Source organism: Halomonas koreensis (genome assembly GCF_031451675.1).
GTDB classification, from domain to species: Bacteria; Pseudomonadota; Gammaproteobacteria; order Pseudomonadales; family Halomonadaceae; genus Halomonas; species Halomonas koreensis.
This window is the reverse complement of record NZ_JARWAK010000004.1, coordinates 1-110,091: the sequence shown is the minus strand read 5'-3', so window position 1 is coordinate 110,091 and position 110,091 is coordinate 1. Positions and strand designations below refer to the sequence as shown.

At 70.5% G+C, this 110,091-nt stretch carries 105 protein-coding genes, 2 tRNA genes, 1 other RNA gene and 1 pseudogene (1 of these 109 only partly in view); 50 read left to right on the top strand and 59 right to left on the bottom strand.

The features are described 5' to 3' along the window. Both QC818_RS06405 and QC818_RS06400 read right to left on the bottom strand, forming a co-directional pair. On the bottom strand, positions 1-266 hold the 5' portion of the coding sequence (locus tag QC818_RS06405) for a hypothetical protein (protein WP_309652013.1). 220 nt of this gene lie to the left of the window's left edge; the window shows 266 of its 486 coding nt (coding positions 1-266); it begins with the start codon at positions 264-266; its stop codon lies off the left edge, out of view. Next, entirely contained in the window at positions 263-1,243 is a 981-nt protein-coding gene (locus QC818_RS06400) for an alpha/beta hydrolase (RefSeq protein WP_309652012.1), read from the bottom strand. Before QC818_RS06400 ends, QC818_RS06405 begins: the two co-directional genes overlap by 4 nt. A 240-nt stretch (positions 1,244-1,483) precedes the next feature. Between QC818_RS06400 and QC818_RS06395 the strand changes: the two genes are divergently transcribed. Together QC818_RS06395 and QC818_RS06390 are read left to right on the top strand one after the other, a co-directional pair. Beyond that, positions 1,484-3,658, top strand: a complete 2,175-nt coding sequence (locus tag QC818_RS06395; protein WP_309652011.1) for a malate synthase G — start codon at positions 1,484-1,486, stop codon at positions 3,656-3,658. A 133-nt stretch (positions 3,659-3,791) separates the two neighbouring features. Further along, a complete protein-coding gene (locus tag QC818_RS06390) occupies positions 3,792-4,205 on the top strand; it encodes a PaaI family thioesterase (protein WP_309652010.1) in 414 nt (137 codons plus the stop codon). Positions 4,206-4,300: 95 nt separating this feature from the next. Here the strand turns inward: QC818_RS06390 and QC818_RS06385 are convergent, their stop codons facing one another. After that, positions 4,301-4,696 (bottom strand): DUF423 domain-containing protein, encoded by a 396-nt coding sequence (locus QC818_RS06385; protein ID WP_309652009.1) that lies wholly within the window; start codon positions 4,694-4,696, stop codon positions 4,301-4,303. A 96-nt stretch (positions 4,697-4,792) separates the two neighbouring features. On the opposite strand from QC818_RS06385, the gene thiS reads away from it, so the two are divergent. The 3 genes from thiS to trmB are packed head-to-tail and all read left to right on the top strand — an operon-like array spanning position 4,793 to position 6,612. Next, on the top strand, positions 4,793-4,993 hold the full coding sequence (thiS, locus tag QC818_RS06380; protein ID WP_309652008.1) for a sulfur carrier protein ThiS: 201 nt from the start codon (positions 4,793-4,795) through the stop codon (positions 4,991-4,993). Between the two features lie 40 nt (positions 4,994-5,033). Next, positions 5,034-5,831 (top strand): thiazole synthase, encoded by a 798-nt coding sequence (locus QC818_RS06375; RefSeq protein ID WP_309652007.1) that lies wholly within the window; start codon positions 5,034-5,036, stop codon positions 5,829-5,831. A gap of 34 nt (positions 5,832-5,865) precedes the next feature. Beyond that, the gene (gene trmB, locus QC818_RS06370) at positions 5,866-6,612 is read left to right on the top strand and encodes a tRNA (guanosine(46)-N7)-methyltransferase TrmB (protein ID WP_309652006.1); all 747 of its coding nucleotides are present in this window, start codon (positions 5,866-5,868) and stop codon (positions 6,610-6,612) included. A gap of 456 nt (positions 6,613-7,068) precedes the next feature. Here trmB and QC818_RS06365 read toward each other — a convergent pair whose 3' ends face one another. Further along, complete coding sequence (locus QC818_RS06365) at positions 7,069-7,983, bottom strand: AEC family transporter (protein ID WP_309652005.1); 915 nt, start codon at positions 7,981-7,983, stop codon at positions 7,069-7,071. Between the two features lie 99 nt (positions 7,984-8,082). Here QC818_RS06365 and QC818_RS06360 point away from each other — a divergent pair, with 99 nt between their 5' ends. Beyond that, entirely contained in the window at positions 8,083-8,595 is a 513-nt protein-coding gene (locus tag QC818_RS06360; protein WP_309652004.1) for a hypothetical protein, read from the top strand. Continuing rightward, positions 8,592-9,191: an SCO family protein gene (locus tag QC818_RS06355; RefSeq protein WP_309652003.1), complete on the top strand. Its 600-nt coding sequence runs from the start codon at positions 8,592-8,594 to the stop codon at positions 9,189-9,191. Before QC818_RS06360 ends, QC818_RS06355 begins: the two co-directional genes overlap by 4 nt. A gap of 9 nt (positions 9,192-9,200) precedes the next feature. Here the strand turns inward: QC818_RS06355 and QC818_RS06350 are convergent, their stop codons facing one another. The 7 genes from QC818_RS06350 to QC818_RS06320 form a co-directional block, all read right to left on the bottom strand. Beyond that, entirely contained in the window at positions 9,201-10,238 is a 1,038-nt protein-coding gene (locus QC818_RS06350) for a prolyl oligopeptidase family serine peptidase (RefSeq protein WP_309652002.1), read from the bottom strand. A 10-nt stretch (positions 10,239-10,248) separates the two neighbouring features. Beyond that, positions 10,249-10,941 carry an FKBP-type peptidyl-prolyl cis-trans isomerase gene (locus QC818_RS06345; RefSeq protein ID WP_309652001.1) on the bottom strand — a complete coding sequence of 231 codons (693 nt, stop codon included), beginning with the start codon at positions 10,939-10,941 and terminating at the stop codon, positions 10,249-10,251. A 130-nt stretch (positions 10,942-11,071) separates the two neighbouring features. After that, positions 11,072-11,515 (bottom strand): universal stress protein, encoded by a 444-nt coding sequence (locus QC818_RS06340; RefSeq protein WP_309652000.1) that lies wholly within the window; start codon positions 11,513-11,515, stop codon positions 11,072-11,074. 27 nt (positions 11,516-11,542) lie between these two features. After that, on the bottom strand, positions 11,543-12,829 hold the full coding sequence (locus QC818_RS06335) for a TRAP transporter large permease (RefSeq protein WP_309651999.1): 1,287 nt from the start codon (positions 12,827-12,829) through the stop codon (positions 11,543-11,545). A 30-nt stretch (positions 12,830-12,859) separates the two neighbouring features. Next, a complete protein-coding gene (locus QC818_RS06330; protein ID WP_309651998.1) occupies positions 12,860-13,438 on the bottom strand; it encodes a TRAP transporter small permease in 579 nt (192 codons plus the stop codon). Positions 13,439-13,617: 179 nt separating this feature from the next. Then, on the bottom strand, positions 13,618-14,640 hold the full coding sequence (locus QC818_RS06325) for a TRAP transporter substrate-binding protein (RefSeq protein ID WP_309651997.1): 1,023 nt from the start codon (positions 14,638-14,640) through the stop codon (positions 13,618-13,620). 102 nt (positions 14,641-14,742) lie between these two features. Beyond that, a complete protein-coding gene (locus tag QC818_RS06320) occupies positions 14,743-15,258 on the bottom strand; it encodes a TIGR02444 family protein (protein WP_309651996.1) in 516 nt (171 codons plus the stop codon). 54 nt (positions 15,259-15,312) lie between these two features. Here QC818_RS06320 and QC818_RS06315 point away from each other — a divergent pair, with 54 nt between their 5' ends. Further along, a complete protein-coding gene (locus QC818_RS06315) occupies positions 15,313-17,256 on the top strand; it encodes an ABC-F family ATP-binding cassette domain-containing protein (protein WP_309651995.1) in 1,944 nt (647 codons plus the stop codon). A gap of 6 nt (positions 17,257-17,262) precedes the next feature. On the opposite strand, the gene QC818_RS06310 is transcribed toward QC818_RS06315, so the two are convergent. The 5 genes from QC818_RS06310 to thiD form a co-directional block, all read right to left on the bottom strand. Next, positions 17,263-18,663: a uracil-xanthine permease family protein gene (locus tag QC818_RS06310; RefSeq protein WP_309651994.1), complete on the bottom strand. Its 1,401-nt coding sequence runs from the start codon at positions 18,661-18,663 to the stop codon at positions 17,263-17,265. Between the two features lie 150 nt (positions 18,664-18,813). Next, the gene (dtd, locus tag QC818_RS06305) at positions 18,814-19,254 is read right to left on the bottom strand and encodes a D-aminoacyl-tRNA deacylase (protein ID WP_309651993.1); all 441 of its coding nucleotides are present in this window, start codon (positions 19,252-19,254) and stop codon (positions 18,814-18,816) included. A gap of 55 nt (positions 19,255-19,309) precedes the next feature. Continuing rightward, complete coding sequence (locus QC818_RS06300; protein ID WP_309651992.1) at positions 19,310-19,879, bottom strand: chalcone isomerase family protein; 570 nt, start codon at positions 19,877-19,879, stop codon at positions 19,310-19,312. Between the two features lie 78 nt (positions 19,880-19,957). Next, positions 19,958-20,803, bottom strand: a complete 846-nt coding sequence (locus tag QC818_RS06295; protein WP_309651991.1) for a universal stress protein — start codon at positions 20,801-20,803, stop codon at positions 19,958-19,960. Between the two features lie 75 nt (positions 20,804-20,878). Beyond that, positions 20,879-21,700 carry a bifunctional hydroxymethylpyrimidine kinase/phosphomethylpyrimidine kinase gene (thiD, locus tag QC818_RS06290; RefSeq protein ID WP_309651990.1) on the bottom strand — a complete coding sequence of 274 codons (822 nt, stop codon included), beginning with the start codon at positions 21,698-21,700 and terminating at the stop codon, positions 20,879-20,881. 63 nt (positions 21,701-21,763) lie between these two features. Here thiD and QC818_RS06285 point away from each other — a divergent pair, with 63 nt between their 5' ends. After that, the gene (locus QC818_RS06285; protein WP_309651989.1) at positions 21,764-22,195 is read left to right on the top strand and encodes a YqaA family protein; all 432 of its coding nucleotides are present in this window, start codon (positions 21,764-21,766) and stop codon (positions 22,193-22,195) included. Positions 22,196-22,249: 54 nt separating this feature from the next. Here the strand turns inward: QC818_RS06285 and QC818_RS06280 are convergent, their stop codons facing one another. The 6 genes from QC818_RS06280 to QC818_RS06255 all read right to left on the bottom strand — a co-directional run bounded on the left by QC818_RS06280 (position 22,250) and on the right by QC818_RS06255 (position 27,792). Beyond that, the gene (locus tag QC818_RS06280; protein WP_309651988.1) at positions 22,250-23,347 is read right to left on the bottom strand and encodes a TRAP transporter substrate-binding protein; all 1,098 of its coding nucleotides are present in this window, start codon (positions 23,345-23,347) and stop codon (positions 22,250-22,252) included. A gap of 141 nt (positions 23,348-23,488) precedes the next feature. Beyond that, positions 23,489-24,892 (bottom strand): TRAP transporter large permease, encoded by a 1,404-nt coding sequence (locus tag QC818_RS06275; protein WP_309651987.1) that lies wholly within the window; start codon positions 24,890-24,892, stop codon positions 23,489-23,491. Continuing rightward, positions 24,892-25,452 carry a TRAP transporter small permease subunit gene (locus QC818_RS06270; RefSeq protein WP_309651986.1) on the bottom strand — a complete coding sequence of 187 codons (561 nt, stop codon included), beginning with the start codon at positions 25,450-25,452 and terminating at the stop codon, positions 24,892-24,894. Before QC818_RS06270 ends, QC818_RS06275 begins: the two co-directional genes overlap by 1 nt. Before the next feature lie 115 nt (positions 25,453-25,567). Then, positions 25,568-26,377, bottom strand: a complete 810-nt coding sequence (locus tag QC818_RS06265) for an endonuclease/exonuclease/phosphatase family protein (protein ID WP_309651985.1) — start codon at positions 26,375-26,377, stop codon at positions 25,568-25,570. Position 26,378: 1 nt separating this feature from the next. Further along, complete coding sequence (locus tag QC818_RS06260; RefSeq protein WP_309651984.1) at positions 26,379-27,011, bottom strand: thiol:disulfide interchange protein DsbA/DsbL; 633 nt, start codon at positions 27,009-27,011, stop codon at positions 26,379-26,381. Positions 27,012-27,171: 160 nt separating this feature from the next. After that, entirely contained in the window at positions 27,172-27,792 is a 621-nt protein-coding gene (locus QC818_RS06255) for a c-type cytochrome (protein ID WP_309651983.1), read from the bottom strand. 226 nt (positions 27,793-28,018) lie between these two features. Here QC818_RS06255 and yihA point away from each other — a divergent pair, with 226 nt between their 5' ends. Continuing rightward, on the top strand, positions 28,019-28,633 hold the full coding sequence (gene yihA / locus QC818_RS06250; protein ID WP_309651982.1) for a ribosome biogenesis GTP-binding protein YihA/YsxC: 615 nt from the start codon (positions 28,019-28,021) through the stop codon (positions 28,631-28,633). A 140-nt stretch (positions 28,634-28,773) separates the two neighbouring features. Here the strand turns inward: yihA and QC818_RS06245 are convergent, their stop codons facing one another. The 7 genes and pseudogenes from QC818_RS06245 to argH form a co-directional block, all read right to left on the bottom strand. Continuing rightward, on the bottom strand, positions 28,774-29,523 hold the full coding sequence (locus tag QC818_RS06245; protein ID WP_309651981.1) for an HAD family hydrolase: 750 nt from the start codon (positions 29,521-29,523) through the stop codon (positions 28,774-28,776). Between the two features lie 4 nt (positions 29,524-29,527). Further along, a complete protein-coding gene (locus QC818_RS06240; RefSeq protein ID WP_309651980.1) occupies positions 29,528-30,436 on the bottom strand; it encodes a tyrosine recombinase XerC in 909 nt (302 codons plus the stop codon). Beyond that, on the bottom strand, positions 30,429-31,148 hold the full coding sequence (locus QC818_RS06235; RefSeq protein WP_309651979.1) for a DUF484 family protein: 720 nt from the start codon (positions 31,146-31,148) through the stop codon (positions 30,429-30,431). The genes QC818_RS06240 and QC818_RS06235 overlap by 8 nt, the downstream gene beginning before the upstream one ends. Before the next feature lie 40 nt (positions 31,149-31,188). Further along, positions 31,189-32,022, bottom strand: a complete 834-nt coding sequence (gene dapF / locus QC818_RS06230; protein WP_309651978.1) for a diaminopimelate epimerase — start codon at positions 32,020-32,022, stop codon at positions 31,189-31,191. Beyond that, complete coding sequence (gene lysA / locus QC818_RS06225; RefSeq protein WP_309651977.1) at positions 32,022-33,302, bottom strand: diaminopimelate decarboxylase; 1,281 nt, start codon at positions 33,300-33,302, stop codon at positions 32,022-32,024. Before lysA ends, dapF begins: the two co-directional genes overlap by 1 nt. A gap of 65 nt (positions 33,303-33,367) precedes the next feature. After that, positions 33,368-33,478: pseudogene (gene lptM / locus QC818_RS18425) on the bottom strand (LPS translocon maturation chaperone LptM); the annotation flags it as partial. Continuing rightward, positions 33,478-34,914: an argininosuccinate lyase gene (argH, locus tag QC818_RS06215; protein WP_309651976.1), complete on the bottom strand. Its 1,437-nt coding sequence runs from the start codon at positions 34,912-34,914 to the stop codon at positions 33,478-33,480. The gene argH and the pseudogene lptM, both read right to left, overlap by 1 nt. A gap of 245 nt (positions 34,915-35,159) precedes the next feature. Between argH and hemC the strand changes: the two genes are divergently transcribed. The 4 genes from hemC to QC818_RS06195 are packed head-to-tail and all read left to right on the top strand — an operon-like array spanning position 35,160 to position 39,567. Beyond that, the gene (gene hemC / locus QC818_RS06210; RefSeq protein ID WP_374710061.1) at positions 35,160-36,092 is read left to right on the top strand and encodes a hydroxymethylbilane synthase; all 933 of its coding nucleotides are present in this window, start codon (positions 35,160-35,162) and stop codon (positions 36,090-36,092) included. After that, entirely contained in the window at positions 36,092-36,880 is a 789-nt protein-coding gene (locus tag QC818_RS06205) for a uroporphyrinogen-III synthase (RefSeq protein ID WP_309651974.1), read from the top strand. The genes hemC and QC818_RS06205 overlap by 1 nt, the downstream gene beginning before the upstream one ends. A gap of 6 nt (positions 36,881-36,886) precedes the next feature. Further along, positions 36,887-38,314, top strand: coding sequence for a uroporphyrinogen-III C-methyltransferase (locus QC818_RS06200; RefSeq protein WP_309651973.1), 1,428 nt, complete (start codon positions 36,887-36,889; stop codon positions 38,312-38,314). After that, positions 38,311-39,567, top strand: a complete 1,257-nt coding sequence (locus QC818_RS06195; protein ID WP_309651972.1) for a heme biosynthesis HemY N-terminal domain-containing protein — start codon at positions 38,311-38,313, stop codon at positions 39,565-39,567. The genes QC818_RS06200 and QC818_RS06195 overlap by 4 nt, the downstream gene beginning before the upstream one ends. Before the next feature lie 78 nt (positions 39,568-39,645). Here QC818_RS06195 and QC818_RS06190 read toward each other — a convergent pair whose 3' ends face one another. Beyond that, positions 39,646-41,967 (bottom strand): mechanosensitive ion channel domain-containing protein, encoded by a 2,322-nt coding sequence (locus tag QC818_RS06190; protein ID WP_309651971.1) that lies wholly within the window; start codon positions 41,965-41,967, stop codon positions 39,646-39,648. Between the two features lie 435 nt (positions 41,968-42,402). On the opposite strand from QC818_RS06190, the gene crcB reads away from it, so the two are divergent. Together crcB and QC818_RS06180 are read left to right on the top strand one after the other, a co-directional pair. Beyond that, complete coding sequence (gene crcB / locus QC818_RS06185; protein WP_309651970.1) at positions 42,403-42,789, top strand: fluoride efflux transporter CrcB; 387 nt, start codon at positions 42,403-42,405, stop codon at positions 42,787-42,789. Then, positions 42,786-43,175, top strand: a complete 390-nt coding sequence (locus tag QC818_RS06180; protein WP_309651969.1) for a fluoride efflux transporter FluC — start codon at positions 42,786-42,788, stop codon at positions 43,173-43,175. The genes crcB and QC818_RS06180 overlap by 4 nt, the downstream gene beginning before the upstream one ends. Positions 43,176-43,184: 9 nt before the next feature. Here the strand turns inward: QC818_RS06180 and pgi are convergent, their stop codons facing one another. The 3 genes from pgi to pyk are packed head-to-tail and all read right to left on the bottom strand — an operon-like array spanning position 43,185 to position 46,799. Further along, the gene (pgi, locus tag QC818_RS06175) at positions 43,185-44,828 is read right to left on the bottom strand and encodes a glucose-6-phosphate isomerase (RefSeq protein ID WP_309651968.1); all 1,644 of its coding nucleotides are present in this window, start codon (positions 44,826-44,828) and stop codon (positions 43,185-43,187) included. A gap of 35 nt (positions 44,829-44,863) precedes the next feature. After that, the gene (locus QC818_RS06170) at positions 44,864-45,340 is read right to left on the bottom strand and encodes a methylglyoxal synthase (RefSeq protein ID WP_309651967.1); all 477 of its coding nucleotides are present in this window, start codon (positions 45,338-45,340) and stop codon (positions 44,864-44,866) included. Continuing rightward, the gene (gene pyk / locus QC818_RS06165) at positions 45,333-46,799 is read right to left on the bottom strand and encodes a pyruvate kinase (protein ID WP_309651966.1); all 1,467 of its coding nucleotides are present in this window, start codon (positions 46,797-46,799) and stop codon (positions 45,333-45,335) included. Before pyk ends, QC818_RS06170 begins: the two co-directional genes overlap by 8 nt. 348 nt (positions 46,800-47,147) lie before the next feature. Here pyk and gap point away from each other — a divergent pair, with 348 nt between their 5' ends. Beyond that, a complete protein-coding gene (gene gap, locus QC818_RS06160; protein WP_309651965.1) occupies positions 47,148-48,149 on the top strand; it encodes a type I glyceraldehyde-3-phosphate dehydrogenase in 1,002 nt (333 codons plus the stop codon). A 70-nt stretch (positions 48,150-48,219) separates the two neighbouring features. Here gap and QC818_RS06155 read toward each other — a convergent pair whose 3' ends face one another. From QC818_RS06155 to smpB, 3 genes are all read right to left on the bottom strand, one after another. Beyond that, positions 48,220-48,960, bottom strand: coding sequence for a M15 family metallopeptidase (locus QC818_RS06155; RefSeq protein ID WP_309651964.1), 741 nt, complete (start codon positions 48,958-48,960; stop codon positions 48,220-48,222). Positions 48,961-49,427: 467 nt separating this feature from the next. Then, positions 49,428-49,806: a transfer-messenger RNA gene (gene ssrA / locus QC818_RS06150) on the bottom strand. A gap of 42 nt (positions 49,807-49,848) precedes the next feature. Beyond that, positions 49,849-50,346 carry an SsrA-binding protein SmpB gene (gene smpB / locus QC818_RS06145; RefSeq protein WP_309651963.1) on the bottom strand — a complete coding sequence of 166 codons (498 nt, stop codon included), beginning with the start codon at positions 50,344-50,346 and terminating at the stop codon, positions 49,849-49,851. 127 nt (positions 50,347-50,473) lie between these two features. Here smpB and QC818_RS06140 point away from each other — a divergent pair, with 127 nt between their 5' ends. Beyond that, complete coding sequence (locus QC818_RS06140; RefSeq protein WP_309651962.1) at positions 50,474-50,917, top strand: type II toxin-antitoxin system RatA family toxin; 444 nt, start codon at positions 50,474-50,476, stop codon at positions 50,915-50,917. Continuing rightward, on the top strand, positions 50,904-51,224 hold the full coding sequence (locus tag QC818_RS06135) for an RnfH family protein (protein WP_309651961.1): 321 nt from the start codon (positions 50,904-50,906) through the stop codon (positions 51,222-51,224). Before QC818_RS06140 ends, QC818_RS06135 begins: the two co-directional genes overlap by 14 nt. 9 nt (positions 51,225-51,233) lie before the next feature. Here the strand turns inward: QC818_RS06135 and QC818_RS06130 are convergent, their stop codons facing one another. Next, on the bottom strand, positions 51,234-51,656 hold the full coding sequence (locus QC818_RS06130; protein WP_309651960.1) for an outer membrane protein assembly factor BamE: 423 nt from the start codon (positions 51,654-51,656) through the stop codon (positions 51,234-51,236). A 72-nt stretch (positions 51,657-51,728) separates the two neighbouring features. Between QC818_RS06130 and fur the strand changes: the two genes are divergently transcribed. Continuing rightward, positions 51,729-52,175, top strand: a complete 447-nt coding sequence (gene fur / locus QC818_RS06125) for a ferric iron uptake transcriptional regulator (RefSeq protein WP_309651959.1) — start codon at positions 51,729-51,731, stop codon at positions 52,173-52,175. 78 nt (positions 52,176-52,253) lie between these two features. On the opposite strand, the gene recN is transcribed toward fur, so the two are convergent. Then, positions 52,254-53,930: a DNA repair protein RecN gene (gene recN / locus QC818_RS06120; RefSeq protein WP_309651958.1), complete on the bottom strand. Its 1,677-nt coding sequence runs from the start codon at positions 53,928-53,930 to the stop codon at positions 52,254-52,256. 234 nt (positions 53,931-54,164) lie between these two features. Between recN and grpE the strand changes: the two genes are divergently transcribed. From grpE to dnaJ, 3 genes are all read left to right on the top strand, one after another. After that, positions 54,165-54,788, top strand: a complete 624-nt coding sequence (gene grpE, locus QC818_RS06115) for a nucleotide exchange factor GrpE (protein ID WP_309651957.1) — start codon at positions 54,165-54,167, stop codon at positions 54,786-54,788. Positions 54,789-54,907: 119 nt separating this feature from the next. Continuing rightward, positions 54,908-56,833, top strand: coding sequence for a molecular chaperone DnaK (gene dnaK / locus QC818_RS06110; protein WP_309651956.1), 1,926 nt, complete (start codon positions 54,908-54,910; stop codon positions 56,831-56,833). Between the two features lie 92 nt (positions 56,834-56,925). Then, positions 56,926-58,068 carry a molecular chaperone DnaJ gene (dnaJ, locus tag QC818_RS06105; protein ID WP_309651955.1) on the top strand — a complete coding sequence of 381 codons (1,143 nt, stop codon included), beginning with the start codon at positions 56,926-56,928 and terminating at the stop codon, positions 58,066-58,068. Positions 58,069-58,137: 69 nt separating this feature from the next. Here the strand turns inward: dnaJ and corA are convergent, their stop codons facing one another. Next, positions 58,138-59,103 carry a magnesium/cobalt transporter CorA gene (gene corA / locus QC818_RS06100; protein ID WP_309651954.1) on the bottom strand — a complete coding sequence of 322 codons (966 nt, stop codon included), beginning with the start codon at positions 59,101-59,103 and terminating at the stop codon, positions 58,138-58,140. A 158-nt stretch (positions 59,104-59,261) separates the two neighbouring features. Here corA and QC818_RS06095 point away from each other — a divergent pair, with 158 nt between their 5' ends. Continuing rightward, positions 59,262-59,543, top strand: a complete 282-nt coding sequence (locus QC818_RS06095) for a DUF2218 domain-containing protein (protein ID WP_309651953.1) — start codon at positions 59,262-59,264, stop codon at positions 59,541-59,543. A gap of 8 nt (positions 59,544-59,551) precedes the next feature. Continuing rightward, positions 59,552-60,460 (top strand): DMT family transporter, encoded by a 909-nt coding sequence (locus tag QC818_RS06090; protein WP_309651952.1) that lies wholly within the window; start codon positions 59,552-59,554, stop codon positions 60,458-60,460. Here the strand turns inward: QC818_RS06090 and QC818_RS06085 are convergent. Next, on the bottom strand, positions 60,427-62,352 hold the full coding sequence (locus QC818_RS06085; RefSeq protein ID WP_309651951.1) for an MBL fold metallo-hydrolase: 1,926 nt from the start codon (positions 62,350-62,352) through the stop codon (positions 60,427-60,429). The genes QC818_RS06090 and QC818_RS06085 overlap by 34 nt on opposite strands. Positions 62,353-62,471: 119 nt before the next feature. Here QC818_RS06085 and dapB point away from each other — a divergent pair, with 119 nt between their 5' ends. The 4 genes from dapB (at position 62,472) to greA (ending at position 68,432) form a co-directional block, all read left to right on the top strand. Continuing rightward, positions 62,472-63,278, top strand: coding sequence for a 4-hydroxy-tetrahydrodipicolinate reductase (gene dapB / locus QC818_RS06080; RefSeq protein ID WP_309651950.1), 807 nt, complete (start codon positions 62,472-62,474; stop codon positions 63,276-63,278). A gap of 256 nt (positions 63,279-63,534) precedes the next feature. Next, positions 63,535-64,680: a glutamine-hydrolyzing carbamoyl-phosphate synthase small subunit gene (gene carA / locus QC818_RS06075; protein ID WP_309651949.1), complete on the top strand. Its 1,146-nt coding sequence runs from the start codon at positions 63,535-63,537 to the stop codon at positions 64,678-64,680. Positions 64,681-64,728: 48 nt separating this feature from the next. Continuing rightward, positions 64,729-67,959 carry a carbamoyl-phosphate synthase large subunit gene (gene carB, locus QC818_RS06070; protein ID WP_309651948.1) on the top strand — a complete coding sequence of 1,077 codons (3,231 nt, stop codon included), beginning with the start codon at positions 64,729-64,731 and terminating at the stop codon, positions 67,957-67,959. Continuing rightward, on the top strand, positions 67,956-68,432 hold the full coding sequence (gene greA, locus QC818_RS06065) for a transcription elongation factor GreA (protein WP_097787738.1): 477 nt from the start codon (positions 67,956-67,958) through the stop codon (positions 68,430-68,432). Before carB ends, greA begins: the two co-directional genes overlap by 4 nt. A gap of 123 nt (positions 68,433-68,555) precedes the next feature. Here greA and yhbY read toward each other — a convergent pair whose 3' ends face one another. Then, on the bottom strand, positions 68,556-68,882 hold the full coding sequence (gene yhbY, locus QC818_RS06060; RefSeq protein ID WP_309651947.1) for a ribosome assembly RNA-binding protein YhbY: 327 nt from the start codon (positions 68,880-68,882) through the stop codon (positions 68,556-68,558). 180 nt (positions 68,883-69,062) lie between these two features. Between yhbY and rlmE the strand changes: the two genes are divergently transcribed. The 16 genes from rlmE (at position 69,063) to QC818_RS05980 (ending at position 85,701) form a co-directional block, all read left to right on the top strand. Beyond that, the gene (gene rlmE / locus QC818_RS06055; protein ID WP_309651946.1) at positions 69,063-69,728 is read left to right on the top strand and encodes a 23S rRNA (uridine(2552)-2'-O)-methyltransferase RlmE; all 666 of its coding nucleotides are present in this window, start codon (positions 69,063-69,065) and stop codon (positions 69,726-69,728) included. A 184-nt stretch (positions 69,729-69,912) separates the two neighbouring features. Continuing rightward, a complete protein-coding gene (ftsH, locus tag QC818_RS06050) occupies positions 69,913-71,883 on the top strand; it encodes an ATP-dependent zinc metalloprotease FtsH (protein ID WP_309651945.1) in 1,971 nt (656 codons plus the stop codon). Between the two features lie 81 nt (positions 71,884-71,964). Next, a complete protein-coding gene (folP, locus tag QC818_RS06045) occupies positions 71,965-72,834 on the top strand; it encodes a dihydropteroate synthase (RefSeq protein ID WP_309651944.1) in 870 nt (289 codons plus the stop codon). Next, positions 72,827-74,176 carry a phosphoglucosamine mutase gene (gene glmM, locus QC818_RS06040; protein ID WP_309651943.1) on the top strand — a complete coding sequence of 450 codons (1,350 nt, stop codon included), beginning with the start codon at positions 72,827-72,829 and terminating at the stop codon, positions 74,174-74,176. The genes folP and glmM overlap by 8 nt, the downstream gene beginning before the upstream one ends. A 72-nt stretch (positions 74,177-74,248) precedes the next feature. After that, the gene (gene tpiA / locus QC818_RS06035; RefSeq protein ID WP_309651942.1) at positions 74,249-74,998 is read left to right on the top strand and encodes a triose-phosphate isomerase; all 750 of its coding nucleotides are present in this window, start codon (positions 74,249-74,251) and stop codon (positions 74,996-74,998) included. A 4-nt stretch (positions 74,999-75,002) separates the two neighbouring features. Continuing rightward, the gene (gene secG / locus QC818_RS06030) at positions 75,003-75,371 is read left to right on the top strand and encodes a preprotein translocase subunit SecG (RefSeq protein ID WP_309651941.1); all 369 of its coding nucleotides are present in this window, start codon (positions 75,003-75,005) and stop codon (positions 75,369-75,371) included. Between the two features lie 24 nt (positions 75,372-75,395). Next, a tRNA-Leu gene (locus QC818_RS06025) sits at positions 75,396-75,482 on the top strand. 123 nt (positions 75,483-75,605) lie between these two features. Then, a tRNA-Met gene (locus QC818_RS06020) sits at positions 75,606-75,682 on the top strand. Positions 75,683-75,904: 222 nt separating this feature from the next. After that, positions 75,905-76,366 carry a ribosome maturation factor RimP gene (rimP, locus tag QC818_RS06015; RefSeq protein ID WP_309651940.1) on the top strand — a complete coding sequence of 154 codons (462 nt, stop codon included), beginning with the start codon at positions 75,905-75,907 and terminating at the stop codon, positions 76,364-76,366. A 40-nt stretch (positions 76,367-76,406) separates the two neighbouring features. Continuing rightward, positions 76,407-77,900 carry a transcription termination factor NusA gene (gene nusA / locus QC818_RS06010; protein ID WP_309651939.1) on the top strand — a complete coding sequence of 498 codons (1,494 nt, stop codon included), beginning with the start codon at positions 76,407-76,409 and terminating at the stop codon, positions 77,898-77,900. A 27-nt stretch (positions 77,901-77,927) separates the two neighbouring features. After that, positions 77,928-80,420 (top strand): translation initiation factor IF-2, encoded by a 2,493-nt coding sequence (gene infB / locus QC818_RS06005; RefSeq protein WP_309651938.1) that lies wholly within the window; start codon positions 77,928-77,930, stop codon positions 80,418-80,420. 16 nt (positions 80,421-80,436) lie between these two features. After that, positions 80,437-80,856 carry a 30S ribosome-binding factor RbfA gene (rbfA, locus tag QC818_RS06000; RefSeq protein ID WP_309651937.1) on the top strand — a complete coding sequence of 140 codons (420 nt, stop codon included), beginning with the start codon at positions 80,437-80,439 and terminating at the stop codon, positions 80,854-80,856. Then, on the top strand, positions 80,856-81,776 hold the full coding sequence (gene truB, locus QC818_RS05995; RefSeq protein ID WP_309651936.1) for a tRNA pseudouridine(55) synthase TruB: 921 nt from the start codon (positions 80,856-80,858) through the stop codon (positions 81,774-81,776). Before rbfA ends, truB begins: the two co-directional genes overlap by 1 nt. 79 nt (positions 81,777-81,855) lie before the next feature. Further along, entirely contained in the window at positions 81,856-82,125 is a 270-nt protein-coding gene (rpsO, locus tag QC818_RS05990) for a 30S ribosomal protein S15 (protein WP_183388870.1), read from the top strand. A 167-nt stretch (positions 82,126-82,292) separates the two neighbouring features. Then, positions 82,293-84,425: a polyribonucleotide nucleotidyltransferase gene (gene pnp / locus QC818_RS05985; RefSeq protein ID WP_309651935.1), complete on the top strand. Its 2,133-nt coding sequence runs from the start codon at positions 82,293-82,295 to the stop codon at positions 84,423-84,425. Positions 84,426-84,510: 85 nt separating this feature from the next. Further along, complete coding sequence (locus QC818_RS05980) at positions 84,511-85,701, top strand: MFS transporter (RefSeq protein WP_309651934.1); 1,191 nt, start codon at positions 84,511-84,513, stop codon at positions 85,699-85,701. A gap of 108 nt (positions 85,702-85,809) precedes the next feature. Here the strand turns inward: QC818_RS05980 and QC818_RS05975 are convergent, their stop codons facing one another. The 11 genes from QC818_RS05975 to dksA all read right to left on the bottom strand — a co-directional run bounded on the left by QC818_RS05975 (position 85,810) and on the right by dksA (position 98,022). Continuing rightward, a complete protein-coding gene (locus QC818_RS05975) occupies positions 85,810-86,985 on the bottom strand; it encodes an acetyl-CoA C-acetyltransferase (protein ID WP_309651933.1) in 1,176 nt (391 codons plus the stop codon). A gap of 154 nt (positions 86,986-87,139) precedes the next feature. Then, the gene (gene panD, locus QC818_RS05970; protein ID WP_309651932.1) at positions 87,140-87,520 is read right to left on the bottom strand and encodes an aspartate 1-decarboxylase; all 381 of its coding nucleotides are present in this window, start codon (positions 87,518-87,520) and stop codon (positions 87,140-87,142) included. A 34-nt stretch (positions 87,521-87,554) separates the two neighbouring features. Continuing rightward, positions 87,555-88,403, bottom strand: a complete 849-nt coding sequence (gene panC / locus QC818_RS05965; protein WP_309651931.1) for a pantoate--beta-alanine ligase — start codon at positions 88,401-88,403, stop codon at positions 87,555-87,557. Beyond that, entirely contained in the window at positions 88,403-89,194 is a 792-nt protein-coding gene (panB, locus tag QC818_RS05960) for a 3-methyl-2-oxobutanoate hydroxymethyltransferase (RefSeq protein ID WP_309651930.1), read from the bottom strand. Before panB ends, panC begins: the two co-directional genes overlap by 1 nt. A gap of 114 nt (positions 89,195-89,308) precedes the next feature. Further along, a complete protein-coding gene (gene folK, locus QC818_RS05955; protein ID WP_309651929.1) occupies positions 89,309-89,806 on the bottom strand; it encodes a 2-amino-4-hydroxy-6-hydroxymethyldihydropteridine diphosphokinase in 498 nt (165 codons plus the stop codon). After that, the gene (gene pcnB, locus QC818_RS05950) at positions 89,803-91,203 is read right to left on the bottom strand and encodes a polynucleotide adenylyltransferase PcnB (RefSeq protein ID WP_309651928.1); all 1,401 of its coding nucleotides are present in this window, start codon (positions 91,201-91,203) and stop codon (positions 89,803-89,805) included. Before pcnB ends, folK begins: the two co-directional genes overlap by 4 nt. A gap of 871 nt (positions 91,204-92,074) precedes the next feature. Continuing rightward, positions 92,075-93,481: a sigma-54-dependent transcriptional regulator gene (locus tag QC818_RS05945; protein ID WP_309651927.1), complete on the bottom strand. Its 1,407-nt coding sequence runs from the start codon at positions 93,479-93,481 to the stop codon at positions 92,075-92,077. After that, entirely contained in the window at positions 93,459-96,419 is a 2,961-nt protein-coding gene (locus QC818_RS05940; RefSeq protein ID WP_309651926.1) for an ATP-binding protein, read from the bottom strand. Before QC818_RS05940 ends, QC818_RS05945 begins: the two co-directional genes overlap by 23 nt. A 13-nt stretch (positions 96,420-96,432) precedes the next feature. Next, complete coding sequence (locus QC818_RS05935; protein ID WP_309651925.1) at positions 96,433-96,612, bottom strand: hypothetical protein; 180 nt, start codon at positions 96,610-96,612, stop codon at positions 96,433-96,435. Positions 96,613-96,621: 9 nt separating this feature from the next. Next, a complete protein-coding gene (gene gluQRS, locus QC818_RS05930) occupies positions 96,622-97,506 on the bottom strand; it encodes a tRNA glutamyl-Q(34) synthetase GluQRS (RefSeq protein ID WP_309651924.1) in 885 nt (294 codons plus the stop codon). Positions 97,507-97,584: 78 nt separating this feature from the next. After that, positions 97,585-98,022 (bottom strand): RNA polymerase-binding protein DksA, encoded by a 438-nt coding sequence (gene dksA / locus QC818_RS05925; protein WP_309651923.1) that lies wholly within the window; start codon positions 98,020-98,022, stop codon positions 97,585-97,587. Positions 98,023-98,243: 221 nt separating this feature from the next. Here dksA and QC818_RS05920 point away from each other — a divergent pair, with 221 nt between their 5' ends. Together QC818_RS05920 and sfsA are read left to right on the top strand one after the other, a co-directional pair. Further along, entirely contained in the window at positions 98,244-99,413 is a 1,170-nt protein-coding gene (locus QC818_RS05920) for an aminotransferase class I/II-fold pyridoxal phosphate-dependent enzyme (protein WP_309651922.1), read from the top strand. Further along, entirely contained in the window at positions 99,413-100,165 is a 753-nt protein-coding gene (gene sfsA, locus QC818_RS05915) for a DNA/RNA nuclease SfsA (protein ID WP_309651921.1), read from the top strand. Before QC818_RS05920 ends, sfsA begins: the two co-directional genes overlap by 1 nt. Here sfsA and QC818_RS05910 read toward each other — a convergent pair. The 6 genes from QC818_RS05910 to QC818_RS05885 all read right to left on the bottom strand — a co-directional run bounded on the left by QC818_RS05910 (position 100,162) and on the right by QC818_RS05885 (position 104,787). After that, positions 100,162-100,611 carry a DUF4426 domain-containing protein gene (locus QC818_RS05910; protein ID WP_309651920.1) on the bottom strand — a complete coding sequence of 150 codons (450 nt, stop codon included), beginning with the start codon at positions 100,609-100,611 and terminating at the stop codon, positions 100,162-100,164. The genes sfsA and QC818_RS05910 overlap by 4 nt on opposite strands. Positions 100,612-100,679: 68 nt before the next feature. After that, a complete protein-coding gene (metW, locus tag QC818_RS05905; protein WP_309652166.1) occupies positions 100,680-101,315 on the bottom strand; it encodes a methionine biosynthesis protein MetW in 636 nt (211 codons plus the stop codon). After that, positions 101,315-102,472, bottom strand: a complete 1,158-nt coding sequence (metX, locus tag QC818_RS05900) for a homoserine O-succinyltransferase MetX (RefSeq protein ID WP_309651919.1) — start codon at positions 102,470-102,472, stop codon at positions 101,315-101,317. The genes metW and metX overlap by 1 nt, the downstream gene beginning before the upstream one ends. Before the next feature lie 95 nt (positions 102,473-102,567). Further along, positions 102,568-103,161, bottom strand: coding sequence for a YggT family protein (locus tag QC818_RS05895; RefSeq protein WP_309651918.1), 594 nt, complete (start codon positions 103,159-103,161; stop codon positions 102,568-102,570). Between the two features lie 33 nt (positions 103,162-103,194). Then, entirely contained in the window at positions 103,195-104,019 is an 825-nt protein-coding gene (gene proC, locus QC818_RS05890) for a pyrroline-5-carboxylate reductase (RefSeq protein ID WP_309651917.1), read from the bottom strand. Positions 104,020-104,079: 60 nt separating this feature from the next. Then, the gene (locus QC818_RS05885; protein WP_309651916.1) at positions 104,080-104,787 is read right to left on the bottom strand and encodes a YggS family pyridoxal phosphate-dependent enzyme; all 708 of its coding nucleotides are present in this window, start codon (positions 104,785-104,787) and stop codon (positions 104,080-104,082) included. 53 nt (positions 104,788-104,840) lie between these two features. On the opposite strand from QC818_RS05885, the gene QC818_RS05880 reads away from it, so the two are divergent. Next, entirely contained in the window at positions 104,841-105,875 is a 1,035-nt protein-coding gene (locus QC818_RS05880; protein WP_309651915.1) for a type IV pilus twitching motility protein PilT, read from the top strand. A 32-nt stretch (positions 105,876-105,907) separates the two neighbouring features. After that, the gene (locus tag QC818_RS05875; protein WP_309651914.1) at positions 105,908-107,050 is read left to right on the top strand and encodes a PilT/PilU family type 4a pilus ATPase; all 1,143 of its coding nucleotides are present in this window, start codon (positions 105,908-105,910) and stop codon (positions 107,048-107,050) included. Between the two features lie 60 nt (positions 107,051-107,110). Here QC818_RS05875 and QC818_RS05870 read toward each other — a convergent pair whose 3' ends face one another. Beyond that, positions 107,111-108,241 (bottom strand): anhydro-N-acetylmuramic acid kinase, encoded by a 1,131-nt coding sequence (locus tag QC818_RS05870; RefSeq protein WP_309651913.1) that lies wholly within the window; start codon positions 108,239-108,241, stop codon positions 107,111-107,113. 112 nt (positions 108,242-108,353) lie between these two features. Between QC818_RS05870 and tyrS the strand changes: the two genes are divergently transcribed. Then, positions 108,354-109,553 (top strand): tyrosine--tRNA ligase, encoded by a 1,200-nt coding sequence (tyrS, locus tag QC818_RS05865; RefSeq protein WP_309652165.1) that lies wholly within the window; start codon positions 108,354-108,356, stop codon positions 109,551-109,553. Positions 109,554-110,091: the final 538 nt, after the last annotated feature.

Genomic DNA, 110,091 nt, shown 5'->3' with positions numbered 1-110,091 from the left:
GGCGCGCGGCCGAGCAGGGCGCGGGTCAGGCTCTCCAGCAGGCGCTCCCCGCCGATATCGAGCTCGGCGTCGACCTCGGGGCGCGCCAGCAGCAGCACCTGCTCGGTCAGCGGCCGCGGCAGGGGCGGCGCCGCGACGACCCGCTCCGCGGCGCGCTCGCCCAGGCCGAACAGCGCCTGGCGCACCGTCTGGGGGCGCTCGGGGGCGGCGGCGCAGGCGGCGAGCAGCAGGGCGAGCAGCAGCGGGGCCAGCGGTCGGGGGATCATGATCGGGGCGGGCTCCGGGTGGCGGACGGGTCGAGGCTGTCCTCCAGACCGGCGATGAAGCGTTCGAGTTCCCGGAACAGGCTGCGGCGGATGGGCTCGGCCTCGTTGACCAGGTGGTGGCGGGCCTCGGGGTGACGGTGGATCTCGGCATTGGGGAACTTGCGGGCCAGCACGTCCAGGTTCCATTGCCAGTCCACCGTCAGGTCCCGCTCACCCTGCAGGATCAGGGTCGGCAGGGGGTTGGCCGGCAGGGCGAGCAGCTGCGGCATCCAGCGGCGCATGGCGTCCACCCACTGGATGGCCAGGCGATCCGGCTGCAGGGGGTCGGCCTCGCGGAGGAAGGCGGCGAAGTCGGCGTCGGTGGAGTTCTCGCGGAAGCGGCGGGGCAGCGAGCGCACGAAGGGTCCCAGCAGGCGGTGCAGCCAGCTCGACTGGGACCAGCCCCAGGGGCGCACCAGCGGCGCCAGCAGGGCCAGCCCCGCCCAGTGGCCGTCGTCCCCCCGGCGCAGGGCGTCGGTGGCGAGGATCGCCGCGCCGGTGCTCTGGCCGATGCCCAGCCAGGGGCCGGGCGCCAGGCCGTCGTCGGCGAGGTGCGCCTGGAGGCCGCGCAGGCAGGCGCCGTACTCGTCGAAGTCGTCGATGGTGGCGCGTTCGCCGCTGGACAGGCCATGGCCGGGCAGGTCCCAGAGCACCACCTGCCAGCCCCGGTCGAGCAGGCATTCCAGCAGGTGGCGGTAGAGGCCCAGGTGATCGTAGTAGCCGTGGACGACGAAGACGGTGCCCCGTGGCACCGTCGGCCGCCAGACCTGGGTCCACAGGCGGAAGCCCTGGGCATCCACGTACCCCACGTGCAGGCCGACGTGTTCGGCGAGCAGCGGCGCCAGGCCGTAGTGGCCGAGATAGCCGTCCAGCGGTCCGCCGGCCGGATCGGCCGGGGCGATGGGGCCCAGGGCCTGAAGGGGGGTGAAATCGCTCATCGAGTCCTCCGCGGTGGCCGCCCATGCTAGCGTCCCGCCCCGGCGGTCGCCAGCCTCGCGCCTACCCTGTCGCCGGACTACCCGGCCTCCTCTTTTGGTCTAGTCTGCGGGGGTGGCCGCCGGGCTCGGGTTTACATGTGGAAGCATTTTCCACAAAATTGTCATGACGCAGTCACCTTTCCCTGTCCGGCCGCTCGGTGCCATGGGGAGCGCCGATCGCCATGCATAGGAGAACGACCCATGACCCAACGCATCACCCGTCACCGCCTGCAGGTGGCCGCCGAGCTGGACCGCTTCATCAACGAACAGGCCCTGCCGGGCAGTGGCGTGGATCCCGAGGCATTCTGGGCCGGCGTCGACGCCCTCTTTCATGATCTGACACCGAAGAACCGGGAACTGCTCGCCGAGCGCGATGCCCTCCAGGCCGAGCTGGATGCCTGGCACCGCGAGAACCCCGGCCCGGTGCGCGACATGGCCGCCTACCGCGCCTTCCTCGAACGCATCGGCTACCTGCAGCCGGCGCCGGCCGAGGTGAGCGTCACCACCGCCAACGTCGACCGCGAGATCGCCGTCCAGGCCGGCCCGCAGCTGGTGGTGCCGGTCAACAACGCCCGCTATGCGCTCAACGCCGCCAACGCTCGCTGGGGCAGCCTCTACGATGCCCTCTACGGCACCGATGCCATCGCCGAGGACGACGGCGCCGAGAAGGGCGACAGCTTCAATCCCAGGCGCGCCGAGAAGGTCATCGCCTATGCCCGCGGGGTGCTGGACCGCGCCGCGCCGCTGGCCACCGGCTCCCACCGCGAGGCGGTGAAGTATGCGCTGCGCGACGGCCACCTGGTGGTGAGCCTGGAGGGCGGCCGCGAGACCGGCCTCAAGGAGCCCGGCAAGCTGGTCGGCTACCGGGGCGAGGCCGACGCGCCCGCCGCCATCCTGCTGGTCAACCATGACCTGCACCTGGAGATCCAGATCGATGCCGGTCACCCCATCGGCAAGACCGACCCGGCCGGCGTCAAGGACGTGGTCGTCGAGTCGGCGCTGACCGCGATCATGGACTGCGAGGACTCCGTGGCCGCGGTGGACGCCGAGGACAAGGTCGGCGTCTATGCCAACTGGCTGGGCCTGATGAAGGGCGACCTGGAGGAGCAGGTCGAGAAGGGCGGCAAGACCTTCACCCGCCGCCTGGCCGCGGATCGCACCTGGACCGCGCCGGACGGCGGCGAGGTCACCCTGCCGGGGCGCTCGCTGCTGTTCGTGCGCAACGTCGGCCACCTGATGACCACCCCGGCGGTGCTCGACGCCGAGGGCAACGAGCTGCCGGAGGGCATCCTCGATGGCGTGGTCACCACCCTGATCGCCCTGCGCGACCTGCAGAAGGGCGCGGGCGAGGCCCGCAACTCCCGCGAGGGCTCGGTCTACATCGTCAAGCCGAAGATGCACGGGCCCAGGGAAGTCGCCTTCGCCAACGAGCTGTTCGGCCGCGTCGAGGACCTGCTGGGCCTGGCCCGGGACACCCTCAAGATGGGCATCATGGACGAGGAGCGCCGCACCTCCGCCAACCTCAAGGCCTGCATCAACGAGGCCACCTCCCGGGTGGTGTTCATCAACACCGGCTTCCTGGACCGCACCGGCGACGAGATGCACACCGCCATGCAGGCCGGCCCCATGGTGCGCAAGGGCGACATGAAGCATACCGCCTGGATCGGCGCCTACGAGCACAACAACGTCCAGGTGGGCCTGGCCTGCGGCCTGCGCGGCCATGCCCAGATCGGCAAGGGCATGTGGGCCATGCCGGACCTGATGGCGGCCATGCTCGAGCAGAAGATCGGCCACCCCAGGGCCGGCGCCAACACCGCCTGGGTGCCCTCGCCCACCGCCGCCACCCTGCATGCCCTGCACTACCACCAAGTCAGCGTGGCCGAGGTGCAGCGCGAGCTGGAACGCCAGGGCGAGCCGGATGTGCTCGACGACCTGCTCACCGTGCCGGTGGCCGAGTCCCCCGACTGGTTCGCCGAGGCGATCCAGCAGGAGCTCGACAACAACTGCCAGGGCATCCTCGGCTACGTGGTGCGCTGGGTGGAGCACGGCGTGGGTTGCTCCAAGGTGCCGGACATCCATGACGTGGGCCTGATGGAGGATCGCGCCACCCTGCGGATCTCCAGCCAGCACGTGGCCAACTGGCTGCACCATGGCGTGGTGGGCGCCGACCAGGTCCGCGAGACCCTGGCGCGCATGGCCCGGGTGGTGGACGACCAGAACGCGGGCGATCCGGCCTACCGGCCGATGAGCGACGACCTCGAGGCGTCCCATGCCTTCCGGGCGGCCTCGGACCTGATCTTCAAGGGGCTCGAGCAGCCCGCCGGCTACACCGAGCCGCTGCTGCACCACTGGCGGGCGGTGCACAAGGCGGGATAAGCGGCCGAGGTTCGGGGCGAGGGCATAGACTGTTCCTCGCCCCTCGCCCCTCGCCCCTCGCCCCTCGTGGCGACTGTGCGAGGCGGGTCGGCTGGGCTATCTTGGGGCCATCGCCCACAGCAGGGAGCGCCCCATGACCGTGATGACCGCCGCCGCCATCGAGGACTTCCTCGACGAGGTCTTCCCCCAGCGCTCGGGGACCATCGAGGGCGTCGACGAGATGCGCGCCACCATGAGCCTGGCCATCGAGGACGAGCACCTGCGGCCGGGGGCCAGCGTCTCGGGGCCGACCCTGATGGGGCTCGCCGACGTCTGCCTCTACGTGGCGATCCTGGCCCAGATCGGCCCCGAGCCCATGGCGGTGACCAGCGACCTGCACTGTCGCTTCCTGCGCCGCCCGCGGGGCGACCGGGACCTGCTCGCCAACGCCCGGCTGCTCAAGCTGGGCCGGCGTCTGGCGGTGGGCGAGGTGCAGCTGTTCTCCGCCGGCGAGGACGCGCCGGTGGCGCTGGTCACTGCGACCTATGTCTTGCCGGACGGCGACTGAGTTTCGGGAAGACACGGATTTATTGCTGCGCTCCGGCGACGACCAGCCTCTCTTCGCTCTCAGTGCTTCCCTTGGCCCGCCGCCTGTACCCCGCCCTAGCCAGGATCAGAGCCACCGCTGGGGGCGCGGAGTACGCAAACGGCCAGCGCCAGCCAGCCGCCGATCAGCAGCAGCCCGCCGAGCGGGGTGATCGCGCCCAGGGCGCGCAGACCGCTGAGCGCGAGGGCGTAGAGCGATCCCGAGAACAGCGCCATGCCGGCCAGCCACAGGCCCAGCGCCAGGCGCTGGCCGGCCAGGGGACGGGCGGCCCGCCAGGCCAGCACGCCGAGCATCGCCAGCAGGTGCCAGGCCTGGTAGCGCACCCCGGTCTCGAAGGCCGCCATCAGGCGCGGCGTCAGGGAATCCGCCAGGGCATGGGCGCCGAAGGCCCCGGCCATCACCGTCAGGGCGCCGCCCAGCGCCACCGTCACCCACCAGCCTCGATCCCGCATCTCGTCCCTCCGGTCGTCGCGTCGCGCTCACCGTACCCGGGCGGGGCTCGAGGCGCTACAATATGGGCCCGCGAAATCGCAGCCCCGGAGGATGCCATGCAGATCCAGCTCAACGGCGAGGCTCGCAGCCTGGACGCCGACGTCTCCGTGGCCCAGCTGGTCGAGACCCTCGGCCTGGCCGGGCGGCGCATCGCCGTGGAGGTCAACGAGGAGATCGTGCCCAAGAGCGCCCATGGCGAGACGCGCCTGGCCGAGGGCGACCGGGTGGAGATCGTCCATGCCATCGGCGGCGGTTGAAGCGCCCGTCGCCGGTCCCTTTCCACAGGAGCACAACAAGATGACCGATTTCTTCCAGGACGCGCCGCTGCGCGTCGCCGGCCGGGAGTTCGCCTCGCGGCTGCTGGTGGGCACCGGCAAGTATCGCGATTTCGACGAGACCGCCGACGCCATCGCCGCCAGCGGGGCCGAGGTGGTGACCTTCGCGGTGCGCCGCACCAACCTGGGGCAGGACGCCTCGGCGCCCAGCCTGCTCGACGCCGTCTCCCCGGAACGCTATACCCTGCTGCCCAATACCGCCGGCTGCTACACGGCCCAGGACGCGGTGCGCACCTGCCGCCTGGCCCGCGAGCTGCTCGACGGCCACAACCTGGTCAAGCTCGAGGTGCTGGGCGACGACACCACCCTCTACCCCAACGTGGTGGAGACCCTGGCCGCCGCCGAGACCCTGGTCGCCGACGGCTTCGACGTCATGGTCTATACCAGCGACGACCCCATCGTCGCCCGGGAGCTGGAACGCATCGGCTGCTGCGCGGTGATGCCGCTGGGCTCGCTGATCGGCTCCGGCCACGGCATCCAGAACCCGCACAACATCCGCCTGATCGTCGAGCAGGCCGGCGTGCCGGTGCTGGTGGACGCCGGCATCGGCACCGCCTCCGAGGCCGCCCAGGCCATGGAGCTGGGCTGCGACGGGGTGCTGCTCAACTCCGCCATCGCCCACGCCCGCCGGCCGGTGCTGATGGCCAGCGCCATGCGCCGGGCGGTCGAGGCCGGCCGCGAGGCCTTCCTGGCCGGGCGCATGCCGCGCCGCCAGGGCGCCGATCCGTCCTCGCCGCTGGCCGGGCGCATCAACGCCTGATCTTCCCACTTCGCCACGAGACCCGACGCCGCGCATGAACGATCCGCAACACCCCGACAAGGCCCCCACCACGGGGCCCGAGAGCCCCGACGCGCCGCTGCACCGCCGCGGCATCAAGAGCTATGTGCTGCGCGCCGGGCGCATGACCGCGGCCCAGACCCGCGGCCTCGAGGAGGTCTGGCCGCGGCTGGGGCTGACCCTGGCCGACGGTCGCCAGGACCTCGAGGCGCTGTTCGGGCGCCGGGCTCCGGTGGTGCTGGAGGTCGGCTTCGGCATGGGGGCCTCGCTGATCGAGCAGGCCGAGACCCATCCCGATACCGACTTCATCGGCATCGAGGTACACGCACCCGGCGTCGGCAAGTTGCTCGACGAGGCCGACAAGCGGGGCCTGACCAACCTGCGGGTCTACCGCGAGGATGCGCTGGCGGTGCTCGAGCGGTGCCTGCCCGAGGGCAGCCTCGACACCCTGCAGCTGTTCTTCCCGGACCCCTGGCCGAAGAAGAAGCACCACAAGCGGCGCATCGTCCAGCCGGCCTTCGTCGAGCTGGTGCGGACCCGCCTCAAGCCCGGCGGCACCCTGCACATGGCCACCGACTGGGCGGCCTATGCCGAGTGGATGGCCGAGGTGATGGCCGAGGCCCCGGGCTACGCCAACACCGCCGGCGCCGAGACCGCCCCCTATGTGCCGCGTCCCGACTTCCGCCCGTTGACCAAGTTCGAGCGCCGCGGCGAGAAGCTCGGCCATGGGGTCTGGGACCTGATCTTCCGCCGCGTGGACTGAGCCGTCCCGGCGGCGGCCCTCGCGACCGCCCCGTTCCGCATTCGCCGTGCCGCCCGGCCCGCCGCGGTGCCGTCGGGCGCGCAAAAAAAGAACGCCGCCCCGGACGGGGCGGCGAAAAGACCGTGACTAGCAATGAGGAGGAGAAACCTGGGCAGGACACCGGCGGCGTCCTGACCGGGCTGGCGCCTCATCAAACGCCATGCATGCAGAGTAAATCATTCTCATTTGTGGCGTCAACGTAAATGCGATCCTTTCCTGTCCGCGCCGCTTGCACGCGACCAAAAAAGAACGCCGCCCGGGGGGCGGCGAAAAAGACCGTGACTAGCAATGAGGAGGAGAAACCTGTCGGGAGGCCGGCGGCCCCCCGGTAGGCAAGGCGCCTCGTCGACGCCATGGCGCCAAGATAGGGCAGCGGCCGCGCCGCTGTCAATGAAAACGAGAATGTTTTTTATTACGCTACGCGGCCAGGCGCAGCCAGAGCGGCAGGGTCACCATGGCCGCCAGGGTCTGGCCGGTGATCAGGGTCGCCATCAGGTCGGCGTCCCCGCCCAGCTGGCGGGCCAGGATATAGGCCGAGGTGGCGGTGGGCAGGGCGGCGAACAGCAGCGCCACGTCGCGGCTCACCGGGGGCAGGGCGAGCAGGACGGCCAGGCCCAGCACCAGTCCCGGCAGCAGGACCAGCTTGATCAGCCCGGCCGTCCAGACGGCGCCGTCGCGACGCAGCAGGGCCCGCGGGCGCAGCGCCACGCCCACCGCGACCAGCCCCAGCGGCAGGGCCGCCCGACCCAGCAGATCCACGGCCTCGCCGCTCCAGCCGGGCAGTCCCAGGCCCGACAGGTTGAGGCCGGCGCCGGCCAGGCAAGCCAGGATCAGCGGGTTGCGGGCCAGGGCGGCGAGGCGGGGCCCCGTGCCGAGGCCGCCCGAGGGCGCCGCGGCGATGAAGCTGCCCACGCACAGCACATTGACGGTCGGCACCATCAGCGCCACGGCGACGGCCGCCACCGTGGCGCCCTGCGGGCCGTGCAGCGCGGCGGCGCCGGCCACGCCGACATAGGTGTTGAAGCGCAGCGCGCCCTGGAAGACCGAGGTGAAGGCGGGGGCGTCGAGGGCCAGGCGGCGGCGCAGCCCCCAGAGCAGCAGGGTGAAGGCTCCGAGGCCGCCCAGCAGGACGCCTGCCAGCCGGATCACCGGCACGTCCCGGATCTCGGCGTCCGTCAGGGTCGCCACCAGCATGGCGGGAAACAGCAGGTAGTAGATCAGCCCCTCCAGGCGGGGCCAGAAATCGCCGCCGGGCCAGCGGCAACGGCCGAGCACGGCGCCCAGCAGGATCAGCAGAAAGAGGGGGCCCAGGGCCCCCGTCACGTCGTCCATGACGATGCCTCCTCGGTCGGCCTGCGACATCCCGGCTCACGGCGGCGGGTCGCGAACACTGGTAAGCTTACGCCGTCACGCTCTTCGTTTGGAGGCGCCATGCCCCCGTCCGGCCCCCATGGGCGACCCTCTTCCCGATCGCCGCTGCTGCGCCTGCTGATCCTCGTGACCCTGCTGACCCTGGCCGTGGCGCTCTGGTACCTGCTGCGCCACGGGCTGGACGGCCGCCCGGACGTGGCCTGGACGCCGCCCGAGGCGGCCTGCGACCTGCAGGCCGGGCCCTGTCGGGCGGCCCTGGGCGAGGGACGGGCGCTGAGCCTGTCGATCCCGGTCGAGGGCCCCATCCGGGCGTTGACGCCGCTGCCGCTGCGGGTGCGGCTGGACGGCGTGCCGGCCGAGGCGGCGACGGTCACCTTCGTCGGCCGCGACATGGACATGGGGCTGCATCGCTTCCCGCTTACGGCCGGCGGCGACGGCACCTTCCGCGGGCAGGGCCAGGTGGCGCTGTGCACCGAGGCGCGGATGCCCTGGCGGGCCGAGGTGGTGGTGGACACCCCCGACGGGCGTCTGGGAAGCTGGTTCGACTTCGAGGTCAGGAGGCACACACCATGACGCGACGCTGGCGCATCGGCCTGGGGGCCGGCCTGGTCCTGCTGGCGGCAGCCGCCGCCGGCCTGGCGCTCTACCAGCAGCGGGCCGCGCAGGACGACGGGCTGCCCGAGGGCGGGCCCATCGAGCTGCCCTCCACCCGGGGGGAGTTCTCCCTGTCCCGGCTGGCGGACGATCAGTTGGCGGTGGTGTTCTTCGGCTACACCTGGTGTCCCGACGTCTGCCCCATGAGCCTGTCGGTGGTGCGCCAGGCGCGTCGCGCCCTGCCCGAGGCGCAGCGTCGCCGGGTGGTGCCGCTGATGGTGTCGGTGGACCCCGAGCGCGACACCCTGGCGCGGCTGGAGACCTACCTCGGCCACTTCGGCGAGGCCTTCATCGGCGCCACCGGCAGCCGGGAGCGGCTCGCCGACATCGCCGAGCGCTACGGCGTGGTGTGGCGCAGGGTCGAGACGCCGGAGTCGGCGCTGGACTATACCGTCGACCACACCGCCTCGCTGTACCTGGTGGATCGCCACGGCGAGATCCGCCGGCGGGTGCTGCACTCCCCGACCCCGGGGCCGCTCCAGGCGGCCCTGGAGGCCGAGCTCGGCGAGGGCTGAGGCCGGCCGTCAGTCGGCGTCGGCCTGCAGGCGGTCGAGCATGCCCATCAGCGCCTCGACCTGGCTGCCCTGGCGGGTGTCGTGCATCGGGTCGAGCTGCCAGGTGCTCTCGGCGAACCCCCACCAGTCCCAGCAGCCCTTGGGATTGGCCAGGCTCGCCTCCGCCTGGGGATAGAGCACGATCCGCGGCTCGGCGGCGGCCCGGGCATTGAGCCCGCTGTGGCGCACGAAGCGCTCGTCGCCCTCCGCGGCGCTCATCTCGCAGCCGTGCAGGGCGACGGTGACCGGGCAGCCGCCCGCCTCGCAGCCCTCCGGCACGAAGACGTAGCCTGCATCGGCCAGCCCCCGCGCCTCGAAGTCCGACTGGTCGAAGCGCCGCAGCCGACCCGCGCCGTCGGGGTCGCCCGCCGGCGGCCCGTGCAGCCAGTTCAGGGCCTCGGCGGCGAGGTCCCGGTCGCAGGCCAGCAGATGGCTGCCGCCGCCTGCCTGGCAGTTCGCCAGGGTGCCGTCCGGGGTTGCCTGATCCTCGTCGACCGGCCAGCCGTGGCCGGCCTGCGGATCGCGCACCACGCGCAGCTGCGCCTCGGGATCGGCCAGCCAGCCGCTCAGTTGAGCGACCAGCGCCTCGCCGACGTCGGGCGCCACGGTGGCGTCGGCCCCGCCGTGCCAGACATGGGCGCGCAGCTCGGCCAGCGCCGCCGGGGAGCCCACCAGGTCGCGCTCCCGGTAGTCCCGGTAGCGGGCCTGGATCGCCTCGAGGTCGGGCGTGCCGAGCCGGGTGAACATGCACTGGCCCAGCGCCAGGCCCAGCTCGCCCCGGGCGCAGGCCCAGGGGCCGGCGGCCGCCACGCCGAGCCCGGCGAAGCGCGAGGGCCAGGCCACCGCCAGCTGGGCGGCCATGTAGCCGCCGGAGGAAACGCCGACCACGCTGGCCCGGTCCTGACTCGCCGACAGGCGGGGCAGGGCGTCGGGGGCGGGCTGGGCGTGAAGCGAGGCGGCCGGCCCCAGGCAGAGGCCGGCCGCCAGCAGAGCGAGCCTGACGTTCATGGCCGGAGGCTCACTCCTCGGCCGCGGTGACGTCGAGCAGCTCGACCTTGAACACCAGGGTCTCGTTGGGCCCGATCGGGCCCTGGCCGCGGGTGCCATAGGCCAGCTCGGCGGGGATCACGATCTCCCAGGTGTCGCCGACGCTCATCAGCTGCAGGGCCTCCTGCCAGCCCTCGATGACCTGGCCGACCTGGAAGCTCACCGGCTCGCCGCGCTCGTAGGAGCTGTCGAAGACGGTGCCGTCGATCAGCTTGCCCTCGTAGTGGACCTGGACGGTGTCGTCGGCGCCCGGGGTGGCGCCGTCGCCGGAGGCCAGCTCGCGGTACTGCAGGCCGGAATCGGTGACGGTGACGTCGTCCCGCTCGGCGTTCTCGGCCCGGTAGGCCTCGCCCTCGGCGCGGTTGGCCTCGGCCTGCTGCTCGGCCTCGGCGGCGCGAGCCTCCATGGCCTGTTGCTGGAAGGCCTGCATGGTCTCGGCCATCTCCTGATCGCTCATCGCCAGTTCGTCGCCGGCGAAGACGTCGCGCACGGCCTGGGTGAAGGCGTCCACGTCGAGGTCGGAGACGTCCTGCTGGATGCTCTTGCCCAGGGTGACCCCGAGGCTGTAGCCCAGGCGCTCGGCGTCGCTCTCCGGGGCGGCCAGGGCCAGGGGGGCGGCGGTCATCAGCGCCGCCAGGGATGCGGTGGTCAGCAGTCTCTTCATGAAAAAGCCTTGTGTTCTGGCGCCTTGGCGCCATGAGTGGATGGCGATCATGGGACTCTAACAGGGCCGGGCCGGTTCCGCACCCGGGGCAGGGGAGCGGCACCGGCCCGGTCGGAGGGGCCGTCGAGGCTCAGACCACCAGGGTCGGGCAGTGGGCCGAGCCCGCCACCCGCTGGGAAACGCTGCCCAGCAGCAGGCCCTTGTCGCCGTTGGTGCCCTGGGCGCCGATCACGATCAGGTCGCAGTCGCGCTTGCGGGCGAAGCGCACGATGGTCCGCGAGGGGCGTCCGCCCTTGACGAAGGCGCGCACCTTGTCGGCGGGCACGCCGAGCTCGGCGGCGTGGGCCTTGGCCTGGGTGGCGATCTCGGTGGCGTACTCCTTGAGGGCGTCGTCGGGGATGTCGAGTCGCTCGGGCCGGACCATGGACAGCGAGGCCTCGAGCAGGCTGTGGTGCTTGAACACGCACAGGATGTAGAGCTCGGCGTCGGTGAGCCGCTGCAGGGCCACGGCCCGGTCGAGCGCCTTGATCGCGCCCTTGGATCCGTCCACCGGCACCATGATTCGTTTGAACATCGTCACCACTCCTCTTCGTGTCCGGGGTCAGCCGCCGAAGGCCAGGTCGCGCAGGAACAGGGCTATCTGCGGGAAGATGATCAGCAGCGCGGCGGCCGCGATCAGCAGGAAGACGAAGGGTGGTGTGCCCTTGATCACGTCCAGGTAGGGCCGCTTGAAGATGGCGATGGCGGTGAAGATGTCGCAGCCGAAGGGCGGCGTCGCCGAGCCGATGGCCACCTGCAGGGTGATCAGGATGCCCACCAGCACCGGATCCAGCCCGGTGGCCTCCACGGCCGGGGCGAAGATCGGGGTCAGCACCAGGATCACCACGATGGGGTCGACGAACATGCAGGCCACGAAGAAGGCGATGCAGATCGCGATCAGGACCCCGGTGGGGCCGGCCTCGTTGATGCCCACCGCCTCGAGGATCGCCTGGGGGATCTGGGCGAAGGAGATGATCCAGGAGAAGCCGTTGCCCACCGCCACCAGGATGAACACCACGGCGGTGATCAGGCCGGTGGACTTGGCGATGGCGTAGATGTCGTTGACCTTCAGCGAGCGGAAGACCACGAACTCCAGCAGGATGGCGTAGAGCACGCAGGCCGCGGCGGCTTCGGTGGGGCTGAAGATGCCGCCGTAGATGCCGCCGACGATGATCACCGGGAAGCCCAGCGGCCACAGCGCCATGCGCACCGCGGAAAAGCGCTCGCGCCAGCTGGACTTGGGCTCGGTGGGCACGTCGCGCACCACGGCGTAGATCACGCAGTAGACGGCGAACATGCTGAGGATCAGCAGGCCGGGCCCGATCCCGGCGATGAACAGCTCGCCGATGGAGGTGCCGGAGATGACGCCGTAGATGATCATGCCGATGCTCGGCGGGATCAGGAAGGCGATGTCGCTGGAGTTGATGATCAGGGCCAGGGTGAAGGAGTCCGAATAGCCGGCCTTGAGCATGCGCGGGCGCAGCGGCGAGCCTACCGCCACTACCGTGGCCTGGGTGGAGCCGGAGACGGCTCCGAACAGGGTGCAGGAGGCGGCGGTGCTCACCGCCAGGCCGCCCTTCACGTGGCCGATGAAGGACATCACCATGTTGATCAGCCGCTCCGCCGATTGGCCCCGCGTCATGATGTCGGCGGCGAGGATGAACATCGGCACGGCGATCAGCGAGGCCGGCCGGATGCCGGCCATCATCTGCTGGATCAGCGTCTCCATCTGCCCCAGGCCGTTGAACATCATGAAGAAGCCGATGACGGCCGCGGTGATCAGCGGAATCATCATCGGAAAGCCCAGCAGCAGCAGGGCGATCATGGTCACTACCATTACTGTCGTCATCTTGCGTTCCCCCGGGCGTAGTGCCCTGCGTCAGACTTCCGTTTCCGTATCCTTGTAACCGTCGAGCACCGAGGTCGACAGGTAGACATCCTTTGATGTCATGTTCTTGATGGCCGTCAGCAGGTACTGGATGCCGGTGATCAGAAAGCCGAGGGGAACCCAGACGTAGATGATGAAGATGGGGAAGCCCAGCGCCGGCAGGATGCGCCCCTTGTCATAGAGGTCGAGGATGTAGAGCACCGAGTAGTAGAGCAGGAAGAACATCACCAGCGAGGTGAACAGCGAGATCACGATCATCAGCGCCCGGCGCCCGCCCACCGGCAGGGCGTCATAGATGGCCGACATGCGGATGTGGCGGCCGTGACGGGCGGCATAGCCGATGCCGGCGAAGGTGATCATGATGATCAGGATGCGATTGACCTCGCCGGTGAAGAAGATGCTCTCGCCGAGGACGAAGCGGCCGATGACGTTGGCGATGGTGTTGGTGGCCATCAGCAGCACGCCCACCGCGAGGATCACCGCCTCGACCTTGCTGATGAAGGTGTCGATGACGCCGAGAAATCCCGGCAGTCCGGATCGATAGTGCTTTTCGGATTCTTCGTCGGACATGGCCGAACTCCCTGGTCAGCTGGCATGGCGAAATGACGGGTCCCTGTCGAGCAGCCTAACGACTCGTCGCCATGCCGGGCGGCCGCCGGCTCAACGCTGGGTGAACGTTGGGCCGGCGGCGCCGGAAACAAAACGGGGGCAGCCAGGCTGCCCCCTTGCGTCCGCGGATCGGGCCGGGATCACTCCTGGTCTTGCTGCACGGCCTCGAGGTCCGCCTTGAACTGCTCGAGCAGGGCGGCGCCGTCCTCGCCGGTCATCTCGAGGAACTTCTCCTCGACCTGGGGCGCGCGCTCCTTGAAGGCGTCGATCTGCTCGTCGCTCAGCCGGGTGACGGTGACCTCGTCGGAGGCTTCCTGGATCTTGGCCAGGGATTCCTCGGCCAGGCCCTGGATGTGCTCGATGGTGTGGTCATAGGCCGCGTCGGTGGCGTCCTGAACCAGTTGCTGGTCCTCCTCGGAGAGGCCCTCGTAGAAGTCCATGTTGGCCATCATGGCGGTGGTGAACCAGCCATGACCGGTGAAGGTCAGGTTCGGGGACACCTCGTAGAGGCCGCCGGACTCGATCCAGAAGATCGGGTTCTCCTGGCCGTCGATGATGCCGGTCTGCAGGCCGCCGTAGACCTCGCCCCAGGGCAGCGGGGTCGGGGTGGCGCCGAAGGCGCTGTAGGTCTCGGCCAGCAGCGGGTTGGTCATCACGCGGATCTTCTTGTTGTCGAAGTCCGCCGGCGCGGTGATCGGCTCGTCGGCGGTGACCACCATCTCGCCTTCGGGATACATCTGGAGGAGCTTCAGGCCGTGCTGGGCATAGAGCTCCGGGAACATCTCGTTGATGGCCTTGCTCTCGTCGAAGAACTCGAGAACGGTGTCCATGTCGGTGGGCATCAGATACGGGATGAAGAAGATCTGAGCCGCGGGGATCAGCGAGCCGGTGAAGCCGGGCGACTGGTTGACGAACTGCAGGATGCCGTTCTGGGTCTGCTCCATGATGTCGTCGGACTCGCCGAGCTCACCGAAGCGGTAGACCTGCACGCTATGGTCGGAATTTTCCTCCACATAGCGCTTGAACTCCTGGGCGAAGACGTCCTGGACGTCGCCCTCGTATTCCTCGTGGGCATAGCGCCAGTTGTCGGAATAGGCGGCGGTGGACATGCCGAGCATCAGGGCGCCGATGCCGGCGGTGGTCAACAGCTTGTGTGCCTTCATTATTGTGCGTCCTCTGCAGGTTCGGCCGGAGAAAAGCGGTGGCCTTCATCCGGCAAAAACGAAGGAATGGGTCACGCAGGTTTCTTCAGGCTAGCGGGGGGCTTATGAGGGGTCAAGCTGGCCCGCCAACGTTTCCAGGGCCAAAAAGTGCGACTTTTTGAGTAGTTGCGTGCCGTGCGCCAGGACTTCCCGGCAGGCGGGCGGGGGAGACGACAGCGGCCGGAGGCCGTGGCCGGCGAGGCTGTGGGCCGCCAGGCGCGACAGGGCCTCGCGTTCGGCCTCGAGCTCGGCGACCTTGAGCCGCTCGCGAAGCGCGGCGACCCCGGCGCGCGCTTCGGCCTCGGCCTTGAGGTCGCGGCGCAGCCGGCGCAGGGGGGCGGTGATCTCGGCCTGCCAGCGGCGCACCGCCTCGGGAAAGGGGCCCGCGGCCAGGCCATGGCGATACAGCCAGGCGCGCCACAGCAGCTCGAGCGCCTCCAGGCCGGCCTCGTCCTGCAGGCGCAGGCAGGCCGCCTCGACCCCGGGGCGGGCATAGAGGTCCAGGGCGAAGTCCCATAGCGGGTCGTCCGCCAGGCGGGCCCGCAGAGTCGGCGACAATTCGGTAGAATCGGCGCTCATGATCGCGCTGTCGTCCGCATGGCGGCAGCCTCACGCCAGTCCCGTGGAGCCCGCATGATCGCACTGCGCCAAGTTTCCCTGCAACGCGGCACCCAAGCCCTGCTCGAGGACGCCGACCTGACCCTGCATGCCGGCCACAAGGCGGGCATCGTGGGCCCCAACGGCGCGGGCAAGTCGAGCCTGTTCGGCCTGCTGCGCGGCGAGCTCGCGCCCGACCGCGGCGAGCTCGAGATGAGCGGCGGCCAGCGCATCGCGCACATGGCCCAGGAGGTCGAGGCGCTGGAGCGCAGCATCCAGGACTACGTGCTGGACGGCGACCATGCCCTGCGCCAGGCCGAGGCGGCGCTGGACGCGGCCCGGGCCGCCGGCGACGCCCATCGCGAGGCGGAGCTGCACGGCACCATCGAGTCCCTGGACGGCTACAGCGCCCCGGCCCGGGCGGCCCAGCTGCTGGTCGGGCTGGGCTTCGAGCAGGCCGACCTGGCCCGGCCCCTGGCCGACTTCTCCGGCGGTTGGCGGATGCGCGTCAACCTGGCGCGCACCCTGTTCATGCCCTCCGACCTGCTGCTGCTCGACGAGCCCACCAACCACCTGGACCTCGACGCCCTGCTGTGGCTCGAGCAGTGGCTGGTCCGCTATCCGGGCACCCTGCTGCTGATCTCCCACGACCGCGACTTCCTGGACGCCGTCTGTGATCACATCGTGCACTTCGACCGGCGCTCGCTGGTGCTCTACCGGGGCAACTACACCACCTTCGAGCGCACCCGGGCCGAGAAGCTGGCCCTGCAGCAGGCCGAGGCCGCCAAGCAGCAGGCGCGCAAGGCCGAGATCGAGCGCTTCGTGGCGCGCTTCCGCTACAAGGCCACCAAGGCCCGCCAGGCCCAGAGCCGCCTGAAGATGCTCGAGCGCATGGGCGAGATCGCCGTGGCCCACGTCGACTCGCCCTTCCACTTCACCCTGCCGTCCGCGGACAAGACCTCCCACCCGCTGCTGGTGCTGGACGAGGCGCGGCTCGGCTATCGCGGCGAGGACGGCGAGGCCGTGCAGCTCGAGGGCGTCGACCTGACCCTGCAGCCGGGGCAGCGCATCGGCCTGCTGGGGCCCAACGGCGCCGGCAAGTCGACGCTGATCAAGTCGCTGACCGGCGAGCTGCCGCTGCTCGGCGGACGCCGCGTGCCCGGCGAGCACCTGGCTATCGGCTACTTCGCCCAGCACCAGCTGGAGGGCCTGGATCTCTCGGCCACGCCCTTCCTGCACGTCCAGCGCCTCTCGCCGCGGGCCGCCGACCTGGACATCCGCAACTTCCTGGGCGGGTTCGGCTTCCACGGCGACGACGTCTTCGCCGAGGTGGCGCGCTTCTCGGGCGGCGAGAAGGCCCGGCTGGCGCTGGCCCTGGTGGCCTGGCAGAAGCCCAACCTGCTGCTGCTCGACGAGCCCACCAACCACCTGGACCTGGAGATGCGCGAGGCCCTCACCGAGGCCCTGGCGAGCTTCGAGGGGGCGGTGATCGTGGTCTCCCACGACCGCCACCTGCTGCGCGCCACCGTGGACGAGTTCTGGCGGGTCGCCGACCATCGGGTCGCCCCCTTCGACGGCGACCTGGACGACTATCGGGCCTGGCTGCGCACCCGCCTCGAGCAGGAGCGCCGCGAGGCCCGGGCCGAGAAGGCCGAGCGTCAGGAGGCCGCCGAGGCGCCCCGGGAGGATCGCAAGGCCGCCCGCCGCGCCGCGGCGGCGCTGCGCGAGAAGCTGCGCCCGCTCAAGCGCGAGCGGGATGCGGCGGAGCGCGAGATGGACAAGGCCCAGCGGGCGCTGTCGAAGGTGGAGGCGGCGCTGGGCGAGGCCGAGCTCTACACCGACGAGGCGCGCAAGGACGAGCTCACCGCGCGGCTCGCCGAGCAGGGCGAGCTGGCCTCTCGCCTCGAGGCGCTGGAACAGGAGTGGCTGGCGGCGGAGGAGGCCCTGGAGCGGCTCGAGGCCGAGCTCCAGGGCGATTGAGCGGGATCAGGAGCCCTGGCGGGCGGGGCGCAGCGGGCGCGTGGCGTCGCCCTCGTCCTGCATGGCCTCGGCGATGGCCTCCCGCTCGCGGCGCTCGTCGTCGAGGCTCTTGCGCGGCAGGGCCAGGTTCAGGGTGACCGAGACCAGGGCGGCCACCACGATCGGCGAGCCGCCGATCACCAGCTTGAGCGTCTCCGGGAAGCCGGCGATGGCCCCCGGGGCGGCGTAGATGCCCATGCTCAGGGCCACCGACAGGCTGGCGATGGTGATATTGCGGGACGAGAGCTCGTCGCGGGTCAGCAGCTGGATGCCGGTCATGGTGATCATGCCGAACACCGTGATGGTGGCGCCGCCCAGCACCGGGTAGGGGATGGTGGTCATCAGGGCCCCGAACTTGGGCATCAGCCCGGCCAGCAGCATGAAGCCCGCGGCCAGGGCCAGCACGGTGCGGCTGATCACCTTGGTCATGGCCACGATGCCCACGTTCTGGCTGTAGGACGCGGTGGGCAGGGCGCCGAACAGCGAGCCCAGGGTGGTGCACAGGCCGTTGCCGAGCAGCCCGCCGGATAGCTCGCGGCGCCCCAGTTCCCGGTCCAGGCCGCCCACGGTGGTGGCCGACAGGTCGCCGATGGTCTGCACCGAGTTGATCACGCAGATGATCAGCATGGAGACGATGGCCGCCGGGTGGAATTCCAGCTCGAAGGGCAGCAGCCGTGGCGCGCTGACCCAGGCGGCCTCGCGAACCGGCGCGAAGTCCACCATGCCCAGCGCCAGCGCCAGGCCGTAGCCCACCAGGATGCCGCAGATGATCGCCGAGAGCTTGAGGAAGCCCCGCGCGAACTGGGAGATCAGCAGCACCACGCCGAGGGTGACGCCGGCCACCAGCCATTGCCTGGGCTCGCCGTAGCCGGGCTGGTCGATGCCCCCGCCCATGTAGTTGACGGCGATGTCATAGAGCGACAGGCCGATGACCAGCACCACGGTGCCGGCGACCACCGGGGGGAAGAAGTGGCGGATGCGCTGGATGCACAGCCCCACCAGGATCATCGCCAGCCCGCCCAGCACCTGGGCGCCGAGGATGCCCTCGATGCCGTACTGGGCGCCCACCGCGGTCAGGGTCGGCACGTAGGCGAAGCCCACCCCGAAGATGGCGGGCAGCCGGGCGCCGAAGCGCCGGATGCCGTACAGCTGCAGCAGGGTGGAGACCCCCGAGGCGAGCAGCGAGATCTGGATCAGCAGCATGGTCTCGCCGAGGCGCATGCCCACGGCGCCGGCCACGATGATCGGCACGGCGACCGTGCCCATGATCATGGCCAGGATATGCTGCAGGGAGAGCGGCAGGGCGCGCAGCAGCGGCGGGCGGCCCTGGAACTCGAAGACGGACGTGCTGGTGCCGGGTCTGGCCATGGGGACAATTACCGATTGTTTTTGTACACAGTTTAGGGTGGGCATTGTCCACTATGCGCAAATGATTTCCAATTTTTGCGCCTACGACCAAAGGAGGGGGCGGGCGAGGTCGCGGGCGGCACGGCCCCCTGCGGCCTCCCCCCTGCGGAGCTAGCGGCTCTCCAGCAGGAAGGTCACCGGCCCGTCGTTGATCAAGGCGACCTGCATGTCGGCGCCGAACTCGCCGGTGGCGACCCCCGGCCAAGCCGCGCGGGCCCTGGCGACCAGGTGGTCGAACAGCCGCTGGCCCTCGGCGGGCGGGGCGGCGCTGGAGAAGCTGGGGCGCATGCCCTTGCGGGTATCGGCCGCCAGGGTGAACTGCGAGACCAGCAGCAGGCCGCCCTCGGCCTGCTGCAGGTTGCGGTTCATCTTGCCCTCCGGGTCGGAGAACACCCGGTAGTGCAGCAGCTTGTGCAGCAGCCGCTCGGCCTGGACCTCGTCGTCGTCACGCTCCACGCCGATGAAGGCCAGCAGGCCGTGGTCGATGGCGCCGGTCTCGCGGCCGTCCACCGTCACGCTGGCCTGGCGGACGCGCTGGATCAGGGCTTTCATGGGGGCTTCCTCTCGGCTGGCTGGCTGGAAGGTCGCAGCCTAGCACGCGGCCGGCTCAGCGCCCCAGCAGGGCGTCCCGGAAGCCGTCGCCGAGCGGCGCCTCGCCGAGCCAGATGCCGAACAGGGCGTCGGCCAGCCGCGGCTCGGGGCGCGCATAGAGGACCTCCCCGTTGAGGGCCAGGGTCAGGGTGTCGCCGGTCCAGGTCAGGGCGTAGCGATCCCCCGGGGCGACGTCCCGATAACGGGCGTTGAAGGCCGACAGCGCCGGCGACAGGGAGCGGAAGGCGTCGTCGTCGAGCTGCTCGCGCAGAGTGTCGCGGGTGACCTCGGCGAAGTCCTCGGCGGCGATGGCGCGGAAGTACTCGAGCTCCAGGCGCCGGGGCACCTCGGCGGCCTGCGGCGCGGGACGGGGGAAGCCCTCGGCCTGGTAGTAGGCGCCGGCATAGGCGTCCCAGATCAGGTAGCGGAACAGGCCCTGGCCGAGGCGCCGGTAGGGGCGGCCCTCGACCTCGAGGCGAGCGTCGAAGCGCACCCCCTCGACGCCGGCGCCGGCCTCAGGGGGCAGGGCGAGGAGCAGGGCCAGGGCGATCGGCAGGGCGGTCGCGCGCGTTAGGGCGATGCGCATGGGAACACCTCCGGGGGTGGCGTCGTCGACTCCTATGCAGACATCGTCAGGTTGTACAAGTTCTGTGGAATGGGGCGTTCACCAGGCCCGGCACAGCATGATGTCGCAGTGGGGCTCGGCCAGCAGGCGCTCGGTGATCTGGCTCTGCCGGCTGGGCTGGCCGCGGCTGCCCAGGGCCAGCAGGTCCGGCGGCTGGCGGCGCAGGCGGCTCATCAGCACCTCCAGCGGCTCGCCCTGCTCCAGCTCCAGCTCCAGTTCGGGTACGGCGTCGAGTTCGCCCAGCAGCCGCTCGGTCTCCTGTTCCAGGTGCCGGCGCAGCCGGGCCACCTCCTGGTCCCGCCAGCGGGCATAGCCGGTGTCGGAGCCGAGCTCGCGCTCGCCGGGGATGTTCCAGGCATGCAGCAGGGTCAGCCGGCCCTCGGGGAAGCGCTTGAGGGTCTCGCGCAGGGTGTGACGGCAGGTCAGCGAGAAGTCCACCGGGACCAGGATGTCCCGCCACTCCTGGCTGGCCGGGTGACTCACCGAGAGCACCGGGCAGGGGGCCCCGCGCAGCACCCGGGCCAGGGTGGTGCCGCCGACCAGGTCCGGCTGGCCGCGCTTGCGGTGGGCGCCGAGGATGATCATGTCCGCGGCGCGCTCGTGGGCCTCGCGGATGATCTCGGCGTAGGGGGCGCCGGCCACCGTCTGGATCAGGTGCGTCGGCTCCGCCAGGGCATAGTCCTCGCGGATGTCGGTGAGGGTGGCGGCGATATCCGCGACCACCGCCTCCTCGAGGTCGTGGAGCACGCGGTGGGGCAGGTAGGGGTCGAGCACGTGGACGATGTCGAGCCGCGCGCCGCTCTCGCCGGCCAGGCGGATGGCGCGGGCGAAGGCGGCGCGGTTCTCGGCGGACAGATCACAGGCGAACAGCAGGGTGCGAGTCATGGCACGGCCCTCGTGCGACCGGTAGGTGGCCGTTTCAGGATGGGCGCCCCCGGCCGCCCCTGCAAGCCGATCCGGCTACCACCAGGCGTGGAAGTGGTGCACGGGCCCCCGGCCCCGGCCCACCGACAGCCGCCGGCTGGCGTCCAGGGCCGCATGCAGCCAGGCCTTGGCCTCGCCGATGGCGGCGACGATGGCGTCGTCCGAGGCCTCGGGGGGCAGGTGCGCCAGCCGGGCGGCGATCGCCGAGGACAGCGCGCAGCCGGTGCCGTGGAGGTTGTCGGTGGCGATGCGCGGGGCGGACAGCCAGCGGCTGCCCGTCGGGCCGGCCAGCAGGTCCGGGCAGTGCTCGCCGCTCAGATGGCCGCCCTTGAGCAGCACATAGGGCGCCCGGAGGGCCTGCAGGCCGGGCAGCATGGCCTCCATGGCCTCCGGGGTGCGGGGCGTCTCGGCGTCGAGGAGCACCGCCGCCTCGGGCAGGTTGGGGGTGATGACGTCGGCCAGCGGGACCAGGACGTCGCGCACCGCGGCGATGCCGGCGGCGTCCACCAGGGCGTCGCCGCTCTTGGCCACCATCACCGGGTCGAGTACGATCCAGCGCGGCCGGCGGCGGCGCAGCGCCTCGGCCAGGGTCTCGGCGACCGCGCGGTCGGCCACCATGCCGATCTTGACCGCGTCGAGCCGCACGTCGTCGAGCAGGTTGTCCAGCTGTTCGCCGATCACCGCGGCGGGCACCGGATGGACGGCGGCCACGCCGGTGGTGTTCTGGGCGATCACCGCGGTGATCACGTTGGTGGCATAGGTGCCCAGCGCCGAGAGGGTCTTGAGGTCGCCCTGCAGGCCCGCGCCCCCCGAGGGGTCGGACCCGGCGATGGTCAGGGTATGGGGAATGGAGGACATGGTGTTGTCGTCTTGTCGCGTGAATCCGGCGCACAGCATACGCCAGGCGTGCGGCCGGCGGCCATGCTGAGCCTGTTCCTGGTAGCCCTGGCCAGCGCCACCCTGCTGCCGGGCGGCTCCGAGGCCTGGCTGGCCCGGCAGTGGTGCCAGGGCGGCGCGCCCCTGGCGCTGTGGGCGGCGGCCACCGCGGGCAACGTGCTGGGCAGCCTGGTCAACGTGGGGCTGGGGCGATATGCCCGGCACTTCCAGGATCGTCGCTGGTTTCCGGTGTCGCCGCGCGGCCTGGCCCGGGCGGAGCGCTGCTACCGCCGCGGCGGCGAGGCGAGCCTGCTGCTGGCCTGGGCGCCGCTGATCGGCGACCCGCTCAGCGTGCTGGCGGGGATCTTCCGCCTGCCCTGGTGGCGGGCCACGCTGTGGATCCTGGTCGCCAAGGGCGGGCGCTATGCCGTGGTGCTGGCGATGGCCGGAGCCTGGCTGGCGCCCTACTGTAGCTAGCCCAACGCAACGGGGCCGCCCGAAGGCGGCCCCGCGCGGTACGGCGCCGTGCCCTTACTCGGCGGAGGTGGTGTCGCCCTCCGGGTTGCGGGCGTTGTAGTAGGCCTGCTCGGAGATGGCGTGGTAGTTCACCACCTTCTCCTGGAAGGCGCGGTAGGAGTCGTGGATCTTGTGGGCCATCTCGCTGGACTCGGCCAGCTCGGCGACCACGTCCTCGGAGTGCGCCTGGGCCTGGGCCAGGACGTCGTCCGGCAGGCGCCGCAGCTCGACGTCGTGCTCGTTGACCAGGGTCTCCAGGGCGTCGTTGTTGCGCGCCGTGTACTCGTCGAGCACGTCCTGGTTCACGTCGCGGATGGCGGTGCGCAGGATCGCCTGGAGGTCGTCGGGCAGCGAGGCCATGGCCTCCTCGTTGACGATGGCCTCGAACATCACCGTGGGCTCGTGCCAGCCGGGATAGTAGTAGTAGTCCGCGGCCTGGTGCAGGCCGAAGGCCAGGTCGTTGTAGGGCCCGATCCACTCGGTGGCGTCGATGGCGCCGGACTGCAGCGAGGTGAAGATCTCGCCGCCCGGCATGTTGACGATGGCCACGCCCATGCGGCTCATGACCTCGCCGCCGAGGCCCGGCATGCGCATCTTCAGGCCGTCCAGGTCGTCGACGGACTCGATCTCCTCGTTGAACCAGCCGCCCATCTGCACGCCGGAGGCGCCGGCGGCCATGACGTCGACCCCGAAGTCGTCGTAGAGCTCGTTCCACAGCTCCAGGCCGCCGCCGTAGTGCAGCCAGGCGTTCATCTCCTGGGCGTTCATGCCGAAGGGCACCGCGGCGAAGAACTGGGCGGCCGGGGCCTTGCCCTTCCAGTAGTAGGAGGCGGAGTGGCCCAGCTCGGCGGTGCCGTCGGAGACGGCGTCGAAGACCTCGAAGCCGGGCACCAGCTGGCCGGCGCCGAACACTTCGATGCTCAGCCGGCCGTCGGACATCTGCTCGACCAGCTCCGCCAGGCGTTCCGGCCCCTGGCCGACGCCGGGGAAGTTCTTGGGCCAGGAGGTCACCATCTTCCATTCGAAGGTCTCCTGGGCCTGGGCGGCGCCGGAGACCAGCATCAGGCCGGCGGCGGCGCCGGACACGGCCAGGGCGAGTGCTTTGGGTTGCATGCGTTTCCCTCTCTTGTGTGCCTTGTGGGACATGGCCCGGGGGCCGGATGGGGAGGACCGCTGGCCCTCCCGTGGTGGCGTCGCGAGTCACTGTAGCCCCCCTGGCGCGGGATCGCCGCGCCGGGGGTTAACGCTCGCGGCTCAGAAGGTGTTGGGCAGCCAGGTCGCCAGCTCCGGGAACCAGGCCAGGGCCAGCAGCATGCCGAGCTGCAGCACGATGAAGGGGATGACCCCGCGGTAGATCGCCCCGGTGGGCACCGATGCCGGCGCCACGCCGCGCAGGTAGAACAGCGCGAAGCCGAAGGGCGGCGTCAGGAAGGACGTCTGCAGGTTGATGGCGATCATGATGCCCAGCCAGATCGGGTCCAGGCCCATGGCCAGCAGGATCGGGCCGACGATGGGCACCACCACGAAGGTGATCTCGATGAAGTCGAGGATGAAGCCGAGCAGGAAGATCACCAGCATCACGATCAGGGTGGCGCCGATCACGCCGCCGGGCATGTTCTCGAACAGCTGGGTGACCAGCTCCTCGCCGCCGTAGGCGCGGAACACCAGCGAGAACAGCGCCGCGCCGATCAGGATCAAAAACACCATGGTGGTGACGTTGACCGTGGAGCGCAGCACCTCCCTGAGGGTGGCGACATCCAGCCGGCGGTAGGCCAGGGCCAGCATCAGGGCGCCGAAGGCGCCCACCGCCGAGGCCTCGGTGGGCGTGGCGAAGCCGCCGAGGATCGAGCCCAGCACCACCACGATCAGCACGATGGGCGGCACCAGCCCCTTGAGCAGCAGCAGGCCCAGGCCGCCCTCGTGGCCCAGCTCGGCCATCAGCTCGCGGCGATCCACCGCCGGGGCGGCGGCCGGCTTCAGCCAGGCGGTCACGGCCACGTAGAGGATGTACAGGACCACCAGGATCAGTCCCGGCACCAGCGCGCCCATGAAGAGATCGCCCACCGAGACGGTCTTGGGACTGAAGATGCCCATCGACAGCTGGGCCTGCTGGTAGGCGGACGACAGCACGTCGCCGAGCAGCACCAGGGCGATGGACGGGGGAATGATCTGGCCCAGGGTGCCGGTGGCGCAGATGGTGCCGGTGGCCAGCGGCATGCTGTAGCCGCGCTTGAGCATGGTGGGCAGCGACATCAGGCCCATGGTCACCACGGTGGCGCCGACGATGCCGGTGGACGCGGCCAGCAGCATCCCCACCAGGGTCACCGAGATGCCCAGCCCGCCGCGCAGCGAGCCGAACAGCAGCGCCATGGCCTCGAGCAGGGTCTCGGCCACCCGGGACTTCTCCAGCAGCACGCCCATCAGCACGAACAGCGGCACCGCCAGCAGCGTCTGGTTGGTCATGATGCCGTAGAGGCGGTTGGGGAAGGCGTTCAGGTAGCCGGCATCGAAGTGGGCGTCGATGCCCAGCGACTCCAGGCCCATTCCCAGGCCGGCGAAGGCCAGGGCGGTGCCGGCCAGGGACAGCGCGACCGGGTAGCCGAACATCAGGACGGTGCAGATCACCACGAACAGCACCAGCGGCATGAACTCCAGCATCACAGGTGCTCCTCGTGGTGGTCGGGATGCCCGGCCTCGGGGTCGAGGCGGCCGGTCAGGATCAGCAGGTTGCGCCAGGCCTCCACCAGGCCCTGCAGGAGCATCAGGCCGGCGAACAGCGGGATCAGGGTCTTGAGCAGGAAGACGCCGGGGATGCCCCCGGACTCCGGCGAGCCCTCGAGGATGCGCCAGGACTTGCCCACATAGCCCAGGCTCACCAGGATCACGAAGACCATCACCGGCGTCAGCAGCAGCAGGGTGCCGGCGAGGTCCACCAGCGCCTTGCGCCTGGCGGTCATGGCCCGATAGAAGATGTCCACCCGCACATGGCCGTCGTGGCGCAGGGTATAGCCGGCGGCGAGCATGAACACCGCGGCGTGGAGGTACATCACCGATTCCTGCATGGGGATGCTGTTGACGCTGAAGGCGTAGCGCAGCACCACGATCAGGAACTGGATCAGCATCATGGCCAGGACCAGCCAGGAGAGGCCGCGACCGAGCCACTCGGAGAGGCGGTCGAGCCGGTCGACGAGGCGCGGCAGGGCGCTTGATCGGGGCATGGGAATCGCTCGAGATTGCTGTGACGTCAGGGTGTTAGCGCCGCACGGTTGCGGCTCCGCTCGACTATACGGGATTTGACGAACGGGTGTTACAGGGCGGGGGTCGACATTGGTCTTACCCCTTGGCCAGGGTCTCGAGGCAGGCGTCGGGCAGGCGCACGTCGATGGCCACCGGCAGGTGGTCGGAGAAGAGGTGATCCAGCACCTCGACCCGGTCGGCGTCCAGGGAGTCGGAGAGCAGGATGTGGTCCAGCGCCCGCCGCGGCTGCCAGGAGGGATAGCTCAGCGGCGGCCGCACCGGATGCAGGGGCAGGGCGTCGCGGAACCGCGAGTGGGCATGGAGCTGGTCGGGGGTGCAGTTGAGGTCGCCCATCACCACCACGTGGCGCAGCGGCCGGACCAGGCGGCTGAGGTAGTCGAGCTGGCGTACCCGGCCGCGATGGCTGAGCGCCAGGTGGGCGACGAAGACGTGCAGGGCGTCGGGGCCCTCGCCGAAGCGGGCGTGAATGGCGCCGCGCCCGGGCAGGGTGCCGGGCAGGCGGTGCTCCTCGACCCGCGCCGGGGGCAGCCGCGAGAGCAGGCCGTTGCTGTGCTGGGCGACGCGCCCCAGGTTGCGGTTGAGCTGCTGGTAGTGATGGGGAAAGCCGGCCCGGCCGGCCAGGTACTCGACCTGGTTGACGTGGCCGGAGCGGAAGCTGCCGCCGTCGACCTCCTGGAGGCCGACGACATCGAAGGCGCCCAGCACCTCGCTCATGGCATCGAGGCGGGCCAGGCGCCGGGGATGTGGCAACAGGTGCTGCCAGCTGCGCGTCAGGTAGTGGTGAAACGCCGAGGTCTGGATGCCGACCTGCAGGTTGAAGGTCAGCAGCGCGAGATGCTCCGCCTCCCGGCGGGGCCAGCGTCGCTCGGCGGGGGAAGGGGTCATGTCAGTTCGCCCGGTCCTCGCGGACCTTGGCCACCAGCGCCTCGGCGACCTGCGGCATGTTGTCGAGGCTGCCGGCGCTGCTCGGGGTCACCACGTAGCGGCCGTCGACGATCAGCGCCGGCACGCCCATCAGCCGCATGTTGCGCATCCGCGCGTGTGCCTGGTTCACCTGGGACTTGACCCCGAAGGCGTTCAGCGCCTCACGGGCCTCGTCCTCGGCGACGCCGTAGTCGGCGAAGAAGGCGGCGATGTCGCCGTCCGCGGTCAGCTCGGCGCCCTTCTCGTGGATGGCGTGGAAGACGTCGTCGTGGATCCGCTCCCGGATGCCCAGCGCCTCGGCGGCATAGAAGAGGGCGGCATGCCGATTCCAGGCGCCGCCCATGGTGGCCGGCAGGCGCTGGAAGGCCACGTCCTCGGGCAGCCCGTCGACCCAGGCGTTGAGGGTGTCCTCCAGGGCATAGCAGTGCGGGCAGCCGTACCAGAAGGCCTCGGTGACCTCGATCCGGTCGTCGGCGACCTGCGTCGGCACGGGCTCGTCCAGGGTGGTGTAGTGCTGCCCTTCCACCAGGCTGGCGGCGGAGGCGAGGGTGGACAGGCCGAGGCCGGCCACGGCGACGATCAGGGACTTGAACATGCAGGGGCTCTCCTTGAGGGGTTCTGGATCCGGGGCGGCGCCGGGCGGCCGGCGTCCGCGGCCTTGGAGTCCCGCGCGGCCATGGGGTTCCCGGAAACGACGAGGGCGGCCCGCGGCCGCCCTCCATCGCCGGGTGCGCCGGCGCGACGTGGCGGCGGCCTCAGTGCAGGCCGCGCACGTAGTTGACCACCGCTTCCATGTCGCGATCGCTCATCTTGGAGGCGATGTCGCGCATGATGGCATTGGGATCGTTGGCCCGCTCGCCCGCGGCGAAGTCGTTCAGGGTCGAGCGCAGGTAGTCGGTCTTCTGGCCGGAGAGGGCGGGATACACGGCGCTGCCGATGCCCTGGCCGGTGGGCGAGTGGCAGGCGGCGCAGGCCGGCAGGCCCTTCGCCAGGTCGCCGGCGCGATACAGCTCGCGACCGTGCTCGAGCAGCTCCGGCGCCGGGTCGGCCTGGCCGAGCTCGGCATCCTTGCCGGCGTAGTAGACGGCCACGTCCCAGGCGTCCTGGTCCGAGAAGTCGTCCACCTGGCCGGCCATCTGGGCGACGTTGCGGTGGCCGTCGCGGATGTCCATGATCTGCTTGGCCAGGTAGGAGGCCTGCTGGCCGGCCAGGTTGGGGAAGGTCGGTGCCGCACTGATGCCTTCCTGGCCGTGGCAGGCGGCGCAGGTCTGCGCCTTCTCGCGGCCGGCGGCGGCGTCCGCCTCCGACTGGAGGTCTGCATGGGCGGCGCCGACGGCGCCCAGGGTGATTGCCAGGCTTGCCAGTAGCTTTCTCATCGCAAATCCACGTGCCGTTTCGTTGTTGAACGTTACGTACCCCGGCGCGACGGCCGCCGGGAATGCCCGCCGGTGGCGGCCCTGGGCTCGGTCGCTGCCGGCGGGCGCACGGTGATATACTGATGCGCCCCGGGTCGCAGACAAAAGTGACTGCAGTATAACGGAACACCGAGGCTGCGGGAATGCAACCCGTGATCCCCTTGATCGACGTCAGGAACTGCCCGCCATGTCGCGACTCAACTACCAGGCCGCCCGCTTCCTCACCAGCGCCCCCACCCTGGCGGCCTGCCCCGCCGACGCCGGGGCCGAGGTGGCCTTCGCCGGCCGCTCCAACGCCGGCAAGTCCAGCGCCATCAACGCGCTGACGCGGCAGAAGGCGCTCGCCCGCACCTCCAAGACCCCCGGGCGGACCCAGCTGATCAACTTCTTCGGCCTGGACGACACCGCCGAGCGCCGGCTGGTCGACCTGCCCGGCTACGGCTATGCCAAGGTGCCGGACAAGGTCAAGCTGGAGTGGCAGCGCCACCTGGCCGACTACCTGCGCCGCCGCGCCTCGCTGCGCGGGCTGGTGCTGCTGATGGACGTGCGCCACCCGCTCTCCGAGTTCGACCAGATGATGCTCGGCTGGGCCGACGAGGCCGAGATGCCGGTGCACATCCTGCTGACCAAGGCCGACAAGCTGAAGCGCGGCGCCGCCAAGGGCGCCCTCCAGCAGGTGCGCTCGCGGCTGCGCGAGTGGGAGGACCTGGTCACCATCCAGCTGTTCTCGGCGCTCAAGAAGGACGGCATCGAGGAGGTGCATGCACGCCTCGACGACTGGCTTCTGGCCGAACCCCGGTAAAAACGGACTGCGCTCGGCCAGGCGGCGTTACCCGCCGCCTTAGAAGGCTCATTTACTGCTCGTAAACTCCGCTTCTGCGGCGTCGGTTGCCTAGCCTGGCCGTCGCTCGCCGCGTTTTTCCTCGGGGTTGCCCTCTTGAGTCATCCCCGCCCCAGCTTCTCCAGCAGCGCCGGCAGCTCGCGGACATGCGAGAGCCGGTGCACGCCCGCCGGCAGCGGCGCGCCGTGGGGCGTGTCGCCGGCGATCCAGGCCGCCTGCATGCCCAGCCGCACCGCCGGCAGCACGTCCTCCTGCCAGGAATCGCCGATGTGCATCGCCCGGGCCGGCGTCGCGCCGAGCTTGGCCAGGGTCAGCAGGAAGGGGCGGGGATCCGGCTTGGGGGTGTGCATCTCGCCGGCGGCGATGGCCACCGCGAAGTGGCGGCGCAGCGGCAGGCGATCGAAGGCCAGGTTGCCGTTGGTGATGGCGCCCAGTCGGTAGTGCCGGCCCAGCGTGGCCAGCATCGGCTCCACCTCCGGATAGGGCGAGACCCGCAGGCGCAGGTCGTGGAAGCGCTCCATCGCCGCCAGCGCCCATAGCCAGGCCGCCGCCCGGGGCAGCCCGAAGGCCTCCAGCAGGCCGAGCAGGGCCTGCTCCCGGAGCCAGGTGAAGTCGCCGCGGCGCAGGGGGTGGCGCTCGGCCAGCTCGCGCCGGCGTCGCTGGTAGGCCTCGAGGGGGAAGCGTGCGGCGAAGCGCCCCAGGTCGGCCTCGCCGCGCTCGGCGAGCCAGCGGGCCAGCGCCTCGTCGAGCCAGGCGTAGTGGCCGGTCTCGGTGGCGGCCATCACCCCGCCGTTGTCCCAGAGGGTGTCGTCGAGGTCGAAGGTCAGGGCCTGGAAGGGCGCTCGGATCATGGCGTCAGTCGCTGTCGTCGGGGCGGCGGCGCGCCCGGGGGTGGGCCGCATCGTAGCCGGCCGCCAGGTGTTGCCAGTCCAGGCGGGTGTAGACCTGGGTGGTGGACAGGTTGGCGTGGCCCAGCAGTTCCTGCACGGCGCGCAGGTCCTGGCTGGACTCCAGCAGGTGGCTGGCGAAGGAGTGGCGCAGGCGGTGGGGATGCAGGTGCTCGTCGAGCCCGCGCACCTTGGCCAGCCGGGCCAGGCGCTGCTGGATGGCCCGGTGGCCGAGCCGGCCGCCCCGGGCGCCGACGAACAGCGCCGGCTCGCCGTCCTTCGCCAGGGCGCCGCGCACCCCCAGCCAGGCGTCCAGGGCCCCGCGGGCCCGGCGGCCCACCGGCACCTGGCGGGGGCGGGCGCCCTTGCCCAGCACGCGCACCCGCGCCGACTGCAGGTCGGGCAGGTCCAGGCCGGCCAGTTCCGCGAGGCGCAGGCCGCTGGAGTAGAGCAGCTCGAGCATGGCCTGGTCGCGCACCGCCAGCGGCGAGCCGTCGTGAGGGGTATCCAGGAAGCGCGCCAGGGCGTCCACGTCCACCGGTCGCGGCAGGTCCCGGGGCGCCCGGGGCGTCTTCACCAGCGTCGTCGGGTTGTGGGCCAGGCGGCCGTCCCGCCGGAGGTGCTCGGCGAAGGCCGAGATCGCCGCGCGGCGCCGGGCCAGGCTGCGCGGCGCCAGGCCCCGGGCCCGCTCGCCGCCCAGGAAGCGGCGCAGCAGGGCTGTATCGAGGGTGCCGCCGTCCTCGATGCCCTGCCCGGCGAGGAAGTCGGCCAGGGCCGCCAGGTCGCGCCGGTAGGCGGCCACGGTGGCCGGGCTGGCGGTCCGGGCGAGTTCCGCCAGGAAGGCCTCGACCTGGCGGGCCAGGGGCGTCTCAGCCATGGCGGGGCGCGGGCAGCCGGGCCAGCAGCCGGGCCACCACGTCGCCGACGTATTCGGTGAACAGGGTGTCCATGCTGGCGCGGAAGTGGTCCGGGTCGGGGCTGGCCAGCACCAGGAAGCCCATCGGCTCGCCCAGGGTCAGCCGCGCCAGGGCGCAGGAGCCGACCGTGTCGGGGGCCGGGAGGTGGGGCACCAGGCGCTTCCAGTCGGTGGGCGTCAGGCGGGTGCAGCGGCTGGTCCGGCCGTCGAGCAGGGCGGCCAGGCGCTGGGCCACGTGGTCGTCCAGCACCTGGCGGGGCGGCTGGGGCGGGCGGGGCTCGCCGTCGGTGAGGGCGGCCGGGCACCACAGCGTCAGGGCCGGGGTCTGGAAGCGCTCGCTGCACTGGGTGGCCAGGGCCTGGCCCAGGGCGTCGCGATCCTCGGCCTCGACCAGCGCCAGGACCAGCTCGCGGGTGCGCCGGTACTGGGCCTCGTTGTGCCGCGCCGACTCCAGCAGGTGCTCGAGGCGCCACTCGGCCTGCTCGGCCCGGCTGCGCAGGTCGGCCACCAGCCGCTCCAGCAGGGAGGTGGCGCCTCGGGCCTCGGGGTGCGGCACCCGCAGCTGCTGCAGCAGGCCCTCGCGACCGACGAAGAAGTCCGGATGGCGGGCCAGCCACTGGGCGACCATCTCGGGGTCCAGGGTCTGGCGCGGCTCGGGTGCGGCTCGGGTCATGCGCTTGCTCTCCTCTTGGCTTCGACGCCCGCGGGGGCGATCACTTCACGGGCACGCGCCCCTCGAAGACCCGCACGGCGGGCCCGGTCATGGTCAGGTGGCTCGCGCCGCCGGCCCAGGCGATCTCCAGGTCGCCGCCGGGCAGGTGCACGGTGACCGGGCTCTCCAGCCAGCCCAGGCGGATGCCGGTGGCCACCGCGGCGCAGGCGCCGGTGCCGCAGGCCAGGGTCTCGCCGCTGCCCCGCTCGTATACCCTCAACCGGATCTCATGGGGGGACACGACCTGCATGAAACCGGCGTTGACCCGACGGGGGAAGCGCGGGTGATGCTCGATGGCCGGGCCCAGGGTCGCCACCGGGGCGCTGTCGACGTCGTCGACCCGCAGTACCGCGTGGGGGTTGCCCATCGACACCACCCCCACCTCGAGGGCGCGGCCGTCGACGTCCAGGGCGTGCAGCGGGCGATCCTCGTCGGCCTCGAAGGGCAGGGCCTCGGGGGCGAAGCGCGGCGCGCCCATGTCGACGGTCACCCGCTCGTCCTCGCCGACCGCCAGGGTCAGCGGGCCGCCGGCGGTCTCGACGCGGATCTCGCGCTTGTGGGTCAGGCGCTGGTCGCGCACGAAGCGCGCGAAGCAGCGGGCGCCGTTGCCGCAGTTCTCCACCTCGCTGCCGTCGGCGTTGTAGATCCGGTAGCGGAAGTCCATGTCCGGGTCGCGGGGCGGCTCGACCACCAGCAGCTGGTCGAAGCCGATGCCGAAGCGGCGGTCGGCCAGCGCGCGGATCTGCTCGTCGCGCAGCCGGGCCCGCTGGGTGATCAGGTCGACCACCATGAAGTCGTTGCCCAGGCCGTGCATCTTGGTGAAATGCAGCAGCATCAGGGCGTCTCCGCGCTGTCGTCGGGCAGCGTCGCCTCGCCGGCCCACAGGTCCTCGAGACGCTCGCGGCGGCGCACCAGGTGGCTGCGGTCGCCGTCGACCATCACCTCGGCCGGGCGCGGGCGGCTGTTGTAGTTGGAGGCCATGACGAAACCGTAGGCGCCGGCGGAGCGCACCGCCAGCAGGTCGCCGGGGGCGATGGCCAGGTCGCGATCCTTGCCCAGGAAGTCGCCGGTCTCGCAGACCGGGCCCACCACGTCGTAGGTGCCGGTCTCGCGGGATGCGGTGGCGTCGACCGGCAGGATGGCCTGCCAGGCCTGGTACAGCGAGGGCCGGATCAGGTCGTTCATGGCCGCGTCGACGATGGCGAAGTTCTTGGTCTCGCCGGGCTTGAGGAACTCCACCCGGGTCAGCAGCACGCCGGCGTTGGCGGCGATCGAGCGGCCCGGCTCGAACAGCAGGGTCAGCCGCTCGCTGCCCGGCCAGCGCGACAGCCGCTCAAGCAGCGCGGTGGCGTAGTCGAAGGGCGCGGGCGGGGTCTCGTCGCGATAGGTCACGCCCAGGCCGCCGCCCAGGTCCAGGTGCTCGATCTCGATGCCGTCCTCGCGCAGCCGCTCGAGCAGCACCAGCAGGCGGTCGAGGGCGTCGAGGAAGGGCGCGGTGTCGGTGAGCTGGGAGCCGATGTGGCAGTCCAGGCCCGCCACGCGCACGTGCTCCATGGCCGCGGCCCGGCGGTAGACCTCCCGGGCCTCGTCCACCGGGATGCCGAACTTGTTGTCCTTGAGCCCGGTGGAGATGTAGGGGTGGGTGCCGGCGTCGACGTCCGGGTTGACCCGCAGCGACACCGGGGCGATCTTGCCCATGCCGCGGGCCACGGCCTCCAGGCGCTCCAGCTCGGCCCGGGACTCGACGTTGAAGCACTTGATGCCCACGGCGAGCGCGCGCTCGAGCTCGTTCTCCTCCTTGGCCACGCCGGAGAACACCACCCGGGCCGGGTCGCCGCCGGCCGCCAGCACCCGCTCCAGCTCGCCCACCGAGACGATGTCGAAGCCGGCGCCGAGCCGGGCCAGCAGGTTGAGCACCGCCAGGTTGGCGTTGGCCTTGACCGCGTAGCAGATCAGGTGCGGGTGGCCGCCCAGGGCCTCGGTGTAGGCGCGGAAGTGGCGCGTCAGGGTGGCCTTGGAGTAGACGTAGCAGGGGGTGCCGAATTCCTCGGCCAGGCGCGGCAAGGGGACGTCCTCTGCGTGCAGCACGCCGTCGCGGTAGTCGAAATGGTCCATCAGTCTTCCTCGTCGGCGCTGCGGGTGTCGGGGGTGTCGGCATCGGCCTGACGGGCGTCGCGGGGGCCGTAGCGCTCCGCCGCGGCCTCGTCGCCGGGCAGGTAGAGCGGGCCCTTCTGGCCGCAGCCGGCCAGCAGGGCCAGCGCCAGCAGGGCGAGCGGGACGAGGCGGCGCATCAGTCCTCGCCTCCCGGGGTGCGCTCGGCGGTCAGCGCGGCCAGGGCCTCGCGAGCCCGCTGGGCGGCGGCGCGCACCTGGTCCGGGGCGGTGCCGCCGATGTGGTTGCGGGCGGCCACCGAGCCTTCCAGGGTCAGCACGGCGAAGACGTCCTCCTCGATGGCATCGGAGAACTGGCGCAGCTCCTCGAGGCGCATCTCGGAGAGGTCCTTGCCCTGCTCGATGCCGTAGGCCACCGACTGGCCGACGATCTCGTGGGCGTCGCGGAAGGCCACGCCGCGGCACACCAGGTAGTCCGCCAGGTCGGTGGCGGTGGAGAAGCCCTGGCGGGCGGCCTCGCGCATGTTGTCGGCCTTGGCCTCGATGGCCGGGATCATGTCGGCGAACGCCTTGAGGCAGTCCTGGACGGTGGTCAGGGCGTCGAACAGCGGCTCCTTGTCCTCCTGGTTGTCCTTGTTGTAGGCCAGCGGCTGGGACTTCATCAGCGTCAGCATGCCCATCAGGTGGCCGTAGACCCGGCCGGTCTTGCCGCGCACCAGTTCCGGCACGTCCGGGTTCTTCTTCTGCGGCATGATCGAGGAGCCGGTGCAGAAGCGGTCGGGCAGATCGATGAAGTCGAACTGGGCGCTGGTCCACAGCACCAGCTCCTCGCTCATCCGCGACAGGTGCATCAGCAGGGTGCTGGCGAAGGCGGTGAACTCGATGGCGAAGTCGCGGTCGCTGACCGCGTCGAGGCTGTTCTCGGCGGGGCGGTCGAAGCCCAGCAGCTCGGCGGTGACGTGGCGATCGATGGGATAGGTGGTGCCGGCCAGGGCGGCGGCGCCCAGCGGCAGCACGTTGACCCGCTTGCGGCAGTCGAGCAGCCGCTCGTGGTCCCGGGCCAGCATCTCCTGCCAGGCCAGCAGGTGGTGGCCGAAGGTCACCGGCTGGGCGGTCTGCAGGTGGGTGAAGCCGGGCATGATGGTCTCGGCCTCGCGGTCGGCCAGCGCGATCAGCCCCTGGCGCAGCCGGGTCAGCTCGGCGGCCACGGTGTCGATCTCGTCGCGCAGGAACAGGCGGATGTCGGTGGCCACCTGGTCATTGCGCGAGCGGCCGGTGTGCAGCTTCTTGCCGGTGATGCCGATCTTCTCGGTGAGGCGCGCCTCGATGTTCATGTGCACGTCCTCGAGGGCCACCGACCACTCGAAGGTGCCGGCCTCGATCTCGGCCTGGACCTCGTCCAGGCCGGCCAGGATGGCGTCGCGCTCGTCCTCGGTGAGCACCCCGACCCGGGCCAGCATGGTGGCGTGAGCCCGCGAGCCCTGGATGTCGTGGTGGGCCAGGCGCCGGTCGAAGTCGACCGAGGCGGTGAAGCGGGCGACGAAGGCATCGGTGGGCTCGCTGAAGCGGCCGCCCCAGGACTGGTTGGTGCTGTTGTTCGTCGGGCTTTGGCTCATCGGGCTGACATCCTGCATGGCTGGGGGATGGGAGGGCGCCGGGCGGCGGGCCGGCTTGACATGGCGGAAAGTGTACCAGAGTCCGGGGGGCAGGCGAGGGGCGCCTGCCCCGGCCGTGCCGGGGGGCGGCGATTTTTCCTGGCCCCTACGGTACTTTATGATGTCGGTAAACCACGAGATCACCGGGCGCCGACGCGAGGGCGCCGGCGCAACCGAACCGGTACGGGGAGAACCACGTGCAAGCCATGACAACGCTGCGTATCGCCACCCGCAAGAGCCAACTGGCCATGTGGCAGGCCGAACACGTCCGCGACCGCCTGATGGCGGCCCATCCCGGCCTGGAGGTGGAACTGGTGGCCATGTCCACGCGGGGCGACAAGATCCTCGACACGCCGCTGGCCAAGGTCGGCGGCAAGGGGCTGTTCGTCAAGGAACTGGAGGAGGCGATGCTCGACGGCCGCGCCGACATCGCCGTGCACTCCATGAAGGACGTGCCCATGCACTTCCCCGAGAGCCTGGGGCTGTCGGTGATCCTCGAGGGCGCCGAACCCACCGACGCCTTCGTCTCCAACCACTACGCCTCCCTGGACGCGCTGCCCGAGGGGGCGCGCATCGGCACCTCCAGCCTGCGCCGCGGCCTGCAGATGCGCGAGGCCCGCCCCGATCTGGAGGTGCTCAACCTGCGCGGCAACGTCCAGACCCGTCTGGGCAAGCTCGACGCCGGCGAGTACGACGCCATCCTGCTGGCCACCTCCGGCCTCAAGCGGCTGGGCCTCGGCGAGCGCATCGCCATGGAGCTGCCGCCGGAGGTCTGCCTGCCGGCCTGCGGCCAGGGTGCGCTGGGCATCGAGTGTCGCATGCACGACGCCGAGCTGATCTCGCTGCTGGCGCCGCTGGACGACCCGGCCACCGCCACCCGGGTGCGCGCCGAGCGCGCCATGAACACCCGACTCGAGGGTGGCTGTCAGGTGCCGATCGGCGGCCATGCGGTGTTCGAGGACGACGGCCAGACCCTGTGGCTGCGGGCCCTGGTCGGCAACCCCGAGGGCACCCAGGTGCTGCGTGCCGAGGGCCGCGGCTCGATCCACGAGCCCGAGGCGCTGGGCATCCGGGTGGCCGAGGAGCTGCTCGACATGGGGGCCGGCGAGATCCTCGCCGAGGTCTACGGCGCCGGCTGATGGCGACCGGGCCGGTCCTGATCTGCCGCCCGGGCCCGCGGGCCGCCGCGCTGGCCGAGGCCATCGCCGCCCGCGGCTTCGCCGTGGAGCGCGGCGAGGCCATGGCGCTGGAGCCGTTGCCCGAAACGGCCGAGACCCGCGGCGCCTGGCTGGACTTCGATCAATTCCGCCGGGTGGTGGTGGTCAGCCCCTACGCCGCGGAGTGCTTGGCCGCGGTGCTGGATCGTTACTGGCCCCAGCTGCCGGTCGGCATCGACTACTACGCCGTGGGCGCGGCCACCGCCGAGACCCTGCATCGCGAGCTGGGCGTGCGCGTGCACGTGCCCCCGGGGGGCGGCGAGACCACCAGCGAGGCGCTGCTCGCCCTGGGATCGCTGCGGCGCCTGGACGACCAGCGGGTGCTGCTGGTCGCCGGGGAGGGCGGGCGCACGCTGCTCGCCGAGACCCTGGCCGCGCGCGGCGCCCGCCTCACCCGCCTGGCGGTCTACCGGCGCCGCCTGCTCGATCCCACCGCGGCCCTGCGCCGCCGCCTGGCCGCGGGCGACTACCGGGCGTTGGTGGTCACCAGCGGAGAAATCCTCGAACATCTGGCAAGATGGTGCGCAGAGACCGCCTTGCACCAACCGCTAATCGTGTCCAGTACCCGGTTGGCTACACTGGCCGGCACGCTGGGGTTTCGTCGCCCCGTCGTGGCGTCCGGCGCCACGCCCGCCGCGCTGGCGGCCGCCGTGGCCGAGGCAGACCCGGAGCAGGCCAATGTCGATCACGACGATCTCGAGAAGGGCTAGCGACAGATGAGCAATCAACACAACGATCAGGACGAACAACAGACGCCCTCCGGCGCATCGGGCGACGCCGCCTCGGCGACCCCGGCGCAGGCCGGCAAGGCCGGCGGCTCGTCGTCGCGCCGCTCGCGGCGCCGGGGCAAGGGCGCCGCTTCCGGGAACGACGAGGCCGGGCGCCAGGAGGCGAGCGCCGCCCCGTCCGCCTCCGCCGAGGCCGAGACCCCGGACGAGAAGAAGGGCGGCGAGTCGACCAAGCGTGGCCCGGCGCCCAAGGCCGCCGGCAGCGACGACAAGGGGGCGGCCGCCTCGCGATCGACCGCCAAAGCCTCGAGCAAGGGCAAGACCGCCGGAGGCAAGGCCGCCGGGGGTGGCCAGGGCGGTGCGCGCGCGACCGGCGGCGGCGACTCCGGCCACGGCGGCGGCAAGGCGGGCGCCCTGGCGCTGGGCCTGGTGGTCCTGCTGGGGGCCGGCGGCGGCCTCTTCGGCTGGCAGGTCTGGCAGAAGCTGGAGACCCAGCAGCAGCGCCTGGCCGCGCTGCCCGACAGCCCCGCCACCCAGGGCGCCCTGGACGACCTGGCGAGCCGGCTGGAGAGCGGCCAGCGCGAGCGGTCCGAGGCCCTCGAGGCGCTGCGCGGCGACTTCTCCGACTATCGCGCCAGCGTCGACGAGGCCCTGGACCGGGTGCTCGAGGAGCTGTCCAGCGAGCAGCAGGCCGACGAGCGGGACTGGCTGCACGCCGAGGCCGCCTACCTGCTGCGCCTGGCCAATCAGCGCCTGCAGCTGGAGCGCGACGTCCAGGGCGCCGCGGCGCTGCTGCGCACCGCCGACGAGCGGCTGCGCGAGGCCGACAACCCGGCGCTGCTGCCGGTGCGCCGCGAGATCGCCTCGGAACTGGCGGCCCTGGAAGCCGTGCCGCGGGTCGACCGCTCCGGCCTCTACCTGGCCCTCAACGCCCAGCAGGAGCGCATCGCCGGCCTGCCGCTGGCCCAGGACATCGAGGAGATCGCCGCCGACGCCACCATCGAGGAGGCGCCCAGCGGCGCCTGGCAGCAGCAGCTGGCGCGCTTCGGCGAGGAGCTCAAGGACCTGGTCACGGTGCGCCGCCACGACGAGGCCCTGGAGGCGCTGATCACCCCGGAGCAGGAGTCCTACCTGCGCCAGAGCGTGCGCCTGATCCTCGAGCAGGCCCAGCTGGCCCTGCTCAAGGAGGAGCAGCCGCTGTATGACGCCAGCCTGGACAAGGCGCTGACCCTGATCCGCGGCTACTACGACACCGACCACGCCGGCGTCCAGGCGGTGCTGTCGCGCCTCGAGGAACTCCAGGGACGCGCCATCCGGCCGGAGCTGCCGGACATCAGCGGCTCCCAGCAGGCGCTGGCGAGCTTCATCGACCACCGCTTCGAGGCCGGCGCCGGCGGCCAGGGAGACGAGGCATGAGAAAGCTGATCCTGCTGGTGGTCCTCGGCCTGGCGGTCGGGGCCCTGTTCGGCCAGCTGATGATGTCGGTGCCTGGCTACTGGCTGGTGCGGGTGGGCGACACCTCCTTCCAGACCTCCTTCTGGTTCGGCCTGGTGGTGCTGCTCGCCGCCTTCATCGTGCTGCACTTCGCGCTGCGCCTGCTGATGCGCCTGACCCGCCCAGTGACGCGCTTCAAGGTGTGGAGCAGCCGCTCGCGCAATCGCAGCGCCATGAAGCGCACCGTGCGCGGTCTGGTGGCCCTGGCCGAGGGGCGCTGGAAGCGCGCCGAGAAGGCCCTGGTCAAGGCCGCCGACGACTCCAGCACGCCGCTGGTGAACTACCTCTCCGCGGCCCTGGCGGCGCACTACCAGGGGCGCTACGAGCAGGCGGACACCCTGCTCAAGCGCGCCCACCTCAGCACCGAGGGCGCCGACACCGCGGTGGGCATGATGCAGGCCCAGCTGATGCTGGATCGCCAGCAGTACGAGGAGGCGCTGGCCATCCTCACCCGCCTGGATCGACACCTGCCCAACCACCCCCAGGTCCTCAAGCAGCTCAAGCAGGCCTACATCAGCCTCAGCGACTGGGACGGCCTGCGCCGCCTGATGCCGCGGCTGGGCGCCCAGCAGCTGATCTCCCCGGAGGAACGCGAGCAGCTTGAGCAGCAGGCCTACCGCGAGCTGATCTCCCGCGAGGCCCGCGAGCCCGGCGACATCGAGCGGGTGCGCAACCTCTGGGCGGACATGCCCGACCACCTGCGCGGCGACGTCGACCTGATCGTGCTCTACGCCGAGGCCCTGGTGCGGGGCAACGAGCAGGGCATCGCCGAGCGCCTGCTGCGCCACTCCCTCAAGGAGCACTGGGACAGCCGGCTGGTGCTGCGCTACGGCCTGCTCGAGGTGGATGCGGCCCGCCAGCTGGTGGTGGCCGAGAAGTGGCTGCAGGAGCGCCCCAACGATCCCGACCTGCTGCTCACCCTGGGGCGCCTCTCGCTGCGCAACGCCTACTGGGGCAAGGCTCAGGAGTACTTCGAGGCCAGCCAGCGCCAGCGTCCCAGCGGCGTGGTGTGCGCCGAGCTGGCGCGGCTCTACGCCAACCTGGGCGAGCACAACAAGAGCCAGCTCTACTACCGCCAGAGCGTCGAGCTGCTCGACAAGTCGCTTCCCTCGCTGCCCCAGCCCGTGGAGCCGGAGGACACCCTGGCGCGCAACAGTGCCCGGGCGGCGTCCTGACGCCGGGACGCGCCGGCCGGAACGCAAAGGGGGCTGCCGATCGGCAGCCCCCTTCGCGTTGGAGTCGGGACGAGGGGATCAGCCCTCGTCGTCCTGGTTGTGCACCTCCCGGGGCGCCGCAGGCGTCGAGCGGGGATCGTAGCGATCGTCGCGGTGCTCGCCGTGGCGGGGCTGGCCCGCGGGGCTGCCGTCGATGGTGAAGTTCTGCTGCATGACGCGCAGGTTGGCCGGTGGCGCGCCGCCCTCCTTGTCCGCCCCGAAGTAGAGGGTGGTGTGCGGGAAGGGGATCTCGATGCCGGCGGCGTCGAAGTGGCGCTTGACCAGCCGGTTGTAGGCGCGGCCCACGGCCCACTGGTTGCCCGGCGTGGTCATGATGCGCACCCGGATGTTCACCGAGCTGTCGGCCAGGGCGATTACCCCGGCCACCTCCAGCGGTTCCAGCAGGTGGGGCTTCTGCTCCTCGTCGGCGGACAGCTCGTCGAAGGCGTCGCGCAGGGCCTGGATGGCCTCGTCGATGTCCTCCCGGTAGGCGATGCCGTATTCGCCGACGTGGTAGGCGAAGTCGCGCATGTAGTTGGAGACGGTGTCGACGCTGGAGAAGGGCACGATGTGGTAGGTGCCGCTGAGGTCGCGGATGCCCACCGAGCGGATGCTGAGCTTCTCCGCGGTGCCGGTGATGCCGCCCACGGTGATCACGTCGCCGGTGTTCATGGCGTTCTCCACCTGGATGAAGACGCCGGTGATGATGTCCTGGACCAGCTTCTGGGCGCCGAAGCCGATGGCCAGGCCCAGCACCCCGGCGCCGGCGATCAGCGGGCCGATGTTGATGCCGATCTCGGCCAGCACGATCATCGCGGTCAGGGTGATCAGGGCGATGGCCAGGGCATTGCGGAACAGCGCCAGCAGCGTCTGGGTCCGCGCCGAGGGCAGGCCGCGGCCCGTCTCCGGGCTCAGCTTGTGCTCGATCAGGCTGGCCAGGGCCAGCCAGGTGCCGGCGGCCACCACCAGGATCACGAAGACGCTGGCGGCGCGGCCCAGCAGGGTGCGGCCCGCCTCGGAGGCGTACCAGCCGGCCAGGTCGAAGGCGCCCCAGGCGGCGAGCACCAGCATCACCACCGCCAGCAGGATGGCGGCGCGAATCACCCGCAGGGCGGTGGGCACGTAGCGGTTGAGGCGCGGCTCCAGCATCGGCAGCTTGCGCCGCAGGTCGTCGCCCAGCCGGATGCGCCGGCCGATGGTCTGGGTCAGGAAGGACGACACCAGCATGCCGCCCAGCACGGCCACCAGGGTCTGCAGGGTCGCCAGCAGCACGAAGGGCAGGGCGTTATCGGGCCGGGTCAGGGTCAGCACCAGCACCACCGAGAAGTAGGCCAGGGCGAACAGGTGCCAGGTGCGGGCGAACAGCTGCAGCGAGACCCGGCTGGCGGCCATGGTGGTGTCCTTGGCCTTGCGCTGCAGGCCGTCGCGCAGGCGCTGGCGATTGCCCAGCACCACGGTCACCGCATAGGCGTAGGCGCCGAGCATGATCAAGGTGCCCACGGTGGCGCCCAGGGCCGGCGACAGGTAGGCGTTGACCAGCGGCACCACCACCATCAGGCCGTAGCCGGCCAGGCCGATCAACCGCGCGATCCAGCGGTTCCAGTAGGAGGCGTCCGCGGCGGCGATGGGCAGCAGGCGCAGGCCCTCGTAGCGCGAGGCGAACAGCGTGCGCACGGCGGCCTTGAGCAGCTCGATGATCAGGAAGGCGTTGAGGAACAGCGAGGCCCGGGTCGAGAGGGCGCCGCTCTCGCCCACCGCGAAGGTGGCCACCAGGTTGCCGCCCACGTAGGCCAGCGCCACCACCAGCACGTCGATCAGCGCCGCCAGGGCCACGCCGAGCACCAGGCGCAGCAGCGGCTGCAGCCCACGGCCGTTCAGCGACCACTGGCTGAGGCGGGCGAACAGCGGCCGCGCCAGGCGCCGGATGGCGACGAAGAGCGCGACCGTGGCCAGGATCACCAGCCCCAGGTTGAGGGTCGCGCTGGCCAGCGCCGCGAGGTCGACCCCCTCGCCGGGCAGGCCGCCCTGGAAGAGGCCGCCGAGGACCTCGGCCAGCTGGCCCACCTGCGCGCCGAGATCGCCGGCGATGCGGCTGGTGAACTCGGCCAGCCGGCGGGGCAGGGACGGCTCGGCCACCGCGGCGGGCGCCTCCGCCTGGGGGGCAGCGTTCGCCTGGGCGCGCAGCTGGTCGATCAGCTGCTGGCGGGTGTCGGGGTTCTCGAGCAGGTCGGCGAGGGTGCTGTTGGCGCTGGCCGAGGCCTCGGCCGCCTCGCCGGTCTGGGCCTGTAGCGGGGCCGAGACCGCCAGCAGGGCGACGGTCAACCAGCCGCCGATCAGCAGAAGGAGTCGTCTAGGGGTCACGCTTGGGCCTCCATGTCGGGCGTGGATCAATCCGCTAGCGGGGATCTTCCCAGGCTTTCGGGGTGAGCGTCGAGTCTCGCGCCAGCGTCTTTCATATACAAGAGGTGTACAGATTTAGATTATTGTGCCACATTGTGATCAGCCATTCATGGCTACGTCCTTCTCAAGGCAAGCATGTCTTCGCGCCGCCCGCCAGGGCGGCGCATTTTTGTGGCCGCTCGCCGGCTCGGCTATTGACCTGGCAAGCAAATAGATCATCCTGATCTCTTTGCTTGTCGCCCGCGCCACCCTGGCGCAGAGGCGTGGATCTGCTGGTGTGGCGCGGGTTCGCGCCGGCCTGTCGGCCGGTGGGGCACGTCCCTGTGCCGCGATCAACCCGGCATAAAGGCTTGCCGGGTTGATCGCATGAGCGCGCATTCATGGAGGAGGGGGCGCATGACCGTCGGTATCGTCGGCCTGGTACTGGTGGCCCTGGGCGGCGCGCTGGGCGGCATGGCGCGCCTGGCGGTGACCGAGCTGCTGGCGCGGCGGCTGGGGCGCGGCTTCCCCTGGGGTACCCTGGCGGTGAACGTCGCCGGCACCCTCGCCATCGGGGCCCTGGCCGCCCGCAGCGGCTGGCCGGCGGCTACCGGCCCGGCCTGGCTGGCCCTGGCGGTGGGCGGGTTGGGCGGCTTCACCACGGTGTCGTCCTTCAGCCTGCAGACCCTGTCCCTGTGGCAGGCGGGCCGCCCGGGCGCGGCCCTGGCCAATGTCCTGGCGACCCTGGGGGCCGGGCTCGCCGCCGGGGCGCTGGGCTGGTGGCTGGCGGGGGGCGGGGCATGAGCGGCTGGCGCGGCTACCTGGCGGTGGGCCTGGGCAGCGGCCTGGGCGCGGCGCTGCGCCACCTGGTGGCCCAGGGACTCTTCCATTGGCTGGGCGGTGCCTTCCTGTGGGGCGCCCTGGCCGTCAACCTGCTCGGCTCCTGGCTGATCGCCGCCTTCGCCGCCCGGGCGGCCCACCGCCTCGCCGGCCGCGCGGCCCGCTGGCAGCCCTTCCTGGTGGCGGGGTTCTGCGGCGGCTTCACCACCTTCTCGCTGTTCGGCCTCGAGACCCTCTACCTGCTGGAGACCGGGCGGCCGGCGCTCGCCCTGACCTACGGCCTGGGCAATGTGCCGCTCTGGCTGGCCGCCGCCTGGTGGGGTCAGCGGGCCGGGCGGCCGGCCCGCTGACGCCGAGGCTCAGGACGAGGCCTTGCGCTTCCGGCGCTTGGTGGGCTCGGCCTTGGCCTCGGTCGGTGTCGGGAAGTGCTCGCGAACCAGCTTCAGCAGCCCCTGGGTGGAGGCATCGAAGTCCTGGCTGTGGGCGTCGAGGCGGCTGCTGATCTCGCCGGCGATGCGCTTGCCGAGCTGCACGCCCCACTGGTCGAAGGAGTTGATGTTCCAGATCACCCCCTGGACGAACACCTTGTGCTCGTAGAGCGCGATCAGCGCGCCGAGGTTCTTCGGCGTCAGCTCGTCGAGCAGCAGGGTGCTGGAGGGGCGGTTGCCCGGACAGCTGTAGGGATCGAGCTCGCCGCCCTTCTGGCTGCCCTCCATGAAGGCGTTGGCCTGGGCCAGCATGTTGGTGAGCAGGGCGAAGTGGTGATCCTCCATGCCCGGCTCGGGCTTGAGCGAGGCGATGAAGTCGATGGGCACGTAGCGGGTGCCCTGGTGGAGCAGCTGGAAGAAGGCGTGCTGGCCGTTGGAGCCGGTCTGGCCCCAGACGATGGGCCCGGTCTTGTAGTCCACCGGCTGGCCGAAGATATCCACCGACTTGCCGTTGGACTCCATGTCGAGCTGCTGGAGGAAGGCCGGCAGCTGATGCAGGGCCTGGTCGTAGGGCACGATGGCCTGGGTCTCGGCGCCCTGGAAGTTGATGTACCAGATGCCGATCAGCGCCATCAGCACCGGCATGTTGGCCTCGTTGGGCGCGGTCAGGAAGTGCTGGTCCATCTCGTAGGCGCCCTGGAGCATCTCCATGAAGCCGTCGAAGCCCACGGCGAGCGCGATGGGCAGGCCGATGGACGACCACATGGAGTAGCGCCCGCCGACCCAGGCCCAGAACTCGAAGACGTTCTCCTCGCGGATGCCGAACGCCATGGCCGCCTGGCGGTTGGTGGAGGCGGCGACGAAGTGGGCGCCCACGTCGGCGTCCTCGCCGGCCTGCTCGAGGAACCAGCGCCGGGCGGTGTGGGCGTTGAGCAGCGTCTCCTGGGTGGAGAAGGTCTTGGTGGAGACGATGAACAGGGTGGTGGCCGGGTCGAGGCCCTGGAGCACCTTCTGGATGTGGGCGCCGTCGACGTTGGAGACGAAGTGGAAGTTGAGCTCGGGATGGCGGTACTTGAGCAGCGCCCGGCAGGCCATGTTGGGGCCGAGGTCGGAGCCGCCGATGCCGATGTTGACCACGTCCTTGATGCGTTGGCCGTCGTAGCCCTGCCACTCGCCGCTGCGCACCGCCTCGGAGAAGCGCTGGATCTGCTCCCGGGAGCGGTGGATCTCGGGCATGACGTCCTGGCCATCGACCCACAGCGGGCCCTCGCCGAGGTTGCGCAGGGCGGTGTGCAGGACGGGGCGGTCCTCGGTGACGTTGATGATGTCGCCGGAGAACATCTGGGCGCGGCGCTGGACCAGGGCCGAATGGTCGGCGAGCTCGAGGAGCTTGTCGAGCACGGCGTCGGAGAGGTGGTGCTTGGAGTAGTCGAGGAAGAGCCCGCCGACGCGCAGGCTCATCTTGTCGAAGCGCTGGGGGTCGGCGGCGAAGTAGTCGGCGATGCGGTCATGGGTGGTGTCGGCCTGGAGCCGTTTCAGGGCCTGCCAGGTGACGCTGCGGGTGAGCTGGAACATGCGGGAGTCCTCTCGTTGTCGTCCTGGCGCCGGGGTCAGACGGTGCGCTCCGAGATCCAGCCGCCGGCATCGGGGATGGCCATCTCGTAGTCGCGGTCGAGCCAGGGAGAGCTCAGCAGGAAGTCGGCGCTGGAGGGGTTGCAGGCCACCGGCAGGTTCCACAGGGCGGCCAGACGCAGCAGGGCCTTGACGTCGGGATCATGGGGCTGGGGCGCGAAGGGATCCCAGAAGAACACCAGCAGATCCAGGGCCTGTTCGGCGATGCGCGCGCCGATCTGCTGGTCGCCCCCCAGGGGGCCGCTCATCAGCGGCTCCACCTCGAGTCCCAACTGGCCGGCGATGCGGCTCGCGGTGGTGCCGGTGCCTGTCAGTCGATGCCGTGCCAGGGTGTCCCGCCAGCGGCCGGCCCACTCGAGCATCTCGTCCTTCTTGCCGTCGTGGGCGATCAGGGCGATGCGCTTGCGGCTCGGCAGGGTGCGGCGGACGTCCCGCTGCGGGCGTGTATCACTCATGGTGCGTTTCCACCTCGAGGATCCTCAGGGTATTGGTGCCGCCGTGGGCGTTCATGTGATCGCCCCGGGTGAGGATGACGTGATCGCCGGCGGCGGTGAGGCCCTGGGTCACTACGAGCTCCAGGGCCCGGTCGTGGAGCTCGGCGGCGGCCATCCCGCTGGTGTCGAAGGGCAGCGAGATCACCCCACGATACAACGCCATGCGCCGCTGGGCGACGGGGTTGTGGGCCAGGCCGATGATCGGCAGCCGCGAGCGGATCCGCGAGGCGATCAGCGGCGTGTAGCCGGTGGCGGTCATGCAGGCGATGGCCGCCACCCCCGACAGGTGGTTGGCGGCGTACATCGCCGACAGGGCGATGGTCTCGTCGATGCGCTCGAAGCCTTCGTGGATGCGATGGCTCGACTCCTGGGCGATGCGCTCGCGCTCGGCGCCCAGGCAGACCCGCGCCATGGCCTCCACGGTCTCCGCCGGGAAGTCGCCGGCGGCGGTCTCGGCGGAGAGCATCACCGCGTCGGTGGCGTCGAGCACGGCGTTGGCCACGTCGAACACCTCGGCCCGAGTGGGCAGCGGCGCCTCGATCATCGACTCCATCATCTGGGTGGCGGTGATCACCGCCCGGTTGAGGGTGCGGGCGCGCTTGATGATGCGCTTCTGGGTGCCGATCAGCGCCTCGTCGCCGATCTCCACGCCGAGATCGCCGCGGGCCACCATCACCGCCTCGCTGGCCGCGATGATGGCGTCCAGGGTGGCGTCACTGGCCACCGCCTCGGCGCGCTCGAGTTTGGCCACCAGGCCGATCTCGGCCCCCGCCTCGCCGAGCAGCGCCCGGGCCTCGTGCATGTCCTCGGCGCTGCGCGGGAAGGACACCGCCAGGTAGTCCACGCCGATGGCGATGGCGGTGGCCAGGTCGGCCTTGTCCTTGTCGGTCAGCGCCGGGGCCGAGAGGCCGCCGCCCTGCTTGTTGATGCCCTTGTTGTTGGACAGCTCGCCGCCCACCACCACGGTGGTGTGGATGGCGCTGCCCTCGACCCGGGCGACGTCGACCACCACCCGGCCGTCGTCGAGCAGCAGGCGGTCGCCGGCGACCACGTCGGAGGCCAGAGCCTTGTAGTCGCAGCCCACCCGCTCGGCGTCGCCGGCCTCGCCGTCGAGGGCCACGTCGATGACGAAGGGCGCGCCCTCGGCGAGTTCGACCTTGCCGTCACGGAAGCGGGCGATGCGGATCTTGGGGCCCTGGAGGTCGCCCAGGGCGGCGACGCTGCGGCCCTGGCGGTCGGCGATCTCGCGCACCGCGGCCAGGCGGCGGCGATGGTCGTCCGCCGAGCCGTGGGAGAAGTTCAGGCGCACCACGTCGACGCCGGCGGCGATCATCCGTTCGAGCACGCCCTCCCGGTCGCTGGCGGGGCCCAGGGTGGCGACGATCTTGGTGCGGCGGACGGGGGCGGGGCGATGCGGCATGCCGGTGTCTCCTGTGGGCGCTGTCGGATGCATAGGGTCACGATAGCTTAATGAATGTGATATTACGAAAATTTGGCGCTCATACCAAAGTCTAGCGGCGCTCGGCTCGTCCGCCAGGATCATGCGCAAATAGCCGTCAAGGCGGGGGTTTTGGGTGTTAGGCGGAGACTCATGCTGGTGCCAAGTTTGTAAATTTACTAAATAATGGCTTGTCTCGCGGCTCCCCTTGAGCCACATTGTGGGAAAGACGAGCCATCGGCTCGGGGTGCTCGCCGAGCGGCGCCCCGGTCGGGGCTTCCCTCCTCAACATCATCGCAAGACCGCCACGGGTCTGGAGAGGATGACGCCATGACGCTCAGGATCGCCATCAACGGTTTCGGTCGCATCGGACGCAACGTGTTTCGGGCTCTGTACGAGTCGGGTTATCGGGATAGGGTGCGGGTCGTCGCCATCAACGACCTCGGCGCCCCGGCCCTCAATGCCCACCTGCTGCGCCACGACACCGTGCACGGGCGCTTCCCCTTCGACGTCGACCATGACGAGAGCAGCCTCACCGTGGACGGCGACCGCATCGAGATCCTCTCCGAGCGCGACCCGGCGGCGCTGCCCTGGGCGCGCCTCGACGTGGACCTGGTCATGGAGTGCACTGGGCTGTTCACCAAGCGGGCCGAGGCCGCCAAGCATCTCGAGGCGGGCGCCGGCCGGGTGCTGATTTCGGCGCCAAGCCCGGACGCCGACGCCACCGTGGTCTTCGGGGTCAACGAGGACGTGCTCACCGCCGAGCACAAGGTGGTCTCCAACGCCTCCTGTACCACCAACTGCCTGGCGCCGGTGGCCAAGGTGCTGCACGAGACGGTGGGCATCGAGAGCGGCCTGATGACCACGGTGCATGCCTACACCAATGACCAGAACCTCTCCGACGTCTATCACCAGGACCCTTATCGGGCACGCAGCGCGACCCATTCCATGATCCCGACCAAGACCGGGGCCGCGGCGGCGGTGGGGCTGGTGTTGCCCGAGCTGGCCGGCAAGTTCGACGGCCTGGCGGTACGCGTGCCGGTGATCAACGTCTCCCTGGTGGACCTGACCTTCACCGCGAGCCGTGACACCACCAAGGAGGAGATCAACGCCATCGTCGCCGAGGCCGCCCAGGCCTCGCCGGTGCTGGCGGTCAACGCCCAGCCGCTGGTGTCCATCGACTTCAACCACGACGCCAACTCCTCGACCTTCGACGGCAACCACACCCGCGTGAACGGCCGGCTGGTGAAGGTCATGGCCTGGTACGACAACGAGTGGGGCTTCTCCAGCCGCATGCTGGATACCGCCCTGGCGATGCACGCCGCCGGCTGATTCTCGGCAGGGTGCGGCCAAGCGACGCCGGGTCACGCGAGTGACCCGGCGTCGCCGTGTCGGGGCGGCGTCAGAGGCCGCGTCGCCAGCGGCTCTCCAGGGTCACGGGCTCCGTGGGGCCGTAGCGGGCCGCCGGATGGCCGCCGTAATGCGCCCAGAGCGGGTCGCCGAGGTCGAAGTGCCACCACTCGCTGGGCAGGTTGCTGAAGCCCTGGGCGTGCATGGCGTGGTAGAGCAGGCGACGGTTATCGCGGGCGCGGCGCTGGGTCGCGTCGGGGGCTTCCAGGCGCTCCAGGGCGGCGGTGTGCGAGGCCGGCACGGCCTCGTCGAAGAGGGTGCCCATCGGCAGCGGCAGGCCGTCGGCGTCGCACAGGGTGACGTCCACCGCGCCCCCGGTGAGGTGCGGGCTGGGGGCGGCCGGGTCGCGGCTGGGCAGGGCGACGAACTCCCGGGTGCGGGCCTCCAGGGTCGCCTCGTCCAGGCTCGGGTGGCGCTCGCGGATCGCCGCCTGGAGCGTCTCGTAGAGGTACTGCTGCACCCGCCAGGGACGCCAGCCGTCCAGCACCAGCAGGCCGAGGCCCTCGGGCAGGGCGCGGGCCGCCGCCAGTAGCCGCCGGTAGACGCCCTCGCGCACATGGCACTCGTCGACCGCGCCGGGCACGCCGAGCCGGGCATAGGCCGGATAGGCCTTGAGCGGCGGCGGCGCCAGGCTCGTCGGCACCAGCGGCTCGTCGCATTCGGCGATCGGCAGGCGGCCGATCGCGCTCCAGTCGGGGGGCGGCCGGTCGGGGATCGGGGGAAGATCGGGCATGGCGGTCTCGCGTCCGGTGGCGGTAGCTGCCTTCATTACAGCAGCTGTGGCGGATCGCGAGTAAGCCGGCGCGGGCGCGGGGCCTCGGCAGGCGGCTCTAGAATCGAAAAACGCCACCCGGGTGGGGTGGCTTCCTCCTGGTGCTGGTGGAGGCGGCGGGAATCGAGCCCTGGTTGTCGAGAGAGGGCCGATACCGCGCAGGCGGCTCTAGAATCGAAAAAAGCCACCGGGGGCTTCTTTCTGGTGTTGGTGGAGGCGGCGGGAATCGGGCCCTGGTTGTCGAGAGAGGACCGACACCGCGCAGGCGGCTCTAGAATCGAAAAAAGCCACCCGGGTGGGGTGGCTTCCTTCTGGTGTTGGTGGAGGCGGCGGGAATCGGGCCCTGGTTGTCGAGAGAGGGTCGACACCGCGCAGGCGGCTCTAGAATCGAAAAAAGCCACCCGGGTGGGGTGGCTTCCTTCTGGTGTTGGTGGAGGCGGCGGGAATCGAACCCGCGTCCGCCGACACTCGCCCATCGGCTCTACATGCTTAGTTCCGTCTTTTGCTTTAACGCCGCTGACTCCGACGGCCAGGATTCAGCGACGCGATTCCTCTAAGATTTAACGGCTGACGCGAGGACGAAGCCAGCCGCGATCCCATCAGTCTTAGCTCGTATCCCTTTGGCGATGAATGGGCACATCACCGCCGGGCCGGGCTAGAAGCCAGCAGGTTTATGCTGCCAGCGCGCCCTGAGCGTAGTTGTCGTCGTTTGCGACTATTTAATCGTGATGTTGGATTTACGAGATACATCACGCTCTCGGCATGCACCTCAGGGGTTGTCATCGGCGTCGAAGCCATGTCGCCCCCGTAACGCGGCCATCTTAACAGGATGGCTGTCGGTGTGACACCTCAGGCGCGGTTTTGTTCGCGCATGATGCGCCCCTTCTGGCGCTTCCAGTCGCGGTCCTTCTCGGTGGCGCGCTTGTCGTGGAGCTTCTTGCCGGTCACCAGGGCCAGCTCGCACTTCACCTTGTTGCCCTTCCAGTAGAGCTTGAGCGGCACGCAGGTGTGGCCCTTGTCCTGGGTGCGCGAGAAGATCCGCGCGATCTCCTTCTTGTGCAGCAGCAGCTTGCGCGTCCGGGTCGGGTCGGCCACCTCGTGGGTGCTGACGGTGTTGAGCGGCGTGACATGGCTGCCCAGCAGCCAGGCCTCGCCGTTCTTGACCAGGATGTAGGTGTCGGTCAGCTGCGCCTTGCCGGCGCGCAGGCTCTTGACCTCCCAGCCGGCCAGCGACAGCCCGGCCTCGAAGGTCTCGTTGATGTGGTATTCGAAGCGCGCCTTCTTGTTGAGGGCGATGACGTTGTTGCCGGGGCCCTTGCCCTTGCCTTTCCCTTTGTTGCTGGCCATGGAACCTCGTGTCTGTGCTTGCCGGTGGCGGCCTGCCCTCCGACATGGAGGGAAGCGTGATACCATTCAAGGCCGAAATAACCGCTCATGATACGCCCTGGGCCCCTTGAAGTCAGCGGAGAGGTCAATGCCAACGGTCAATCGGTCCGCCCTGGTGCGGCACACCCCCCAGGAGATGTTCGATCTGGTCAACGATTTCGAGCGCTACCCGGAGTTCCTGCCGGGCTGTCGTCGTGCGCGGCTGATCGAGCGGGACGAGGCGCACCTGGTCGGCGAGATGACCCTGGGGCGCGCCGGCATCGAGCAGAGCTTCACCACCCGCAACGACCTGCACGAGCCCGAGCGCATCGAACTGTCGCTGGTGAGCGGGCCCTTCAAGCGCCTGCGCGGGCGCTGGCTGTTCCTGCCCATGGGCGAGGGGGCCTGCAAGGTGAGCCTGGAGATGGAGTTCGAGTTCGCCAGCCGGCTGCTGGGCATGGCCTTCGGCAAGCTGTTCCAGCAGGTCGCCGGGCAGCTGGTGGACGCCTTCACCCGGCGCGCCGACGAGATGTATGGCCATGGCCGCTACTGAGCCGGAGCTGACGGTGGAGGTGGCCTTCGCCCTGCCGCACAAGCAGCGCATCGTCGAGCTGCGCGTGCCCGCGAGCACCACGCCCCGCCAGGCGGTGGCCCTGGCGCGGCTGGAGGAGCACTTTCCGGAGCTGCCGGCCGAGACCTTCGCCGAGGCCGACCTGGGCATCTTCGGCAAGGCGCTGCGCGATCCCGAGGGGCAGGCGCTGCGCGAGGGGGATCGGGTGGAGGTCTATCGGCCGCTCAAGGTCGATCCCAAGGCGGCGCGGGCGGCGCGAGCCGCCCGGGAGGCGGGAAGACGGCGCTGAGTCCGGCGCTCAGTCGCCGCCGGGGAGGGTGTCGAGCAGATTGCCGCGGCGCTCTTCGGGGGCCTCGGAGGGGCCGATGCCGCGCTCGGAGATCAGCGCCGGCGGCCGCGAGAAGTCGCCGTGCCGCTCGATGTCGACCAGGCGATCGCCGTCGAAGACCAGGGTCAGGCGGCGCTGCTCGACGCCGGCATGGGCCTGGTCCAGTCGATAGACGTAGTCCCACTCGTCGGCCGCGAAGGGAGCGGCCAGCAGCGGGCTGCCCATCAGGTCGATCACCTGCTGGCGGGTCATGCCGGGCTGCAGCTGCTCGGCCATCGCCGGCGTCACCAGGTTGCCCTGGGCCAGGTCGCGCTTGTAGACGCCGAAGTAGCTGCAGCCGCTGATCAGCGTCAGGGCGAGGGAAAGGGTGACGATTTTGCTCAGCTTTTGCATTTGCGGGCGTTCTTCACTATCGTGGTTTTGGTCGATCATACCCGACCCTACCTGATACTGCGAAGAGCGACCATGGCCGACCAGAACCATGAACTGCGCAAGGCCGGTCTGAAGGTGACCCTGCCGCGCGTCAAGATCCTGCATATCCTCGAGAACGCCACCGGCCAGCACCACCTGAGCGCCGAGGACGTCTACAAGACCCTGCTCGATTCGGGCGAGGACGTGGGCCTGGCCACTGTCTATCGCGTGCTCACCCAGTTCGAGTCCGCCGGCTTGGTGACGCGGCACAACTTCGACGGCGGCCACGCCGTCTTCGAGCTCACCCAGGAGGAACACCACGATCACATGGTGTGCCTGGACAGCGGCGAGATCGTCGAGTTCTTCGACGAGACCATCGAGCGCCGCCAGCAGGAGATCGCCGAGGAGCACGGCTACGAGCTGGTCGACCACGCCCTGGTGCTCTATGTGCGCCCCAAGGGCTCCAGCGCGACCCGCCAGGAGCTCGCCGGCAAGAAGTGACGCCCGCGCCGGGCGCTTCCGAGCGCCGGCCCGGCAGCGCGGCCCCGATCCCCGGATCGGGGCCGTTTGCGTTTGGGGTCAGTGGCTGGCGCGCTGGCTGGCGTCGAGCATCTCCCGGGCATGGGCCAGGGTCTGGTCGGTGAGGGTCATGCCGCCGAGCATCCGCGCCAGTTCGCCGACCCGGCCGGCCTCGTCGAGGTGCGCCATGCGGGTCAGGGTGGTGTCGTCCTCGGCCCGCTTGGCGATGTGCAGGTGCTGATGGGCCTGGGCGGCGACCTGGGGCAGGTGCGTGACGGTCAGCACCTGGCCGTCCACGCCCAGGCGGCGCAGCAGTTGGCCGACGATCTCGGCGGTGGCGCCGGAGACGCCCACGTCCACCTCGTCGAACACCAGGCTGGGGATGGTGGAGTGGCGGGCGGCGACCACCTGGATGGCCAGGCTGATGCGTGACAGCTCGCCGCCGGAGGCCACCTTGGCCAGCGGGCGCGCCGGCTGGCCGGGGTTGGCGCTGATCAAAAAGCGCACCCGGTCCAGGCCCTCCGGCGCCGGTGACTCCCGGTCGCCCACCTCCACCGCGAAGCTCGCCTTGCCCATGGCCAGGAAGGCCAGCTGCTCCTGGACGGCGGCACCGAAGCGTTCGGCGGCCCGTCGCCGGGCGGCGCTCACCGCCTCGGCCTGCTCGCGCCAGCGCGCCTGGAGGCTTTCCACCTCGGACGTCAGGGCCTCCAGGTCGCCGTCGCCGCCGTCGAGCTCGGCGAGCTCCCCGGCCAGCCGCCGGTGCAGGGCCGGTAGCTCCTCGGGCGGCACATGGTGCTTGCGGGCGATGCGATGCACCTCGCCGAGGCGTTCCTCCACCCGGGCCAGCCGCTCCGGGTCCAGTTCCACGCCGGCGGCGAAGTGGTTGAGCTCGCGGCCGGCCTCCTCGACCTGGATGCAGGCGTCACCCAGCATGCCCAGGGCTTCGGCCAGGGCGCCGCGGTCGCTGCCCGGCAGCGCCGAGAGGCGGGTCACGGCCTGGTTGAGCAGCGGCAGGGCGCCGCCGCCCTCCTCGCCGTCGCAGCACTCCACGGCGAACTGGGCCTCGCGCAGCCGCTCCTCGGCGTGGGCCAGCGCCTCCTGCTCGGCCTCCAGGCCGGCCAGCTCGTCGTCGGCCAGGGCCAGCTGGTCGAGCTCCTCCACCTGGTAGCGGAGCAGCTGGCGGCGGGCGCGCAGCTCGTCCCCGTCCTCGGCCAGGCGCTTGAGGCGGCGCCTGGCCTCGCGCCAGGCGCGGAAGGTCTCGGCCAGCTCGGCCACCGTCTCGCCGTGACCGGCGAAGTCGTCGAGCAGGCGCAGGTGGGTGTCCTCGGCGAGCAGCGCCTGGTGGGCGTGCTGGCCGTGGATCTCGATGAGGTGGCCGCCCAGCGCCCTGAGGTCGGCCACGGTGGCCGGCTGGCCGTTGATCCAGGCCTTGGAGCGGCCGGCCCGGGTCACCACCCGGCGCAGCAGGCAGTCGTCGGCGGGCAGCTCGCGGCTGGCCAGCCAGGCCCGGGCGGCGGGCAGCTCGCGGATGTCGAAGCGCGCGCTGAGGTCGGCGCGCTCGGCGCCGTGGCGCACGCTGCCGGCGTCGGCGCGCTCGCCCAGGCACAGCCCCAGGGCGCCGAGCAGGATGGACTTGCCGGCCCCGGTCTCGCCGGTGATGGCGGTCATGCCGCCGCCGAGCTCGAGTTCCAGGTGGTCGACGATGGCGAAGTCACGAATGGCGAGCTCTGTCAGCATGGTGCCTCCCGGTGGCCGATTCGCCGCGACGGGCGAAACTACTGGTTATTCATCCATTGCCTTGTGCGTTTATACAGTAGTTCAGGGGGCGGGACAACGCACGCCCCGATCGAGCGGCCTTCCTCCCTTGAGATCTCCGCGTCCAGCCCCATATACCCCGCAAACGCATTTCGACACCGACACCCAGTCCTGCAGGCGGCCTTCCGGCCGCCGTCGACATTCAGGAGAAGAGGCATGGCCAAAGACCCGCAGACCCCGCTGGACGACGAGCTGGCGCGCCAGCAAGACGAGGCCGACACCCAGGTCGAGCCCGAGCCCGTCGAGGGCGAGCTGGCGGACGACGCCGAGCAGCCCGAGGAGGCGGCCGGGGAGGCCTCCGACAACCCCGAGGCCGAGGTGCTGGCCGCCAAGGTCGAGGAGCTCGAGCAGGCCCTGGCCGAGGCCAAGGACCAGGCGATGCGCACCGCGGCCGAGGCCCAGAACGTGCGTCGCCGGGCCGAGCAGGAGGCCGAGAAGGCCCGCAAGTTCGCCCTGGAGAAGTTCATCAAGGAGCTGCTGCCGGTGGTCGACAGCCTGGAGAAGGCGCTCGAGGCCATGGGCGAGGACGCCACCGAGGCCCACCGCGAGGGCGTGTCGATGACCCTGAAGATGCAGCTCGACGTGCTGGCCAAGTTCGGCGTCGAGCGCCTCGACCCGGCCGGCGAGCCCTTCGACCCGCAGTACCACGAGGCCATGACCATGGTCCCCAACCCCGAGCTCGAGCCCAACACCGTGATGGACGTCATGCAGAAGGGCTATCTGCTCAACGGCCGCCTGGTCCGGCCGGCCATGGTGGTGGTCAGCCAGGCCGCCGACTGAGGCGAGACGAAAAGCGGCCCCGGCCCCTTGAAAAGGCGCCGAGGGCCCCCAGATAGTCGGCAACCCCGCGGCGAAGGCCGCACACGAACGAATCTGCAACGCTATTTCGAGGATTTCCTATGGGACGCATCATCGGTATTGACCTGGGGACCACCAACTCCTGCGTGGCCGTGCTGGACGGCGACAGCGCCAAGGTGATCGAGAACGCCGAGGGCGCGCGCACCACCCCCTCCATCATCGCCTACACCGACGATGGCGAGACCCTGGTGGGCCAGGCGGCCAAGCGCCAGGCGGTCACCAACCCCCAGAACACCCTGTTCGCCATCAAGCGCCTGATCGGTCGTCGCTTCGAGGACGACGTGGTGCAGAAGGACATCAAGATGGTGCCCTACACCATCACCCAGGCCGATAACGGCGACGCCTGGGTCGAGGTCAAGGGCAACAAGCTGGCGCCGCCGCAGGTCAGCGCCGAAGTCCTGAAGAAGATGAAGAAGACCGCCGAGGACTACCTGGGCGAGACCGTCTCCGAGGCGGTCATCACCGTGCCGGCCTACTTCAACGACAGCCAGCGCCAGGCCACCAAGGACGCCGGCCGCATCGCCGGCCTCGAGGTCAAGCGCATCATCAACGAGCCCACCGCGGCGGCGCTGGCCTACGGCATGGACAAGGCGCGCGGCGACAAGACCATCGCGGTCTACGACCTGGGCGGCGGTACCTTCGATATCTCCATCATCGAGGTGGCCGACGTCGACGGCGAGACCCAGTTCGAGGTGCTGGCCACCAACGGCGACACCTTCCTGGGCGGCGAGGACTTCGACCTGGCGCTGATCAACTACCTGGTCGACCAGTTCAAGTCCGACAGCGGCATCGACCTGTCCGGCGACAACCTGGCCATGCAGCGTCTCAAGGAAGCCGCCGAGAAGGCCAAGATCGAGCTGTCCAGCGCCCAGCAGACCGAGGTCAACCTGCCGTACATCACGGCCGACAACACCGGGCCCAAGCACCTCAACGTCAAGGTCACCCGGGCCAAGCTCGAGTCCCTGGTCGAGGAGCTGGTGACCCGCTCGCTGAAGCCCTGCAAGACCGCCCTGGCCGACGCCGGCCTGTCCGCCTCCGAGATCGACGACGTCATCCTGGTGGGCGGCCAGACCCGCATGCCGATGGTCCAGTCCAAGGTCGCCGAGTTCTTCGGCAAGGACGCCCGCAAGGACGTCAACCCGGACGAGGCCGTGGCCGTGGGCGCCGCCATCCAGGGCGGCGTGCTGGGCGGCGACGTCAAGGACGTGCTGCTGCTCGACGTCACCCCGCTGACGCTGGGCATCGAGACCCTGGGCGGCGTGATGACCCCGCTGATCGAGAAGAACACCACCATCCCGACCAAGAAGACCCAGACCTTCTCGACCGCGGATGACAACCAGACCGCCGTGACCATCCACGTGCTCCAGGGCGAGCGCAAGCAGTCCAGCGGCAACAAGTCGCTCGGCCGCTTCGACCTGGCCGACATTCCGCCGGCGCCGCGCGGCGTGCCGCAGATCGAGGTCGCCTTCGACCTGGACGCCAACGGCATCCTCAACGTGTCCGCCAAGGACAAGGCCACCGGCAAGGAGCAGTCGATCGTCATCAAGGCCTCCAGCGGCCTGTCCGAGGAAGAAGTCGAGCAGATGGTCCAGGACGCCGAGGCCCACGCCGACGAGGACAAGAAGTTCGAGGAGCTGGTGGCCCTGCGCAACCAGGCCGACGGCATGGTCCACGCCGCCCGCAAGACCCTCGAGGAGGCCGGCGACAAGGCCACCGACGAGGAGAAGCAGGCCATCGAGAGTGCCGCCTCCGAGCTCGAGGAAGCCGCCAAGGGCGACGACCAGGAAGACATCCAGGCCAAGCTCGACAAGCTGACCGAGGCCTCCGGCAACCTGGCCCAGAAGATGTACGCCGAGCAGGGCGAGGCCGCCCAGGGCGCCGACGCCGGCGAGGCGGGCGCCAAGCAGGAGGACGACGTGGTCGACGCCGAGTACGAGGAAGTCAACGACGACCAGAAGAAGCAGTAAACCACGACGCCTGAATCACGGATGACGCCAGCGCGGGGGCACGACTCCCGCGTTGGTGTTTCCGCAGAGTCGCTACGGAGGCGGACAGACTCATGTCCAAGCGTGACTACTACGAGGTTCTGGGCGTCGAGCGCGGGGCCGATCAGAAAGAGATCAAGAAGGCCTATCGACGCCTGGCCCAGAAATACCACCCGGACCGCAATCCGGACGACGAGACCGCGGCGGAGAAGTTTCGCGAGGTCTCCGAGGCCTACGAGGTCCTGACCGACAGCGAGAAGCGCGCGGCCTACGACCAGTTCGGCCATGCCGGGGTCGACGGCCAGGCGGGCGGCGCCGGCGGCTTCGGCGGCGCCGGGGCCGGCGGCTTCAGCGATATCTTCGGGGATGTCTTCGGCGACATCTTCGGCGGGGGCGGCGCACGCCGTCACCCCAACGCCCCGCAGCGCGGCAGCGACCTGCGCTACAACCTCGAGCTCGACCTCGAGGACGCGGTGTCCGGCACCAGCGTCGACATCCGCGTGCCGCGCCACGTCGAGTGCGAGCGCTGCGACGGCGACGGCGCCGAGCCGGGCTCCAGCAAGGAGACCTGCCCGACCTGCGCCGGCCACGGCCAGGTGCGCATGCAGCAGGGCTTCTTCGCCGTGCAGCAGACCTGCCCGACCTGTCACGGCAGCGGCCAGCACATCAAGGTGCCCTGCCACAAGTGCCACGGCGAGGGCCGGGTGCGCGAGACCCGCACCCTGTCGGTGAAGATCCCGGCGGGCGTCGACACCGGCGATCGCATCCGCTTGAACGGCGAGGGCGAGGCCGGCATCAACGGCGGCCCGCCCGGGGATCTCTATGTCCAGGTGGCGATCAAGCCGCACCCGATCTTCGAGCGCGAGGGGCGCCACCTGCAGTGCGAGGTGCCGATCAACTTCGTCGACGCCGCCCTGGGCGGCGAGCTCGAGGTGCCGACCCTGGACGGCCGGGTCAAGCTGAAGATCCCGCCCGAGACCCAGACCGGCAAGCTGTTCCGGCTCAAGGGCAAGGGCGTCAAGCCGGTGCGCGGCGGCCCCGCCGGCGACCTGCTGTGCCGGGTGCTGGTCGAGACCCCGGTCAAGCTCAGCGAGGAGCAGAAGGACCTGCTGCGCCGCTTCCAGGACAGCCTGGAGGGCAGCAACAGCCATCACTCGCCGAAGAAGACCAGCTTCTTCGACGGCGTGAAGAAGTTCTTCGAGGACATGAAGCCGTAAGGCGTCCTCGACGGCGCGTTCGAGGCCCCGCGCTCCGCAAGGAGGCGGGGCCTTTTGCGTTGCCGGCGGCTAGAGCCAGCCGGTGCGCCGGAAGCGCCGGTAGAGGCCGCCGCAGGCCAGCCCCATCATCAGCAGCGCCAGGGGATAGCCGTAGCGCCAGTCCAGCTCGGGCATGTGGGCGAAGTTCATGCCCCAGATCCCGGCCAGGATGGTGGCCACCGCGAAGATCGCCGCCCAGGCCGCCAGCCGCTTGTGGACCTCGCCCTCGTCGATGGCCACCATCGAGAGGTTGACCTGGATCGCGGTGATGATCATCTCGCGGATGCTGTCCACCGCCGACTCGATGCGATGCAGGTGGTCGTAGACATCGCGGAAGTACTCCCGGGTCTTGCGGCACAGCGCCGGCACCCGGCCGCCGAACAGGTGACTCACGGCCTCGGCCAGCGGCATGGCGGCATGCTTGAGTTGCATGGTCTGGCGCTTGAGCTGGTAGAGCCGCTCCAGGCTCTGGCGGGCCGTGCCCTTGACGAAGATCCGGTCCTCGATGCTCTCCAGCTCGGCCTCCAGCGCCTCGACCACCGGGAAGTAGCGATCCACGATGGCATCCAGCAGGGCATAGAGCACGAACGCCGGGCCCTGCTTGAGGTGCCTCGGCTCGTGCTCGCAGCGCTGGCGGACCGCGGCGAACCCCCGGCCCGGGTGCAGGCGCACCGACAGCACATAGCCCGGACCGGCGAACACGGCCACCTGGCCGGATTCCAGCTGATCCTCGCGCATGCTGATCATGTGCATGATGACGAACAGTGCCTCGTCGTACTCCTCGAGCTTGGGGCGCTGCCCGCCGCGCAGGGCGTCCTCCACGGCCAGCTCGTGCAGGTCGAACAGGGCCTGGAACTCGGCCATCTCCGCGGCATCCGGATCGTGCAGGGCCACCCAGACGAAGCAGTTGGGTCGGGCCATGTGCTCGCCGATCTCGTGGGGCTGGATATCGCGCAGTCGGCGCCCCTGCTCGTAGGCCACGCAGTTGATGATCATCGCGGCGTCCTCCTGGCGGTTGACGGACCCATGGCTGAGCATAGTCGCCAGTCGCCGGCCGGCCCCGCCGCGTCCGCCAACGGGCCCCGGAAAGGGTGGCGCTGCGGGGGGGCGCCGTCATAGTCTTGAGGTTCATGTCCAAGGAACACGGAGTCCCCATGCCGATTTCACGTGCCGAGATCGCCACCGAGGCCGGCGACAAGCTGATCAACCGGCTGTGCAAGCACTGGGCCCACAAGCTCGAGGTGGAGCAGGGCGAGCAGGCCAGCCGGGTGGTCTTCGACAACGGCTCCTGCCTGATGAGCACCGAGCCGGGCAAGCTCAAGGTCGCCGTCGAGGCGCTGGACGAGGAGGCGCTCGACACCCTGGAGGGCGTGGTGGCCAGCCACCTCGAGCGCATGGCGGGCAAGGAGTCGATCGAGATCGTCTGGGAAAATTGAGCCCGGCGGTGCCGTCGGCGCGGGCCGCCCACCTGGGGATGCTGGTGTGGGCGGCGCTGGTGGGGCTGTCGTTCCCCGTGGTGGGCTGGCTCGGCGAGCTGCCGCCGCTGTCGCTGACCGCCCTGCGCTTCGCCATCGCCTGCCTGGGCCTGGCGCCGCTGATCCGCCGGGTGCCGGGGTTCTGGCCCGGCTGGCGGGCGCTGCCGTGGTTCGCCGCCATGGGCCTGTGCCTGGCGGGATTCTTCGGCGCGATGTTCTGGGCCGCCCACCATGCCACGGCGCTGTCCATGGCCACCCTCTACGTCACGGTGCCGCTGCTGGCCTATGCCATGGGCCTGGGGCTCGGCGTGGAGCGCCGCTCCTGGCGGCTGCCGGGGATCCTCGCCCTGGGCGCGCTCGGCGCCCTGGGGCTGGCCCTCGCCGAGGCCGTGACCGGCGATGGCGCCTGGCGGCTCGGCAGGGGGGAGGCGGTGTTCTTCCTCGGCTGCCTGTGTTCGGCGCTCTACCCGGTGCTCTCCAAGCGGGGCCTCGGTGCCGGGCGGCTGCCGGCCTCGGCGGCGGTGCGCACCTTCTGGAGCCTCGCCCTGGGCGGGGCGCTGATCGGGCTGGCGGGGCTGGCGCTGGAGCCGGTGACCCGGCTCACGACCATGACCTGGCGCGACGGCCTGCTGATCGTCTATCTGGGGCTGTGCTCCAGCGCCCTGACCTTCTGGCTGATGCAGCGCGCCACGGCGGTGCTGACCCCCGGCGCCATCACCGCCTATGGCTACCTGGTGCCCTTCGTCTCCATGCTGCTGCTGTTCGTCGAGGCGCCGTCGCGCCTCGGCTGGGCGTGGCTGCCGGGCAGCGCCCTGGTGCTGCTGGCCATCGCCCTGCTGCGGCGTCACGACGCGCCGGCCCCGCGGCGCACCGACTGAGCGCCGGCCTCGACCTCGGCGTACAGGGTTGGGGCCTCGTCGGCATGGCGCCGCGAGAAGTGGAAGGGCACCAGCCGCTCGACGCCGGCGGCGGCGGCGATCTCGCCACAGGCCCGGGCGGTGAGGTGGCCGGTGTCCCGGGCCTGGTCCGCCTCGCGCTCGAGGAAGGGTGCCTCGCAGACCAGCGCCCGGGCGCCGCGGGCCAGGGCGATCAGCCGCGCCCGGTTGCTCGGCGTGTCGGCCAGGTCGGTGGCGTAGACCAGTCGCTCGCCCGGCGCCACCTCGAGCAGCTCGGCGGCCAGCTCGCCCGCGGGCCGCGTCCGGCCATCGGGCAGCGCGATCGGCGCCGCCGGCTCGCCGGCCAGCATCCGGCGCTTGAGTTCGCCCAGCCAGGGCCCGGGCGGCCAGCCATGGGCCGCCAGCCGCTCGCGGCGCACCCGGGCATGCGCCGCGGGTTCCAGGGCGAAGGCGAGCACCGGCGTGCCGTGATCCAGGGTGACGGCGCGCACCCGATAGCCGGATGCCTCGAGCAGCAGGCCGTCCGGCGCGGGGGCGTCGGCCAGTCGACGGGCATCGCGGCCGGCGACGATGGCCCAGCGCTCGAGCCGCTCGCCGTGCAGCTCGGCCACCTCGAAACGTGGCGCCTTGTCGCCCACCCGGTCCCAGAGCACGCCGTCGACCTGTGCCGCCACGCGGCCGGCGAGCCCCGGCGGGCCGAACAGGCGGCAGGGCGGATAGTCGCCGATCCGCGAGCGCAGCAGCCAGGGAAAGCCGCCGATATGGTCGAAGTGGGCGTGGCTGATGAAGACGTCGCCGACCCGATGGGCGAGCCGCGCCGGCAGCCGGCCGGCATCGCCGAGATCGAACAGCAGCTGGCGCCGCTGGCGGTGCAGGCGAAGGTGCAGCAGGGGGTCGCCGAACACGCCGTTGACCAGGGTGGCCGTGGCCGCCTCCAGGCGGACCACCGGGCGAGGGTCGTCCGGGTGGCCCGTCGTCGCCAGGGGCGCGATCAGCTCGGGGGCGGCGGGCGTCGCGGCGACGGGGCGACGGGGCGCCGCGGTGGCCAGGCGGCCCTCGCCGTCGCGATGGGCGTCGCGCATCACCAGGGTGCAGGCGCCCCCCTCGAGGGACGGCGCCCGCAGGTGCAGGCGATCGCCGTCCAGCTCCATGACCTCCCCCAGGGTCAGGGTGTCGCCGCGGGCGTCGAGCAGGCCGACCTGGCGGCCCCGCCAGGCCTCGGGCGCCGCCCGGGGCGGCGGGGTGCCGATCACCGCCAGGCCGTCCAGCGGCAGCGCGACCTCGGTGGCGCCGGCCAGCCAGGCCTCCCAGGCCGCGGTGCGTCGTTGCCGACGCGCCTCCTTGCCCGGGTGGCGCGCCTCGCGGGCGGGGGCGAGCCGTGCCCGGGGCAGTCCCAGGGCGCGGCACTCGTCGGCCAGCGGCGGCGGTTCATCCTCGGGAGCCAGCGTCAGCAGGGCTCCGGCATCGCAGGCGCTCGCCAGGGCCATCAGCAGCTCGGCGGCCCCGGCGCCGCGCACCAGGCCCGGGGCGTCGATCACCAGCGGGCCCGGCGGGGCCGCCGCGGCCAGGCGTCGCGCGGCCGCCGCCAGCGGCAGCCGGAAGCGGGCCGCGTCCAGCGAGCACAGCGCCGCCAGGGCCTCGAGGCGCCAGCGATCGCCGTGCCAGGCGCCCAGGCTAAGCGCGCCGGGCGGGCCGATGCCGGGCAGGCCCGGGTCGGTGCTCAGGCAGCGGCAGGGGGTGCCCTCGGCGGCCAGGCGGGCGGCGGCCGCCCCGGCCAGGCGGGTCTTGCCGCTGCCGGGGGCGCCGAGCAGCAGCACCCGGCGGTGCCGATGCAGCAGCGTCACCAGGGGATGGTCCGGGGGCAGTGCGGTCATGGCGCGTCTCCGGGGCGGATACCTCCAGTGTGGACGGGGCGCCGCCCGCGCGCCCAGGCGGCGCGCCGCCTCTGATATACTCCGGACATCGTCAGGCCAGCCAAGCTTCAGGAGATCGCATGACCCGTATCGCCATCGTCGGGGTCGCCGGCCGCATGGGCCGCACCCTGGTCAACGCCGTGCAGCAGGATGCCGGGGCCACCCTGGCCGGCGGCATCGTCGAGCCGGGCAGCTCGCTGGCCGGGGCCGATCTCGGCGAGCTGGCCGGCATCGGCAGGCTGGGCGTCGCCGCCAGCGACTCCCTGGCCGCCATCGTCGACGACTTCGACGTGCTGATCGACTTCACCGCCCCCGAGGTGACGCTCGCCAACCTGGCCTTCTGCGCCGAGCACGGCAAGCGCATCGTGATCGGCACCACCGGGCTGTCCGACGAGGCGCTGGCCGAGCTGGACGGCCACCGGGACCGGGTGCCGATGGTCTTCGCCCCCAACATGAGCGTCGGCGTGAACCTCACCCTGAAGCTGCTGGAGACCGCCGCCAGGGCACTGGGCGACGAGGGCTACGACATCGAGGTGATCGAGTCCCACCACCGCCACAAGGTCGACGCCCCGTCCGGCACCGCCCTGAAGATGGGCGAGGTGGTGGCCGATGCCCTGGAGCGCCCGCTCAAGGAGTACGGCGTCTTCGAGCGGGTCGGCCAGTGCGGGCCGCGCACCGACAAGGAGATCGGCTTCGCGACCGTCAGGGCGGGCGACATCGTCGGCGAGCACACCGTGATGTTTGCCACCGAGGGCGAGCGCATCGAGATCACCCACAAGGCCTCGAGCCGCATGACCTTCGCCAGGGGCGCGGTGCGCGCCGCGCGCTGGGTGGCCGAGCGACCGGCGGGGCGCTACGACATGCAGGACGTCATCGGGCTGGCCTGAGGGGTGGTCGAACGCGGGCGGATGCTTTAGAATCCACCAAATTTTGGCCGGGCGACGGCCCCACGCCGCGCAAACGCTTGTTGCGTCGGCCCAGCGTTCCGAGCGAATGACAACAAGCGGGATGAAACCGGTCTTCACTGTCGGGTTTCGTCCCGCTTTTTTGCGGGCCGACGGGCGGCGGGTCGGATCATCCATCGGGGCCAGCCGAACCGTATCCTTGACGAGCTGTACTCTTACCACCTGGGAGGACGTTGCATTGAACAAACCCGCGATACTGGCCTTGGAAGATGGCAGTGTGTTTCATGGCACCGCCATTGGCGCCGATGGGCAAACCAGCGGTGAGGTGGTGTTCAATACGGCCATGACGGGCTACCAGGAAATCCTCACCGACCCCTCCTACAGCCGTCAGATCGTCACCCTCACCTATCCGCACATCGGCAACACCGGCATCAACGCCGAGGACGTGGAGTCCGGGGCCATCGCCGCCGCCGGCCTGGTGATCCGCGACCTGCCGCTGCTGGCCAGCAGCTTCCGCTCCGAGCAGACGCTCTCCGACTACCTGGCCAGCCAGAACGTGCTGGGCATCGCCGACATCGACACCCGCCGCCTGACCCGCATCCTGCGCGACAAGGGCGCCCAGAACGGCGCCATCCTCGCCGGGGCCGACGCCGAGGGTGAGGACGCCGTGGCGCGCGCCCTGGAGGCGGCTCGGGCCTTCCCCGGCCTCAAGGGCATGGACCTGGCCAAGGTGGTGTCCTGTCAGTCCCCCTACGAGTGGCGCGAGGGCGAGTGGACCCTGGGCGAAGGCTATGCCGACGCCGCCGAGGCCGAGCGGCCCTTCCACGTGGTCGCCTACGACTACGGCGTCAAGCGCAACATCCTGCGCATGCTGGCCGCCCGCGGCTGCCGCCTGACCGTAGTGCCGGCCCAGACCCCGGCCGGCGAGGTCATGGCGCTGAACCCGGACGGCATCTTCCTCTCCAACGGCCCCGGCGATCCCGAGCCCTGCGAGTACGCCATCGCCGCCATCCGCGAGCTGCTCGAGACCGGCGTGCCGATCTTCGGCATCTGCCTGGGCCACCAGCTGCTGGCGCTGGCCAGCGGCGCCAAGTCGGAGAAGATGAAGTTCGGCCACCACGGCGCCAACCACCCGGTGCAGGACCTCGACAGCGGCCAGGTGATGATCACCAGCCAGAACCACGGCTTCGCCGCCGACGAGGCCTCGCTGCCCGCGACCCTGCGCGCGACCCATCGCTCGCTGTTCGACGGCACCCTGCAGGGCATCGAGCGCACCGACCGCCCGGCCTTCAGCTTCCAGGGCCACCCGGAGGCGAGCCCGGGGCCGCGTGACGTCGCGCCGCTGTTCGACCGCTTTATCGAGATGATGAAGGCCAAGCGCTAACCGTCCGATCGTCGCCCCTCGTCCGTCACCTTTTCTGCGGGAAGCACCATGCCAAAACGTACCGACATCCAGAGCATCCTGATCATCGGCGCCGGCCCCATCGTCATCGGCCAGGCCTGCGAGTTCGACTACTCCGGCGCCCAGGCCTGCAAGGCCCTGCGCGAGGAGGGCTACCGGGTCATCCTGGTCAACTCCAACCCGGCCACCATCATGACCGACCCGGTGATGGCCGACGCCACCTACATCGAGCCGATCACCTGGCAGGCGGTGGAGAAGATCATCGAGGCCGAGAAGCCCGATGCCGTGCTGCCCACCATGGGCGGCCAGACCGCGCTCAACTGTGCCCTGGACCTGGACAAGCACGGCGTGCTGGCCAGGCACGGCGTGGAGATGATCGGCGCCAACGCCGACGCCATCAACAAGGCCGAGGACCGCGACCTCTTCGACAAGGCGATGAAGAACATCGGCCTGGAGTGCCCCAAGGCCAAGGTCGCCCACACCATGGAAGAGGCCTGGGCGATCCAGGGCGAACTCGGCTTCCCGGTGATCATCCGCCCGTCCTACACCATGGGCGGTTCTGGCGGCGGTGTGGCCTACAACAAGGAGGAGTTCGAGGAGATCTGCCATCGTGGCTTCGAGCTCTCCAACAACCACGAGCTGCTGATCGACGAGTCGCTGCTGGGCTGGAAGGAATACGAGATGGAGGTCGTTCGCGACAGGAACGACAACTGCATCATCGTCTGCGCCATCGAGAACTTCGACCCCATGGGCGTGCACACCGGCGATTCCCTCACCGTGGCGCCGGCCCAGACGCTGACCGACAAGGAATACCAGATCATGCGCGACGCCTCCCTGGCGGTGTTGCGCGAGATCGGCGTCGAGACCGGCGGCTCCAACGTCCAGTTCGGTGTGGACCCGAAGACCGGCCGCGTGGTGGTCATCGAGATGAACCCGCGGGTGTCGCGCTCCTCGGCGCTGGCCTCCAAGGCCACCGGCTTCCCGATCGCCAAGATCGCCGCCAAGCTGGCCGTGGGCTACACCCTGGACGAGCTGCAGAACGACATCACCGGCGGCCGCACCCCGGCGTCCTTCGAGCCGTCCATCGACTACGTGGTCACCAAGATCCCGCGCTTCACCTTCGAGAAGTTCCCCCAGGCCAACGACCGCCTGACCACCCAGATGAAGTCGGTGGGCGAGGTGATGGCCATCGGCCGTACCTTCCAGGAGTCGCTGCAGAAGGCGTTGCGCGGCCTGGAGACCGGCAACGACGGCCTCGACCCCAAGATCACCCGCTTCACCGACGAGGCCATGGCCCACATCAAGGGCGAGCTGCAGGCCGCCGGCGCCGAGCGCATCTTCTACGTGGCCGATGCCCTGCGCGCCGGCATGAGCGTCGAGGAGGTCTTCGCGCTGACCAACATCGATCGCTGGTTCCTGGTCCAGCTCGAGGACCTGATCCTGACCGAGCAGGCGCTGGCCAAGCGCTCGCTCTCCGAGCTGGACGCCCGCGAGCTGCTGCGCCTGAAGCGCAAGGGCTTCAGCGATGCCCGCCTGGCCAGGCTGCTGGGCGTGGCCGAGAAGGAGTTCCGCAAGACCCGCCAGAAGGCCGGCATCCGCCCGGTCTACAAGCGGGTCGACACCTGCGCGGCCGAGTTCGCCTCCGACACCGCCTACATGTACTCCACCTACGAGGAGGAGTGCGAGGCCGAGGTCAGCGACCGCCAGAAGATCATGGTGCTCGGCGGCGGCCCGAACCGCATTGGCCAGGGCATCGAGTTCGACTACTGCTGCGTCCACGCGGCGCTGGCCATGCGCGACGACGGCTATGAGACCATCATGGTCAACTGCAACCCGGAGACCGTCTCCACCGACTACGACACCTCCGATCGCCTCTACTTCGAGCCGGTGACCCTGGAGGACGTGCTGGAGATCGCCGACAAGGAGCGCCCGGCCGGCGTGATCGTGCAGTTCGGCGGCCAGACGCCGCTCAAGCTGGCCCGCGAGCTCGAGGCCGCCGGGGTGCCGATCATCGGCACCACCCCGGACGCCATCGACCGCGCCGAGGACCGCGAGCGCTTCCAGCAGATGATCGACAAGCTGGGCCTCAAGCAGCCGCCCAACGCCACCGCCCGCAGCTTCGACGAGGCCTTCGCCAAGGCCGAGGCGATCGGCTACCCGCTGGTGGTGCGCCCCAGCTACGTGCTCGGCGGCCGGGCCATGGAGATCGTCTATGACGCCTCCGAGCTGGAGAACTACATGACCCATGCGGTCAAGGTCTCCAACGACTCGCCGGTGCTGCTGGACCACTTCCTCAACGCCGCCATCGAGGTCGACATCGATGCCGTCTCCGACGGCAAGCAGGTGGTGATCGGCGGCATCATGCAGCACATCGAGCAGGCCGGCGTGCACTCCGGGGACTCCGCCTGCGCGTTGCCGCCCTACTCGCTGCCCGCCGAGGTGCAGGACGAGATGCGCGACCAGGTCAAGCGCATGGCGGTGGAGCTCGGCGTCAACGGCCTGATGAACGTCCAGCTGGCCTGGCAGGGCGGCGAGATCTACGTCATCGAGGTCAATCCGCGGGCCTCGCGCACCGTGCCCTTCGTCTCCAAGTGCATCGGCACCTCCCTGGCCCAGGTGGCGGCGCGCTGCATGGCCGGGATCTCCCTGGCCGACCAGGGCTTCGAGGCCGAGATCGTGCCGACGACCTACAGCGTCAAGGAGGCGGTCTTCCCGTTCAACAAGTTCCCCGGCGTCGATCCGATCCTGTCGCCGGAGATGAAGTCCACCGGCGAGGTGATGGGCTCCGGCGAGACCTTCGCCGAGGCCTTCTACAAGGCCCAGCTGGGCGCCGGCGAGGCGATTCCGGCGCTGGAGGGCGAGCGCAAGGCGTTCCTCTCGGTGCGCGAGCCGGACAAGGCGGGTGTTATCGAGGTGGCCCGTTCTCTGTTAACATTGGGCTTCACCCTTTGTGCGACCCGAGGCACGGCAGCGGCCCTCCAGGCGGCCGACCTGCCCGTCGAGGTCGTCAACAAGGTCTATGAAGGCCGTCCTCACATCGTCGATCTGCTCAAGAACGACGAGGTCGCCTACATCGTCAACACCACCGAGGGCCGTCAGGCCATCAATGATTCCTCGGTGATCCGCCGCACCGCACTCGCCCACAAGGTTCCCTACGCCACCACCCTGGCCGGGGCCAAGGCCGTTTGTCTGGCCCTCGAGTACGGCAATGCCATCACCGTGCGGCGGCTACAGGAACTGCATGCAGGAGTCAGTCAATGAACAAGGTCCCGATGACCGTCGTCGGTGAGCAGCGCCTTCGCGATGAGCTCGAGCACCTCAAGAGCGAGGCCCGCCCGAACGTGATCGCCGCCATCGCCGAGGCTCGCGAGCACGGCGATCTCAAGGAAAACGCCGAGTACCATGCCGCCCGCGAGCAGCAGGGCTTCATCGAGGGGCGCATCCAGGAGATCGAGGGCAAGCTGTCCAACGCTCAGGTCATCGACGTGACCAAGCTGCCCAAGACCGGCAAGGTGATCTTCGGCGTGACCGTGGAGCTGATCAACCTGGAGACCGACGAGGAGGTGACCTACCGCATCGTCGGCGAGGACGAGGCCGACATCAAGGCCGGCCAGATCTCCGTGACCTCGCCCATCGCCCGGGCGCTGATCGGCAAGGAAGAAGGCGAGGTGGTGCTGGTGCGCACGCCCGGCGGCGACGTCGAGTACGAGATCGGCAAGGTCGAGCACCTCTGACCTTCGGTCAGCTGTAAGCTTTAAGCCGTAAGCTGTAAGTCAAACCGAAACACCCCCGAGGTTCTGCCTCGGGGGTGTTTTCTTACGGCTTAAAGCTTATGGCTTACAGCTCTGAGCGCCAGCTCAGCGGCGGCCGTGATGCTCCTCGAAGCGCCTGATGTTGGACAGCTTCGGGTTGGCGCGGGGGTTGTGGCGGTAGAAGAGGGCGACCTTGCCGATCTTCTGCACCAGCTCGGCGCCGCTCTCGGCGACCAGCTCCTCGAGCATGGCGGCGCGGTCCTCGCGCTCGGGCAGGGCCAGCTTGACCTTGACCAGCTCGTGGTCGGCCAGGGCCCGGTCGAGTTCGGCGAGCACCCCCTCGGAGAGGCCGTTCTCGGAGACCGTGACCACGGGGTCGAGATGGTGGCCGATGCTGCGAAATGCTTTCTTTTGTGCCTGTGACAAGCTCATGGTATCGTGCTTCTTCCCGGTTGGCGCGCAGCGCACATGGTACGGTGAATCGCCTCGCGGCGAAAGCGCGGCCGGCTTCACCGGGCCCCGACATGCCGGATCGCAGGTCAGCACTCCACCCCAGGTTGTTCCAACCCGCTCGACCGCCTGTCTTACCCGTAACGCGATGCAGGTGATGCCGTGGCACCTCCCCCCGATTCCCGCTCCAGGAGCGCCAAGCAGCGGCGCGGTACCAGCAAGAGCAGTGCCGGCTGGATGAAGGAGCATTTCGACGATCGCTACGTGCAGCAGAGCTGGCAGGACGGCTACCGCAGCCGCGCCAGCTACAAGCTGCTGGCCCTGGACGAGAAGGACAGGCTGCTGCGTCCGGGCATGACGGTGATCGACCTCGGCGCCGCCCCGGGCGGCTGGAGCCAGGTGGCCGCGGAGCGTGTCGGCGACCGGGGCATGGTGATCGCCTCCGACATCCTCGAGATGGACGCCCTGGCCGGGGTCGATTTCGTGCAGGGCGACTTCACGGAGGAGCAGGTGCTGGACGAGATCCTGGCGCGCCTCGGCGATCGCCCCGTGGACCTTGTGATGTCGGACATGGCCCCCAACATGAGTGGCATGGCCGCCATCGACCAGCCCCAGGCCATGTACCTGGTGGAGCTGGCCCTGGACCTGGCGCGCCAGACCCTGTCCCCCGGCGGCACCTTCCTGGCCAAGGTGTTCCAGGGCGAAGGTTTCGATGCCTACCTGAAGGAGCTGCGCGGCAGCTTCAAGCGGGTGGTGACCCGCAAGCCGGAGGCTTCCCGGGCGCGCTCCCGGGAGGTCTACCTGCTGGCGGAAGGGTTCCGCGGCTGATCGCCCGGTGACCGATAGCGACAGGCTAACGAAGCGATGGCCGGACACGGCGAGGCGTCTGTGTCACAGTGAGGACAGGCGCCGGCCGGGGTTCGCCCGCTGGCTGGCTGAACATGCCCTGCTAGGGTAGTGTCGAAGGGCCAGGCATGTTCGGCCGACAGATTCTTGCAATGAGGGTAGTCCCTTGAACGACATGGCGAAGAACCTGATTCTGTGGTTGGTCATCGCGGCGGTGCTGCTGACGGTGTTCAACAACTTCAGCGTCGAGAACACCCCGCAGACGATGAACTACTCCCAGTTCGTCCAGCAGGTGCAGAACGAGCAGGTCAAGAGCGTGACCATCGACGGCTACACCATCAGCGGTGAGCGCGCCGACGGCTCGCAGTTCCAGACCATCCGGCCGGCGGCGGAAGACCCCAAGCTGATGGATGACCTGCTCGCCCACGACGTCACCGTGGTGGGCAAGAAGCCGGAGGAGCAGAGCCTGTGGACGCGGCTGCTGATCGCCAGCTTCCCGATCCTGCTGATCCTGGCCATCTTCATGTTCTTCATGCGCCAGATGCAGGGCGGCGGGGCCGGCAAGGGCGGCCCGATGAGCTTCGGCAAGTCCAAGGCCAAGCTGCTCTCCCAGGACCAGATCAAGACCACCTTCGCCGACGTGGCCGGCTGCGACGAGGCCAAGGAGGAGGTCGAGGAGCTGGTCGACTTCCTGCGCGATCCCACCAAGTTCCAGCGCCTGGGCGGCACCATCCCCCGCGGCGTGCTGATGGTGGGCCCGCCCGGCACCGGCAAGACGCTGCTCGCCAAGTCGATCGCCGGCGAGGCCAAGGTGCCCTTCTTCTCGATCTCCGGCTCCGACTTCGTCGAGATGTTCGTGGGCGTCGGCGCCTCGCGGGTGCGCGACATGTTCGAGCAGGCCAAGAAGCAGGCGCCCTGCATCATCTTCATCGACGAGATCGACGCCGTGGGCCGCTCCCGCGGGGCCGGCATGGGCGGCGGCAACGACGAGCGCGAACAGACCCTCAACCAGCTGCTGGTGGAGATGGACGGCTTCGAGGCCAACGAGGGCATCATCGTCATCGCCGCCACCAACCGCCCGGACGTGCTGGACCCGGCGCTGCTGCGCCCCGGCCGCTTCGACCGCCAGGTGACCGTGCCGCTGCCGGACATCCGCGGCCGCGAGCACATCCTCAACGTCCACCTGCGCAAGGTGCCGCTGGCCGACGACGTCAAGCCCTCCTTCATCGCCCGCGGGACCCCGGGCTTCTCCGGCGCCGACCTGGCCAACCTGGTCAACGAGGCCGCGCTGTTCGCCGCGCGTGGCAACAAGCGGCTGGTGGGCATGGACGAGCTGGAGATGGCCAAGGACAAGATCATGATGGGCGCGGAGCGCCGCTCCATGGTCATGACCGAGAAGGACAAGCTCAACACCGCCTACCACGAGTCCGGCCACGCCATCATCGGCCTGGTGATGCCCGAGCACGACCCGGTCTACAAGGTGACGATCATCCCACGCGGCCGGGCGCTGGGCGTGACCATGTTCCTCCCCGAGGAGGATCGCTACAGCCTGTCCCGCCAGCAGATCATCAGCCAGATCTGTTCGTTGTTCGGCGGCCGCATCGCCGAGGAGATGACCCTGGGCCCGAACGGGGTGACCACCGGGGCCTCCAACGACATCAAGCGCGCCACCGAGCTGGCCCATAACATGGTCGCCAAGTGGGGCCTGTCCGAGGAGATGGGGCCGATCATGTACGACGAGGACGAGTCCCACCAGTTCCTCGGCGCTGGCGGCCAGGGCGGCAAGCTCAAGTCCGGCGAGACCACCACCAAGCTTGATCACGAGGTGCGCCGGATCATCGACGAGTGCTATGCCCAGGCCAAGCAGATCCTCGAGGACAACCGCGACAAGCTGGATGCCATGGCCGAGGCGCTGGTGCAGTACGAGACCATCGATGCCGACCAGCTCAAGGACATCATGGATGGCCGCACCCCGCGGCCGCCCAAGGACTGGGGCGAGGGCGGCCCCGGCAGCGGCTCGCCGGTGACCGAGTCACCCGAGGCCTCGCCGTCCTCCGATGCGGCCGACAACGACGGTGACGACGAGGCGCCCACCCGCCGGCCCTCCGACCCCCTCGGCGGTCCCGCCGGCAGCTGAGCCGTCCCCCTGAGGCGCCCCGCGGGGCGCCTCCGCCGTGGAGGGGCCGCCCGGCCCCCGCCATTCCCGATCGATGCCAGGATGAAGATGCACCCCAGCGCCCCGACCTCCCTGCAGTGCGGCCGACACCGGCTGGACCTGTCGTTTCCCCGCGTCATGGGGATCCTCAACGTCACCCCCGATTCCTTCTCCGACGGCGGCCGCCACGTGGCCCTGGACGATGCCCTGAGGCGTGCCGAGCAGATGCTCGCCGAGGGCGCCGCCATCATCGACGTGGGCGGCGAGTCGACCCGGCCCGGCGCCGAGCCGGTGCCGGTCCAGCAGGAGCTCGATCGGGTGGGGCCGGTGGTCGAGGCCCTGGTGCGCGAACTGGATGCCCTGGTGTCGGTGGACACCAGCACCCCGGAGGTGATGCGCGAGGCCTCGCTCAGGGGGGCGGGCATGCTCAACGACGTGCGCAACCTGCGCCGCGAGGGCGCCCTGCGCGCCGCCGCCGCCAGCGGGTTGCCGGTGTGCCTGATGCACATGCTCGGCGAGCCCGGCGACATGCAGGATGCGCCCCGCTACGACGCTCCGGTGGAGGAGGCGGTGGCCGACTTCCTCGAGGCGCGGGTGGCGGCCTGCGAGGCGGCCGGGCTGCGCCGCGAACGGCTGCTGCTCGATCCCGGCTTCGGCTTCGCCAAGACCGTCGAGCACAACTTGCGCCTGCTCCGTCGCCTCGACCACCTCGAGCGCCTGGGCCTGCCGCTGCTGGTGGGCATGTCGCGCAAGAGCATGATCGGCAAGGTGCTGGGGCGGCCGGTGGAGGAGCGCCTGCCCGGCGGCCTGGCGCTGTCCGCCCTGGCCGTGGAGCGCGGCGCGCGGATCCTGCGCGTCCACGATGTGGGCCCCCACGTGGATGCGGTGAACATGACCTGGGCCGTGCTCGAGGAAGGAAACGAGAATGACTAGACGATACTTCGGCACCGACGGCATCCGCGGGACCGTGGGCGAGGCCCCGATCACGGCGGACTTCATGCTCAAGCTGGGCTGGGCCACCGGCCGGGTGCTGGCCCGAGACAGCGGTCGGGCGCGGGTGTTGATCGGCAAGGATACGCGCATCTCCGGCTACATGTTCGAGTCGGCCCTGGAGGCCGGCCTGTCCGCCGCCGGCGTCGACGTCATCCTGCTCGGCCCCATGCCCACCCCGGGCATCGCCTACCTGACCCGCACCTTCCGCGCCGATGCCGGCATCGTCATCTCGGCGTCGCACAATCCGTTCGCCGACAACGGCATCAAGTTCTTCTCCGCCGAGGGCACCAAGCTCGACGACGGCGTCGAGGAGCGCATCGAGGCCATGCTCGACGAGCCGCTGACCACCGTGGCGCCCGCCGCCCTGGGCAAGGCGCGGCGGGTGGACGATGCCGCGGGGCGCTACATCGAGTTCTGCAAGTCGACCATCCCCGACCGGGTCGACCTGCACGGCCTGCGGATGGTGGTCGACTGCGCCCATGGCGCCACCTACCACATCGCCCCCAACGTCTTCCGCGAGCTCGGCGCCGAGGTCGAGGTGATCGGCGGCGCGCCGGACGGCCTGAACATCAACCACGAGGTCGGCTCCACCCAGCCGGCCGCGCTGCGCGCCGCGGTCATCCAGCAGGGTGCCGATCTGGGCGTGGCCTTCGACGGCGACGGCGACCGGGTGCTGATGGTGGACGCCGACGGCCGCGAGATCGACGGTGACGATATCCTCTACCTGATCGCCCGGGATCGCCATGGCCGGGGCGACCTCGGCGGCGGCGTGGTCGGCACCCTGATGAGCAACTTCGGCCTGGCCACGGCGCTGCAGACCCTGGGGATCCCCTTCGAGCGCGCCAAGGTCGGCGACCGCTACGTGATGGAGCGCCTGGCGGCCCATGGCTGGCAGCTCGGCGGCGAGGCCTCGGGACATATCGTCTGCGGCCACGTCCAGACCACCGGCGACGGCATCGTCTCCGCCCTGCAGGTGCTGTCGATCATGGTGCGCGAGGACACCTCCCTCGGGAGGCTGCTCGCGGGGCTGGAGAAGGCCCCGCAGTCGCTGGTCAACGTGCGCCTGACGCCCGGGGCCGATGCCAGGACGCTGATGGAGGCGCCGGCGCTCAAGTCCGCGGTGGCCGCGGTCGAGGCCGAGCTCGGCGACCAGGGGCGGGTGCTGCTGCGGCCCTCGGGCACCGAGCCGCTGATCCGGGTGATGGTCGAGGGCCGGCCCCACCTGGACGTCGACGGCCTGGCCCGGCGCCTGGCCGACGACGTCCAGGGGCTGTTGTCCTGACGCCGGCAGGCTGGTTGTCTTGACAGGGCCGCTCCTATACCATTTCGCTCCACCTTGAAAGAGGGAAGCTGCATGCCTACGCCGCTGATCGCCGGCAACTGGAAGATGAACGGGTCCCGCGACCTGGTCGAGGCGTTCGGTCGCGCCTTCGAGGAAGCCGCCCTGCCCGCGGGGGTGGAGGTGGCGCTGATGGTGCCCTTCCCCTTCCTCGAGGCCGCCGGTCGCGCCTTCGCCGGCACGCCGGTGGCGCTCGGCGCCCAGACGCTCAGCGACCGGCCCGCCGGCGCCTTCACCGGTGAGGTCAGCGGCGAGATGCTCCGCGACTGCGGTGCCAGCCAGGTGCTGGTGGGCCACTCCGAGCGCCGCACCCTGTTCGGCGAGGATGACGCCGCCGTGCTGGCGCGCGTGCGCGCCGCCCTGGGCGTCGGCCTCACCCCGGTGCTGTGCCTGGGCGAGACCCTCGAGGAGCGCGACGCCGGGCGCACCGAGGCGGTGGTGCTCGGCCAGCTCGAGGCGGTGTTCGACGCCCTTTCGCCCGGGGAGCGTGCCCGCCTGGTGATCGCCTACGAGCCGGTGTGGGCCATCGGCACCGGGCGCACCGCCACTCCGGAGCAGGCCCAGGCGGTGCACGGCGCCCTCCGGGCGCGGTTGCGCCGCTACGATGCGGCGCTCGCCGAGGGCATGCGCCTTCTCTACGGCGGCAGCATGAAGGCCGACAACGCGGCCGAGCTGCTCGCTCAGCCGGACATCGACGGCGGCCTGGTGGGCGGTGCCTCCCTGAAGGTCGACGATTTCCTAGCCATTTGCCAGTCAGCAGGTTGATTCCATGCAAGTTGCCATTCTCATGATCCACGTGGCGATCGCCATCGCCCTGGTCGCCCTGATCCTGCTGCAGCAGGGCAAGGGTGCCGATGCCGGCGCCTCCTTCGGCGGCGGCGCCTCCCAGACCGTGTTCGGCTCCCAGGGCAGCGGCAATTTCCTGTCCCGGGCCACCGCCGTGCTGGCCGCGGCCTTCTTCGCCACCTCCCTGACCCTGGCCTATTTCGCCTCCCAGGCCGGCGAGGCGCCGGAGGAAGCAGGCATCCCCGATGCCGAGCTGATCGACCAGCAGCAGAATTCCGTGCCGTCCCTTGACGGCGAGGGGCAGGCTATGGATAATACTGCGCCAGTGCTGGAGGAAAGCGACGGCGAGTGAGTCGCGGATCCGGCCTCCCCTGATGCCGAAGTGGTGGAATTGGTAGACACGCTATCTTGAGGGGGTAGTGGCCTTACGGCCGTGCGGGTTCAAGTCCCGCCTTCGGCACCATCCTGAAGCCGGTGCGGCGGAGCGTTCGCCGAGCATCGCGCCTTCATTGCAGGATTGGCGAAGCGGTGAAGCCTGGCTTGACGACGAGAGGTCGGCCGGCATACAATCACCGACCTAGATTGATGCGGGGTGGAGCAGTCTGGTAGCTCGTCGGGCTCATAACCCGAAGGTCATCGGTTCAAATCCGGTCCCCGCTACCATCTTCCTGGCAGGCATGCAGGTACGCATACGGGGCATGCCAGGCCGTATGAAGTGGTTACAGGTTTCTTGTAAAAGCCCCTTCCTGTGAAGGGGCTTTTTGTTAGCGGTCAGCCCGCGGCCGAGGCCGTCGGCGCTGTCCCGGGCAACGCCAATCAGCCACCTGACTTTCCTGTTCACTCCCGGCCAGGTGCCTGATGCAACGGCTGTAGGAGCTTTCTTCCGTGGCAACCAAGGATGCTGCGCTGCACGCGCTGATCGAACCGGTGGTCTCGGCCATGGGGTTCGAACTGTGGGGCATCGACTACCTGTCCCAGGGCAAGCACTCCCGCCTGGTGGTCTACATCGATCACCCGGACGGGGTGAGCGTGGACGATTGCGCCGATATCAGCCGCCAGGTCAGTGCGGTGTTCGATGTCGAGGATCCCATCGCCGGCGAGTACCGGCTGGAAGTGTCCTCCCCGGGCATGGACCGCCCCTTGTTCACCCTCGAGCAGTTTGCACGCTTCGCCGGTCACCATGTGAAGGTGAAGCTGCGCGTGCCCTTCGACGGGCGGCGCAAGTTTCAGGGGCTGCTGGCCGGCGTCGAGGGTGACGAGGTGCTGGTGCGGCTCGACGACGAGGAATATTGCTTTCCCATCGAGAGCATCGACCAGGCGCGGATCGTGCCGCAGTTCGATGACTGAGGTCGGTGCACAAGGACGGGTTTTCTGGCGAGGCTAAGGCATGAGTAAAGAGATTCTGGCGGTCGTCGATGCGATCTCCAACGAGAAGGGGGTCCCCCGCGAGGTGATCTTCGAGGCCGTCGAGGCGGCGCTGGCCAGCGCGTCCCGCAAGCGCTTCGAGGACGAGGAAGCCAGCGTGCGGGTGCACATCGACCGCCGCACCGGTGACTACGAGACCTTCCGCCGCTGGGAGGTCGTCGAGGACGACGACTTCGACGGGCCCGACGCCCAGATCAAGCTGTCCTTCGCCGAGCGGCGCGATCCGCCGCTGGGCCTGGGCGACGTGGTCGAGGAGCAGATCGAGAACGCCGCCTTCGGCCGGATCGCCGCCCAGACCGCCAAGCAGGTCATCGTGCAGAAGGTCCGCGAGGCCGAGCGCGCCGAGGTGGTGCGCCTCTATGCGGACCGCGAGGGCGAGCTGGTCGCCGGCGTCGTCAAGAAGACGACCCGCGATGGCCTGATCATCGATCTCGGCGAGAACGCCGAGGCCTTCCTGCCGCGCAGCGAGATGATTCCCGGCGAGCGCTATCGCATGAACGAGCGCGTGCGCGCGCTGCTGGTCAAGGTCGATCCCGAGGCTCGCGGCGCCCAGCTGATCCTGTCGCGGACCTGCCCGGAGCTGATCATCGAACTGTTCAGCATCGAGGTGCCGGAGATCGCCGAGCAGCTCATCGAGATCAAGGGCGCGGCCCGGGACCCGGGCTCGCGGGCCAAGATCGCGGTCAAGACCAACGACCGCCGCATCGACCCGGTGGGCGCCTGCGTGGGCATGCGTGGCTCGCGGGTCCAGGCGGTGTCCACCGAGCTGCAGAACGAGCGGGTGGACATCGTGCTGTGGGACGACAACCCCGCCCAGCTGGTGATTAACGCCATGGCACCGGCGGATGTCGCCTCCATCCTCGTCGACGAGGACGCCCATGCCATGGACGTGGCGGTCGCCGAGGACAACCTGGCCCAGGCCATCGGCCGTAGCGGCCAGAACGTGCGCCTGGCCTCCGAGCTCACCGGCTGGCGTCTCAACGTCATGACCGAGGCCGAGGCCGAGGCCAAGCGCGATCAGGAGATCGACAGCCTGGTCGAGCACTTCATCCAGCACCTGGACATCGACGAGGACGTGGCGCGCCTGTTGGTCGAGGAAGGCTTCACCTCCCTGGAGGAGGTCGCCTATGTCCCGGTGGAGGAGATGCTGGAGATCGAGGAGTTCGACGAAGAGCTCATCGAGGAGCTGCGCGCTCGCGCCAAGGACGAGCTGTTGAACCTGGCCATCGCCTCCGAGGAGGAGCTCGACGAGGCTCAGCCGGCCGACGACCTGCTGGAAATGGACGGCATGGAGCGTCACCTGGCCTTCATCCTGGCCAGCCGGGGTATCAAGACCATGGAGGACCTCGCCGAGCAGTCCGTCGACGATCTGACGGACATCGAGGGGCTGGACGAGGAGCGCGCCGCGGCACTGATCATGACTGCCCGTGCGCCCTGGTTCGAGAGCGAACAGTAAACGGGTCACGGGCTGAGGAGGGTCGTAATGTCAGAAATGACCGTTAAGGATTTTGCAGCGAAGGTGGGGCGCGATGTGCCCCGCCTGCTGGAACAGATGAAAGAGGCCGGGCTCGAGCACAAGTCCGAGGGCGACGCCGTGTCCGAGGAGGACAAGCGCCAGCTGCTCGACTATCTCACCAAGAGTCACGGCGGCAGCGCCGAGAAGGCCGCGCCCAAGAATCGCATCACCCTGACGCGCAAGACGCGCAGCCGCATCAAGACCGGCGAGCGGGGCAAGAGCATCGAGGTGCAGGTCCGCAAGAAGCGCACCTACGTCAAGCGCGAGGAAGAGAAGCCCGCCGAGGAGCCCCAGGCCCAGGATCACGGGCCGCGCCAGCTGGTCGGCGACATGGCCGAGGCCGAGGCCAAGCGCGAGGCCGAGGAGGCCAAGCGCCGCGCCGAGGAGCAGGCCGCTCGCGAGGCCGAGGAGAAGGCCAAGGCGGAGGCCGCCCAGGCCGAGCCCGAGATTCCGGTGCCGGAACTCGAGACCGCCGCCCCCGCTCCCGAGGAGGCCCCGGCGCCGCCCAAGGAGGGTCGCCCCGACCGGCGTAGCGCGCCTGCCAAGAAGAGCGGCAAGAAGGGGCGCCACGACCGCGACGAGGATCGTGGCGAGCGCGAGGAGCGGCGTCGCGGCGGCAAGAAGGCCAAGCGTGCCGAGCGCCGCGGCGGCCGGCGAGGCGGCCAGGGCGGCGGCAAGCACGGCTTCCAGAAGCCGACCCAGCCGATCGTCCGTGAGGTCTCGATCCCCGAGTCCATCAGCGTCGCCGACCTGGCCGACAAGATGTCGATCAAGGCCAACGAAGTCATCAAGACCATGTTCACCATGGGCGCGGCGGTGACCATCAACCAGACCATCGACCAGGACACCGCGGCCATCGTGGTCGAGGAGATGGGCCACAAGCCCAAGCTGGTCAAGGACGATGCGCTGGAGACCGAGGTCCTCGAGGGCATCTCCTACGAGGGCGAGGAGATCACCCGCTCGCCGGTGGTGACCGTCATGGGCCACGTCGACCACGGCAAGACCTCGCTGCTCGACTACATCCGCCGGGCCAAGGTGGCCACCGGCGAGGCCGGCGGCATCACCCAGCACATCGGCGCCTACCACGTCGAGGACGATCACGGCGGCGTGACCTTCCTCGACACCCCGGGCCACGCGGCCTTCACCGCCATGCGCGCCCGCGGCGCCAAGGCCACCGACGTGGTGGTGCTGGTGGTGGCCGCCGACGACGGCGTCATGCCCCAGACCATCGAGGCCATCGAGCACTCCAAGGCCGCCGAGGTGCCGATGGTGGTGGCGGTCAACAAGATCGACAAGCAGGGCGCCGACCCGGACCGGGTCAAGAACGAGCTGTCCCAGCACGGCGTGATCTCCGAGGAGTGGGGCGGCGACACCCAGTTCGTGCACGTCTCCGCCAAGTCCGGCGACGGCATCGAGAACCTGCTCGAGTCCATCCAGCTGGTCTCCGAGGTGCTCGAGCTCAAGGCCGTGCCCGAGGCGCCCGGCAAGGGCGTGGTCGTCGAGTCGCGCCTGGACAAGGGCCGCGGTCCGGTGGCCACCGTGCTGGTCCAGAACGGCACCCTGCAGAAGGGCGACATCGTGCTCGCCGGCCTGCACTACGGCCGCGTGCGCGCCCTGACCAACGAGCTGGGCAAGCAGGTCGACGAGGCCGGTCCCGCCATGCCGGTGGAGATCCAGGGCCTGGACGGCACCCCCGAGGCGGGTGACGACTTCATGGTCCTCGACGACGAGAAGAAGGCCCGCGAGGTCGCCAACTTCCGTCAGGGCAAGTACCGCGAGGTGCGCCTGGCCCGCCAGCAGAAGGCCAAGCTGGAGAACATGTTCTCCCAGATGGGCCAGGAAGAGGCCGCCAAGCTCAACATCGTCCTCAAGGCCGACGTCCAGGGTTCCCTGGAGGCCATCAAGGGCGCCCTCGAGGAGCTGTCCACCGACGAGGTGCAGGTCTCCGTGGTGTCCTCCGGCGTGGGCGGCATCACCGGCACCGACGCCAACCTGGCGCTGGCCTCCGAGGCGATCGTCATCGGCTTCAACGTGCGTGCCGATGCCGCGGCCCGCGAGATCATCGAGCGCGAGGGCCTGGAGCTGCGCTACTACAGCGTCATCTACCAGCTCATCGACGAGGTCAAGCAGGCCATGAGCGGCATGCTCGAGCCGGAGTGGAAGGAAGAGATCGTCGGCGTGGCCGAGGTCCGCGACGTCTTCCGCGCGCCCAAGATCGGCGCCGTGGCCGGCTGCATGGTGGTCGAGGGGACCGTCTATCGCCACAAGAAGATCCGCGTGCTCCGCGAGAACGTGGTCATCTACGAGGGCGAGCTCGAGTCCCTGCGCCGCTACAAGGACGACGTCAACGACGTGCGCAACGGCATGGAGTGCGGCATCGGCGTGAAGAACTACAACGACGTCCAGGTCGGCGACAAGATCGAGGTCTTCGACCAGGTCAAGGTCGAGCGGACCCTCTGACCGCGAGGAACCGAGCATGCGCGAATTCCAGCGTACCGACCGGGTAGCCGACCAGCTCCAGAAGGAGCTGGCGGTGCTCATCCAGCGCGAGATCAAGGATCCGCGGCTGGGCATGGTCACCGTCAGCGGGGTCTCGGTCAGCCGTGACCTCGGCTACGCCGACGTCCACGTGACCCTGCTCGGCGAGCAGGACCCCGAGCGCGTCAAGGAGAACCTGGCGGTGCTCAAGCGCGCCGCCGGCTTCCTGCGCGGCCAGATCGCCCGGCGCGTCAAGCTGCGTCACGTGCCGGAGCTGCGCTTCCACTACGACGAGAGCGTGGTGCGCGGCCAGCGGCTGTCCTCGCTGATCGACGAGGCGGTGGCGAGCGATCGCGACCGCCACGGCGACGAGGCCGAGGACGATCACGGCGAGCGCGGCGAGGGAGAGCGCGACTGATGGCGAGGCGGCGTCGAGGCCTGCCGGTCGACGGCGTGCTGCTGCTGGACAAGCCTCGGGGCGCGTCCAGCAACCATGCCCTGCAGCGGGCGCGGCGCCTGTTCCAGGCGCAGAAGGCCGGCCACACCGGCACCCTGGACCCGATGGCCACCGGCCTGCTGCCGGTGTGCTTCGGCGAGGCCACCAAGTTCTCCGCCTTCCTGCTGGAGGCCGACAAGACCTACCGCACCCGGGTCGAGCTCGGCGTCATCACCGACTCCGGCGACGCCGAGGGCGAGGTGGTCGAGCGCCGCGCGGTGCCGGGCCTCACCGAGGCCGACCTGCGCGACGTGCTGGAGCGCTTCACCGGCGAGATCGAGCAGGTGCCGCCGATGCATTCGGCGCTCAAGCACCAGGGGCGCAAGCTCTACGAGCTGGCCCGCGAGGGCAAGAGCGTCGAGCGTGCAGCGCGCCGCGTGAGGGTGTATGATGCGCGCCTTCTCTCGTTCGAGGGCACCGCCTTCGAGTTGGAGGTGCGCGTCAGCAAGGGCACCTACATCCGCACCCTGGCCGAGGACATCGGCGAGGCGCTGGGATGCGGCGCCCACATCAGCGCCCTGCGGCGGCTCGCCTCCGGTCCCTTCCGGGATGCCGAGGGCATGCGGGCGCCGGAGCAGCTGGAGGCGCTGCCCGACCAGGCGGCCCGGGAGGCGGTGCTGCTGCCGGTGGACGTGCTGGTGGCGCATCTGCCGGCCCTGGCCGTGGACGACGCGGCCGCGCGGCGGCTGTGCCACGGCCAGGCCGCTCGCGTCGATGTCGGCGGGCTGGCCGCAGACGCGATCGTGCGACTCTATCGTGACGAGGCCTTCCTCGGGCTCGGCACGGTGACGGGGCCACAGGAGGTGGCGCCGAAGCGGCTGCTGAACACGGCGGCCGCCTAGAGGGAGAGACGTCCGAGACTGCAAATATGCGTGGTCTCACCCATTCATCATTCAGGCATATTGCTTACTGGAGAGACAGATGGCACTGACCGCTGAACAGAAGGCCGAGATCGTCAACGAATACGGCCGTGGCGAGAACGACACCGGTTCCCCCGAGGTGCAGGTGGCCCTGCTGACCGCCAACATCGACGGCCTGCAGGATCACTTCAAGACCAACAAGCAGGATCACCACTCCCGTCGTGGCCTGATCCGCATGGTCAACCAGCGCCGCAAGCTGCTGGACTACCTGAAGCGCAAGGACTTCGAGCGCTATCAGTCGCTGATCCAGCGCCTGGGTCTCCGTCGTTAAGCGACGGCGTCCAGCACGATGCGAAACGGGCAGCCCCTCGGGGCTGCCCGTTTTGCGTTTGTGGGCGGCAAGGCGCTCAATCGGTGGCCCTTCCGGGCGTCAACCCCTAAAATGGTCGCCGAGTCGAAACGACCCGAACATGAAACGAAAAGTTGAAGGAAGTCGCCGTGAACCCGGTCAAGAAAACGTTTGAATACGGTCGCAGCACCGTCACCCTGGAAACCGGGCGCATCGCCCGCCAGGCCACCGGTGCCGTGATGGTCACCATGGACGACACCGTGGTGCTGTGCACCGTGGTGGCCAAGAAGGAGGCGCGGCCCGATCAGCCGTTCTTCCCGCTGTCCGTCCACTACCAGGAGAAGACCTACGCGGTCGGCAAGATTCCCGGCGGCTTCTTCAAGCGCGAGGGGCGCCCCACCGAGAAGGAGACCCTCACCTCACGGCTGATCGACCGGCCGATCCGTCCGCTGTTCCCCAAGGGCTTCATGAACGAGGTCCAGGTGATCTGCACGGTGCTGTCCACCGACCGCAACCATGACCCGGACATCGCCGCCATGCTCGGCACCTCCGCCGCCCTGGCGATCTCCGGCGTGCCCTTCAACGGGCCCATCGGCGCCGCCCGGGTCGGCTTCACCGAGGACAAGGGCTACTTCCTCAATCCCACCGTCGAGGAGCTCACCGGCTCCGAGCTCGACATGGTGGTCGCCGGCACCGAGAAGGCCGTGCTGATGGTCGAGTCCGAGGCCAACGAGCTGCTCGAGGACGAGATGCTGGGCGCCGTGCTCTACGGCCACCAGGAGATGCAGGCCGCCATCGCCGCGATCAACGAGCTGGCCGCCGAGGCCGGCAAGCCGCGCTGGGACTGGCAGCCGGCCGCCGAGAACACCGCCCTCAAGGAGGCCGTGGCCCAGGGCTTCGAGGCCAGGGTCGGCGAGGCCTATCGGATCACCGACAAGATGCAGCGCCAGGACGCGCTGTCCGCGCTCAAGGACGAGGCCGTGGCGCAGCTGGCCGGCGAGGCCGACGGCCAGTTCGACGCCGACGAGGTCAAGGGCGCCTTCGCCGGGCTCGAGAAGCGCGTGGTGCGCTCCCGGGTGATCAAGGGCGAGCCGCGCATCGACGGCCGCGACCACAAGACCGTGCGCCCCCTGGACATCGAGGTCGGCGGCCTGCCCAAGACCCACGGCTCGGCGATCTTCACCCGCGGCGAGACCCAGGCCGTGGTGGTGGCGACCCTGGGCACCCTGCGCGACGCCCAGCTCATCGAGTCGCTGGAGGGCGAGCGCAAGGATCGCTTCCTGCTGCACTACAACTTCCCGCCCTACAGCGTGGGCGAGGCCGGCTTCATGGGCGGGCCCAAGCGTCGCGAGATCGGCCACGGCCGCCTGGCCCGGCGCGGCGTCCAGGCCATGCTGCCCAACGAGGACGACTTCCCCTACACCATCCGCGTGGTCTCCGAGATCACCGAGTCCAACGGCTCCAGCTCCATGGCCTCGGTGTGCGGCTCCTCGCTGGCCCTGATGGACGCGGGCGTGCCGATGAAGGCCCCGGTGGCCGGCATCGCCATGGGCCTGGTCAAGGACGATGACGGCTTCGCGGTGCTGACCGATATCCTCGGCGACGAGGACCATCTGGGCGACATGGACTTCAAGGTCGCCGGCTCGGCCGCCGGCGTCACCGCCCTGCAGATGGACATCAAGATCGAGGGCATCGACGAGGAGATCATGGAGCAGGCGCTGCAGCAGGCCCACCAGGCCCGCCAGCACATCCTCGAGCAGATGAACGCGGTGATCGGCCAGAGCCGTGCCGAGGTCTCCGAGAACGCGCCCTCCATGGCCACCATCAAGATCGATCCGGAGAAGATCCGCGACGTCATCGGCAAGGGGGGCGCCACCATCCGCAAGATCTGCGAGGACACCGGCGCCTCCATCGACCTGGACGACGACGGCACCGTGCGCATCTACGCCGAGGAGAAGTCGGCGGCCAAGGCGGCCATCGACACCGTGCTGGCGATCACCGCCGAGCCCGAGATCGGCAAGCTGTATCGCGGCAAGGTGGTGCGCATCGCCGACTTCGGCGCCTTCGTCAACATCATGCCCGGCACCGACGGCCTGGTGCACATCTCCCAGATCGTGCCCGAGCGCGTCAACGACGTGCGGGACTACCTCAACGAGGGCGACGAGGCGGTGGTCAAGGTGCTCGACATCGACAACCGCAACCGGGTGAAGCTCACCATCAAGGAGATCACCCCTGAAGAGAAGGCCGCCTTCGAGGCCGAGGAAGCCGAGACCGAGATCTGATCGCAGCCGAGGCTTCCGACGCCGCCCCCGCAGCCCGCTGCGGGGGCGGCGTCGTTTGCGGGAGCGCTTGATCCAAGGAGACAGTATGGACGTCAGTCAGACGCCGGCCCGGGACGCGACGAGCGCGCGGCCCTGGTGGGCCGTGGTGGCGGTGATGGCGGGGATCTTCCTGCTGGTCACCGCCGAGCAGCTGCCCATCGGGCTGCTGTCCCAGGTGGCGGGCGAGCTGGGCGTCACCCCGGGGATGGCCGGCCTGATGGTCACCGTGCCCGGGGTGGTCGCGGCCTTCGCCGCGCCACTGCTGCCGATCGCCGTCGGCCGGTTCGATCGCCGCGCCCTGCTGGCCGGCCTGATGGGCCTAATGACCCTGGCCAGCCTGGGCTCGGCCCTGGCCGGGAGCTTCCTCACCCTGCTCGCGGCCCGCATGCTGGTGGGGGTGTGCATCGGCGGCTTCTGGGCCATCGCCGGCGGCCTGGCGCCGCGCCTGGTCGACGAGGCCAGCGTGCCCCGGGCGATGACGGTGATCTTCGGCGGCGTCGCCGCCGCCGCCGTGCTGGGCGTGCCGCTCGGCACCTGGCTCGGCGAGTTCAGCCACTGGCGCGTCGCGCTGGGCAGCCTGGGCGGGCTGAGCCTGCTCACCGCGGTCGCGCTGTGGTGCTGGCTGCCGCGACTCCCGGCGCATCGGCCGATGCGGCTCGGCGGCCTGGCCCGGCAGCTGGGGAATCGCGGCGTGCGGGTGGCGGTGTTCGCCACCGCCCTGATCGTGATCGGCCACTTCATGGCCTACACCTTCATCAGCCCGGTGCTGCAGGAGATCTCGGGCATTCCGCTGTCCCGCATCGGCAGCCTGCTGCTGCTCTACGGCGCGGCCGGCATGGTCGGCAACCTGGTGGCCGGCCGGATCGCCGGGCGCCATCCCTACCGGGCGGTGCTGGCGATTCCCGTGCTGCTCGCCCTGGTGGTGCTCGGCTTCCCCTGGCTGGGCACGACGGCGTCGCTGGGCGTGACCCTGCTGGTGATCTGGGGGGCGGTGTTCGGGGCGATCTCGGTGAGCGTGCAGAGCTGGATCCTGCGCACCGCGACCCACACCGAGGCGGCCACGGCGCTGATGGCCTTCGTCTTCAACCTGTCGATCGGGCTGGGGGCGCTGCTCGGCGGCCGGGTGGTCGACGCGGTCAGCCTGAGCGGCGCCCTGCTGGGCGCCGGGCTGGCCTTCGTCGCCGCGGCCTGGCTGGTGGCGCGCACTCCTGCGCGGGTGGTGGGGCCGCCGACCTGACCCCGCGCCGCGTCAGAAACGCGAAAGCCCCCGCTCGGCGGGGGCTTTCGCATTAAGCGCTCGGGACAATCCTGCGACGTCGACGAGCGCAGGCGCCCTGGCCAGCGACTAGCGCTCGATGGCCAGCGCCACCCCCTGACCGCCGCCGATGCACAGGGTCGCCAGGCCCTTCCTGGCGTCCCGGGCGATCATCTCGTGGACCAGGGTCACCAGGATGCGGCAGCCGGAGGCGCCGATCGGATGGCCCAGCGCGATGGCGCCGCCGTTGACGTTGATCCGGTCGGCGTCCCAGCCGAGCTCCTTGTTGACCGACAGCGCCTGGGCGGCGAAGGCCTCGTTGGCCTCGATCAGTTCCAGGTCGTCCAGGCTCCAGCCGGCCCGCTCCAGGCAACGGCGGGTGGCCGGCGCCGGGCCGATGCCCATGATCGACGGGTCGACGCCGGCATTGGCGTAGGCCTTGATGCGGGCCAGGGGCTCCAGGCCCAGGGCCTCGGCCTTCTCGGCGGAGCAGATCATCACCACGGCGGCGCCGTCGTTGATCGAGGAAGCGTTGCCGGCGGTGACGGCGCCGTCCTTCTTGAACGCCGGGCGCATGCCGCCGAGCTTCTCGGCGGTGGTCTCGCGGGGGTTCTCGTCGGTGTCGAAGACCACCGGGTCGCCCTTGCGCTGAGGAATCTCCACCGGGACGATCTGACCCTTGAACTTGCCCTCGCGGATGGCGGCAGTGGCCTTCTGCTGGGAGGCCGCGGCGAAGGCGTCCATCGCCTCGCGGGTGATGCCGTACTTCTCGGCGAGGTTCTCCGCGGTGATGCCCATGTGATAGTCGTTGAAGGCATCCCAGAGGCCGTCGTGGACCATGGAGTCGATGGCCTTCCAGTCGCCCATCCGCTGGCCGGTGCGCGAGTTGGGCAGCAGGTGCGGGGCCAGCGACATGTTCTCCTGGCCGCCGGCCAGGATCAGCTCGGCGTCGCCGCAGCGGATCGCCTGGGTGGCCAGGTGCAGGGCCTTGAGGCCGGAGCCGCAGACCTTGTTGATGGTCATGGCGGGCACCGCCTCGGGCAGGCCGGCCTTGATGGCCGCCTGGCGGGCGGGGTTCTGGCCGGTGCCGGCGGTCAGCACTTGCCCCAGCAGGACCTCGTCGACCTGGTCCGGGGCGACGCCCGTCTGCGCGAGGACGTCCTGGATGACCCGGGCTCCCAGGTCGCTGGCGGGAATGCCGGCCAGGGAGCCGCCGAAGGCCCCCACGGCGGTACGGCGGGCGGCGACGATCACCACTTCTTGCATGAGGAAGTCTCCTGAAGTTCGCGGACGGGCGTCCGCTCAGCATAGGGGAGTTTTGTGCGCTGCGGCAATCCCCGCGACGGGGAAATGTCCGGAACTTCAGTATAGGCGAGCCGCCCGTCACGACGGAGGCCGGGGCCGGGCGCCCCGGCGGGGGTCAGGCGAGCTGGACGGGGATGGCGTTGCTGGTGTGGCTGACCGCGTTGCCTTCCTGCAGGTAGACCAGGGCCGGCTCGTGGGTCTCGAGCTCGGCCTCCGAGTACTGGGCGTAGCTGCAGATGATCACCCGCTGGCCTTCGCTGGCCAGGTGAGCGGCGGCGCCGTTGACCGAGATCACCCGGGAGCCTTCCTCGGCGCGGATGGCATAGGTGGTGAAGCGCTGGCCGTTCTCGACGTTGTAGATCTGGATCTGCTCGTTGTCGCGGATGCCGGACATGTCGAGCAGCTCGCCGTCGATGGCGCAGGAGCCCTCGTAGTTCAGCACGGCGTGGGTGACGCGGGCCATGTGCAGCTTGGCCTTGAGCATGGTGGTCAGCATGGAGGCAGGTCCTCTGGTGGCGTTGGCCGGGCCCTCAGCGGGGGAGGGTCAGCGACAGGTTGTCGATCAGTCGGGTCGGGCCCAGGCGCGCCGCGGCAAGCAGCACGGCGTCGCGCGTGGTCTCGCCGACCGGGCCCAGGTCGGCGGCACGCAGTTCCAGGTAGTCGGGGGCGAAGCCCGCCTCGCGCAGGCGCGCGCGGCCGGTCTCCAGGGTGGCCGCGACGGGCTCGCCGGCCTGGAGAGCCTCGCGCAGCACGCGCAGGGTGGCATGCAGCGCCGGCGCCCGGGCGCGCTGGTCGGCGTCCAGGTAGCCGTTGCGCGACGACAGCGCCAGGCCGTCGGCGTCGCGGACGATGGGCACCCCGACGATCTCGATCGGCAGGTGCAGGTCGGCGACCAGGCGACGGATCACCGCCAGCTGCTGGTAATCCTTCTCGCCGAAGCAGGCCAGGTCGGGCTGCACCAGGTGGAAGAGCATGGTCACCACGGTCGCCACGCCGTCGAAGTGCCCCGGCCGCGAGGCGCCGCACAGCCCCTCGGAGACCTCGGGCACGCTGACCCGGGTCTGGGCGTCGAGGCCGCGCGGGTAGATGGTGGCCGGGTCCGGCGCGAACAGCAGGTCGCAGCCGGCCGCCTCCAGGCGTGCGCGGTCCTCGGCCAGGGTGCGCGGATAGGCGTCCAGGTCCTCGTCGGGCCCGAACTGCATGGGGTTGACGAAGATGGTGGCGACCACCACGTCGGCCCGGCGGCGGGCCTCGGCGACCAGCGCCAGGTGGCCGTCGTGGAGGTTGCCCATGGTGGGCACCAGGCCGATGGTCCGGCCCGCCCGGCGGTGGGCCGCCAGGGCCTCGCGCAGGGCGGGGATCGCGTCCAGGGTCTGCATCAGAAACAGTGCTCCTCGGCGGGGAAGCGCCGCGCCTTGACGTCCTCGTGGTAGCGGCGGAAGGCGCCGCGGATATCGCCGGCCTCGGCCATGAAGTCCTTCACGAAGCGCGGCTTGCGCCCGGCGGTGACGCCGAGCACGTCGTGCATCACCAGGATCTGGCCGTCGGTGTCGGGGCCGGCGCCGATGCCGATCACCGGCACCTCCAGGGCCTCGGCCACGGCGCGGCCGAGGCTCGCCGGCACGCACTCGAGCAGGATCACCGAGGCGCCGGCCTCGACCAGGGTGCGGGCATCCTCGAGGATGCGACCGGCCTGGTCGGCGTCGCGGCCCTGCACCTTGTAGCCGCCCAGCTGGTAGACGGTCTGGGGCGTCAGGCCCAGGTGGGCGCAGACCGGCACGCCGCGGCGGGTCAGCTCGCGGATGCCGTCGGCCATCCAGGCCTCGCCCTCCACCTTGACCAGCTCGGCGCCGGCGCGCATCAGGGCGCTGGCGTCCTCGAGCAGTCGCTCGGTGGTGGCATTGCTCATGAAGGGCAGGTCCACCATCAGCAGGCTCTCGCCCTTGCCGCGGGCCACGCAGCGGGTGTGATAGCAGACGTCGTCCAGGGTCACCGGCAGGGTGCTGGCATGCCCCTGCAGGACCATGCCCAGGGAGTCGCCGACCAGCAGGACCTCCACGCCGGCGTCGCTGGCGGTGCGGGCGAAGGTGGCATCGTAGGCGGTCAGGCAGCTGAAGGTCTCACCGGCGCGCTTGAAGGCCTGGAGCGTGCTCAGGGTGACAGGTTTCATGGCGTGCTCTCGTATGGTCATCGGGCGGCCGGCTCCCGCCGTGCCCAGGTGTAACCCGCAATTGTTACCCGAACCGGGTGGAAGTGTCGATAGGTAACACTCGACCGTCACCGGTCAGGCGTCGGGTAACACCTGGCGCAGGCCATCGGCCTCCAGCCGCGCCGCCACCCGGGTGACCGGCCGACCGTCGGGCAGGCGCAGCTCGGGGGCCAGCTCGGCCAGCGGGATCATCACGAAGGCGCGGCGCGTCATCTCCGGGTGCGGCAGCACCAGGCGCGGCGTCGCCAGCTGGCGGTCGTCGTGCAGCAGCAGGTCCAGGTCCAGGGTGCGCGGCCCCCAGCGGCGCGCCCGGACGCGGCCGTGGCGCTGCTCCAGGGCCTGCAGCTGGTCGAGCAGGGCCAGCGGCGAGAGGGCGGTCTCCAGCTCGGCCACCGCATTGACGAAGTCGGGCTGGTCGGCGGGGCCGACGGGGCGGCTGGCATAGCGCGGCGAGGCCTGGCGCCGGCGGGTCAGCGGCAGGGCGTCGAGCTCGGCCAGGGCGCGCTCGACATGCTCGTGGGGCCCGTCCAGGTTGCTGCCCAGGCCGATCCAGGCGCGATACCGCCGGCTCATGAGTCCTCGGCGGGGCGCCGGGGCTTGCGCCGGCGGCGCCGGCGACGCTTGCGCGGGGGGCCGCTGCCGGCCGGGTCGGCGCCGACCTTGCTCAGCAGGCGGCGCTGCTCGTGCTCGTCGGCATCCTGGAAGGCGGTCCACCAGTCGCCCAGGCCCGGCTCGAGCTCGCCGGCCGCCTCGCGGACCAGCAGGAAGTCGTAGGCGGCCCGGAAGCGCGGGTGTTCGCGGGTCTGGAAGGCCCGCTTGCCGCGCCGCTGCATCAGGCGCTGCTGGAGGTCCCAGATGTCGCGCATCGGCAGGCTGAAGCGCTTGGGGATGGCGACATGCTGGAGCTGCCGGGAGATGACCTGCTGCGAGGCGGCCTGCAGGGCCGGGATGGACGGCATGCCCTCGGCCTCCAGGGCGCGCTGGCGCAGGCTGACCGGCCCCCAGAGCAGGGCGGCGAACAGGAAGGCCGGGGTCACCGGGCGTTCCTCGTGGATGCGCCGGTCGGTGCTGGCCAGGGCCCGCTCGACCAGCGCCTCCGCCCAGGGCAGCTCGGCCATGGCCTCGTCGGCCTCGGGGAACAGCATGGCGAACAGGCCGTAGTCGCGCAGCAGGCGGAAGGTCTCGACGCCGTGGCCGGCCATGAACAGCTTGAGCACCTCGTCGAACAGCCGGGCCGGCGGCACCTGCAGCAGCTGCGGCGCCAGCTCGGCGACGGGGGCCTCGGTGGCCGGGTCGAGATGGAAGTCGAGCTTGGCGGCGAAGCGCACCGCGCGCAGCATGCGCACCGGATCCTCGCGGTAGCGGGTCGCCGGATCGCCGATCAGGCGCAGGGTGCGCGACTCGATATCGCGCACGCCGTCGGCGAAGTCGTGGATCGAGAAGTCGGCGATGTTGTAGTAGAGGGCGTTGATCGTGAAGTCGCGGCGCAGGGCGTCCTCCTCGAGGCTGCCCCAGACGTTGTCGCGCAGCAGCATGCCGTCGTCGGACTGCTGGGCGACGTGATCGGCGTGGTCGTCGCCGGGCTTGCCGCGGAAGGTGGTGACCTCGATCACCTCGCGGCCGAAGCGCACGTGGACGATGCGGAAGCGCCGGCCGATGATCCGCGAGTTGCGAAACAGCTCCCGCACCTGCTCCGGGGTGGCGTCGGTGGCCACGTCGAAGTCCTTGGGCATGCGGCCGAGCAGGGAGTCGCGGATGCAGCCTCCGACCAGGAAGGCCTCGTGGCCGGCGTTGTGCAGCCGGTAGAGCACCTTGAGCGCGGCGTCACTGAAGTGCTGACGCGACACCGGGTGCTCCTGGCGGGGGATGATGCGCGGCTCGGGATGGCCGCCCGACGCGTCCTGAGGACCGAACAGGGACCGGAGGTGCTCGCCCGGGCTCTGCAGAAAGCGGGTAAAACCTTTGATCATGCGGCGTTGTCGACTCGCGGGGATTCGAAAGGCGTTGAGTGTAGCGAACACCCGACACCTTGCAAAGCATGGGGGGTTCTGGCATGCGGCCTTCGGCGCCCCGTGGGGCCCATTCGGCCGGTGCCCGAAACGCAAGAGGGGGAGGCCAGTGGCCTCCCCCGTAAGCAGGATGCAGCATCCCTGCTGCTGATTCTTCTTCGTGATGGCGCATCGCCTTGAATACGCACCACAGTCGCCAAGGAGGTTTCAGGCAAGCTATGTTGTTGTCCTTGTTGACGTTCCTGAGCGCGACCGTCTCGTATTCAAAACAATAATCCAACCACGACGGCTTGATGATTGCCTCCCCCCGACGTCTTGTTGTTGTTGACGGGGGTGCACCTCCGACGGCCCTTGTTGTTGTTGGTGGCCGGTGTGGGTGCGTCGCGTCCTGATTCCGGACTCCGAGCGAATTGTTGTTGTTGCCTCGGAGGACTCGTGCTGGGGCCGCCGCTGCTGTTCTTGTTGTCGGCATGGCGTCGAGTCGCTGTGGCCCTGAGCTGTTGTTGTTGTTCGGCTCGGGCCGGTCACCGCGCGAGGGTCCTGTTGTTGTTGTTGGCCGCGGGTGACAGCCGGCGTTGTTTTTCTTGCCCTGACTATAGCAGGGGCTGTGCCATCTTTGTGAAATCACTTTAAATACAGTGGGTTACTTTATTTCATCATTCTGCCATCTTTCATGGCTCCGGGGAGTGTTACCCGCGATGCCCGCTCATGGGGCAGGGGGTGTGTGGGAAGGTAACAAATGGGGCGAAACACCCCGGTCGAGGCCCCGAATGCGGCGCCCGCGGCCGAGGCCGCGGGCGCTGGTACTTTGGTCGAAGGGCGGGCGTCGGGGTCAGCCGGCGCCCCGACGCGGGCCCTTCTTGCGCGGGATGCCCAGGCGCTGGCGGCGCTCCCAGAGGCACTTGCGGCTGATGCCGAGTTTCTGGGCCAGCTCGGTCTCGCTCATCTGGTCCTGGTGCTCGAGCACGAAGTGCTGGAAGTAGTCCTCCAGCGACAGGTCCTCCTCCTCGGCGGCCGCCCCGGCCATCGGTTCCGGGGGCGCCGGCTCCCCGCCCGGAGCGGGCTCCTCCTGGGGCAGGGGGGAGCCCGCTCGCGGGGTCGGGGCGAGGCCCAGGTCGTCGGGATGGATCAGGTGGCCCTCGGCCAGGATCACCCCGCGCTCCAGGGCGTTCTCCAGCTCGCGGACGTTGCCGGGCCAGGGGAAGTCGCGGATCTCCCGGCGCGCCGCCCGGGACAGCCGCAGCCCCTCGCGCTCGTGGCGCCGGCAGGCCTTGTCCAGCAGCACGTCGGCGATCTGCAGGATGTCGTCCTCGCGGTCGCGCAGCGGCGGCAGGTCGATCTGCATGACGTTGAGGCGATAGTAGAGGTCGAGGCGGAACTCGCCGGTCTTCGACAGCGCTCGCAGGTCCCGGTGGGTGGCGGCGATCAGGCGCACGTCCACGTGGCGGGTCTCCACCGAGCCGATCTTGCGGATCTCGCCCTCCTGGAGCACGCGCAGCAGCCGGGCCTGGGCATCCAGCGGCAGCTCGCCGATCTCGTCGAGGAACAGGGTGCCGCCGTCGGCGGCCTCGACCAGGCCGGTGCGGGCGGCGCTGGCGCCGGTGAAGGCGCCCTTCTCGTGGCCGAACAGCTCGGACTCGATCAGCGTCTCGGGAATGGCCGCGCAGTTGACGCACACCAGGGGGGCCGCGATCCGCTTGCTCTGCTGGTGGATGGCGCGGGCGACCAGCTCCTTGCCGGTGCCGGACTCGCCCTGGATCAGCACCGTGACGTCGGCCGGGGCGGTCTTGCGGATGCGGGTATACACCGCCTGCATGGCCGGGCAGTCGCCGATCATGGTCTGGCGCTGGCCGTCCGGCTCGGTGATGTCGGGGGGCTCGCCCTGCTGGAGGGCGCGCTGGTGGAGGACCCGAGCCACGGTCTCGAGCAGCTCGTCGTGATCGAAGGGCTTGGCCACGTAGTCGACGGCGCCGAGCTTCAGCGCCTCCACGGCCGAGCGCATGCTGGCGTAGCTGGTCATGATCAGCACCGGGACCGGCGCGGCCCGGGCGATCAGCTCGGTGCCCGGCTCGCCGGGCAGGCGCAGGTCGCTGATCACCAGGTCGAAGCCCTGGAGGTCGAGGGCCAGGGCCTCGTCCACCGAGCCGGCCTCGCTGACCGCGTGGTCATGGCGTTCCAGCAGGCGCTTCAGGGCGCTGCGGATGATGGCTTCGTCTTCAACGATCAGGATCCGGCTCATGGGGGCTCTCAGCATCCTCCTGGTTGAGGGGCAGCCATAGCTTGATGCGGGTGCCGCTCGGGCGTCCGGTCGGCGGGGACTCGATCTCGATCTGGCCGCCGTGCTCGGCGACGATGCTGTAGACCAGCGGCAGCCCGAGTCCCGTGCCCTCACCGGCCGGCTTGGTGGTGGTGAAGGGTTCGAAGAGGTGGTCGCGCACGCGCTCGTCGATGCCGTGGCCCTCGTCGGTGACGGTGACCAGCAGCCGGTCGTCCGCCGGCTCGGCGGCGATGGTCACCCGACCGCCGGGCGCGCTGGCGTCCCGGGCGTTGCCCAGCAGGTTGATCATCACCTGCTGCAGGCGCTGGGCATCGCCGGCCACACGGGGGGCGGGCGGGCAGCGATTCTCGTAGCGGACATCCTCGCCCGACCGGGCGAGCCGGATCAAGTGCAGGGCCTCGTCGGTGACCTCGGCCATCGACACCGCCTCGAAGGCCGCCCCGGTGACGTGGCGGCCGCCGTGGGCGAAGCCCACCAGGGAGCCGACGATCCGCGACACCCGGTCGGTGAGTTGCTGGATCTGGTCGGCGGTCTCCAGCAGGGCGGGGTCGTCGGTGTCGTAGCGCAGGTTCTGGGCCAGCGAGGAGATGCCGGTGATGGGGTTGCCGATCTCGTGGGCCACCCCGGCGGCCAGCTGGCCGATGGAGGCGAGGCGGGCGGCGTGCACCAGCTCGTCCTCCAGCCACTTCATCTCGCTGTGATCCTCCACCAGGATGACGTTGCCCCCCGGCTCGTGCCGCTCGCCGTGGAGCTCGGCCTTGTGCAGGCTCAGGTAGCGGCGCCCCCGGGCCAGCGCCACCGGCTGCTTGTAGAGCTGGCTGCCGGGCTCGGCCAGGATGCGGCCCAGCAGCTCGTCCCAGGGCGGCGGCAGGGTGTCGCGGTGGGCGCCGATCACCGAGTCGCCGGGGATGCCGGAGAGCTCCGCCAGGGCGTCGTTCCACATCAGCAGCTCGCCGTCCTCGCCGAAGGCGCACAGGCCCACCGGCAGGCGGGTCAGGGTGCGCCGGTGGTAGCGGCGCAGGCCGTCGAGCTCGCGGGCCAGGCCGGTGAGCCGCGAACGGTAGGCCTCGAGGCGGCTCTCGACGAAGTGGATGTCCTCGGTGGCGCCGGGGCCGTCCTGGCGGTAGGGCAGGTAGCGATCGACGATGTCCTGGGCCACCGAGGGGCCCATCAGCCCCGAGAGGTTGGCCTGGATGCGGTCGCGCAGGCGGCGCAGGGCATAGGGGCGGCCGTCCAGCGGCGACATCTGCAGCGCCGAGAGGGCCCGATCCACCTCGCGCTGGGCGACCTCCTCGCCCAGCGCGCGGGCCAGGTGGCGCTTGATCTCCACGCCGTTGGTGGCCACCAACGGCAGCCGCATGGGGCGCACCACGGCGTCCACCGAGCAGGCCTCGGCGGCGGCCCGCTCGCCCGCCGAGGTGGGGGTGGCCAGCGAGACCAGGATCAGGCTCAGCACGTTGGCGGCCAGCGAGACCAAAGTGACGAGGTACCAGTCGGGCTCCCCGGCCAGCACCTCCAGGCCCGGCGGCAGCAGCACCAGGCCGGGCTGCCCGCCGAGCAGCGGCAGCCACAGGCCGGCCATCCAGATCGCCACCCCTACCAGCAGGCCGGTGACCATGCCCTTGCGGTTGGCCCCCGGCCAGTAGAGCAGGGCCAGCATGCCGGGCAGGCACTGAACCATGCCGACGAAGGAGGCCAGCGCCAGGGTGGAGAGGTCGTGATGCACGCCCACGGTGCGATAGAACAGCCAGCCGCCGACGATCACCGCGGCGATCAGGGCGCGTCGCAGCCAGCGCAGCCAGCGGTAGAGGTCGGGCTGGGCGATGGGCGGATGGGCCACCAGCACCAGGTGGTTGAGGACCATCCCCGACAGCGCCAGCGAGATGATGATCATGGTGCCGCTGGCCGCGGCCAGGCCGGCGATGAAGGCCAGGGCGTCCACCCACCAGGCGGACGACAGGCCGAAGGCCAGGTAGGCCGCGCCGGTGGTCGCCGGGTCCACCCCCAGGCGCTGGCTGCCCCACAGGATCAGCGGCACCGGCAGGGCCATCAGCAGCAGGAACAGCGGCAGCACCCAGCCGGCGCGCAGCAGGGTGCGGCGATCCAGCGGCTCGGCGAAGGCGATGTGGAACATGTTCGGCATCAGGAAGGCCGCGGCGAAGAACAGCAGCAGCAGGGTGCGCCAGTGGCCCGGGTCCAGGGGGTGGGTCTCGGCCTGGGCGAGGTGGCCCGGACCGTCCAGCCAGGCCTGGAGGTCGCCGGGGCCGTCGAAGATGCCGAACAGGGCGAAGGCCCCCAGCGCCAGCATGGCGCCGAGCTTGACCAGCGACTCCAGGGCGATGGCCGCCAGCAGGCTGTCGTGACGGGCGTTGAGGTGGCTGTGCCGGGCGCCGAAGAGGATCGCGAACAGCGCGATCAGGCAGCTGAAGCCCAGCGCCAGCCATTCCCGGGAGCCGCTTCCCGTCAGCAGCTGGATGGCGTTGCCCATGGTCTGCACCTGCAGGGCCAGCAGCGGCAGCACCGCCAGCAGGCTGACCAGGGTGATCAGGGTGCCGACCCAGCGCGAGCGGAAGCGGAAGGCGAACAGGTCGGCCAGGGAGGCCAGCTGGTAGGTGCGCGCCATGCGCTGGATGGGGACCAGCAGCACCGGGGCGAGCAGGAAGGCGCCGGCCGCCCCCAGGTAGTAGGCCAGGTAGCCGAAGCCGCTGCGCCCGGCCTGCTCGAGGCTGCCGTGGATCGCCCAGGCGCTGGCATAGACCCCCAGCGCCAGGGTGTAGGTCGCCGGGTGGCGGGCCAGGCGCGCGGGGATCCAGCCGCGCTCCACGGCCAGCGCGCCGAGGAACAGCACCAGCAGGTAGCCGATGCCCAGGGCCAGCAGCCCGGTGAGGGTCAGGCTCATCTCCGACAGGCTCCTAGCGGCGTTCGTCGAGCTGGCGCTTGCGCTCCAGCCACAGGGTCAGGGCGATCAGCACGCCCCAGATCAGGAAGGGGCGGTACCAGGCGGCGCCGGGGCTGCCCCAGCCGCTCATCAGCAGCGGCGAGAGCAGGTAGCCGCCGAACACCAGGAACAGCACGATGCGGTAGACGTACACGGGAGCTCCTCAGGCGTCCTCGCCGCGGGCGAGCGCGGGGCGCAGCCGGCTCGGCGCCCAGTGGTCGATGGCCCAGGCCAGCTGCTCGTCCACCGGCGCGCCGGCCAGCGCGGCGGGCGGGGCCTGGTCGAGCAGCGCCAGGGCGCGGTGCAGCAGCGGCCGGGCCTCGGGCTCGGTGTCCGGCAGCGCCGGGGCCAGGTTCTGCTTGGAGAGCTTCTGGCCGTCGTCGCCGAGGATCAGCGGCAGGTGCAGGTAGCGCGGCGCGGGTAGGCTCAGGGCGTGCTGCAGCTGGCGCTGCCAGGGGGTGTTGTCGAGCAGGTCGGCGCCGCGCACCACCTCGTTGATGCCCTGATCGGCGTCGTCCACCACCACGGCGAGCTGGTAGGCCCAGAGGCCGTCCTTGCGCCGGAGCACCACGTCGCCGAGCTCGGCCGGATCGAAGGCCTGGGGGCCGAACAGGCGGTCCTCCCAGCGCACCGGGCGCAGGCCGAGGTCGCTGCGCAGCCGCCAGGCCCGCGGCTTGTCCGGCTCGCGCACGCCGTCGCGGCACCAGCCCGGGTAGACGGGGTGGTCGCGCCACTGGCGGCGCGAGCAGCTGCAGGGATAGGCCAGGCCTAGCGCCTCCAGCCGCGCCAGGGCGGCGGCATAGGCGTCGTGGCGTTCGCTCTGCCAGGCGACCGGGCCGTCCCAGTGCAGGCCGAAGGCCTCCAGCTGGCGCAGGATGGCGTCCGCCGCGCCGGGCGGGCAGCGCGGCGGATCGACGTCCTCGATGCGCAGGCCCCAGCGGCCGCGGGCGCGACGCGCGTCGAGGAAGCTGGCCAGGGCGGCGACCAGCGAGCCGAGGTGCAGGGGACCCGAGGGGGTCGGGGCGAAGCGGCCACGGTAGGCGCTCATGGACGACTCCGGGGCTGTGGGGCGAAACGGCGAACGGGCACCCGGAAGGTGCCCGTCGGCAGGTGGCGGGGCGGGGCCTCAGCCGCCCAGCTGCTTCTCCTTGAGCTCGGCCAGGGTCTTGCAGTCCACGCACAGGGTGGCGGTGGGGCGCGCCTCGAGGCGGCGGATGCCGATCTCGACGCCGCAGGCCTCGCAGAAGCCGTAGTCATCCTCGTCGATCTTCTCGAGGGTCTCGTTGATCTTCTTGAGCAGCTTGCGCTCGCGGTCGCGGGTCCGCAGCTCGAGGCTGAAGCCTTCCTCCTGGGTGGCGCGATCGGCCGGGTCGGCGTAGTTGTTCGCCTCCTCCTGAAGATGACGCACCGTGCGGTCCACTTCCTCCATGAGTTCCTGTTTCCAGCCCAGCAGGATCTGTCGGAAGTGCTCGAGCTGCTTCTCGTTCATGTACTCTTCACCCGCCGCCGGCTCGTAGGGGGTGAATTTCTTGGGCGCTTCCATCTTCTTTTCTGCAACTGGCATGGGACTGCCTCGTTCTTGAGTGACTGCTGATCAATACCCGCCGCGGTGCTAAGGTATCTCACGCCAAAGGGATGCTTGTTTAGCGAAAAAACGCCGCCTTTGCAACACCTCCTCCCGGCGCCCCTGCGCGAGCACGCCAAAAGTCGTAACATGCGGTCTTTGACTATGGCAGGCCGAAAAGATGCCTGCCAAGGCCATGCTGTCGTCTGGAGGACATCGCCATGTCATGGAGCTCGCGCGTGGACGCCGTCGCCCCCTTCCGGGTGATGGGGCTGCTGGAGGCCGCCCAGGCCCGGGAGGCCGCCGGCCACGACGTCATCCACCTGGAGATCGGCGAGCCCGACTTCGCCTCGCCGGAACCGGTGCAGGCCGCCGGCCGCCGAGCCCTGGCCGAGGGACGCACCCGCTATACCCCGGCGGCGGGCCTGCCCGCCCTGCGCGAGGCCATCGCCGAGCACTATGCGCGCGACTACGGCGCCGCGGTCGATCCGGCACGGATCCTCGTCACGCCCGGCGCCTCCGGCGCGCTGCTGCTGGCCAGCCAGCTGCTGGTGGAGGGCGGCGACCGGGTGCTGATGGCCGACCCCACCTACCCCTGCAACCGGCACTTCATGGCGCTCGCCGGCGCCGAGGTCGAGGCCGTCCCGGTGGGCCCGGACAGCCGCTGGCAGCTGGACGCCTCCCTGGTGGCGCGCCACTGGCGCGACGACACCCGGCTGGCCATGCTGGCGACCCCCTCCAACCCCACCGGCCACATGCTCGATGCCCCGGGGCTGACCGCGGTGGCCGAGGCGGTCCGATCCCGCGGCGGCCACCTGCTGGTGGACGAGATCTACCAGGGGCTCTGCTACGACCTGCCCCCGCTCTCGGCGACGGCGGTGGCGCCCGAGGCCTTCGTGGTCAACAGCTTCTCCAAGTACTTCGGCATGACCGGCTGGCGCCTGGGCTGGCTGGTGGCGCCGGAGGCGGCGGTGGAGCCGCTGACCCGACTGGCCCAGAACGTTTTCCTGGCCGCGCCCACCCCGGCCCAGCACGCCGCCCTGGCGGCCTTCTCGCCCGAGTGCCGCGAGATCCTCGAGGCGCGCCGTGCCGAGCTGGCGCGGCGCCGCGAGGCCCTGCTCGGCGGCCTCGAACGGCTGGGGCTGGCGCCGGACCAGCCGCCCCAGGGCGCCTTCTACCTGTGGCTCGACGTGTCCCGCTATACCCGCGACAGCGAGACCTTCTGCCGCCGGCTGCTGGAGGAGGAGAACCTCGCCATCACCCCGGGCACCGACTTCGCCGTGACCGGCGGCGAACACCATGTGCGCATCGCCTTCACCACCGGGGAGGCCCGGCTCGAGGAGGCGGTCGCGCGGCTGGGACGGTTCCTGGCTCGCCGGGAGGGTGCCTGATGGACTATTCGGCGCCGCTGATACCGGGGGTGCTGCTGCGCCGCTACAAGCGCTTCCTGGCCGACGTGCGGCTCGACGACGGCCGCGAGGTGGTCGCCCACTGCCCCAACACCGGCTCGATGCGCGCGGTCAACGTGCCGGGCTGCCGGGTGTGGCTGGCGCCCAGCGACGACCCCCGGCGCAAGCTGGCCTGGACCTGGGAGCTGATCGAGCTGCCCCGGCCGGGGGGCGGGGTGGCCCTGGCCTCGGTGCACACCGGGCGGACCAATCGCATCGTCGAGGAGGCGCTGGCGGCCGGGGGCATCGAGGAGCTGGCCGGCGCCGGCGCGGTGAGGCGCGAGGCCCGGGTGGCCGGCCCGCCTCCCGCCCGGCTGGATTTCCGGCTGGGCGACGGGGACGGCGCGGCGACCTATGTGGAGGTCAAGCAGGTGACCCTGCGCGAGGCCGACGGCCACGGCTACTTCCCCGACGCGGTCAGCGCCCGGGGCCGCAAGCACCTGGAGACCCTGGCCGAACTCGCCGCCGCGGGGCATCGCGCGGTGCTGCTGTTCTGCGTGGCCCACGAGGACATCGCCGGCGTCTCGCCGGCCGATCACCTGGACCCGGCCTATGCCGCCACCCTGCGGCGGGTGGCGGCGCGGGGCGTCGAGGTGCTGGCCCGGGGCTGCCGCTTCGCCCGCGACGCCGGCCGGCCCCGGGCCGTGGCGCTCGGCGAGGCGCTGCCGGTCGATCTCGAGCGGCGGCTGGCCTAACGGTCGATATAGAAGCGCTGGATGAAGCCGATCTCCGCCGGCGGGGCGTCGGGGTCCGGCCGCACCTCGAGCTCGAAGCGCATCGGCTCGCCTTCCTGAATGCGGAAGGTGGCGATGTGGTAGACGCTGTCGCCGTCGCGCACCGTGCGGAAGCTCAGCGGCCGCGACTGGCCGGTCAGGCCGCTGACCCGGCCGTCGATCAGGGCGTTCACCGTGCGGGTCGAGGCGTCGTCGCGCGCCTCGACGACGCTGATGTTGAGCATCCCGGTGACCCGGCTGCGCCGGATGCCGGTGGCGGTGGCCACCTCCGGCGTCAGGAAGCTGGTGTTCAGCGCGTTGTAGTGGATCTGATAATCGCCGTGCTGCTCGTACTGCTGGGCCTGGGCCGCCGGTGCGGCCAGCGCCAGGGCCATGGCCAGTCCCCCCAGCCAGTGTCGAATCCTCATGCCGTTTCCCCTCCTGTCATCCGATAACCAAGGCGTCGTCCGTCCTCGGGCCGCGTCGCCGGGCCGGTTCAGCCGGCGTCGCGGGGCCGCGCGGCTCGCCCGGCGGCGCCCGGGCCGCGGGCGACCCGGAAGATGGCGATCTCGCCGAACAGGTTGGGCCACAGCCGTGAGGTCCAGTGGCCCTCGTGGCCGCCCACGCCCACGGCCCGGTCCACGATGATCAGACCCTTGTCGCGGCACAGGTGTTCAAAGTCGTTGAAGGTCGACAGGTGGATATTGGGGGTGTCGTACCAGGCGTGGGGCAGCGACTTGGACACCGGCATGTAGCCGCGCAGCCCCAGGTGCACCCGATGGCGCCAGTAGGCGAAGTTGGGGAAGGTGATGATGCACTCCCCGGCGACCCGCAGCATCTCGTCGAGCATGCGGTCGGGACGGCGCAGGGCCTGCAGGGCCTGGGTCATCACCACCAGGTCGCAGGCGTCGTCCTCGAAGTTGGCCAGGCCGGCGTCGAGGTTCTGCTCGATGACGTTGACGCCCCGGGCCAGGCAGGCGGTGATGCCGTCGGGATCGATCTCCAGGCCGTAGCCGGTCACCGCCTTGTCGGTCGCCAGGGCGGCGAGCAGGGTGCCGTCGCCGCAGCCCAGGTCGAGGACCCGGGCGCCGTGTGGCACCCAGTCGTGGATCAGTTGCAGGTCGGCGCGCATCATGGGCGGTCCTCCAGTCCCTGGTCGCGGGCCACGCGCGCCATGAAGGCGGCGAACACCGCCTGGTAGCGGGGCTCGGGCAGCAGGAAGGCGTCGTGCCCGTGGGGCGAGTCGATGTTGACGTAGCTGACCGGCTTGCCGGCGCGGATCAGGGCGTCGGCCAGCTCCTTGGAGCGCTCGGGCGGGAAGCGCCAGTCGCTGGAGAAGCTGACCACCAGGAAGGGGCAGCGCGCGGGGGCCAGCGCCGCCGCCAGGTCGCCGCCATGGGCGGCCGCCGGATCGAAGTAGTCCAGCGCCTTGGTCATCAGCAGGTAGGTGTTGGCGTCGAAGGAGGTCGAGAAGGTGTCGCCCTGGTAGCGCAGGTAGGACTCCACCTGGAACTCCACGCCATAGTCGAAGTTGAAGTCCTCCCGTCGCAGGTCGCGGCCGAACTTGCTGCCCATGGCGTCTTCCGACAGGTAGGTGATGTGTCCCACCATGCGGGCCAGCTTCAATCCTCGCCGGGGCAGCAGGCCGTGCTCGGCGTAGTGGCCGTCGTGGAAGTCGGGATCCGAGCGGATCGCCTGGCGGGCCACCTCGTTGAAGGCGATGTTCTGCGCCGACAGCTTGGGCGTGGCGGCGATCACCGCGGCATGGGCGATGCGCTCGGGGTAGGTCAGCGCCCACTGCAGCACCTGCATGCCCCCCAGGCTGCCGCCGACCACGGCGGCGAAGCGCGCGATGCCCAGGCGGTCGGCCAGACGAGCCTGGCTGTGGACCCAGTCAAGCACCGTCATCATCGGGAAGTCCGGGCCCCAGAGCTCGCCGGTCTCCGGGTTCGGGGTGTTGGGGCCGGTGCTGCCATGGCAGCCGCCCAGGTTGTTCACCGACACCACGAAGAAGCGCTCGGTGTCGATCGACTTGCCGGGGCCGATGTGGGCGTTCCACCAGCCGGGCTTGCGGTCGTCCGGGTCATGGTAGCCGGCGGCGTGGTGATGGCCGGACAGGGCATGGCAGATCAGGACGGCGTTGGTGCCCTCGGCGTTGAGGGTGCCGTAGGTCTCGTAGACCAGGTCATAGGCCGGCAGCGTCCTGCCGCAGGCCAAGGGCAAGGGGTCGTCGAAGTGCGCCGTCTCGGGCGTCACCAGGCCGACCGAATCGCGGGGCAGCTCGGTCATCTATCGTGTCGTGTCCAGTCGTTGTCGTTGTCTCGAGGGCGCCCGGCAGCGCGCGGTGCCGGGCGCGTCGGGCGCGCGTCGCGCCCGCTAGCTACCTACAGGCCGACCAGGGCGCCGACGACGCCGGCGGCCCGGATCAGCGAGCCCACCACGATACCATCGATCAGGCTGATGGCGATGAACACCACGATGGGCGAGAGGTCGAGCATGCCCAGCGGCGGGATCACCCGGCGCACCGGGGCCATGATCGGTTCCACCAGCTGCATGATCAGGATGGCCCCGGGGTGGTTGGCCTGGGGGGCCACCCAGCTGAGGATGATCATCACGATCAGGGCGAAGAAGTAGATCTTGAGGACGGCGTTGGCCAGCGCCGCCACGGCGCCCACGGCCAGGTCGTCCAGCGGCGCCATGCCGTAGCCGGCGATCTGCAGGATGGCGATGATCGCCACCAGCTTGATCAAGAAGCCGCTCGCCAGGGTGGCCAGGTCGAAGCGGCCCATCACCGGGCCCAGGAAGGCCTGGAAGGGCCGCACCGCCGGCTGGGTGATCCGCACCACCGACTGGCTGATGGGGTTGTAGTAGTCGGCCCGCGACGCCTGCAGCAGGAAGCGCAGCATCAGCAGGAACAGGTAGATGTTGACGAGGGTGTTGACCAGCAAGAGGCCGGCGTTTCCCAGTTGGCTGCCCATCGGGGCTCCTCCGTGTCGTGTGGACCAGCGCGCTCAGCGCTTGCCGAGTTCCTCGGCCATCTCCCGGGCGCGCTCGGCGCAGGCGTCCATGGCCTCGGCGACGATGCGGCGCAGGCCGGCGTCTTCCATGTGGGCGATGGCGCGCTCCGTGGTGCCGCCGGGGGACATCACGTTGCGCTTGAGCTCGCCCGGGGTCTTGTCGCTGCCCATGGCCATGCGCGACGCGCCGAAGGCGGTCTGCATGGCCAGGCGGCGGGCGGTGTCGGCGGGCAGGCCCAGCCTGGCGCCGGCTTCCTCCATGGCCTCGAACATCAGGAAGAAGTAGGCCGGGGCGCTGCCGGATACCGCGGTCACCGCCTCCAGCAGGGCCTCGTCCTCGACCCACTCGACCAGGCCGACGGCCTCGAGCAGCTCGGTGGCCAGGCCGCGCTGGGCCTCGCTGACCCGGGGATTGGCGTAGAGCCCGGCGGCGCCGGCGCCGACCAGGGAGGGGGTGTTGGGCATGCAGCGCACCACGGCCAGCTCGCCGCCCAGCCAGGCCTCCAGGGTGTCGGCGGACAGGCCGGCGGCCACCGAGAGGATCAGCGGCTTGCGAGCCTGGGCGGCATCGCGCAGGCCCGCGCAGACGTCCTGCATGATCTGCGGCTTGACCGCCAGCACCACCACGTCGGCCGCGGCCACGGCGGCGGCGTTGTCGGTCGAGGTGCGGATGCCGTACCGCTCGCGTACCGGGGTGAGCATCTCCTCGCTGGGGGAGGTGGCGGTGATGGCGTCGCGGGGGTAGCCGCTGTCGATCATTCCGCCGATGATGGCGCTGGCCATGTTGCCGGCGCCGATGAAGGTGACTTGGCTTGCCATGGGTTCGGTCCTGTCTGGGTCGACGAAGGGCGCCGGCGGCGAGCCGCCGGGGCCACGGGTTCAGTCGGGGCGCCGGCGGGCCCCGAAGATGGCGGTGCCGAGGCGCACCAGGGTGGCGCCCTCGGCCACGGCGGCTTCCAGGTCGCCGCTCATGCCCATCGAGAGGGTGTCGAGCGGTGCCTCGGGATGGCGTTCGCGCAGTATCTCGAGCGCCTCGCGCAGCCGGGCGAAGGGGCGTCCCTGCTCGCGGGGATCCGCGGCCGGCGCCGGGATCGCCATCAGGCCGCGCAGGCGCAGCCGCGGCAGGGCCGCCACGGCCTCGGCCAGTGCCGGCAGCTCGGCGACGGCGACGCCGGATTTCGAGGCCTCGCCGCTGACGTTGACCTGCAGGCAGACATTCAGCGGCGGCAGCGCGTCGGGGCGTTGAGCGTTGAGACGCCGGGCGATCTTCTCCCGGTCTAGGCTGTGTATCCAGGCGAAGCGGCCGGCCGCCTCGCGGGTCTTGTTGGATTGCAGCGGGCCGATGAAGTGCCAGACGATGTCGTCCAGGTCCGCGAGCTCGGCCTGCTTGTCCAGCGCCTCCTGGAGGTAGTTCTCGCCGAAGTCGCGCTGCCCCAGGCGGTAGGCCTCGCGGATCAGGGCGGCGGGCTTGGTCTTGCTCACGGCGAGCAGGGCGGCGTCGCCGGGAGGGCGGCCGGCCTCGGCCAGCGCCGAGGCGAGTCGGCGGCGGGCGGCGGCCAGGGAATCGGAAAGTACCAGATCCGTCATGTCGCGAGGTCTGTCATACTAAGAACACCTTATCCCGGAAGCGGGGGAATCGCATGGATATTACCGAACTGCTGGCATTCTCGGCAAAACAGAACGCCTCGGACCTGCATCTCTCGGCGGGGCTGCCGCCGATGATACGGGTCGACGGCGACATTCGCCGGCTCAACGTGCCGGCCATGGAGGATCGCGAGGTCCGCAAGCTGATCTACGACATCCTCGCCGATCGCCAGCGGCGGGACTTCGAGGAGTTCCTGGAAACCGACTTCTCCTTCGAGGTGCCCGGGGTGTCGCGCTTCCGTGTCAACGTCTTCAACCAGGCCCGCGGCGCCGGGGCGGTGTTCCGCACCATCCCCGCCGAGGTCTGGACCATGGACGACCTGGGGCTGGGCGAGGTGTTCCGGCGCCTGGCCATGCTGCCTCGCGGGCTGGTGCTGGTGACCGGGCCCACCGGCTCGGGCAAGAGCACCACCCTGGCGGCGATGATCGACTACATCAACGACCATCGCTTCGAGCACATCCTCACCATCGAGGACCCGGTGGAGTTCGTGCATCGCAGCAAGCGCTGCCTGATCAACCAGCGCGAGGTGCACCGCGACACCCACGGCTTCGCCCCGGCCCTGCGCAGCGCCCTGCGCGAGGACCCGGACGTCATCCTGGTCGGCGAGATGCGCGACCTGGAGACCATCCGGCTGGCGCTGACCGCGGCCGAGACCGGCCACCTGGTGTTCGCGACCCTGCACACCACCTCGGCGGCCAAGACCATCGACCGGATCATCGACGTCTTCCCCGGCGACGAGAAGGCCATGGTGCGCTCGATGCTCTCCGAGTCGCTGCAGGCGGTGATCTCCCAGGCGCTGCTCAAGCGCCAGGGCGGCGGCCGGGTGGCGGCCCACGAGATCCTGATCGCCACCTCGGCGGTGCGCAACCTGATCCGCGAGGACAAGGTGGCGCAGATCTACTCGGCGATGCAGACCGGCGGCAACCTCGGCATGCAGACCCTGGATGCCGCCCTGTCACGGCTGGTGGCCGACAGCGTGGTGGCGCGTGACGAGGCGCAGACCAAGGCCAAGGCCCTGCTGTCCAGCTGACGGCGCCCGATGCGAGACGGAGGAGAGTGCAGATGACCCCGAACGAGTGGCTCTATCAACTGCTCGACATCATGGTCGAGAAGGATGCCTCGGACCTGCTGATCTCGGTGGCAGCGCCGCCGACGCTCAAGCTGGCCGGCAAGCTGACGCCGATGGGCGAGGAGGGGCTGTCGGTCGCCCAGGTCGACGAACTGGTGGCCGCGGCGACGCCGGACAACTACCGACAGCGCTTCCACGACGAGCACGAGGCCAACTTCGCCCTCAGCCTGGCGGGGCGCGGCCGTTTCCGCGTCAGCGCCTTCCGCCAGCGCAACCAGGCGGCCATGGTGGTGCGCCGGATCCCGTTCTCGATTCCCCACCTGGAGGAGTTGTCGCTGCCGGAGGTGCTCGGCGACCTGGCCAACATCAAGCGCGGCCTGGTGTTCGTGGTCGGCGGCACCGGCACCGGCAAGTCGACGACCCTGGCGTCGATGATCCAGCAGCGCAACGAGACCATCGGCGGTCACGTCATCAGCGTCGAGGACCCCATCGAGTACGTGCACCCGCACCGCAAGGCCATCATCAACCAGCGCGAGGTGGGCATCGACACCGACTCCTTCGAGGTGGCCCTGAAGAACACCCTGCGCCAGGCGCCGGACGTCATCCTGATCGGCGAGATCCGCAACCGCGAGACCATGGAGCATGCCCTGACCTTCGCCGAGACCGGGCACCTCTGCCTGGCGACCCTGCACGCCAACAACGCCAACCAGGCGCTGGATCGGATCATCCACTTCTTCCCCCACGAGCGCCACGACCAGGTGTGGCTGGACCTGTCGCTCAACCTGCGGGCCATCGTCGCCCAGCAGCTGTTGCCGACCCTGGACGGCGGGCGCTGTCCGGCCATCGAGATCATGCTCAAGTCGCCGCTGATCGGCGACCTGGTCCGCAAGGGCGAGGTCTCGGAAATCAAGAACGTCATGGCCCGCTCCCGGGACATGGGCATGCAGACCTTCGACCAGGCGCTCTACGACCTCTACAGGCAGGGGCGGATCAGCGAGGAGGTGGCCCTGGTCCATGCCGACTCGGCCAACGACCTGCGCATGATGATCAAGTACGGCGACGAGGCCGGGCAGGGGCTGGCCGAGGCCAAGGAGGCGGCCAGCCACCTGTCCCTGCGCGGCGAGGACGACTACTGAGGGGCAGGGGGCCGCGGCAAGGGCGCTGGCCTCTCCCCGCCGGGCCATCAGGGGCGGCGCTCAGGGGGCGTAGACGCCGCCCAGCACCCGAGGGCCGGCCGCGCCGGTGACCGAGGGCAGGTTGCCCGGCCGCCCCTCGAGGCGGCGCCAGGCCAGCCAGGCGAAGGCGGCGGCCTCCAGCCAGTCGGGCGGCCAGCCGAGCCCCGTGGCGTCCTCCAGGGGCGTCTCGGGCAGGCGGCGCGCCAGGCGGGCCAGCAGGTCGCCGTTGTGGGCGCCGCCGCCGCAGGGGATCAGGCATTCGGCGCTCGGGGCCGCGTAGCGCTCGCGGGCCATGTCGATGCCCAGCGCCACGCTGGCGGCGGTCAGCTCGGCCAGGGTCGCCTGCACGTCTTCGGGGGCCTCGTCCCCGCGGAGCCGCTCCTCCAGCCATGCCGGGTGGAAGACCTCGCGTCCGGTGCTGCGCGGCGGCGGGCGGTGGAAGAAGGGCTCGGCGAGCAGCCGCTCGAGCAGGGCCTCGTCCACCCGGCCCGAGGTCGCCCAGGCGCCGTCCGGGTCGTAGGCGCCGCCGCGATGGCGGGCGTGCCAGGCATCCAGCAGGGCGTTGGCCGGCCCGGTATCGAAGCCCAGCGGGGCGCGATCGTCTTCCGCCGGAGGCAGCAGCGTCAGGTTGGCGAAGCCGCCCAGGTTGAGCACCAGGCGCCACCGGCCGGGGGCTCGGAACAGCGCCTCGTGGAAGGCGGGCGCCAGGGGCGCGGCCTGGCCGCCCGCGGCCAGGTCGCGGCGCCGGAAGTCGGCGACCACGGTGCAGCCGGTGAGCTCGGCCAGCCGGCTGGGATCGTCGAGCTGCAGGGTGTAGGCCGGCCCGCCCCCGTGGCCCCAGGGGGCGTGCTCGACGGTCTGGCCGTGGCTGCCGACGGCGGCGATGTCGGCGGCGGCCAGGCCCGCCTCGGCCAGCAGTTTGTTCACCGCCTCGGCCTGCAGGGCGCAGAAGGCCGCCTCGGCCTCCGCCAGCTCGGCGAAGCTCGCCCGCTCGGCGTGGCACAGCCGCCACAGACCGTCGCGCAGCGTCTTGGGCATCGCCGAGGCGCGGGTCGCGACCAGTCGCGGCGGCGCCGAGGCCGAGAGGTCGACCAGGGCGGCGTCGACGCCGTCGAGGCTGGTGCCGGACATCAGGCCGATGAAGTAGGGCATAAGGGCTCCCGCTAGGGCTCAACCGTCGGTGGCTGGCATGGTAACATCCCCGACCATTCCCAACGTCCATCGTCGCCCCGAGCGGGCCGCCCTGCCGAGTGGAGAGGAGAGCATGACCGATGTCGCCGACGCGCTAGCGTTGCTCAAGCGTGGTACCCACGAGATCCTGCTGGAAGACGAGCTGGAGAAGAAGCTGGCCTCCGGCCGCCCCCTGCGCATCAAGGCGGGGTTCGATCCCACCGCCCCGGACCTGCACCTGGGGCACAGCGTGCTGCTGACCAAGATGCGCCAGTTTCAGGACCTCGGGCATACGGTCATCTTCCTGATCGGCGACTTCACCGGGCGCATCGGCGATCCCACCGGCAAGAACGTCACCCGCAAGCCGCTCACCGAGGAGGAGGTGCGGGCCAACGCCGAGACCTACAAGGCTCAGGTGTTCAAGATCCTCGACCCCGAGAAGACCGAGGTGCGCTTCAATGCCGAGTGGTTCGCCGCCATGAGCGCCGCCGACATGATCGAACTGGCCGGGCAGAGCACCGTGGCCCGCATGCTCGAGCGCGACGACTTCGAGAAGCGCTACCGGGCCGGCCAGTCGATCTCCATCCACGAGTTCCTCTATCCGCTGGTACAGGGCTACGACTCCGTGGCCCTGGAGGCCGACGTCGAGCTGGGCGGCACCGACCAGAAGTTCAACCTGCTGATGGGGCGCGAGGTCCAGAAGCACTTCGGCCAGTCGTCCCAGGTGGTCATCACCATGCCGCTGCTGGAAGGGCTGGACGGCGTGCAGAAGATGTCCAAGTCGCTGGGCAACTATGTCGGGGTCGACGAGTCGCCGGGCACCATGTTCAACAAGCTGGTGTCGATGCCCGATAGCCTGATGTGGCGCTACTTCGAGCTGTTGTCCCTGAAGAGCAACGAGGCGCTCGAGGCGCTCAAGCGCGACGTCGAGGCCGGAGCCAACCCGCGTGACGTCAAGATGGAGCTGGCGCGCGAGCTGATCGCTCGCTATCACGGCGAGGAGGCCGCGGCCAATGCGCACCGCAGCGCCGGCAACCAGCTGGCCGAAGGCGAGCTCCCGGAGGACCTGCCCGAGGTGGACGTCGACTTCGAGGGCAGCGCCCGGGCGCCCATCGCCGCGGTGCTCAACCGCGCCGGCCTGACCAAGAACAGCGCCCAGGCCAAGGATATGCTGGGCAACGGTCGGGTGAAGGTGGATGGCGAAGTGGTCGCCCGCGACCACATGCTCGATGCCGGCAAGAGCTACGTGATCCAGGCCGGCAAGAAGCGCTACGCCCGAGTCTCCATCGCCTGATCGTCCCGCGGCCGGACAGGGAAGGATGAACGCCCGCCTCGTGCGGGCGTTCGCGTCTCCGGCCGAGGGGCGCGATTATCCACAGCCGGTCCGGCGTCACGAGGCTGTGGACAGGTCAGGGGCGATGTCACCCAGCGATCACCCGCTCGACATCATCCGGTAAAAAAGTCCTTGCGTGCGTCCGGGAGAATCCGTAAAGTACGCAACCGCTGCCGGCGACGGGCAACGTTGCAGGCGGTGATGAGTGGCAGAAGCGCTTGTTTTGCTTGAGGTTTTTCGAAGGTTTCGCAAAACGCTCGCTTGACAGGCTCGCCGGATTCGGTAGAATGCTCGCCACGCTTTACGGAGACCCGCTGAGGGCTCCATCGGCACTCGCTTCGCTAGGGCGAAACGAGAGTCGGTCATCCGCTCGCTGCCTCGGCAGTCACGAGATGAAGGGTTGACACGACGCGCCGATCACGTAGAATACGCCTTCCTCGCAGGGCGCCGGGCAAGACGGCCAGTCTGGTCGGCACGGCAAAGCGAGATGCTCTTTAAC

Coding starts and splice junctions, on each gene's coding strand:
- QC818_RS06400 (WP_309652012.1), bottom strand. CDS start 1,243: ATGAGCGATTTCACCCCCCTTCAGGCCCTGGGCCCCATCGCCCCGGCC.
- QC818_RS06395 (WP_309652011.1), top strand. CDS start 1,484: ATGACCCAACGCATCACCCGTCACCGCCTGCAGGTGGCCGCCGAGCTG.
- QC818_RS06390 (WP_309652010.1), top strand. CDS start 3,792: ATGACCGTGATGACCGCCGCCGCCATCGAGGACTTCCTCGACGAGGTC.
- QC818_RS06385 (WP_309652009.1), bottom strand. CDS start 4,696: ATGCGGGATCGAGGCTGGTGGGTGACGGTGGCGCTGGGCGGCGCCCTG.
- thiS (WP_309652008.1), top strand. CDS start 4,793: ATGCAGATCCAGCTCAACGGCGAGGCTCGCAGCCTGGACGCCGACGTC.
- QC818_RS06375 (WP_309652007.1), top strand. CDS start 5,034: ATGACCGATTTCTTCCAGGACGCGCCGCTGCGCGTCGCCGGCCGGGAG.
- trmB (WP_309652006.1), top strand. CDS start 5,866: ATGAACGATCCGCAACACCCCGACAAGGCCCCCACCACGGGGCCCGAG.
- QC818_RS06365 (WP_309652005.1), bottom strand. CDS start 7,983: ATGGACGACGTGACGGGGGCCCTGGGCCCCCTCTTTCTGCTGATCCTG.
- QC818_RS06360 (WP_309652004.1), top strand. CDS start 8,083: ATGCCCCCGTCCGGCCCCCATGGGCGACCCTCTTCCCGATCGCCGCTG.
- QC818_RS06355 (WP_309652003.1), top strand. CDS start 8,592: ATGACGCGACGCTGGCGCATCGGCCTGGGGGCCGGCCTGGTCCTGCTG.
- QC818_RS06350 (WP_309652002.1), bottom strand. CDS start 10,238: ATGAACGTCAGGCTCGCTCTGCTGGCGGCCGGCCTCTGCCTGGGGCCG.
- QC818_RS06345 (WP_309652001.1), bottom strand. CDS start 10,941: ATGAAGAGACTGCTGACCACCGCATCCCTGGCGGCGCTGATGACCGCC.
- QC818_RS06340 (WP_309652000.1), bottom strand. CDS start 11,515: ATGTTCAAACGAATCATGGTGCCGGTGGACGGATCCAAGGGCGCGATC.
- QC818_RS06335 (WP_309651999.1), bottom strand. CDS start 12,829: ATGACGACAGTAATGGTAGTGACCATGATCGCCCTGCTGCTGCTGGGC.
- QC818_RS06330 (WP_309651998.1), bottom strand. CDS start 13,438: ATGTCCGACGAAGAATCCGAAAAGCACTATCGATCCGGACTGCCGGGA.
- QC818_RS06325 (WP_309651997.1), bottom strand. CDS start 14,640: ATGAAGGCACACAAGCTGTTGACCACCGCCGGCATCGGCGCCCTGATG.
- QC818_RS06320 (WP_309651996.1), bottom strand. CDS start 15,258: ATGAGCGCCGATTCTACCGAATTGTCGCCGACTCTGCGGGCCCGCCTG.
- QC818_RS06315 (WP_309651995.1), top strand. CDS start 15,313: ATGATCGCACTGCGCCAAGTTTCCCTGCAACGCGGCACCCAAGCCCTG.
- QC818_RS06310 (WP_309651994.1), bottom strand. CDS start 18,663: ATGGCCAGACCCGGCACCAGCACGTCCGTCTTCGAGTTCCAGGGCCGC.
- dtd (WP_309651993.1), bottom strand. CDS start 19,254: ATGAAAGCCCTGATCCAGCGCGTCCGCCAGGCCAGCGTGACGGTGGAC.
- QC818_RS06300 (WP_309651992.1), bottom strand. CDS start 19,879: ATGCGCATCGCCCTAACGCGCGCGACCGCCCTGCCGATCGCCCTGGCC.
- QC818_RS06295 (WP_309651991.1), bottom strand. CDS start 20,803: ATGACTCGCACCCTGCTGTTCGCCTGTGATCTGTCCGCCGAGAACCGC.
- thiD (WP_309651990.1), bottom strand. CDS start 21,700: ATGTCCTCCATTCCCCATACCCTGACCATCGCCGGGTCCGACCCCTCG.
- QC818_RS06285 (WP_309651989.1), top strand. CDS start 21,764: ATGCTGAGCCTGTTCCTGGTAGCCCTGGCCAGCGCCACCCTGCTGCCG.
- QC818_RS06280 (WP_309651988.1), bottom strand. CDS start 23,347: ATGCAACCCAAAGCACTCGCCCTGGCCGTGTCCGGCGCCGCCGCCGGC.
- QC818_RS06275 (WP_309651987.1), bottom strand. CDS start 24,892: ATGCTGGAGTTCATGCCGCTGGTGCTGTTCGTGGTGATCTGCACCGTC.
- QC818_RS06270 (WP_309651986.1), bottom strand. CDS start 25,452: ATGCCCCGATCAAGCGCCCTGCCGCGCCTCGTCGACCGGCTCGACCGC.
- QC818_RS06265 (WP_309651985.1), bottom strand. CDS start 26,377: ATGACCCCTTCCCCCGCCGAGCGACGCTGGCCCCGCCGGGAGGCGGAG.
- QC818_RS06260 (WP_309651984.1), bottom strand. CDS start 27,011: ATGTTCAAGTCCCTGATCGTCGCCGTGGCCGGCCTCGGCCTGTCCACC.
- QC818_RS06255 (WP_309651983.1), bottom strand. CDS start 27,792: ATGAGAAAGCTACTGGCAAGCCTGGCAATCACCCTGGGCGCCGTCGGC.
- yihA (WP_309651982.1), top strand. CDS start 28,019: ATGTCGCGACTCAACTACCAGGCCGCCCGCTTCCTCACCAGCGCCCCC.
- QC818_RS06245 (WP_309651981.1), bottom strand. CDS start 29,523: ATGATCCGAGCGCCCTTCCAGGCCCTGACCTTCGACCTCGACGACACC.
- QC818_RS06240 (WP_309651980.1), bottom strand. CDS start 30,436: ATGGCTGAGACGCCCCTGGCCCGCCAGGTCGAGGCCTTCCTGGCGGAA.
- QC818_RS06235 (WP_309651979.1), bottom strand. CDS start 31,148: ATGACCCGAGCCGCACCCGAGCCGCGCCAGACCCTGGACCCCGAGATG.
- dapF (WP_309651978.1), bottom strand. CDS start 32,022: ATGCTGCTGCATTTCACCAAGATGCACGGCCTGGGCAACGACTTCATG.
- lysA (WP_309651977.1), bottom strand. CDS start 33,302: ATGGACCATTTCGACTACCGCGACGGCGTGCTGCACGCAGAGGACGTC.
- argH (WP_309651976.1), bottom strand. CDS start 34,914: ATGAGCCAAAGCCCGACGAACAACAGCACCAACCAGTCCTGGGGCGGC.
- hemC (WP_374710061.1), top strand. CDS start 35,160: ATGACAACGCTGCGTATCGCCACCCGCAAGAGCCAACTGGCCATGTGG.
- QC818_RS06205 (WP_309651974.1), top strand. CDS start 36,092: ATGGCGACCGGGCCGGTCCTGATCTGCCGCCCGGGCCCGCGGGCCGCC.
- QC818_RS06200 (WP_309651973.1), top strand. CDS start 36,887: ATGAGCAATCAACACAACGATCAGGACGAACAACAGACGCCCTCCGGC.
- QC818_RS06195 (WP_309651972.1), top strand. CDS start 38,311: ATGAGAAAGCTGATCCTGCTGGTGGTCCTCGGCCTGGCGGTCGGGGCC.
- crcB (WP_309651970.1), top strand. CDS start 42,403: ATGACCGTCGGTATCGTCGGCCTGGTACTGGTGGCCCTGGGCGGCGCG.
- QC818_RS06180 (WP_309651969.1), top strand. CDS start 42,786: ATGAGCGGCTGGCGCGGCTACCTGGCGGTGGGCCTGGGCAGCGGCCTG.
- pgi (WP_309651968.1), bottom strand. CDS start 44,828: ATGTTCCAGCTCACCCGCAGCGTCACCTGGCAGGCCCTGAAACGGCTC.
- QC818_RS06170 (WP_309651967.1), bottom strand. CDS start 45,340: ATGAGTGATACACGCCCGCAGCGGGACGTCCGCCGCACCCTGCCGAGC.
- pyk (WP_309651966.1), bottom strand. CDS start 46,799: ATGCCGCATCGCCCCGCCCCCGTCCGCCGCACCAAGATCGTCGCCACC.
- gap (WP_309651965.1), top strand. CDS start 47,148: ATGACGCTCAGGATCGCCATCAACGGTTTCGGTCGCATCGGACGCAAC.
- QC818_RS06155 (WP_309651964.1), bottom strand. CDS start 48,960: ATGCCCGATCTTCCCCCGATCCCCGACCGGCCGCCCCCCGACTGGAGC.
- smpB (WP_309651963.1), bottom strand. CDS start 50,346: ATGGCCAGCAACAAAGGGAAAGGCAAGGGCAAGGGCCCCGGCAACAAC.
- QC818_RS06140 (WP_309651962.1), top strand. CDS start 50,474: ATGCCAACGGTCAATCGGTCCGCCCTGGTGCGGCACACCCCCCAGGAG.
- QC818_RS06135 (WP_309651961.1), top strand. CDS start 50,904: ATGGCCGCTACTGAGCCGGAGCTGACGGTGGAGGTGGCCTTCGCCCTG.
- QC818_RS06130 (WP_309651960.1), bottom strand. CDS start 51,656: ATGCAAAAGCTGAGCAAAATCGTCACCCTTTCCCTCGCCCTGACGCTG.
- fur (WP_309651959.1), top strand. CDS start 51,729: ATGGCCGACCAGAACCATGAACTGCGCAAGGCCGGTCTGAAGGTGACC.
- recN (WP_309651958.1), bottom strand. CDS start 53,930: ATGCTGACAGAGCTCGCCATTCGTGACTTCGCCATCGTCGACCACCTG.
- grpE (WP_309651957.1), top strand. CDS start 54,165: ATGGCCAAAGACCCGCAGACCCCGCTGGACGACGAGCTGGCGCGCCAG.
- dnaK (WP_309651956.1), top strand. CDS start 54,908: ATGGGACGCATCATCGGTATTGACCTGGGGACCACCAACTCCTGCGTG.
- dnaJ (WP_309651955.1), top strand. CDS start 56,926: ATGTCCAAGCGTGACTACTACGAGGTTCTGGGCGTCGAGCGCGGGGCC.
- corA (WP_309651954.1), bottom strand. CDS start 59,103: ATGATCATCAACTGCGTGGCCTACGAGCAGGGGCGCCGACTGCGCGAT.
- QC818_RS06095 (WP_309651953.1), top strand. CDS start 59,262: ATGCCGATTTCACGTGCCGAGATCGCCACCGAGGCCGGCGACAAGCTG.
- QC818_RS06085 (WP_309651951.1), bottom strand. CDS start 62,352: ATGACCGCACTGCCCCCGGACCATCCCCTGGTGACGCTGCTGCATCGG.
- dapB (WP_309651950.1), top strand. CDS start 62,472: ATGACCCGTATCGCCATCGTCGGGGTCGCCGGCCGCATGGGCCGCACC.
- carB (WP_309651948.1), top strand. CDS start 64,729: ATGCCAAAACGTACCGACATCCAGAGCATCCTGATCATCGGCGCCGGC.
- greA (WP_097787738.1), top strand. CDS start 67,956: ATGAACAAGGTCCCGATGACCGTCGTCGGTGAGCAGCGCCTTCGCGAT.
- yhbY (WP_309651947.1), bottom strand. CDS start 68,882: ATGAGCTTGTCACAGGCACAAAAGAAAGCATTTCGCAGCATCGGCCAC.
- folP (WP_309651944.1), top strand. CDS start 71,965: ATGAAGATGCACCCCAGCGCCCCGACCTCCCTGCAGTGCGGCCGACAC.
- glmM (WP_309651943.1), top strand. CDS start 72,827: ATGACTAGACGATACTTCGGCACCGACGGCATCCGCGGGACCGTGGGC.
- tpiA (WP_309651942.1), top strand. CDS start 74,249: ATGCCTACGCCGCTGATCGCCGGCAACTGGAAGATGAACGGGTCCCGC.
- secG (WP_309651941.1), top strand. CDS start 75,003: ATGCAAGTTGCCATTCTCATGATCCACGTGGCGATCGCCATCGCCCTG.
- nusA (WP_309651939.1), top strand. CDS start 76,407: ATGAGTAAAGAGATTCTGGCGGTCGTCGATGCGATCTCCAACGAGAAG.
- infB (WP_309651938.1), top strand. CDS start 77,928: ATGTCAGAAATGACCGTTAAGGATTTTGCAGCGAAGGTGGGGCGCGAT.
- rbfA (WP_309651937.1), top strand. CDS start 80,437: ATGCGCGAATTCCAGCGTACCGACCGGGTAGCCGACCAGCTCCAGAAG.
- truB (WP_309651936.1), top strand. CDS start 80,856: ATGGCGAGGCGGCGTCGAGGCCTGCCGGTCGACGGCGTGCTGCTGCTG.
- rpsO (WP_183388870.1), top strand. CDS start 81,856: ATGGCACTGACCGCTGAACAGAAGGCCGAGATCGTCAACGAATACGGC.
- QC818_RS05980 (WP_309651934.1), top strand. CDS start 84,511: ATGGACGTCAGTCAGACGCCGGCCCGGGACGCGACGAGCGCGCGGCCC.
- QC818_RS05975 (WP_309651933.1), bottom strand. CDS start 86,985: ATGCAAGAAGTGGTGATCGTCGCCGCCCGCCGTACCGCCGTGGGGGCC.
- panD (WP_309651932.1), bottom strand. CDS start 87,520: ATGCTGACCACCATGCTCAAGGCCAAGCTGCACATGGCCCGCGTCACC.
- panC (WP_309651931.1), bottom strand. CDS start 88,403: ATGCAGACCCTGGACGCGATCCCCGCCCTGCGCGAGGCCCTGGCGGCC.
- panB (WP_309651930.1), bottom strand. CDS start 89,194: ATGAAACCTGTCACCCTGAGCACGCTCCAGGCCTTCAAGCGCGCCGGT.
- folK (WP_309651929.1), bottom strand. CDS start 89,806: ATGAGCCGGCGGTATCGCGCCTGGATCGGCCTGGGCAGCAACCTGGAC.
- pcnB (WP_309651928.1), bottom strand. CDS start 91,203: ATGATCAAAGGTTTTACCCGCTTTCTGCAGAGCCCGGGCGAGCACCTC.
- QC818_RS05945 (WP_309651927.1), bottom strand. CDS start 93,481: ATGAGCCGGATCCTGATCGTTGAAGACGAAGCCATCATCCGCAGCGCC.
- QC818_RS05940 (WP_309651926.1), bottom strand. CDS start 96,419: ATGAGCCTGACCCTCACCGGGCTGCTGGCCCTGGGCATCGGCTACCTG.
- gluQRS (WP_309651924.1), bottom strand. CDS start 97,506: ATGAGCGCCTACCGTGGCCGCTTCGCCCCGACCCCCTCGGGTCCCCTG.
- dksA (WP_309651923.1), bottom strand. CDS start 98,022: ATGCCAGTTGCAGAAAAGAAGATGGAAGCGCCCAAGAAATTCACCCCC.
- QC818_RS05920 (WP_309651922.1), top strand. CDS start 98,244: ATGTCATGGAGCTCGCGCGTGGACGCCGTCGCCCCCTTCCGGGTGATG.
- sfsA (WP_309651921.1), top strand. CDS start 99,413: ATGGACTATTCGGCGCCGCTGATACCGGGGGTGCTGCTGCGCCGCTAC.
- QC818_RS05910 (WP_309651920.1), bottom strand. CDS start 100,611: ATGAGGATTCGACACTGGCTGGGGGGACTGGCCATGGCCCTGGCGCTG.
- metW (WP_309652166.1), bottom strand. CDS start 101,315: ATGCGCGCCGACCTGCAACTGATCCACGACTGGGTGCCACACGGCGCC.
- metX (WP_309651919.1), bottom strand. CDS start 102,472: ATGACCGAGCTGCCCCGCGATTCGGTCGGCCTGGTGACGCCCGAGACG.
- QC818_RS05895 (WP_309651918.1), bottom strand. CDS start 103,161: ATGGGCAGCCAACTGGGAAACGCCGGCCTCTTGCTGGTCAACACCCTC.
- proC (WP_309651917.1), bottom strand. CDS start 104,019: ATGGCAAGCCAAGTCACCTTCATCGGCGCCGGCAACATGGCCAGCGCC.
- QC818_RS05885 (WP_309651916.1), bottom strand. CDS start 104,787: ATGACGGATCTGGTACTTTCCGATTCCCTGGCCGCCGCCCGCCGCCGA.
- QC818_RS05880 (WP_309651915.1), top strand. CDS start 104,841: ATGGATATTACCGAACTGCTGGCATTCTCGGCAAAACAGAACGCCTCG.
- QC818_RS05875 (WP_309651914.1), top strand. CDS start 105,908: ATGACCCCGAACGAGTGGCTCTATCAACTGCTCGACATCATGGTCGAG.
- QC818_RS05870 (WP_309651913.1), bottom strand. CDS start 108,241: ATGCCCTACTTCATCGGCCTGATGTCCGGCACCAGCCTCGACGGCGTC.
- tyrS (WP_309652165.1), top strand. CDS start 108,354: ATGACCGATGTCGCCGACGCGCTAGCGTTGCTCAAGCGTGGTACCCAC.